Origin of the sequence: Rubrivivax gelatinosus IL144 (genome assembly GCF_000284255.1) — a bacterium.
Classification (GTDB): Bacteria; Pseudomonadota; Gammaproteobacteria; order Burkholderiales; family Burkholderiaceae_C; genus Rubrivivax; species Rubrivivax gelatinosus_A.
Map to the genome: position 1 here is coordinate 3,121,884 of NC_017075.1, position 112,665 is coordinate 3,234,548.

Below are 112,665 nucleotides of genomic sequence, written 5' to 3' on the forward strand. Positions count from 1 at the left end.
CAAGTCGTGCGGAATGCCTCGTTGCCCTGTCTGCTGCGTGCAACGCGGGCCTGCCACGAGGCCGGCATCCGGCGCCCTCGCGACGACCTGGACCTAGGCCCTCGCCTCGTCCGTGTCCCCGGCGACGCACACCCGGTTGCCGCCGGCCCGCTTGGCGCGATACATCGCCTCGTCGGCGCGGTCGATGAGCGGGTCGGCCTCTTCGCCGTCTTTCGGATAACCGACGAGGCCGATGCTGGGCGACACCAGGACGGCGTTTCCGGCGACGTCGAAGGGCTCGCACAGCGCCGCACGGATCTTCTCGGCCACCAAGGCCGCGTCCTCGGGCGCGTGCAGCTGGGCGAGCAGCACGACGAACTCGTCGCCGGCCATGCGGCCGACGGTGTCGGACGCGCGCACGCAGTGCTTCAGGCGCTGCGCCACCTGCTGCAGCAGGCCGTCGCCGACGGCGTGGCCGAAACGGTCGTTCACCGGCTTGAAGTCGTCGAGGTCCAGGTACATCAGCGCCAGGCCCGTGCCGTCGCGCCGCGCGCGTGCCAGCGCCATCGCGACGCGGTCGCGCACCAGGTTGCGGTTGGGCAGATCGGTCAGCGCGTCGTGCTGGGCCACGTGCTGCAGCCGCAGCTGCCCCTGCTTGCGCTCGATGGCGTCGGCGATCTGCGCCGACACGAACTTCAGCAGCTCGACGTCGGCCTGGCCGTACCGCACCTCGGGCGAATGGCTCTTCACGAGCAGCGCGCCGATGACACCGTGCGCGACGCCGAGCGGCACGCCCAGCCAGTCGACCGGCGTGCGCACGGGCTGCGCGGGGTCCACGGCATCGTGGCTGACCAGCCGCTCCTTGCCGCCGCGGATCAGCTCGGTGCACAAGGTCTCGGCGTCCAGCGTGCCCGGCTCCAGCGGCGCACGGTCCTGGTCGACGAAATACGGGAAGCTCAGCCAGTCGCCGGCGGCGTCGTACAGCGCGACGAAGAAGTTCTTCGCCGGCAGCAGCCCGTCGATGATGCGGTGGATCTGCGCGAACAGCGCCAGCAGGTCCTCGGCCGCGTGCGCCGCCTCGGAGATCGCGTACAGCGCCGCCTGCATCGCCTCGGCGCGCTTGCGCGCCGTGACGTCGCGCGCCACGGCGACACGCACCCCGTCCAGCGGCGACCAGCGCGCCGACCACATGATGTGCACGACGCGCCCGTCCTTGCGCACGTAGCGGTTCTCGAAGATCGGCTTGTGCTGGTAAGCGACGATCTCGGCCACGGCGACCAGCGTGCGCTCGCGGTCGTCGGGGTGGACGAAGCCGATCACCGGGCGGCCGATCATCTCCTCGGGCGGGTAGCCGAAGATGCGCTCACCGGCGGCACTGACGAAGACGAACCGGCCTTCGGTGTCGACGACGCAGACGGCGTCGAGCATCAGGTCGAGGACGTTGGCCAGAAATGCTCGGTCCAGAGGTTCCATCGCCGCAGCATTCTCGTCGAGCCGCCGCGATCCGGCTGCGAACTGCTGCGCAGCCGCCGCCGGCCAGGCCACGCGCTAGGCTTGCGCCATGAAGATCGATTTCGACGGCGTGCAGGCGTTTGTCGCCATCGCCGAGCTCGGCGGCTTCAACAAGGCCGCGCGCGAGCTGCACGTGACGCAGACCGCGCTGACGCGGCGCGTGCAGAAGCTCGAGGCCTACCTGGGGCTGAAGCTGCTGGACCGCACGACGCGCCGCGTCGAGCTGACGGCCGTCGGCCGCGAGTTCCTGCCGCAGGCACGCGCCATCGTCCAGGAGATGACGGCCGCCGTCGAGCAGCTGAAGGACATGTCGCGCCGCTCCACCGGCCACTTCACGCTGGCCTGCATCCCGTCGATGACGTCCCACGTGCTGCCCCGCGTAATGCAGCGCTACGCCCAGCTCCACCCCGGCAACCGCATCCGGCTGCTCGACGGCAGCTCGCACGAGGTGCGCAACGCGGTGCTCGGCGGCCAGGCCGAACTCGGCATCGCGGTGCACGGCGAGAAACACCCCGACCTGGCCGAGACGGTGCTGTTCGCCGACGAGCTGGTGCTGCTGTGCCGCAGCCCGCATGCGCTGGAAGACCGCGACAGCGTGACCTGGGGCGACCTGCGCGACACCGAGCTGATCGGCATCAGCAGCTTCACCGCGACGCGCGTCTTCATGGACTATCAGCTCGCCAAACAAGGCATCCGGCTGCAAGGCCACTGCGAGGTCCAGCACCACGCGACGGCGATCAACCTCGTCGCCGCCGGCGTCGGCAGCGCGATCCTGCCGTCGTCGGCCTTCGAGGAAGGCGACCGCCCGGGCGTGCGCAAGATCCCGCTGACCCAGCCTACGGTCAAGCGCAAGGTGTCGCTGCTGCGCACGCGCCATGGCGGGCTGTCGCCGGCGGCCCAGGCCTTCCACGAGCTGCTGAAGGCCACGCCACTGGGCAACTGAGTGATGCGCGGAACGCAATAATTCCGCCCTGTTTTTCACTTCCCAGATCAATCGCCGACTCCAAGAATCCGCCGTCCTCGTTCCAGGCGGTGTTTTCTCGATGAGTCCCGACGTGCTGGTCATCGGCGGCGGCAACGCCGCCTTGTGCGCCGCCCTGATGGCGGCCGAAGCGGGCGCCAGCGTGCTGATGCTGGAAGCCGCGCCGCGCGCCTGGCGCGGCGGCAACTCGGCGCACACGCGCAACCTGCGCTGCATGCACGACGCGCCGCAGGACGTGCTGGTCGAGGCCTATCCCGAAGAGGAGTTCTGGCAGGACCTGCTGAAGGTCACCGGCGGCCTCACCGACGAGCGCCTGGCGCGGCTGACGATCCGCGCCTCGGCGACCTGCCGCGACTGGATGCGCCGCCACGGCGTGCACTTCCAGCCGCCGCTGTCGGGCGCGCTGCACGTCGCGCGCACCAACGCCTTCTTCATGGGCGGCGGCAAGGCGCTGGTCAACGCCTACTACCGCAGCGCCGAAAAGCTGGGCGTGCGCGTGCGCTACGAAGCGCCGGTCGACCGACTCGAAATCGAAGACGGCCGCTTCGTCGCCGCGCACGTCGGCGGCGAACGCATCGAGGCCGGCGCCTGCGTGCTGGCCGCCGGCGGCTTCGAGTCCAACCGCGAGTGGCTGCGCGAGGCCTGGGGCGAGAACGGGCGCGGCGAATGGCCGGCCGACAACTTCATCATCCGCGGCACGCGTTTCAACCGCGGCGTGCTGCTCAGGCACCTGCTGGCCGACCACGGCGCCGAGCGCATCGGCGACCCGACCCAGGCCCACATGGTGGCCATCGACGCGCGTGCGCCGCTGTACGACGGCGGCATCTGCACACGCATCGACTGCGTCTCGCTGGGCGTCGTCGTCAACCGGCAGGCGCAGCGCTTCTACGACGAAGGCGAGGACTTCTGGCCCAAGCGCTACGCGATCTGGGGCCGCCTGGTCGCGCAGCAGTCGGGGCAGATCGCCTACTCGGTGATCGACGCCAAGGCCATCGGCCGCTTCATGCCGCCGGTGTTCCCCGGCACTCGGGCCGAGACGCTGCCCGGGCTCGCCCTGGCGCTGGGGCTGGACGTCGAGGCCTTCATGCAGACCCTGCTCGCCTACAACGCCGCCTGCCGGCCCGGCCATTTCGACCACACGCGGCTGGACGACTGCCGCACCGAGGGCCTGTCGCCGCCCAAGACCCACTGGGCGCGGCCGATCGACACGCCGCCCTTCCACGCCTACGCGGTGCGGCCCGGCATCACCTTCACCTACCTGGGGCTGCGCACCGACGAGACGGCTGCGGTGCGCTTCGGCGGCCAGCCCAGCGAGAACCTGTTCGTGGCCGGCGAGATGATGGCCGGCAACGTGCTCGGCAAGGGCTACACCGCCGGCGTCGGCATGTCGATCGGCACCGCCTTCGGCCGCATCGCCGGCCACAACGCGGCCCGCGCCGCCCAGCGCCAGGGAGCCCGCCATGCGCACGCTTGAAGCGCTGACCCGCGAAGCCCGTGCGCTGGCCGAAGGCGAACTCGTCTTGACCGCCGAAGAAGCCGACGTCGCGCGTCAGATGACGATCTGCAACGGCTGCCGCTACTGCGAAGGCTTCTGCGCCGTGTTCCCGGCGATGACGCGGCGGCTGACCTTCGGCAAGGCCGAGGTGCATTACCTGGCCAACCTCTGCCACAACTGCGGCGCCTGCCTGCACGCCTGCCAGTACGCGCCGCCGCACGAGTTCGCCATCAACGTGCCGCAGGCGATGGCGCGCGTGCGCGGCCAGACCTACGGCGACTACGCCTGGCCGCCGGCGCTGGGCGCGCTGTACCGGCGCAACGGGGCGACGCTGGCCGTCGCGCTGACGCTGGCGATCGCCGGCTTCCTGGCCGCCGCGGTGGCGTCCAACGGCCCGCTGTGGGGCGCGCAGCCCGGCGGCAACTTCTACGCCGTGTTCCCGCACCACCTGCTGGTCAGCCTGTTCGCGCCGGTGTTCCTGTTCGCCGTGCTCGCGCTGGGCCTGGGCGTGCGCCGCTTCTGGCGCGACCTGCTGCCGGTGACCAGCGGCCGGCCGACGACTGCGCCGGCCGCGGCCGAAGCCGTGCACGACGTGCTGCGGCTGAAGTACCTGGACGGCGGCCACGGCCAGGGCTGCCCCAACGAGGACGACGCCTACACGCTGGCGCGCCGGCGCTGCCACCACCTGACCTTCTACGGCTTCGCCGCCTGTCTGGCGGCCACCGCGCTGGGCACGCTCTACCACTACGCCTTCAAGCTGCCGGCGCCCTACGACCTGCCCTCGCTGCCCAAGCTGCTGGGCGCGGCCGGCGGCCTGAGCCTGCTCGTCGGCACCGCGGGGCTGTGGCGGCTCAACCTTCGCCGCCACCCGCTGCATGGCGACGCGGCGCAGAAACCGATGGACCTGGGCTTCATCGCGCTGCTGTTCCTGACCAGCGCCAGCGGCCTGGCGCTGTGGCTGGCGCGCGGCACGCCGGCGATGGCGCTGCTGCTGTGCCTGCACCTGGGCGCGGTGATGGCGCTGTTCGCCACCCTGCCCTACGGCAAGTTCGCCCACGGCGTGTTCCGCAGCGCGGCACTGCTGCGCCACGCGGTGGAGAAACGCCAGCCCAACCCGGTCGGCCTGGGCGCCGACTGAAAACACCAAGACGGAGACAAGCATGCACAAGAGACGACTGCTGCAAGGCGCTGCCGCCGCGGCCCTGGCCCTGCTCGCCCCGGCCTGGGCCGCCGCCCAGGCCTTCCCGCCCAAGCCCACGGTGACCATCGTCGTCGGCTTCGCCGCCGGCGGTGCCGCCGACGCCGCGGCCCGCGTGATCGGCAAGAAGCTGGGCGAGAACCTCGGCATCACCGTCGTCATCGACAACAAACCCGGCGCCGGCGGCAACATCGCGCACCAGTTCGTCGCCAAGGGGCCGAGCGACGGCGCGACGCTGCTCTTCGGCTCGGTCGGGCCGCTGACGGTGGCGCCGCACCTGATGAAGCTGGGCTACGACCCGGTGAAGGACCTGGCGCCGATCACGATGGGCGTCAACTTCCCCAACGTGCTGGTCGTGCACGCCGGGCTGAAGATCCGCACGCTGGCCGAGTTCATCGATTACGCGAAGAAGAACCCGGGCAAGCTGGACTACGCTTCGACCGGCCCCGGCTCGGCCTCGCACCTGGCCGGCGAGATGCTCAACCACATGGCGAAGATCGAGACCGTGCACATCCCGTACAAAGGCGGCGCCCCGGCGATGCAGGATCTGCTGGCCGGCCGCGTGGCCTCGTACTACTCGACCTACTCGACCGCCCAGCCGCACATCGACAGCGGCGCGCTCGTCCCGCTGGCCAGCACCGGCCCGAAACGCCTGGCGGCGCTGCCCGCCGTGCCGACGATCGCCGAGTCGGGCTTCCCCGGCTACAGCGCGACCAACTGGTACGCCTTCCTGGCTTCGTCCAAGGTGCCGGCGGCGATCCTCGACCGCTGGAACCTCGAGCTGGTGAAGGTGCTGAAGTCGCCCGAGGTCGCCGCCGAACTGAACAAACACGGCATGCCGCCGCAACCCGGCACGCGCGAAGACCTGGCGCGTGAGATCGAACGCGAGACCGCCACCTGGGGCAAGGTGATCCGCGAGCGCAAGATCGTCGTGCAGTAAGTGACCCCGACGCTCGACGACCGCCCCGGGCCCCGGACAGCCTCCGAGCTGTTCTGGGCTTTCTCCGCGATGGCGCTGCAGGGTTTCGGCGGCGTGATGGCCGTCGTGCAGCGCGAGCTGGTGGAGCGGCGCGGCTGGCTGAGCAACGAGCAGTTCGTCGAGGACTGGGCCGTCGCCCAGGTGATGCCCGGCCCCAACGTCTGCAACCTGGCGCTGATGTATGGCGACCGGCTATTCGGCTGGCGCGGCGCGCTGGCGGCGCTGGCCGGGCTGCTGGCCTTTCCGCTCGTGCTGCTGCTGACGCTGGGCGCGCTGTACGGCCGTTTCGCGCAGCACGCGGCGATGGTCGGCGCGCTGCGCGGCATGGGCGCCGTCGCCGCCGGGCTGATCGCCGGCACGGCGCTGAAGCTCGCCGACAGCCTGAGGCGGCACCCGATGGGCGCCTTGCCGGCACTGCTGCTGGCTGCCGCGGCCTTCGCCGGCGTCGCGCTGGCCCGGCTGCCGCTGCACCTGATCGTCTTCGTGCTCGGCGGTGCCGCCTACGGTCTCACCTGGCGCGCGCTGCGGCGCGGCGAGCGACGATGAGCCTGGCCGACTGGGCCCACCTGCTGCTGTTCCAGCTGTCGCTGTCGCTGCTGGCGGTGGGCGGCGCGGTGACGCTGGCGCCCGAGATGCACCGCTACCTGGTGCAGGGCCAGGGCTGGCTGGGCGACGCCCAGTTCAACGCCTCGATCGCGCTGGCCCAGGCCGCGCCCGGGCCCAACGTGCTGTTCATCGCGCTGCTGGGCTGGAACATCGGCCTCAACGCCGCCGGCGGTGCGCCCACCGGCCTGTTCGCGCTGGCGAGCGCGACCTTCGGCGCCGCCGTCTGCGTCGCCGGCGTGCTGACGCCGAGCTCGCTGCTGACGCTGTTCGCGGCCCGCTGGGCACAGCGCCACCAGGACCGGCTGGCGGTGCGCGCCTTCCGTCAGGGGCTGTCGTCGCTGGTCGTCGGCATCATGCTGGCGACGAGCTGGCTGCTGGCCCAGCCTTCGGGCCGCTGGCGCGAAGACGGCCTGCTGTGGCTGCTGACGGCGGTGACGGCGCTGCTGGTCTGGCGCACGCGCCTGCACCTGCTGTGGCTGCTGGCCGCCGGTGCGCTGCTGGGCGCGCTGGGCTGGGTCTAACCGGCCGCCGCGCAGCTTCACTGCACCGCCGCCGGCCGGCCGTCGCCCCCCAGCGCCTGCACCAGAGCGACGGCGTTGCCGAGTTCGGCGCGGCGCAGCTCCAGCAGCGCGAGCTGCGCCGCGTGCTGCTGGCGGCGGGCGTCCAGCAGTTCCAGCCGCCCTTCCAGGCCGGCGCGGTAACGCAGCTCGGTCAGTGCGACGCGGCGCGCGGCGCTGGCGACGGCGCGCGACTGGGCCTCGATCTGCGGCCCCAGCGTCGCCGCCGCGGCCAGCGCGTCGGCGACTTCGCGGAACGCGGTCTGGATGCCGAGTTCGTAGCTCGCCAACGCCTCGCTGCGGCGCAGCTCGGCCAGCCGCAGCTCCTGCCGCCGGCGGCCACCGTCGAAGACCGGCAGGCTGGCCTGTGGCGCCAGCCGCCAGACGCCACGGCCGTCACCGAACAGCGCATCGAGCGACGGGCTCGCGACGCCCAGCGCCGCGGTCAGCGTGATCTGCGGGAAGAAAGCCGCGCGGGCGGCGCCGACCTCGGCCTGGGACGCGGCCAGCAGCTGCTCGGCCTGCTGCAGGTCGGGCCGTCGCAGCAGGCGCTGCGACGGCAGGCCCGCCGGGGCCTGGATGGCCACGGGCGGCGCGTCCAGCGCCAGCGGCGGCGGCAGCTCGTCGGGCAGCGTGGCCCCGACCAGCAGCCGCAGCGCGTTGCCGGCCTGGTCCAGCGCCCGCCGGCGCGCCTGCAGCTCGGCCTCGGCCGCGGCCAGTTCGCCTTCGGCCTGCACCAGGTCCAGCGCGCTGCTCTGGCCGGCTTCGCGCTGCAGGCGCAGCAGCGCCAGCGTCTGCCGCCAGTCCTCGCGAGAGCGTTCGGCCAGATCACGCTGCGCCAGCGCCAGCCGCTGGGCGAACCAGGCGTCGGCGACGGCGCCGTCCAGCGCCAGCTCCGCAGCACGCCGGCCGTGTTCGCTGGCGAGGTAACGCGCCAGCGCGGCGTCGGACAAGGCTTTCACGCGGCCGAAGAAGTCCAGCTCGAAGGCGCTGAGGCCGAGGTTCAGGCTCGACTGCTGCGAGCGCGTGCTGGTGCCGGCGCCGTCGCCGGCCAGCGCACGCTCGCGCTGGGCTCCGGCTTCCAGCGCCACGGCCGGCAGGCGCGCCGCACGTTCGATGCCGTACTGCGCGCGTGCGATCTCGACCTTGAGCGCGGCCAGTCGCAGGTCGCGGTTGTGCTCGCGCGCCGCGGCCGTCAGGCGCTGCAGCGCCGGGTCGGCGAAGACGCCGCGCCACTCGGGTTCGACCTCGGCGGCCAGCGGGAAAGCCGCCGGCAGGCCGGCGTCGGCTTGCGGCAGCGGTGTCGGTGTGCCGGCACAGGCCGCCAGCAGCAGCGGCAGCAAGACCAGAAACGGGGTCCGCATCGTCAAACCTCCTGCGGCGGCGTGGTGTCGGCCTGGCGGCCGCGCCAGCGCTGCCAGCGTTCGGTGCCGCCGACGACCAGGACGAAGAACACCGGCACGAAGAACACCGCCAGCAGCGTGGCGCTGAGCATGCCGCCGAAGACGCCGGTGCCGATGGCGTGCTGCGTCGCGGCGCTGGCGCCACTGGCCAGCATCAGCGGCAGCACGCCCAGCGTGAAGGCCAGCGAGGTCATCAGGATCGGCCGCAGGCGCAGCCGCGCGGCCTGCAACGCCGCTTCGGCCAGGCCGTGGCCCTGGGCGTGCAGCTGGCGCGCGAACTCGCAGATCAGGATCGCGTTCTTTGCCGACAGGCCGATGATCGTGATCATGCCGACCTTGAAGAACACGTCGTCGGGCAGGCCGCGCAGCACCACCGCGGCGACCGCGCCGACCAGCCCCAGCGGCACGACCAGCATCACCGACAGCGGCAGCGACCAGCTCTCGTACAGGGCCGCCAGCACGAGGAAGACAACCAGCGCCGACAGCAGCATCAGCATCGGCGCCTGCGAGGCCGACTGGCGTTCCTGCAGCGACTGCCCGGTCCACGCGACCGTGTAGCCCGGCGGCAGCTGCGCCGCCAGACGTTCCATCTCGGCCATCGCCTTGCCGCTGGACACGCCCGGCGCCGGGCTGCCGGCGATGCGCGTCGCCGGCAGGCCCTGGAAGCGCTGCATCTGCAGCGGCGCCTCGCTCCACACCGGCGTCACCAGTTCGCGCAGCGGCACCATGCCGCCGTCGGCGTTGCGCACCTGCAGCCGCAGCACGTCGTCGAGCTGCATGCGCGCCGACGCATCGGCCTGCACGATGACCTGCTGCATGCGGCCGTCGTGCGGGAAGTCGTTGACGTAGAGCGAACCCATCGCCGCCGACAGCGTCTGGCTGACGGCGTCGAAGGACACGCCCAGCGCCTCGCCCTTGCGGCGGTCGATGTCCAGGCGCAGGCTGCTGCCGGCGGGCAGGCCGTCGGCGTAGACCTCGCGCAGCAGCGGGCTCTTCGCAGCCAGCGCCAGCAGCTGCGCCTCGGCGGCCTTCAGCGCCGCCTGGCCCTGCTGGGCACGGTCCTGCAGCACCAGCGTGAAACCCGAGGAGGTGCCAAGCTCGTCGATCGCCGGCGGCATCAGGCTGATCACCTGGCCTTCGGTCGTGTCCTGCATCGCTTCCATGACGCGCCAGACTTCCTCGATCGCGGTGGCGCCGTCGCGCTGGCCCCAGTCCTTCAGCGTCGTGAAGGCCATCGCCGCGTTCGGCCCCGAGCCCGAGAAGCTGAAGCCCTGCACGACGAGGTTCGACTCGATCGCCGGGCGCGTCGCGATGTGGGCCTCGAAGGCCTTGACGAGGTCCAGCGTGCGTTCGGCCGTGGCGTCGGCAGGCAGCTGGATCGAGGTCATGAAGTAGCCCTGGTCCTCCTCGGGCAGGAAGGACGAGGGCAGCTCGCGCCAGGCCAGCACCAGCAGCAGGCACAGCGCCACGAACACCGCCATCACGCGGCCGCCGCGCGACAGCAGCGCCGCGACGCCGCGGCCGTAGCGCCCGGTCAGGCGCTCGAAGCCGCGGTTGAAGGCGGCGAAGAAACGCGAGCGCGGATGCGCCGCCGACACCGGCTGCAGCAGCGTGGCGCACAGCGCCGGCGTCAGGCTCAGCGCCAGGAAGGCCGACAGCCCGATCGACAGCGCCATCGCCAGGCTGAACTGGCGGTAGATGACGCCCACCGAGCCGCTGGCGAACGCCATCGGGATGAAGACCGCCGTCAGCACCAGCGTGATCGCGACCACCGCGCCGGTGATCTCCTTCATCGCCTTGGCCGTCGCGGCCTTCGGCGACAGGCCTTCGCTGGCCATCAGGCGCTCGACGTTCTCGACGACGACGATGGCGTCGTCGACGATGATGCCGATCGCCAGCACCATGCCGAACATCGTCAGCACGTTGATCGAGAAGCCGATCGCCAGCATCGCCGCGAAAGTGCCCAGCAGCGCGATCGGCGCGACGATGGCAGGGATCAGCGTGCAGCGCAGGTTCTGCAGGAAGAGGTACATCACCAGGAAGACCAGCACCATGGCCTCGGCCAGCGTGTAGAGCACCTTCTCGATCGAGATCTTCACGAAGGGCGCGGTGTTGAACGACACCGTCGGGCGCATGCCTGCCGGCATCGTCGGCGCCAGCTCGTCCAGGCGCTCCTGCACCGCCTGCGCGGCGCGCACCGCGTTGGCCCCGGGCGACAGCTGCAGCGCGGCGCTGGTGGCCGGCCGGCCGTTCTCGCGGTTGGAGAAGGCATAGGTCTGCGCGCCCAGCTCGACCCGCGCCACGTCGCCGAGCACGACCTTGGAGCCGTCGCGGCCGGCGCGCAGCACGATGGCGGCGAAGGCTTCCGGCGACGACAGCTGGCCCTGCACCGTCAGCGGCACCGTGACGCGCTGGCCCGGCAGCGCCGGCTCGTCGCCCAGGCGTCCGGGCGCGATCTGCGCGTTCTGGCGCTCGATGGCCTGCGCCACGTCGCCCATCGTCAGGCCGAGACCGGCCAGGCGCTCGGGCAGCACCCAGACCCGCAGCGCCTGCTCGGCGCCGAACAGCTGCACGCGGCCGATGCCCTCGATGCGGCGCAGCTCCTCGACGAGGTGGCGCGCCATGTAGTCGTCGAGCGCCAGCGCGTCGTGGCGGCCGTCGTCGGACACCAGGCCCACCAGCATCAGGAAACCCGAGGCGGCCGACTCCACCTGCAGCCCGTTCTGGCGCACCGCCTGCGGCAGCCGCGGCTCGACGGCCTTGAGGCGGTTCTGCACGTCGACCTGGGCGAGTTCGGGGTCGGTGCCGGGCTGGAAGGTGACCGTGATCTGCGCCGTGCCGGACGAGTCGACCGAGGACTCGAAGTACAGCAGCTTGCGTACGCCCGAGAGTTCACGCTCGATCGGCGCGACGACCGAATCGGCCAGCGTCTGCGGCGTGGCGCCGGGATAGCTGGCGTACAGCGACACCGAAGGCGGCGCCACCGACGGATAACGCGCGATCGGCAGCTGCGGGATCGCGATCAGCCCGAAGAGCACGATGAACAGCGCGATGACCCAGGCGAACACCGGGCGCTGGATGAAGAACTGCGGCATGCGGCGCCCCGGCTTCAGCGGCGCACGGCGCTGGCCACCTGGGGCTCGGCCCAGGGCCGTGCCGCCACCACCGCGCCTTCGTGCAGGCGTTCACCCCCGGCGACGACGACCTTCTGGCCGGCCTTCAGCCCGGCGGCGACGCGGTAGCGACGCTGCACCAGTTCGCCGAGTTCGACCGCCACGGCGTGGGCGCGCTGCTGTGCGTCGACGACCCAGACGCGCGCCTGGCCGCCGACGCGGAAAACCGCATGCTGCGGCAGCGTCAGCGCCGCGTCGTAGTGCGCCCGCGTCAGGCGCGCCTGGACGTACTGCCCCGGCAGCAGCTGGCGCTGCGGGTTCGCGACGGCGACACGCAGCAGCCGCTCGCCGGTGCCGACGTCGACGTCGATGCCCGACATCAGCACGCGCCCGGCCAGCCCGGTCGGGGCGCCGCCGGCATCCAGGATCTGCACCTCTGCCGCGGCCGGCACTCCCGCTGCGGCCGAGGCGCCGGGCTGACGCAGGTCGACGTAGACGCGGTCGATCTGCTGCACACGCGCCATCGGCGCCGTGTCGCTGGCCGACACCAGCGCGCCTTCGCTGACCAGGGCCTCGTCGACGCGCCCGGAGATCGGCGCCGTCACCGTCGCGAACTGCAGGTCCAGCCGGCGGCGCGCCAGCGTCGCGCGGGCCAGCGCGACCTCGGCCGCGGCCTGGTCGCGTGCGCTCAGGGCATCGTCGTAGGCTTGACGGCTGACCGCATCGGCCTGGACCAGCGGCGCCAGGCGCTGCTCCTGCAGCCGCGCCCGCGCCAGCGCCGCCTCGGCGCGCTGCAGCGAGGCGGCGGCCATGTCGAGCTCGGCCTGGAAAGGCCGCGGGTCGATGCGGAACAGCGGCTTGCCGGCGGCGATTTCGGCGCCTTGCTCGAACAGCCGCTGCTGCACGATGCCGCCGACCTGCGCCCGGATCTCGGCGCTGCGCCAGGCGGCCACGCGGCCCGGCAGGTCCTCGGACACCGTCAGCGCGGCCGGCGCCAGCGTCTGCACCAAGACACGCGGCGCGGCCGCCGCGCCCGTGTCGTCTTCCGCCGGCGCGCAGCCCGCGATCACCACCGCGGCCACGAGCGCCGCCCACCGAGTCCAGTTGTCGTTCATGTCCACACCGAAAGCGGGCGCCGTGTCAGGCCCGGCGCGTCGAGGCGCGGCAGTGTCACGGCCCCAGGCTGCGGGACGATCGAGGTTTTGTGGAGATACGATGGAGGCGAACCGAGGAAATGCGATGCCCGCCGCCGAGCCCCTGAACGCGCTCGTCCTGATCGCCGAGGACGAGACCGAGATCGCCGAGATCCTCGCCGCCTACCTGGGGCGCAGCGGGCTGCGCACGGCGCACGCGCGTGACGGCCGCGAGGCGCTGGCGCTGCACCTGTCGCTGAAACCCGACCTCGTGCTGCTGGACGTGCTGATGCCGCGCCTGGACGGCTGGAAGGTGCTGAGCGAGATCCGCCACCGCGGCCAGACGCCGGTGATCATGCTGACGGCGATGGACCAGGACATCGACAAGCTGACCGGGCTGCGCATCGGCGCCGACGACTACGTCGTCAAGCCCTTCAACCCGGCCGAGGTCGTGGCGCGTGTGCAGGTGGTGCTGCGGCGCAGCCGCCTCGGGCGCGGCGGGGCGCCGGCGGTGCTGCGTGCCGGCGCCGTCGAGATCGATCGCGAGAACCACGAGGCGGCGGTGATCGTCGACGGCCGGCGGCACCTGCTGAACCTGACGGCCACCGAGTTCCGCCTGCTCGCCTGCCTGGCCCAGGCGCCGCGGCGCGTGCACTCGCGCGAGGAGCTGCTGGCCAGTTGCCTCCCCGAAGGCGACGCCCAGGAACGCACCGTCGACAGCCATCTCAGCAAGCTGCGGCGCAAGCTCGAAGCCTGTGGCGTGATGGGCTCGCCGCACAGCATCCGCGGCGTCGGCTATCGCCTGGCGGCGGCCGAATGAGCGCCGCCTCGGCCTCCGGGCTCAAGCGCCAGATCGTGCTGGCGATGGCGGCGCTGGCGCTGGCCGTGATCCTGCTGTCGCTGCTGGGCTCGTACGCGTTCTACGCCTTCTTCCAGGTGTATTCGCCGTCCAGCATTTCCGACACCTGGGTTCCCAACCAAGTCGAGATCGCCTGGATGCTGGCGACGACCGCGGCCGCGCTGGCGATCGCGATCCAGGCCGCGACCCGGCTGTCGCGCCGCATCCTGCGGCCGCTGAACTCGGTGGCCGAGAGCCTGCGCGAGGTCGCCGAAGGCAACTTGCAGGCGCGTGCCGCCACCGATGACGAGTCGCTGGGCGAGGCCTCGCGGCTGGTCGGCGACTTCAACACGATGGCCGAGCGGCTGCAGTCCATGGCCGAGGAGCGCCGCTTCTGGAGCGCCGCCATCGCCCACGAACTGCGCACGCCGGTGACGGTGCTGCGCGGGCGTCTTCAGGGGCTGACCGAAGGCGTGTTCGCGCCCGACCCGCAGCTCTTCGAAAGCCTGCTGCGCCAGGTGGAAGGCCTGAGCCGGCTGATCGAGGACTTGCGCGTGCTGAGCCTCACCGACAGCGGCCACCTCGACCTGCAGCGCGCGCCGGCCGACCTGGGTGCGGAGATCGCGGCCGTCGTGCACGCCGTCGAGGCGCGGCTGGCGGCGCGCGGTTTCACGCTCGCGCTCGCACTGGAGCTGCCGGCGCCGGTCGACTGCGACCCGGTGCGCATCCGCCAGGCGCTGATGGCGCTGCTGGAGAACGCGCTGATGCACGCCGACCCCGGCCCGCTGCGCGTGCGCGCGCGGCTGCACGAGGGCTGGGCGACGCTGGCCGTCGAAGACGGCGGCCCCGGCATCCCGCCAGAGCTGGAAGGCCAGCTGTTCGAAGCCTTCCGCCGCGGCGACCCGTCGCGCTCGCGCCGCAGCGGCGGCAGCGGGCTGGGGCTGGCGGTCGTCAAGGCGATCGCCCAGGCGCACGGCGGGCGGGTGGGCAGCGAGCCGCTCGCCGGCGGTGGCACGGCGGTGTGGCTCGCCTGGCCGGTCGCGCAAGCCGCGAGCGACTGAAACCGCGGCGAGGCCAGACCCAGGCCCCGGCCGATGCACCGGCACGAACAAGCTCCGCACTGAACCAGTGCGGCGACGGCGTCGCGCCGGTGCGCACCCGGACAAGGCGACCGCACCAATGCGGGCCTGCAACTTGCTTCCTCGGTGCGCCGCCTGCCCGTGGGCGGTGCAGAAACAGAGGCAAGCCCGCCAGCGAACGGCGGCACGCTGGAGGGACTCCCGATTTGGACTCGATCCGTCAGGGCGCCGATGCGCTCTTCATCCTGCTGGGCGCCATCATGGTGCTCGCCATGCACGCCGGCTTCGCCTTCCTGGAGCTGGGCACGGTGCGGCAGAAGAACCAGGTCAATGCGCTGGTCAAGATCCTGGTCGACTTCGCGATCTCGACGGTCGCCTACTTCTTCGTCGGCTACACGGTGGCCTACGGCACCAGCTTCTTCACCGGCGCCGAGACGCTGGCCGCCAAGAACGGCTACGAGCTGGTGAAGTTCTTCTTCCTGCTGACCTTTGCCGCGGCGATCCCGGCCATCATCTCCGGCGGCATCGCCGAGCGCGCGCGTTTCGGCCCGCAGCTGATGGCCACCGCGGTGCTCGTCGGCCTGGTCTACCCGCTGTTCGAAGGCGTGGCCTGGAACCAGCACTTCGGCCTGCAGGCCTGGCTGAAGGCCACGACCGGCGCCGAGTTCCACGACTTCGCCGGCAGCGTCGTCGTGCACGCGGTCGGCGGCTGGGTCGCGCTGGCGGCGGTGATCCTGCTCGGCGCGCGGCGCAACCGCTACCGCAAGGACGGCGGCATCAGCGCGCACCCGCCGTCCAGCATCCCGTTCCTGGCGCTGGGCGCGTGGATCCTCGTCGTCGGCTGGTTCGGCTTCAACGTGATGAGCGCGCAGACGCTGGACAAGGCCTCGGGCCTGGTGGCGGTGAACTCGCTGATGGCGATGGTCGGCGGCACGCTGGCCGCGGTGGCGATGGGCCGCAACGACCCCGGCTTCGCGCACAACGGCCCGCTGGCCGGGCTGGTGGCAGTGTGCGCCGGCTCCGACGTCATGCACCCGGCCGGCGCGCTGGTCGTCGGCGCGGTCGCCGGCGTGATCTTCGTCTTCATGTTCACGCAGACGCAGAACCGCTGGAAGATCGACGACGTGCTGGGCGTCTGGCCGCTGCACGGCCTGTGCGGCGCCTGGGGCGGCATCGCCTGCGGCATCTTCGGCCAGCACGCGCTGGGCGGCACCGGCGGCGTCGGCTTCGAGGCCCAGCTGGCCGGCACGCTGGCCGGCGTCGCCTGGGCGCTGCTCGGCGGCTTCGCCGTCTACGGCGTGCTCAAGGCCGTGGTCGGCATCCGCCTCGGCGCCGAGGAGGAGTACGACGGCGCCGATCTGTCGATCCACCGCATCGGCTCGACGCCGGAGCGCGAAGCGGCCTGGTAGCCGGCGGGTTACTCCCGGCCTCGGTGCTAAGCTGTCCGCCGTGAAGACGATCCGCCTGCTCGTTCTGGTGCTGCTGGCCACGCTGCTCCCGTTCCGGGGAGCGGTGGCCGAGGTGCTGCTGTGCGCCGGGCACGCGGGCCATTCGGCGGCCGCGGCGGATCACGCGAGCCACGCCGCCGTGGCGGCCCCGGACTGCGAGCCCGCCGCCGCGACCCACGCCGCGCACGACGAGGCCGCCGACGCCGACGACGACCACCCCGCGACGCCCGGCGGCACGGCCAAGTGCAACACCTGCACCGCCAGCTGCTCGATGTCGCCGCTGGTCGCCGAGGCTCCGACGCTGCCGGCGCCGCTGCCGCAGCCGGACCGCCGGACGGTGCATCACGACGCCCCCGCGCCAAGCCATCTGACCGATGGCCAGGAGCGCCCTCCCCGAAGCATCTGACGCCGACAGGCCTCCGCGCGAGGCCTCGATCACCCGCGCCTGAACGGCCCGGGCCGCGGCGTGGACCCCGTCGTCCACGCGTCAGACCGCTTCGAGGATTCCATGTCTTCCCCCACCCTGCGTGCGCTGGCCATCGCGGCAGCGGCGCTCTCGGCCGGTGTCGTGCTGCGGGCCGCGGCCCAGACGGCCGACCCGCCCACGGGCGCCTGGCGCCGCGCGATCGACGCCGCCTGGCAGCGCAGCGTGCTGGCCGCCGAGGCCGGCGGCCAGCGGCGCTCGGCGCTCGCCGAACGAACCGCCGCTTCGTCGACCTGGGCCGGCTCGCCCTCGTTCGAGTTCGACCAGCTGCGCAAACGCCAGGCCGGCACCGGCAGCCGCGAGACCGAGGTCGGCATCGCGCTGCCGCTGTGGCTGCCCGGCCAGCGCGACGCGCGCCTGGCCGCCGCAGACGCCCAGGCGGCCGCCGCGGCCGCCGCCACCGACGCGGCGCGGCTTCAGCTGGCGCGCAGCGTCGTCGACGCCGCCGCCGCGGTCTGGGCCCAGCGCGCCGAAGCCGAGGCCGCCGAAGTCCAGGCCCGCGAGCTGGACGCCCTGGCCCAGGACGTCGCGCGCCGCGTGAAAGCCGGCGACCTGGCGCGCGCCGACGCCCTGGCCGCCGACGCCGAGCAGCTGGCCAGCCAGGACGCCCTGTCCCGCGCGACGCTGCAGCGGCAGAACGCCGAAGCGCGCTGGACGGCGCTGACCGGCCTGGCGACCTTGCCGCCACCACCGCCACCGCAGGAGCCGCCGCCGGCGCGCCTGCACGCGACGCACCCGCTGCTGCAGGAAGCGACGGCCCGGCTGGCCCTGGCGCACAAGCGGCTGGACGCGGTGCGGCTGTCGCGCCGCGACGCACCGGAGCTCGTCGTGCGGGCGCACCAGGAAGTCGGCGGCGGCGAACCCGACACCCGCGGCATCGGCGTCGCGCTGCGCATTCCTTTGGCCACCGCCGGGCGCAACGAAGCGCTGCTCGGCGCGGCGCTGGCCGAAGTCGAACTCGCCGAGGCGCACGAGGCCGGGCTGCGGCGCGAGCTGGAGCTCGAACAGGCCGCGGCCGAACGCGAGGCCGAGGCCTCGCGCCGCCAGGCCGGGCACGAAGCCACCCGCGCACGGCTGCTGCGCGAGCGCGCCGCGCTGATCCAGAAATCGTTCGACGCGGGCCAGACGCCGCTGCCCGAGACCTTGCGCGCGCTGTCGCAAGCCGCGCAGGCCGAAGCCGCGTCACGCCGCCAGGCCGTCGCCGCGGCGCTGGCGGCGCTGCGAGTCGAACTGGCACGAGGACTGATGCCATGAACCCCCTGATCCACGCCGGGCTGCTGAGCCTGGCCATCGCCGCCGGCGCTGCCGCCGCGCACGGCGACGAACCGCACGGCGACGCCCCGCATGCGCCCTCGCCCGCCATGAGCACCGGCCCGCGTTTCGAAACCGCGACCGAGCTGTTCGAAGTCGTCGGCCGGCTCGACGACGGCGCGCTGACGCTGTGGCTGAACCGCTTCGCCACCGGCGAGCCGGTCGCCGGGGCCGCGATCGAACTCGAGCTCGACACGCTGAAGGCCCTGGCGCGCTACCGCGCCGAGCGCGGCGACTACCTCGTCGCGGACGCCGCGTTCGTCGCCGCCCTGGCCACCCCCGGCCAGCACGCGCTGGTGCTGACGGTGACCGCCGGCGAAGACGCCGACCTGCTGGACACCACCGTCGCGATCGCACCGCCGCCCGCGGCCGACGCCGGCGCGGCCGGCACCCCGGCCCGCGGCCGCCTGGCCGGCGGCGCCCTGCTCGCGCTGGCCACGGCGGCGGGCCTGGTCTTCGTCTGGCGCCGGCGCCAGTCCGTCACCCGGGAGCGCACCGTATGAAGCGCCTGATCGTCCACACGCTGCTGGCCCTGGCGGCCAGCGCCCAGGCCGGACCCGGCGCGCACGACGCCGACGGCCGGCAGCTCGCGGCGCCCGCCGCGACGGCGGCCGAGGCCCCGGCACGCCTGCCCGACGGCAGCGTCGCCCTGCCGATGCCGGTGCAGCGCCGGCTGCAGATCCGCACCCAGCTCGCCGCGCCCGGCGAAGCCGCACGCAGCGTCGTGCTGCCGGCGCGCGTGGTGATGGACCCGAACCACGGCGGCCGCGTGCAGACCGCCACCGGCGGCACCGTGCGCCCCGGGCCACGCGGCCTGCCGCTGCCCGGACAGAAGGTGCGCAAAGGCGAGCTGCTGGCCCAGGTCGTGTTCAACGCCAGCCCGGTCGAGGCGGCCAACCAGCGCGCGCAGCTGGCCGAGCTGCGCAGCAGCCTGCAGCTCGCCCGGCAGCAGGCCGAACGCCTGCAGTCGCTGGAGGGCACGGTGCCGCGCAAGGAGATCGAGGCCGCACTGGCCGCGGTGCAGAGCCTGGCCGGCCGCGAACGGGCGCTGGCCGGCAGCGTCGGCGCGACCGAGGCGCTGCTCGCGCCGGTCGACGGCGTCGTCGCGCGGGCCGACGTCGTCGCCGGCCAGGTCGTCGAGCCCAGGGACCTGCTGTTCGAGATCGTCGACCCCGGCCGCCTGCTCGTCGAGGCGACGACAGCCGACCCGGCGATCGCGACCGCCGTCGTCGGCGGCACGCTCGAAGGCCAGCCCGGCGTCGAGCTGACGCTGCTGGGCGCGGCCCGTTCGCTGCGCGACGGTGCGATGCCGGTCAGCTTTCGCGCCACCGTGCGCGGGCGCGACGGGCTGCCGCTGGCCCTGGGCCAGCCGGTGCAGGTGGTGGCGACGCTGGACGGCCGCGTGACGGGCATCGTGCTGCCGGCCGCCGCCGTGGTGCGCAACGCCGCCAACGAGCCGGTGGTCTGGCTCAAGACCGGCGCCGAGCGTTTCGTTGCCCGGCCGGTGCGCGTGCAGCCGTTGGACGCGACGCGGGTTCTCGTCGCGGGCGTCGAGGCCGGCGTGCGCGTGGTCGTGCAGGGCGCGAACCTCGTCGCGCAGATCCGCTGAAGGCCGGGAGACGACATGTTCAACTGGATCGTCCGCCACAGCCTGCACAACCGGCTGCTGGTGCTGGCCGTGGCGGCGCTGCTCCTGGTCTACGGCGCGCTGAGCGCCACGCGCATGCCGGTCGACGTCTTTCCGGCGCTGGACAAGCCGGTCGTCACCGTGATGACCGAGGCCGGCGGCATGGCGCCCGAGGAGGTCGAGCTGCGCGTGAGCTATCCGCTGGAGACGGCGCTCAACGGCATGCCCGGCGTCACGCGCGTGCGTTCGAGCTCGGGCGTCGGCCTGTCGGTGGTCTACGCCGAGTTCGACTGGGGCACCGACGTCTACCGCAACCGCCAGCTCGTCGCCGAGCGCCTGGCGCTGGTGCGCGAGCAGATGCCGGCCGGCGTCAACCCGACGATGGGCCCGGTGTCCTCGATCATGGGCGAGGTGATGCTGCTGGCGCTGCCGCTGGACGCCTCGGCCGGCGCCGCGGTGACGCCGATGCAGGCGCGCGAGTACGCCGACTTCGTGCTGCGCCCGCGCCTGCTGTCGGTGCCCGGCGTCGCGCAGGTGATCCCGATCGGCGGCGAGCGGCGCCAGCTGCGTGTCGAGCCCGACGGCACGCGCATGGCGGCGGCCGGCGTGTCGCTGAGCCAGATCGAGAGCGCGCTGCAAGGCTTCGCCGCCAACGCCGGCGGCGGCTTCGTCGACCTCTGCGGCCGCGAGTTCCTGATCCGCCATCTGGCCCGGACGGCGAGCGCCGAAGACCTGCAAGGCATGGCCGTCGCCTGGCGCGACGGCCGGCCGGTGCGGCTGGAGCAGGTCGCGCGCGTCGGCTTCGCCGCCGGCGTCAAACGCGGCGACGCCGGCCACGACGGCGCGCCGGCGGTGATCCTCAGCATCCAGAAACAGCCCGACGCCGACACGGTGCGCGTGACGCGCGACATCGAAGCCGCGCTCGACGAGATCGCGCGCGCCCGCCCGGCCGGCCTGGCCGCGCCGGAAGTGCTGTTCCGCCAGGCCGACTTCATCCAGGCCTCGGTGCGCAACGTCGGCGAGGCGCTGCGCGACGGCGCGGTGATGGTCGCGATCGTGCTGTTCGCCTTCCTGCTGTCGGCGCGCACGACGCTGATCTCGCTGCTGGCGATCCCGCTGTCGCTGGCGGTGACGGCGCTGGTCTTCAAGGCGCTGGGCCAGTCGATCAACGTGATGACGCTGGGCGGCCTGGCGATCGCCATCGGCGAGCTGGTCGACGACGCCGTGGTCGACGTCGAGAACATCCTGCGCCGGCTCAGGCACAACCGCGGGCTGGCGGCGCCGCTGCCGGTGTTCGAGGTCGTGCGCCAGGCCAGCGTCGAGGTGCGCTCGGGCATCGTCTACGCGACGCTGATCGTCGTGCTGGTCTTCGTGCCGCTGTTCGCGCTGCCGGGCATCGAGGGCCGGCTGTTCACGCCGCTGGGCATCGCCTACATCGTCTCGGTGCTGGCCTCGATGGCGGTGTCGATGACGGTGACGCCGGCGCTGGCCTCGTGGCTGCTGCCGCGCATGAAGACGCTGGACCGCGGCGACAGCCCGCTGGTGGCGCGGCTCAAGCGCTGGGACGAGCGGCTGCTGGCCTGGTCCTTCGGGCACGCGAAGGCGCTGATCGGCGTCGCCCTGGTCGCGGTGGCCGCCGCCGCGGCCAGCGTGCCGTTCTTCCCGCGCGCCTTCCTGCCGGCCTTCAACGAAGGCTCGGCCGTCGTCGGCGTGCTGCTCGAGCCCGGCACCTCGCTGGCCGAGAGCGGGCGCATCGGCGCGCTCGCCGAGTCGCTGCTGCTGACGGTGCCCGAGGTCGTGCAGGTCGGCCGTCGCACCGGCCGCGCCGAACTCGACGAACACGCCGAGGGCGTGCATTCGTCGGAGATCGAGGTCGACCTGAAACCCGGCGAGCGCAGCCGCGACGCGGTGATGGCCGACATCCGGCGCGTGCTGGCGGTGCTGCCGGCGCAGGTGAGCGTCGGCCAGCCGATCTCGCACCGGCTGGACCACCTGCTGTCGGGCGTGCGCGCGCAGATCGCGATCAAGGTCTTCGGCGACGACACCGACACGCTGCGCGGCGTGGCCGAGCAGCTGCGGCAGGCGCTGGCCGGCGTGCCCGGCCTCGTCGACCTGAGCGTAGAGAAGCAGGTGCTGATCCCGCAGCTGGCCGTGCGCCTGGACCCGCGCAAGGCGGCGCAGGCCGGCCTGTCGCCGGGCGAGGCGGTGCGCGTGCTGCAGGCGCTGACCGACGGCACGACGGCGGCGCAGATCGTCGACGGCGCGCGCCGCTACGACCTCGTGCTGCGCCTGCCCGACATGGCGCGCAGCCCTCAGGCGCTGGCGCAGACGCTGATCGACACGCCGTCCGGCCGCATTCCGGTGGCGGCGATCGCGACGCTGGAAGAGACCGACGGCCCGAACCAGATCGGGCGCGAGAACGGCCGCCGGCGCATCGTCGTCTACGCCAACGGCGACGGCTCGGACATGGCGCGCATCGTCGGCGACATCCGCGCCGCCATCGCCGCGACGGCACTGCCCGAGGGCGTGTCGGTCAGCCTCGAAGGCCAGTTCCAGGCCCAGGAGCAGGCCACGCGGCTGATCGCGGCGCTGTCGGCGGTGTCGCTGGCGATGGTCTTCCTGGTGCTGGTCTCGCGCTACCGCTCGGCGCTGCTGGCGGCCATCGTCATGGCCAACATCCCGCTGGCGCTGATCGGCAGCGTCGTGGCGATGTGGCTGACGGGCGTGTCGCTGTCGGTGGCGTCGATGATCGGCTTCATCACGCTGGCCGGCATCGCGTCGCGCAACGGCATCCTGAAGATCAGCCACTACCTGAACCTGATGCGGCTGGAGCACGAGCCCTTCGGCGAGGCGCTGGTCGTGCGCGGTTCGCTGGAGCGGCTGACGCCGGTGCTGATGACCGCCCTGGTCGCCGCCTTCGCGCTGACGCCGCTGCTGACGTCGGCCGACGCGCCGGGCAAGGAGATCCTGCACCCGGTGGCCGTCGTCATCTTCGGCGGCCTCGTCAGCTCGACCTTGCTGGACACCTTGCTGACGCCGGTGCTGTTCCTGCGTTTCGGCCGCCGCGCGGCCGAACGCCTGCTCGCCTCCTCCTCCGCGCCGGCCGACACGCCTGCAGGCCGGCCGCGCGAGGCTTTTTGACCCTGTCGGAGATCACGATGAAAAGAAGCTACCTGTCCCTGGCCGCCGCGTTCGCGTGCGCGCTGTCCGTCCCCGCACTGGCCCACGGCGACGCCAAGCCGCTGTACGGCGGCGTCGTGCAACTCGTCGCCGACCTGCAGTTCGAACTGGTGCCGCAGGCCGGCGGCGCGGCGCTGTACGTGGTCGACCACGGCAAACCGGCCGACGCGTCGGCGATGAGCGGCCGCCTCGTCGTGCTCAACGGCACGCGCAAGAGCGAAGCGGCGCTGAAGCCGGCCGGCGGCAACAAGCTCGAGGCCGCCGGCCTGCTCGTCGAGAAAGGCGCCAAGGCCGTGGCCACCGTGAACCGGCCCGGCGCCGCGCCGCTGACGGTGCGCTTCGCGCCGTGACCTGCGGGGCGGGCGGGCGCGTGGTTCAGCGAAGCCGCGGTGTGCGGCCTCAGAACGCGCTCTTGACCACCCCGCCATCCACGCGCAGCGCGGCGCCGGTCGTCGCCGAGGCCAGCGGGCTGGCGACGTAGGCGACCAGCGAGGCCACTTCCTGCGGCGATGCAAAACGCTTGATCAGCGAGGTCGGCCGCACCTGCTCGAAGAACTCGGCCTCGACCTGCTCGAAGCTCTTGCCGCCCGAGCGCGCCAGGTCTTCGACGAAGTCGCCCACGCCGCGCGACCGGGTCGGGCCGGGCAGCACGCTGTTGACCGTGATTCCGGTGCCGGCGACGGACTCGGCCAGGCCGCGCGACACGGCGAGCTGCGCCGTCTTGGTCATGCCGTAGTGGATCATCTCGCTCGGGATCTGCACGGCGCTTTCGCTGGAGATGAACACGATCCGTCCCCAGTTGGCGCGCTTCATCGCCGGCAGCACCAGGCGCGCCAGCCGCACGCCGCTGAGCACGTTGACGTCGAAGAAGCGTCGCCAGTCTTCGTCGGGAATCTCCTCGAACGGCTTGGGCTCGAAGATGCCGAGGTTGTTGACGAGGATCTCGATGCCGGGGAACTGCCGCACGGCCAGCTCGGCGGCGTTCGCGTCGCTCAGATCGGCGGCCAGGCCGTGCACGGTGCCCCGCGTCTCGGCACGGATGCGCTGCACCGCGTCGTCGACGGCCGACTGCGTGCGCCCGTTGACGATGACGGCCGCGCCCTCCTGGGCCAGCGTGCGCGCGATCGCGTAGCCGATGCCGGCCGTGCTGCCGCTCACGAGGGCCAGCTTGTCGTCGAGTTGAAGGTCCATCTCGGTGATCTCCCGTGTCAGGCCGCGAAGCCGCCGTCGATGAGCAGGTCGGCGCCGGTGACGAACGCCGCTTCCGGGCCGGCCAGGTAGGCCACCATGCCGGCGATCTCGTCGGCCCGGCCGTGGCGAGGAATCGCCATCAGGCCGTGCATGGTCGCGGCGAAGTCGCCGGTCTGCGGATTCATGTCGGTGTCCACCGGGCCGGGAGACACGTTGTTCACGGTGATGCCGCGCGGGCCCAGGTCGCGCGCCAGCCCCTTGACCAGGCCCACCAGGGCGGCCTTGCTCATCGCGTACGGCGCGCCGCCGGCAAACGGCATGCGCTGCGCGTTGGTGCTGCCGATGTTGACGATGCGCCCGCCGTCCTTCATGTGCCGGGCGGCGGCCTGCGTGGCGACGAACACGGAGCGGATGTTGACGGCCACGGTGCGGTCGAAGTCGGCGAGCGTGAACTGCTCCAGCGGCGCGAGGGTCAGCACGCCGGCGCTGTTGACCAGGATGTCGAGGCGGCCGTAACGATCCGCCACGCCGTCGATCGCCTGGCTCAGGCTGGCCGGTTCGTTGCCGTCCGCCTTGACGGCGACGGCCTGGCCACCGCCGGCGACGATCTCCCGGACGAGCGCCTCGGCCGCACCGGCCGAGGCCGCGTAGCCGACGGCGACGGTGGCGCCGTCGCGCGCCAGTCGGCGTGCCGTCGCGGCGCCGATGCCGCGCGAGCCCCCGTGGATGAAGGCGACCTTGCCGGCCAGAGGCAGGGCGGCGGTCGACGGGTTGGCGTGGAGGGCGGTGTTCATGTCGCTTCCTTTCGGACTCGGGTTGGAGGCGTCCAGTGTGGGCGGCGGCATCTCGTCGCGGTAGCCAGCGAATCGCGCGTTCAGTTTCAACCTTCGGTATAAGACGGTGGATGTCGACCGAACTCCGCGGCGCGCTGGACGCCTTCATCACGGCCGCCGACGCCGGCAGCTTCTCGGCTGCGGCGCGCCGCCTGGGCCTGACGCCGGCAGCGGTCAGCAAGAGCGTGGCCCAGCTGGAGGCCCGGCTGGGCGTGCGCCTCTTCCAGCGCAGCACGCGCAGCCTGGCGCTGACCACCGACGGCGAGCGCCTCTACGGCCAGGTGCGGCTGCCGTGGCACGAGATCGGCACCGCGCTGACCGAGCTGCGCCAGGGTGCCGGCAAGCCCGCCGGCACGCTGAAGATCGCGCTGGCGCCGACGGTCGGCCGCGAGTACGTGCTGCCCTTGCTCGCCGGGTTCGTGCGCCGCTACCCCGAGGTGCTGCCCGACCTGCATTTCGACAATCACCAGGTCGACCTGGTGGCCGAGGGTTTCGACGTCGCCATCGGCGGCGGCATCGAGCTGACCGACGCCCTGATCGCGCGTGAGCTGGCGCGGGTGCAGCTCGTGCTGGCGGCCTCGCCGGACTATCTGAAGGCCCAGGGCAGGCCCGGGCATCCGCGGGATCTGCCACGCCACCACGGCCTGCTGCGCCGCTCGCTGGTCACCGGGCGCACGGTGCCGTGGTCCCTGAAGAACGCCGAAGGCGAGGAACTGGTCGCCAACGTCCGGCCGGTGATGGTGCTGGACGACCCCGAAGCCATGGCGCGCGCCGCGGCCATGGGGCTCGGCATCGCGATGCTGCCGCTGCCGCACGCCCTGCCGCTGCTGGAGAGCGGCGCCCTGGCGCGCGTGCTCCCGGGCTGGCACGCCGAGGCGCGGCCGCTGTCGATCTACTACACCAGCCGCAGACTGCTGCCGGCCAAGCTGCGGGTGTTCGTCGACTACATCGTCGAGCAGTTCCGCGCCAGCGGGCATGCGGATCGGTTCGCGCCGCCGCTGGGCTAGGAGTTCCTCGCCGCCGCAGGCCGACGGGCGGCGTCGTGTGGCGTGAAAACTCCCGTGACGGCCATGGGGTTGAGGCGCGCTCGCGGACGGCCGTTCTTCGGCCCGCGACACTGCGCCGCATGGCGGCGTTCGAGCAGGTTCTCTTGCTGTTCCTCGCCGCCGTGGTGCTGGCCGCGGCGGCGCGGCGGGTCGGTGCGCCGTATCCGGTGTTCCTGGCGATCGGCGGCGCGCTGCTGGCCTTCGTGCCCGGGGCGCCGCAGCTGAGCCTGCCGCCCGAACTGGTGCTGGCGCTGTTCGTCGCGCCGGTGCTCGTCGACGCCGGCTTCGACGCCTCGCTGCGCGACCTTCGCGACAACTGGGGGCCGCTGCTCGGCCTGGTGGTCGTGGCGATCGGCCTGACGACGGCGGCGGTGGCGCTGGTCGTGCATGCACTCGCGCCCGGCGTGCCCTGGGCGGCGGCGGTCGCGCTGGGCGCGCTCGTCGCCCCGCCCGATGCCGTGGCGGCGACGGCCGTCCTGCGCCCGCTGCGCCCGCCGCAGCGGCTGCTGAGCGTCCTGGAAGGTGAGAGCCTGCTCAACGACGCCAGCGCGCTGCTGATCTATCGCCTGGCCGTCGGCGCCGTCGCGGCGGGCGGTTTTTCGGTGCAGGCGGTGGCGCCGACCTTTCTGCTCGGCGTGGCCGGCAGCCTCGTCGCCGGGCCGGTGCTCGGCTGGCTGGTGCAGCGTGCACTCGAGCGTGTGCAGCACATCCCGACCTCGATCATCCTGACCTTCCTCGGCGCGATCGGCGTCTGGCTGTTCGCCGAGCGCGTCGGGCTGTCGGGCGTGCTGACGACGGTCTGCTTCGCGATGACCTTGTCGCGCACCGCGCCGGCACGGGTGCCGGCCCGCGTGCGCCTGCCGACCAACGCGGTCTGGGCGACGGTCGTCTTCGCGCTGAACATCTTCGCGTTCATCTTCATCGGGCTGCAGATCAGGCCGATCCTGGTCGAGCTGGCCCCGGCGCTGCGCGAGCAATACCTGACGGTGGGCGCCGCGGTGCTGGCGACCGTCATCGGCGTGCGCATCGCCTGGCAGATGTCGTTCAACGCGGTGCTGCGCTGGCGCGACCGCCGCTTCGGCTTCCGGCCGCCGCGCCCGATGCTGCAGCCCACCGCGGGCAGCGGGCTGGTGATCGCCTGGGCCGGCATGCGCGGCATCGTCACGCTCGCCGCCGCGCTGGCGCTGCCCGAAGGCTTCCCGGCACGCGACATGATCGTGCTCACCGCCTTCCTGGTCGTGCTCGGGACCCTGCTGCTGCAAGGCCTCACGCTGAGACCGCTGCTTTGCGCCCTGAAGCTCGACGACGGCGACCCGGTCGCCCACGAGGAACGGCTGGCACGCGAGCGCCTGCTGCAGGCGGCCTGCAGGCACCTGCCGGCCGGCGGCTCGCCGGCCGTCGATCTCGTGCGCCACGAGCTGACGATCCGCCTGGGTCAGATGCACCTGCGGGACGGTCCGAATGCCGCCTTCGGCGCGGAATGCGACACCGCCTACCGCAGCGCGCTGCGGGCCGCGCGGGCGGCGCTGCTGACGCTGCGCCAAAGCGGCGAGATCGGCGACGACGCCTTCCACCGCCTGGAGAACGACCTGGACTGGATGGAGGTCTCCGACCCGCTGCGGGCGGCGAACGCCGATGCCACCGAGTAAGGCCGCGGCAGCGGACGGACCCGGGCCGGCCTACGATGGCCGCATGGCAACCGGAGCCTGCCGATGAACCCGAACGAGACCCACCCGCACGCTGCGCCGCCAGCCCCGCGGCGCATCGAGGCGCGCCCTTCCGACGTCGGCGGCATCGTGCTGCGGCGCGCCCTGCCCCACCGTGCGCTGCGCACCGTCGGCGCGTGGTGCTTCGTCGACCACGCCGGTCCGGCGCACTTCCCGCCCGGCCAGGGCATGCACGTGGGGCCGCATCCGCACATCGGGCTGCAGACCTTCACCTGGATGATCGAAGGCGCACTGCTGCACCGGGATTCGCTGGGCAGCGAGCAGCTGATCCGCGCCGGCCAGGTCAACCTGATGACCGCCGGGCGCGGCATCGCGCACAGCGAAGACCAGGTCGGCGACGGCGGCGCGCTGCACGCCGCGCAGATGTGGATCGCGCTGCCCGACGCCGAGCGCAACCGGGCGCCGGCCTTCGAGCACCACGCCGAACTGCCGGTCGTCGAAGGCGACGGCGTCAGCGTCACGGTGCTGGTCGGCGAGGCGCTCGGCCGGCGCTCGCCGGTGCAGGTGTTCAGCCCGCTGGTCGGCCTGGACCTCGTCGCGCAGCGCGAAGCGACCGTGAGCCTGCCGCTGGATCCCGGCTTCGAGCATGCGGCGCTGGTGCTGCGCAAGAGCGCCACCGTCGCGGGCGAAGCGCTGGAGCCTGGAACGCTGCTCGATCTGGGCCGGGGCGCCAGCGCCGTCGAGATCCACCTCGCCGCCGACGCGCAACTGCTGCTGCTGGGCGGCGCGCCGTTCGGGCCGCCGCCGCTGCTGTGGTGGAACTTCGTCGCCCGCACGCAGGACGAGCTGGAGCAGGCGCTGGCCGACTGGAACGGCGGCAGCGAGCGCTTCGGCGAGGTCCCGGGTGCGGGCTCGCCGCGCCTGGTCGCGCCGTCGCTCGCCGGGCTGCGCCTCAAGTCCGGCACCTGAACCGGGGGCGGCCTGTCGAAACGGCGCCCCGCCGTTCGTCGTGCAAGACCACTGCCACAGGAGACGTGCATGCCCCGCTACATGATCCAGGTCCGCGCCACCGCGATGAGCGAGGCCGGCGACTTTCCCGACGACCCGACGCTGGTGCCGCGCATGATGGCCTTCCATGACGAGATGGCGCGGGCCGGCGTGCTGCTCGACGGCGCCGGCCTGCAGCCCAGCAGCCAGGGCTTTCGCGTGCAGTACGACGCCGCCGGCCTGGCGAGCCTGATGGACGGGCCGTTCGCCGAGACCAAGGAGCTGATCGCCGGCTACACGCTGATCGAGGTGCGCTCGCACGAGGAGGCGCTGGCATGGGCGCAGCGCTTTCCGGCGCCGTTCCCGGGCCAGGCCTGCTGCATCGAGGTGCGCCCGCTGATGGGCGGCATCGATCTGCCGCCCGAGGACGCCGAGCGCCTGATCCGCGAGCAGCTGGCGGCCATCAAGCAGCGCCGATGACAGCGTCGATCGAGGCCGTCTGGCGCCTCGAGGCCAGGCGCCTGACCGCAGCGCTGCTGCGCGCGGGCGCCGATCTGGCGCAGGCCGAGGACTGCGTGCAGGACGCGCTGCTGGCCGCGATGCAGCACTGGCCGGCGGAAGGCTGGCCCGAGCGCCCCGGCGCCTGGTTGATGACCGCGGCCAAACACCGCCTGCTGGACCGCATGCGCCATGCGCAGATGGCCGCGCGGGAACAGCAGGCGCTGGGCCACGATGCCGACGCGCGCGCCGCGCACGTCGCGCCCGACCCGCTGGACCTGCTGCTGCAGGACGAGGCCGACGAGGTCGGCGACGACGCCTTGCGGCTGATGTTCATCGCCTGTCACCCCAAGCTCGCGCGCGAAGCCAGATGCGCCCTCACCTTGCGTCTGGTGGCCGGCCTGACGGTGGCCGAGATCGCACGCGCGACGTTCACCAAGGAGGCCACCGTCGCGCAGCGCATCTCGCGGGCGAAGGCGCAGCTGGCCGGCGAGCCGTTCGAGCTGCCGCCGGCGGCGGAGCGCGCCGCGCGCCTGGACGCCGTCTGCACCGTGCTCTACCTGATGTTCAACGAAGGCTACGCCGCCAGCCACGGCACCGAGTGGACGCGGCCGACCCTGTGTCACGAGGCCCTGCGGCTGGCGCGCCATCTGGCCGTGCTGCTGCCGGCGGAACCCGACACCCACGCCCTGCAGGCCTTGATGGAACTGCAGGCTTCGCGCCTGCCGGCGCGGACCGACGCCCACGGCCGGCCGGTGCTGCTGATGGACCAGGACCGCCGCCGCTGGGACCGGCTGCTGCTGCGCCGGGGCCATGCGGCGCTGGCGCGCTGCCGCAGCCTGACGGCAGCAGGCTCGTCCGGGCCGCGCAGCCTCGCGCTGCAGGCCGAGCTGGCGGCGGTGCATGCCCGCGCGAGCCGCGCCGAAGACACCGACTGGGCCGAACTGCTGCGGCTCTACGACCAGTTGCTGGCGCTACAGCCCAACCCGGTCGTGGCGCTGAACCGCGCCGTGGCGCTCAGCCACGCGATCGGACCGGCACAGGCGCTGCCGCTGGTGGAGGCTCTGCCGCTGAGCGGCTATCCCTGGTGGGCCAGCGCGCGCGCCGACCTGCTGTGGCGGCTGGATCGTGTCGCCGAGGCCCGCGAGGCCCTGCAGGAGGCCATCGCCTGGACCGCCAACGAGCGTGAGCGCGAGCTGATGGCGGCGCGCCTGGCGCAGATGTAGACCGCGCCGCGGCGGCCGCCCCGGACACCGGGCGTCGTCATCGCGTTGTCCGTCATTCCCACTCGAGCTCGGCATAAGCCGCAGTTAGATTGCGCCGGTGGTACTGGTCGTACAACGCCCAGGCCGAACGCCCTGCCGTCGCGTCCGCCGCAGCGTCCTGAGCCAGCATCTCGGGCAGCGTTCTGCCGGCCTTGATCGCGCTGCGGACCTGGGCCTGCACCGCCTCCAGGTAGTCGGTCTGCCGCGCGAGCGTGTCGCGCCAGGCGCCGTGGAAGTCGCCGTGCCCCGGCACCAGCCGTTCGGCCGGCGACAGCGCGAGCTCGCGACAGGCCGCGAGCCAGCCCGACAACCTGCCGTCGATCGCCGGGATGCGGCCGACGAACAGCAGGTCGCCCGTCCAGAGCGTGCGCGTGGCCTCGTCCCAGACGGTCAGGTCGTTGTCCGTATGAGCCGTCGGCCAGGCCCGCAGCAGCAGCCGTCGCCCGCCGAGGTCCAGGCTGTCCTGCTGCTCGACCAGACGCGAAGGCAGCAGCACCCGCGTCCCCTCTGCCGGCGGCCCGACGTCGCGCTGCACGGCCCGCAGGTAGCTTCCGGCACGAACCGCGAGCGCGCCCGGCAGGCGCGCGTGTCCGACGAACACCGGCCCGCCGTCGACGCCCTCGAACGCCGCGTTGCCTAGCACGTGGTCGGGATGCATGTGCGTGTTGACGACGAAGCACACCGGCTTGGCCGTGACGCTGCGCACCGCGGCCAGCAGGCGCCGGCCGACTTCCAGCGTGCTGCCGGTGTCGATCACGGCGACGCAGCGATCGCCGACGACGAAGCCGACGTTGGCCACGTCGCCACGGTTGGTCTCGTCGAACTCCTGCTGTTCGCCGCGATGCACGTAGACGCCGGCGGCCACGACCTCCAGCGACAAGGGCGCCGCGGCGGCCGCGGCTGCGCCACCGCGGGGATCGCCGGCGCATCCGGCCAGCCAGACGGCCGCCAGCAGCAGCGCCCACCCGGCGCGGCGGCACGGCGACACGCTCACGACGCCGTCACGGGGGCGCTGATGTCGAAAGTGGCCGACTCGGTGTCGACGACCACGGCCTTCAGCTCGCCGGGCCCCGTGGGCTGGACACGAAAGCGCAGGTTCGGGTTCTCGCTCAGCGTGAAGTCCACGTCGGCGGTCAGCACCGGGCGGCCTTCGAAGGTGATCGCCACGCGCCGCACGAAGCGCGGATGCGGGGCCAGGCGCGTCAGCTGGTCGATCGCGAGCCCGGAGATGTTGGGGTGGCTCACCATCAGCTGCGCCACGGCCGCTTCTCCGGGCGCCGCGGGCGGGTTCACGCTCAGCCGCATGCGGCCGAGATGGGCCATCGCTTCGGCGGCGTCCTTGCCGGCCGGCGCCGAGCATCCGCCGGAAGCCTTGACGAAGCGGGTGTCCATGACGAGCCTGCCGTCGTTCAGTTCGGCGATCGCCCGCACCGTCGTGTATTCCTCGACCCTGACGCGGGTCTCGAAGTCGGCGCGGCCCGACAAGGGCGTGAAGTCGATCGCCACCCCGAACGGCGACGGGTTGTGGTCGATGACCAACTGGATGCGCCGGATGTAGCGCTGCGGCGTCTGGGGAATCAGCGCTCGAACGGCGATCGGCACGACGGCCGCATCCTCCGCCCGGACCGGCGCCTCCAGCTCGATGACGCCGTCCGCCGATCCGATCTCGCGCGTGCCGAACACGGCCTGCCGCAGCGCCGGCCACGGGTCGGGCTTCTGCCGCCCGGGAGCGTCCGCCGCGGCGCCACGGCCTGCCAGTCCGACGCCCGCGGCCGCGAGGCTCCAGCGGAGCACATCGCGGCGATGCATGGATCTCGACTCAGGCATGGTCATCTCCTTTGCCTTGCTCGCCAGCGCCTCCGGCAGCGATCGGCATGCCGGCCAACCTTAGCACCGTGGCGAGCGTCGAAGCGTTCAGCTCTCCGAGAGCTTCTACTAGGTGGCAAGCGCCGCGCACCATCAAGGGGCGCCTGCGGGCAGGCGAGTCACAGCGCGCGCAGAGTGGGCGCGCGTGTGCATCGCCGACGCCGGCAGCGGCATCCCAGCCGAGCTCGCCGGGCCGCATCGCGGGCGAACGTCGCCCGTTCAGGGCGGGCCGAATCGAGGCGGCATGAAGGAGCCGCCATCCGGCGTTTGCGGCCCCTGGCGGTCGGTTCTCCTGATCTTGCGCGCCACCCACTGCTCGGCGTCGTCGACGAAGGTGAACACGACCGGGATCACCAGCAGGCTGAGGAAGGTCGAGGTAATCAGGCCGCCGATCACGACGATCGCCATCGGCGCGCGGAAGCTCGGGTCCACGCCCAGGCCGAGCGCGATCGGCATCATGCCGGCGCCCATCGCCACCGTCGTCATGACGATCGGCCGCGCGCGCTTGCGGCAGGCGTCGACGATGGCGTCCCAGCGCGCCAGGCCGTGCTCGCGCCGCGCCAGGATCACGTAGTCGATCAGCAGGATCGAGTTCTTGGTCGCGATGCCCATCAGCATCACCAGGCCGATCATCGACGGCATCGACAGCGCGGTGTGCGTGACGAACAGCGCCAGGAAGGCGCCCGGCACCGAGAGCAGCAGCGCCGCGAGGATGGTCAGCGGCTGCACGAAGTCCTTGAACAGCAGCACCAGCACGACGTAGATGCACAGCACGCCGGTGGCCATCGCCAGGCCGAAGCTCGCGAACAGCTCCTCCATCACCTCGGCGTCGCCCACCGAGGTCTGCATCACGCCGGGCGGCAGCTGGCGCAGGCTGGGCAGCGCCTGCGCCGCGTCCTGCACCTCGCCCAGCGGCCGCTGGTTGAGTTCGATCTCGAAGTTGACGTTGCGCAGCCGGTCGTAGCGCGCGATCTCGGACGGGCCGCTGGCGATCTCCAGCGTCGCCACGTTCGACAGCGCGACCGGGCCGCGCCGGCCCGGCACCGGCAGGCGCGACAGCAGGTCGATGTCCTGCCGCGCATCGTCCGGGAGCCTCACCACCACCGGCACCTGGCGCTGGCTGAGGTCGAGCTTGGCCAGGTCCTGCTCGTAGTCGCCCGCGGTGGCGATGCGCAGCGTGTCGGCGATGTCGGCCGAGGTGACGCCGAGGTCGGCGGCACGCGCGAAGTCGGGCCGCACCACCAGCTCCGGCCGCACCAGGCTGGCCGTCGAGGTGACGGCGCCGATGCCCGGCAGCGTGCGCAGCTCGCGCTCGACGACACGCGCGTGCTCGGCCAGCGCGGCGCCGTCCTCGCCGGCCAGCACCAGCACGTACTTCTCGTTCGACGAGCCCATGCCCACCTGCACCCGGGCGCCGGGCACGGCTTCGAGCGCGCTGCGCAGCTGGGCCTCGACGGCCTGCTTGCTCAGGCCCTTGCGCTCGCTGCGGTGCGTCATGTTGACGGTCAGCACCGCGGTGCGAACGTTGGAGCCGCCGCCGAAGGCGAAGGGATCCGAGCCCGCGCTGCCGCCGCCGATCGCGGTGTAGACCATTTTGACCTGCGGGTTGCGCTGCACCACCTGCCGCGCCTGTTCGGCCAGCGCGTAGGTCTGCCTGAAACTGCTGCCGGGCGGCAGCGTCAGCGTCACCTGCGTCTGCGACAGGTCGTCGGGCGGGAGGAAGCCGGTGTCCAGCAGCGGCACCAGCGCGAACGACCCGACGAAGAACAGCGCCGCCGCGGCCAGCGTGCGCAGCCGGTGCTTCAGGCACCAGCGCACCACGTTCAGGTACGGCGCCAGCCAGCCCGGCTCGCGCGCCTCGTGCCGCGGCGCCTTCAGCAGGTAGGCGGCCATCATCGGCGTCAGCATGCGCGCGACCAGCAGCGAGAAGAACACCGCGATCGCCGCCGTCCAGCCGAACTGGACGAAGAACTTGCCCGGCACCCCGCCCATGAAGGCCGTCGGCAGGAACACCGCGATCAGCGTGAAGGTGGTGGCGATCACCGCCAGCCCGATCTCGTCGGCGGCCTCCATCGCCGCCTGGTACGGCGTCTTGCCCATGCGCAGGTGGCGCGTGATGTTCTCGATCTCGACGATCGCGTCGTCGACCAGGACGCCGACCACCAGCGACAGGCTCAGCAGCGTGATGCCGTTGACGCTGAAGCCCAGCAGCTGCATCGCGGCGAAGGTGGGGATGGCCGCCAGCGGCAGCGCCACGGCCGACACGAAGGTCGAGCGCGCGTCGCGCAGGAACAGGAAGACCACCAGCACCGCCAGCGCGGCGCCTTCGTACAGCAGCTTCATCGAGCCGTCGTAGTTCTCGACGACGGGGTCGACGAAGTTGAAGGCCTCGGTGAGCTGGATGTCGGGATGCGACTGCTTCAGCCGCTCGAGCGTGGCGCGCACGCCGTCCGTGACGTCGATCTCGCCGGCGCCGCGCGAGCGCACGATCTCGAAGCCGACCACCGGCTTGCCGTTCAGCAGCGCGGCCGAGCGCTGCTCGGCCACCGTGTCGGCGACCGTGGCCACCTGGTCGAGGCGGATCTGGCGGCCGTCGCCCAGCGACACGGTCATCGCCGCCAGCTCGGCAGCCGACTGCACGGTGGCCAGCGTGCGCACCGACTGTTCGGCACCGCCCAGGCCGGCACGCCCGCCCGAGGCCTCCTGCTGGATGCGGCGCAGCTGGCGCGAGATGTCGGCCGCGGTGGCGTTCAGCGCCAGCAGCTTGGCCGGGTCGAGTTCGACCCGCACTTCACGCGTGACGCCGCCCACGCGCGTGACGGCACCGACCCCCGGCACCGCCAGCATCGCCTTGGTGACCTGGTTGTCGACGAACCACGACAGCGCCTCGTCGTCCATGCGTGCCGAGGACACGGTGTAGGTCAGGATCGGCGAGCCGGCGAGGTCGAGCTTCTGGATCACCGGGTCGCGCAGGTCGGCCGGCAGGTCCGAGCGCACGCGCGCGACGGCGTCGCGCACGTCGTCGACGGCCTCCTGCGTCGGCTTCTCCAGGCGGAACTCGACGGTCAGCGTCGCGGTGCCGTCCTGCAGGTTGGTGTAGACGTGCTTGACGCCCTGCACCGTGGCGATCGAGTTCTCGATCTTGCGTGCGACCTCGGTCTCCAGCTGCGCCGGCGACGCGCCGGGCAGCGACGCCGTCACGGTGACCATCGGCAGGTCGATGTCGGGGAAGTTCTGGACCTTCATCGCCCGAAAGCCCAGCAGCCCGGCCAGCGTGAGCAGCACGAACAGCAGGATCGCCGGCGTCGGATTGCGGATCGACCAGGAGGAGACGTTGAGCATGGCGGCGCTCCCGTTCAGTTGCCGGCCGTCACGGCCGCGGAGCGCGGCGCGCCGACCACCCTCACGGTGTCGCCGTCGCCGAGGAAGCCGCTGCCCGCGGCGACCACCTTGGCCGCGGCGTCGAGCCCGCCGGTGATCTCGATGCGCTCGCCGGCGCGCCGGCCGACGGCCACCTTGGTCAGCGCGACCCGGGAGTCGGCGCTCAGCTTCAGCACATAGTGGAAACCGTCGCGCAGCACGACCGCGCTCTGCGGCAAGGTCAGCGCCTCGCTGCTGCCGACCTCGAACTCGCCGCGCGCGAACATGCCGGCCCGGGTGTCCGCCGACGGGCCGAGGTCGACGTAGACGATGCCGTTGCGCGTCTGGGCGTCGACGGTCGGGGCGACGACGCGCACCGTGCCGGCGACAGCGGCGCCGTCATTGATCGGCAGCACGCGGGCCCGCATGCCGGGCTTCACGCGCGCCAGGTCGCTGGACGGCAGCTCGGCGCGCCATTCCAGGCGGCCCTGGCGGATCAGGCGGAACAGCTCCTGCCCGGCCGGCAGCACCGCACCGACGGTGGCCGAGCGGGCCGAGATGACACCGGCGTCGGGCGCGAGCACCTGCGTCTGCGCCAGCCGCAGCCGCTGCACGCGGGCGGCGGCGCGCTGCGCCTGCAAGCGGGCTTGGGCCGTTCGTTCGGCGGTGAGGTACTGGCTGACCTGCTGCGCACTCAAGGCGCCGCTGGGCTGCAGCTCGCGGGCGCGCCCGGCGTCGGCGGCGGCCTCGGCCAGCGCGGCCTCGGCTTCGGCGACGCCGGCGTCGATCTGCGCCAGATCGGCCTGCACCGTGTCGGGCGCGAACACCGCGAGCACCTGGCCGCGTTTGACGACGTCGCCGACGTTGGCGCGCACCTCGGCCAGGCGCAGGCCGTTGGCTTCGGTGCCGACGCTGGCTTCCTGCCAGGCGGCGACGTTGCCGTTGGCGGCGATGCGGATCGGCAGCCGCTCGATCTGCGGCTGGGTCACGGTCACCGTCAGCGCGGCCTTGGGTGCCGGCGCGGCCTTCGGCTCGTCGGCAGCGCGGGCACCGAACGCGAGGAAGGCGGCAGCGGCCACGGCAGCCACCGTGCACGACAGCACGAGGAGCTTGGAACGCGAGGGCATGGCGAAAGGCATCGGGGCTCCGTTATCGGTTCGGGTCTTGCGCCGCGGTGGCGTCGGCCGCGCTCCAGCCACCGCCGAGCGCGCGGTACAGCGCGATCCAGGCGGCGACACGTTCGCGCTGCAGGTCGATCAGCGCGACGCGGGCCTGCACGGCGCTGCGGCGCGCGTCCTCCAGCTCGAACAAGCTGGCGGCGCCGCTCTGCTGGCGGCGCTCGGTGGCGCGGAACGCGAGCTCGTAGCCTTCGGCGGCGGTGCTTGCGTCGTCGGCGCGCGTGGCCGTGCTCTTCAGCTGCAGCAGCGCCTCTTCCACCTCGCGCACCGCGGCGCGCAGCTGGCTGCGGTAGGCGACGGCGGCGGCGTCGTAGGCGGTGCGCGCGGCGTCGACGTTGGCGCGCCGCGTGCCGCCGTCGAACAGCGGCAAGGTCACCGCCAGCGGGCCGACCGACCAGGTTCGGCCGTCTAGCTGGGCGCCGGCGGCGTCCAGCCGCGCGGCGGCGACGGTGCCGGCCAGCGTGATGCGCGGCAGCCGTGCGGCGCGGCTTTGCGCCAGGTCGCCGCTGGCGGCCACCAGGTCGCGGCCGGCGGCGTAGAGGTCGGGCCGCTGGTTCAGCAGCGCGCCGGGCACGGCCTGCACGTCGATCTGCGCCGGGCGCGGCAGCTCGGCCGTGCGGGCCGCGAGACGGCCGCGCAGGCCAGGCTCGTCGTCACCGGTCAGCGCGACCAGCGCCTTGAGTTCGGCGTCGCACTGCGCCTGCTGGGCGGTGAGCAGCGCGTTGCCCTGCGCGGCGCTGGCGCGGGCCAGCGCGGCGTCGGCCGGCGCCCGGAACCCCGCGCGGGCGCTGAGTTCGGTCAGCCGGGCCGATTCGGCGCGCGACGCGGCGTCGGCGCGGCTCTGCACGAGCTGCGCTTCGCAGGCGCGCAGCGCGAGGTAGCGGCCGGCGACCTCGGCGGCCACCGACACACGCGCCGCGTGCCACGACGCTTGGGCGCCTTCGAAACGCGCCTGCGCCGCGTCGCGGGCGGCGCGGCCGCCGCCGAAGAGGTCGAGCTCCCAGCCCGCCTGCAGCCCGGCCGAGCGGCTGGTGCCGACCGAAGCACCCAGCTCGGACCGAGCACGGGTGACGCCGGCCGTGGCCTCGAGCGTCGGCAGCAGCGCCGCCCCGGCGGCGACGCCGGCCGCGCGCGACTGCGCCAGCCGGGACGCGGCGGCGGCGAGCGTCGGGCTTTCCTGCTGCGCTGCGGCGATCAGCTGCACGAGCAACGGGTCGTCGAACTGCTGCCACCAGCGCGTCAGATCGGCCACGCGGCCGTCGTGCGGCAGCGGCGCCGACCATTGCGGCGGCGCGACGGCCGCAGGTGCAGGCGGCGGCTCGACCGCCGCACAGGCGCCCAGCAGCAAGGCCGCCAGGGCCGGCGCGGCACGGCGGTGGAACGTGAGATGCATGGTCATCAGGGAGTCGGTTGGCTCTCGCCTTCGCGCGCGCGCCGGCTGAACAGCAGCGGCAGCGCCAGCAGGTAGAACAGCGCCGCGGCGATCCAGACGCTGCCCGGCGCAGACTGCTGCGTCGCCGCGAAGGCCGCCGTGACGACCAGCGGCCCGCCGACGCCGATCAGGCTCGTGAGGCTGGCCAGCGTGCCCTGCAGCTCGCCCTGGTGCTGCTCGTCGACCTGGCGCGCCAGCATCGCCTGCAGCGCCGGCAAGGCCAGGCCGCCGGCGGCGAACAGCGGCAAGAGCGCGAACGGCATCCAGCCCACCGTCGCCACGCCGATCAGCACGAAGCCCAGGCCGTCGGCGGCCATGCCGACCAGCAGCCCGCGCCGCTCGCCGAGCCGGGCCACCAGCGGCCCGGTGACGAAGGCCTGCGAGACGGCATGCAGGCCGCCGTAGCAGGCCAGCGACAGGCCCGCGACCCAGGCGGTCCAGCCGTAACGCTCCTGCCCGTACAGGATCCACAGCGAGCCCGGCACCTGCGACACCAGCGCGACGACGGCGAACACGCCGACCAGCGGCAGCAGCGGCCGCCGGCCCTGCAGGCGGTGCAGCGCCGAGAAGGCGCTGAGCTTGACGACTTCCAGCGCGGCCGTGCGGTGCTGGTTGGACTCGGGCAGCACGCGCCAGGCGAGCAGCAGGTTCAGCGCGTTCATCGCCGCCGCTGCCAGGAAGGGCGCACGCAGCGACCATTCGCCGAGCGCGCCGCCGATCAGCGGCCCGACGACGAAGCCCAGGCCCAGCGCCGCGCCCATCTGGCCGTAGCGCCGGGCGCGGTCGGGCTCGTCGGTGACGTCGGTGATGTAGGCCGTGCCCACCGCCATGCTGGCGCCGGTGACACCGGACAGCACGCGGCCGACGTACAGCCAGGCCAGGTTGGGCGCCAGCGCCATCAGCACGTAGTCGGCCGCCGCGCCGGCCAGCGAGGCCAGCAGCACCGGCCGGCGGCCGTAGCGGTCGCTCAAGGCGCCCAGCACCGGGGAGAACAGGAACTGCATCGCCGCATAGACGGCCAGCAGCGCGCCGTAGTGGTAGGCGGTGGCGTCGGCACCGGCGAGTTCACGCAGCAGGCCGGGCAGGATGGGGAACACCAGGCTCATGCCGACGGCGTCCAGCGCCAGCGTCAGCAGGATGACGGTCAAAGCTCGGTTCACAGACTCTCTCTATCATTGATAGACGGATTGTGAACCATCTTCCCGATCATTGATAGAGTGACACCATGACCGACCGTGCCCGACTCCACCGCGACGACGTGCTGCGCGCCGCCCTCGAGCTGTTGAACGAGGTCGGCATCGACGCGCTGACCACCCGCAGGCTGGCCGAGCGCCTGGGCGTGCAGTCGCCGACGCTGTACTGGCATTTCGAGAGCCGCGCCGCGCTGCTGGACGCGATGTCGGCCGCCGTCATGCTGGAAAGCCGTGCCCGGCTGTCCCCCGACCCGCAGCAGCCCTGGCAGGACTGGCTGATGGCCGACGGCCTGAGCTTCCGCCGTGCGCTGCTGGCCTACCGCGACGGCGCGCGGCTCCATGCCGGCACCCGGCCTGGCAAGGCCCAGCACGAGCCCATCGAGGCCCGGCTGCGCATGCTGCACGCGGCCGGCTTCACGCCGGTCGCTGCGACGACGCTGCTGATGTCGGTGGGTCGTTTCGTCGTCGGCTGGGTGCTGGAGGAACAGTCGATCCAGCAGCCCGATGCCCTGGCGGCCGCCGCGATTCCCGACGCCACGCAATACCCGCTGCTGGCCGAAGGCTGGGCCGCGACGGTGGGCGGCGATGCCGACCTGTTGTTCGAGCGCGCGCTGCGTCTGCTCCTGGACGGAGCCCAGGCGCGACGGCGCTGACGCGGCGCTCGGCAGCCTGCGCCCTCCCCGGCCCAAGGGCGACGCCGCCTATTTGACCGGCTCGATCCTGGGCTGCTTCTGCTTGTCGAGCATGCGCACGTTGAACTTCATCGTCCGGACTTCCTTGGCGCCCTGCATCACCGTCTTCTCTTCGGTCTTGGTGTACTTGTAGGAGCCCTCGCCTTCCAGCTCCACCACCTTGATCGTGCCGCCGGCCTTGACCGACGCGCCCCACTCGTCGGAGCTGGTCTTGGCGGTCGTGTTCTCGTCCTCGGTCTCCAGCGTCAGCTCGAGGTTCGCTTCCTTGGTCTGGCCGATGATGTTGAAGCCGGTCACGCCGTCCATGCTGCCGAACTGGTCCGTGCGCTGGATCTCCAGCGACCAGCTGCGCGGCTCGATGCCCGAAGGCGCCTGGATCGTGCGCGGCTTCACGGCGCCCTGCACGCGCACGACGACGCCCGCCTTGATGCTGGACGGCACGTCCATGTAGAGGATGTTGCTGCTCTGCTGGTTGCCGTCCGGGATGTAGCTTCGCATCGTCTGCGTGTCCTGCAGCTCGACCTGATAGTCGCCCCACATCTCCTGGCCGGTGTCGAACAGGAAGGTGAAGGTCAGGCGCCGTGTCTTCGGGCTCAGGACGACGGGCTTCTTCGGCTCCAGCGGCTTGGGAACCCCCTTGATGACGGGCGGGGTCTCGGGCTTGGGTGGCGGCACCGTCTCGGGCTTGGGCGCGGGCTCCGGCTTGGGGTCCGAAGCCGGTGGCGCCACGTTGTTCTTCACCTGCCCGGTGAGCAGTTCGCTCATCAGGTCGGCCCGTTGCTGCGGTGACAGCTCCTTGGCATTGCGGATGGTGCTCACCAGGCCGCTGGTCTGGGCGTTCTTCAGCCCTTGCGAGGCCAGCTGCGTGGCGTTGTTGGACAGCGTCGTGAGGTAGGGCCCCAGCTCCTTGATGCCGGACATGTCCCGGAACGGCCCCAGTGCCGCGAGCACGCCGGACGCCGCGTTGAAGCCGCCGGCGTCCGGGAGGCTCTGCGGATTGACGATGTTGACGATCGGCGTCGGGAACGCGGTGGGCGCCAGTCCCTTGGTCGGGTCCTGGTAGCGCGAGTCGGTGCTGGCGGGCGCGATGTCGGGCGCGTCGTCGGGAATGGGCGAGGTCTGCCAGTCCCAGAAGCGGTCGGGATCGATGATCTCCGAGGCGTTGCAGTGGCCGAGCTTGGCCTCGGCGAACACCCCTCGCGCCGGCACCGTCAGCAGCTGTTCGACGTACTCGAGGTACGGCGTCTTCGACACGCCCAGGTTCCGGGTCTCGAAGGCCTGGTCGAGCGCCCGCTGGGCGCCGGCCACCGTGGGCATGACCAGATACTCGCCGTCGACCTCGAGCAGGGTGTTGTCGACGAGGTCCAGCAGCGGGACGCCGGCCACCCTCCAGCCGTCCAGACGGACGGCGCGGTCGGCCGCGGTCTCCGCCAGCCAGATCGCGCGCCAGTAGTGGCCGGCATGGGCGTTCAGGTGTTCGACCAGCCGGCGCAGGCAGCAGCGTTCGTCGTCGCTGAGCAGGTCGTCGACCGAGGTCAGCGGCGGCGTGAAGGCGAGCACGTTGGCGCGGGTGCTGCCGTCCCACTTGACGGCCGCCGGCGTCGGGACGCCGTCGAACATCGTCCAGCGATCGCTGCCGGACTGCGTCACGAACTTCATGCGCGTCACCAGCCAGTCGGCCGGTGAGCCGCGGTTCGTGAACTCGATCCGGTTGCCGGGCGCGATCGTCTGTCCCACCTCGATGGCGGCGACGTTGCCCCAGCGGATCTTGCGCGTCGGCCGCAGCGAAGCGATGAACTCCTCGTTCGGCCGCACACGATGCGGTGCGAAGAAGTTGTCCAGCACCGTCGGCAGCGGGGTCGAGCCGCTCATGACGACCAGCGACAGGTCGCTGAAGGCGCATTCGATCGGCGTGCCGCCGGCCTTGGGGATGACCGTCAGATACAGGTTCATCTGCGGGCCGTCGGCGCCCGTCGCGACGGTGAAGCTGAACTCCTCCAGTTCGTGGTCGTCGGAGGGAACGCCGAGCAGCGCACGCTTGTTCTTCTCGCGCTCGAAGTTGAAGGCCAGGCAGGCGCGCTTCTTGACGACCTCGAGGCAGCCGCGCACGGATTCGTCGAGCAACGCCGCGGCGATCTCGGCGCCGTAGCGCTCGATCAGCGAGTAGTCCGGTTCACCCGAGAGCGAGAAGTCGAATCGCGTCGATTCGTGCCGCAGGAACAGCACCGGCCGCACGTTGACCGGCTTGGTGAGCACGCGGTGGTGCTGCAGCACCTCGTAATACAGGATCGTCAGCGCGTGGCTGTGGTTGTAGTTCGCGACGACGCGCGTGCGGGCCTGCGCGTCTTCGCCTTGCTCGGCCTGCACGACGACGGTCGAGTTCAGCTCGCGCTGCACGCTCGAAGCCTGGTGGAACGCGTCGCTGATCTTCTGCGTGGTATCGCCGACGACCGAACGCATGCCTTCGGAGTCCGTCGAAGCGCCGCCGGCCCCGAACGCGCCGCCGACGCCCAGGCTGACCGGGCCGATCGGGATGCCCGCACCAGCGCTCAAGGCGCCGCCGGCCATGAACGAAGAGCCCGACTGGCTCTCGTGCACCACCATCTGCACGGCCTCCGTCAGGGTGCGGTCGCGCAGCGCGGCGTGCTGGAGGTCTTCCTTCTCGCTGGTCTGTTCGGAGCGCTTGGCCGCGTCGCGCCGGGTCCAGTCCACGACCGAGATCTTCATCTTCTCGCCCGGCGCCAGCGGCAGGCTGTAGCTGATCTGCCCCAGCGAATGGCCGACCGGGAACCACTCCGACTGGTAGTTGACCTGGTAGCCCAGCCGCAGACGGCCATTGAAGCCGGACACCGGCAGCCGGGCCGCGCCCTCGCCACGCGCCGCCTCGGTGCTGGACGGCGTGCGCACCAGCTGGCGGAACCGCACCATGCGCGTGGCCAGATTGGCCGGCAGCAGCGTCTCGCAGCCGTCCTCCCCGATGAGCAGGGCGCCGGACATCGAGAACGAGCCGGGCGACAGCCGCCAGTCGTCGATGCCGGGCGTCTGCATCGCCGGCATCGGCGGCCACGGCGGCCGGTTGGCCAGCATCACCACGTCCATGTCGATGCGAAGGCACAGGAAGTCCGGCCCGACGTCGCCTTCGGCCAGCGCGTCGAAGGCGATGGCCGAGTCCTTGTACGGGAACACGAGCAGGCGACCGAGCGTGATCGTCAGCCGGGGACGAGGGGCGCCCAGCAGGCCGGCGCTCTTCAGCGCCGCCTGCAGCGACTGCAGCACGTCGATGTTCCGCAAGGGCCAGAGGTCGAACGACCCGTAGCCGACGTGGTCGGTGCCGACGACGCCCAGCGGCAAGGACGGCCAGTCGATGGCGGCGACCGCGTCGGCGTCGTCCAGCGCCAGCTCGCTGGCGCGCGCCAGCGCGAACTCGGCCAGCGCGAACACCGGCATCCTGGAGACGGCCGCCGCCGTGTCGATGTGGCGGGCGAAGACGCTCAGGCGCTCCCAGGGAAGCTCGAGGTCGAAGCCCCAGTCGAAGCCCAGCTCCGCCTCCGGCGGACGCAGGTCGCTCAAGGCCGCCGTCGACGGGGTGTAGTACCTGAGGCTCGCAAAGGCGGCGGTGCGCAGCGGCATGTCGTGCTCCGGTGACGCATTCGGTGACGACAAAAAGCGCTGTCGTGAAAGCGTCCGCTGCCGAGACGATGTCCGGATCGAGGCGCAGGGGATGGGCGGAATCTAGGCGCGCGAAGCTGCGGGCAACACCCCCTAGCTCCGCCGGGAGGCAGCAGCGCAGGCGCGCGCTGCGTGCCGACCCCGGGCAGGCTGACGCCGAGCGGCCCCGCCGCTCAGGCGTAGCGCCCCACCAGCCCGCCGTCGACGACCAGCTCGGTGCCGGTGATGTAGGCCGCGGCGTCGCTGAGCAGGAAGGCGCAGGCATGCGCCACCTCCCAGGCGGTGCCCATGCGGCCCATCGGCACCTGGCGGTCGCGCGCGGCCCGGGCCTCGTCCAGGTCGGCGGCGAAGCGGTCGGCCACCGTCCTGGCGATGCGCGGCGTGTCGATCAGCCCCGGCACCACGCAGTTCGCGCGCACGCCGCGGCCGGCGTATTCGAGCGCGATCAGCTTCGTGAAGTGCGACAGCGCGGCCTTGGTCACGCCGTAGGCCAGGTGCGGATAGCCGAGGTAGCGCAGCCCGGCCACCGACGAGATCGTGACGATGGCCCCGCGCCCGCGCTCGGCCATGCCGGGCAGCACCTGCTGCGCCGCCGTCAGCAGGCTGCGCACGTTGACGGCGTGGATGCGGTCGAGGTCGGCCGCGCTCGTCTCCATCGGCCCGCCGGTCTTGCCGATGCCGACGTTGTGATGCAGCGCATCGACCGGGCCGAAGTGCTCGGCGGCCTCGGCGAAGATGCGCACGATGTCGGCCTCCTGCGCCATGTCGCCGACGAAGGTCTCGGCGCTGCCGCCTTCGGCGCGGATCAGCGTGGTGGTCTCGTCGGCCGAGCCGCGGTCGCGGTCGGCGACGCAGACCTTCGCGCCCAGGCGCGCATAGGTGATGCAGGCCGCACGGCCGATGCTGAAGCCGGGCCCGGACGAACCGCCGCCGGCGACGAAGACGACGCGGTCTTGAAGGCTCAAAGGCAGAGCGGTCGGCGCCGGGCTCATGCCGCCAGCCCCACCGTCATGCCGCCGCAGACGTACAGCACCTGCCCGGTGACGAAGCCCGCGCGTGCGTCGAGCAACGAGGCGACCATATGCGCCACTTCGGCGGGCTGGCCCATGCGCCGCAGCGGGATCGCATCGACGATCTGCTGCGTGGCCGGCGCGCCCGGCGGGTTGACGCGGTCGAACAGCGGCGAGGCGATCGGGCCGGGGCCGATGGCGTTGACGGTAACGCCGTAGGGCCCCAGTTCGAGCGCCATCGTCTTCGCCAGGCCGTGCAGCGCGGCCTTGCTGGCGGCATAGGCGCTGCGTGTGGCCTTGCCGATGGCGGCACGGCTGCTGATGTGCACGATGCGGCCGAAGCGCGCCGCTTTCATGCCCGGCAGCAGCGCCTGCGCGCAAACGATGGAGCCGCCGACGTTGAGCGCCATCACCGCCTGCAGGTCGGCCAGCTCGGTCTCTTCGAACGAGGCCGGGCGCACGATGCCGGCGTTGTTGACCAGGCGCGTGATCGGGCCTTCGCGTTCGATCACGGCCGCCAGCGCCGCCCGCAGGCCGGGCTCATCGGTCAGGTCGGCCTGCACGAAGACCTCGTCGGCGTGCGCCGCGGCGGCCGGCTGCAGGTCGAGGTTGACGACGCGGTAACCGTCGGCCCGCAGGCGCTCGACCATCGCCCGGCCCAGGCCGTGGCTGCCGCCGGTGACGAGCACCCGTTCAGCCATGGTCGATGACCGTCGGCATCGCGTGCTCCACGGTGTCCCAGATGAAGCGGCCCGAGGGGCTCTGCTGTTCCTCGACGATGTGCGCCACCAGCCCGGCGGCACGCGAGATCACCGCGAAGCCGCGCATCACGCCGGTGGGCACGCCGATCTCGCCCAGCAGCGCGGCCACGGCGCCGGTGGCGTTGATCGTGATCGCGCGGCCCGCCACCTCGTCGACCGCGGCCGACAGCGTCATCAGCGCGGCGATCTTGTCGCCCTTCAGGTCGGGCTCGGCGCGTGCCATCTCCAGCAGCTTGTAGGCGCGCGGGTCCACCGGCTTGTGCAAATGGTGGCCGAAACCCGGCACCGCGCTGCGTTCGGCCTTGTGCTGGCGCGCGATGGCCAGCGCCTCGGCCTTCTGCGCCTGCGCATCGCCCGCTGCCTGGATGCGGTCGAGCAGGCGCGAGCAGTTCTCCATCGTGCCGACGAAGCTGCTGCCCACCGCCAGCAGCCCGGCCGAGACGGCGCCCTGCAGGTTCTCGGGCGCGCTCATGTAGATCAGCCGCGTGGCGATGGCGCTGGGCGTCAGGCCGTGCTCCATCAGCACGATCAGCACCGCGTCGACGATGCGCATGTCCACCGGCCGCGGCTCGCGCGCCAGGATCTGCATCACCATCACCTCGGTGAACGTGCGCCGGCCGAGCAGGTCGTCGACGAGGTTCTTGTCGCGGTAGTGCAGGCTGGTCAGCGTGTGGCTGCACAAGCGGGTCTCGGGCACCTTCTGGGTCGTCATGTCGGGTCTCCGGATGTCGGTGCCGAAGACAGCGCCATCTCGCGCACCTCGGTCTTCAGCACCTTGCCCACCGGCGAGCGCGGCAGGCTGGCGTGGAAGTGGATCTGTTTGGGCGTCTGCACGGGCCCCAGCTTCTCGCGCACCCAGGCGATCAGCTCGGCGGCCGTCGCGCTGGCGCCGGCGCGCAGCTGCACCGCGGCCTGCACGGCCTCGCCCCACTTGTCGTCGGGGATGCCGAAGACCGCGCACTCGTGCACCGCGGGGTGCTGGCCGAGCGCGTTCTCGACGTCGATCGGGTAGACGTTGAAACCGCCGGTGATGACCAGCTCCTTCAGCCGGTCCTTCAGGAAGAGATAGCCGCGCGCGTCGATGAGCCCGCGGTCGCCGGTGTGCAGCCAGCCGTCGACCAGCGTCTCGGCGGTCTTGTCAGGCAGACGCCAGTAGCCGCTCATCACCAGGTCGCCGCGCGCGACGACCTCGCCGATCTCGCCGGGCGGCAGCAGCCTGCCGTCGGGCGCCATGATCTCGACGTCGCTGAACCAGCTGCGCCGGCCGACGCTGGCCCAGTTGCCTTCGTCGTCGAAGTCATCGGGCCGCATCAGCGTCAGGATCTGCGGCGCTTCGGTCTGGCCGTAGGTGGTGCCCAGCACCGGGCCGAAGAAGGCGCGCACCTGGCGGATCTTCTCCGGCGGCATCGGCGCGCCGCCGTAGATCAGCCGGCGCAGCCGCGGGTAGTCGGCGCGGCTGCTGCCCGGCAGGGCCATCAGCATGTAGACCAGCGTCGGCGGCATGAAGCAGCAGGTGCCGGCACGGTCGCGAAAAGCCGCGCGCACCGCCTCGGCACCGGCCTGGGCCAGCACGACGTGGCAGCCGCCCTGCGCCAGGATCGGCATCACGTAGGTGCCGGTGCCGTGCGTGATCGGCGCGGCCAGCACGTAGCGCTCGTGCTCGTCGAAGCCCCAGCCGTGGATCTGGTTGGTGATGTTGGCCAGCCAGGCGCGATAGGGCTGCATCACGCCCTTGGGCGCGCCGGTGGTGCCGCCGGTGAACTTGATGGCCTGCGTGTCGCCGTCCTTCAGGCCCAGCGCGGCGAGGTCGATGCGCGGCGCGCCGGCGTGCTGCGCGATCAGCGTGGCCAGCGTCGGCTGCGCGTCGGCACCGACGGCGCCGGTCCAGATGCGCTGCGTGTTCGCCGTGGCGATCAGCGCCGCGCTGTCCGGATCGACGACGACGATGCTGGGCTCGGTGATGTCGACGATGCGCTGGATCTCGGGCGCCGTGCTCTTGACGTTCAGCGGCACCCAGACCTTGCCGGCCGCCAGCGTGGCCAGGAACGCGAGCAGGTGCTCGCGCGAGTTCCTGGCCAGGATGCCGACGCGGCTGCCGGCCGTGGCGTCGAGCGCGCACAAGCCCGCAGCCAGCGCCGCCACCTCGCCGGCCAGCACGGCGTAGCTCGTCAGGCCTTCGGGCGCGTCGATCGCGCTGCGTTCGGGCCAGCGCGCCGCGGCGCGCCAGAAGAAGTCGATCGGGAACATGCGGTCCTCGTGTCGGCGCGGCCGTCAGTCGGCCCGGGCGCCGGAGGCCTTGACCACGGCGTTCCAGCGCTTGATCTCGGCGGCGGCGAACTTGCGCATGTCGGCCGGCGAGCCGCCCGCCGGCGTGGCGCCCATCTCGGCCAGGCGCTTCTTCACCTCGGGCAGCGCCAGCACCTTGGCGAGTTCGGCGTTGAGCTTGGTGACGATGGCCGCCGGCGTGCCCGCAGGTGCGGCCAGGCCGAACCAGCTCTGCACGTCGAAGTCGGCGTAGCCCGACTCGATGAAGGTCGGCACGTCGGGCAGCAGCGGCGAACGCTGCGGGCTGGTGATGGCGATCGGGCGCAGCCGGCCGCTCTGGATGTGCGGCATCGCCGACGGCGCGTTGTCGAACATGCTCTGCACCTGGCCGCCGAGCAGGTCGCTCACCGCCGGCGCGCTGCCGCGGTAAGGCACGTGCAGCATGTTCAGCTTGGTCATCATCTTGAACATCTCGCCCGACAGGTGGATGGACGAGCCGCTGCCCGAGGACGCGAAGGTCACGCCCTGCGGCTGCGCCTTCGCGTAGGCCACGTACTCGGCCAGCGTCTTCACCGGCACGTCCTTGTTGACGACCAGGATGTTGGGCACCTTGGCGATCAGGCCGACGGGCTCGAAGTCCTTCTCGGGGTCGTAGCCGAGCTTGGGGTACAGCGTCGCGTTGATCGTGTTGGCGATCGTGTAGACGTAGAGCGTGTAGCCGTCGGCCGGAGAACGCGCCACGGCTTCGGCGCCGACGTTGCTGTTGGCACCGGCGCGGTTGTCGATGACCACCGTCTGGCCCAGGTTGTCGCCGAGCTTCTGGCCGACCAGGCGCGCGATGACGTCGGTGGCGCCGCCGGCGGCGTAGCCGACGACCAACTTGATCGGCTTGTTCGGGTAGGCGCTCTGGGCCAGGGCGGGCAGCGCGGCGCTGGCCCCGGCCAGGGCAGCAGCGGCGATCCAGGTGCGGCGGGTGATCCGGTTCATGTCTGTCTCCTTCGTATGGCGGCGAGCCCACGTTGTGCGGCGCTGCGACCTGAGAAAATTCTTCGCGATGGGGTCCGACAACACGCCTTCGAACGTCCGCCTAGCGGACGAACTTCGGGATAGTCCCAGGCCGCCGGCCGACGGCGAAGGCCGCACGCTGCGCCGCGGCCTGCTGCTGCTGGACAGGCTGCAGCGCGCCGGCGACGTCGGCCTGCGCGTGGTGGAGTTGTGCCGCGCCAGCGGCCTGCAGCGCGCCACCGTGCACCGGCTGCTGGCGACGCTGCTGGACACAGGCCACGTGCAGCGCAGCGGGCGCTTCCACTACGTCGCCGCCGTGCGGCGCGAGCCGCAAGCGGCCGCGGCGTCGGACCTGGCGCGGCGCATCGCGCCGGTGCTGGCGCGCATCAGCAAGGCCTGCGGCGACGCGGCTTTCGCCGTCGTGCGCGAGGGGCACAGCTCCTGGTGCGTGGCGCGCCACGTCGGGACCTACCCGGTGCAGATCCTGTCGGTGCAGATCGGCGCGCGCCAGCCGCTGGGCGTGGGCGCCGCCGGGCTGGCGCTGCTGGCGGCCTTGAGCGACGACGAGGCCCAGGCCGCGATCCACGGCCACGGCGTGATGCTGGCGCGCTACGGCGGCATGACGCCCGAGCGCCTGGAACTGCTGGTGCGCAATACGCGCGAACGCGGCTGGTCGGTGGTCGGCAACCACGCGGTGCAAGGCGTGCTGGGCGTCGGCCGCGCCGTCTGCGACGCCGATGGCCAGCCGCTGGCCGGCATCAGCGTGGCCGCGAGCACCGCGCGCATGACGAGCCACCGGCAGCGGTGGATCGCGGGGTTGATGAAGGAGGCGCTGGGGGATTGGGAGTGAGGCGGTGGCCGGAGCGCCGGTCCAGCGGGTCGACCCAATACGTCGAGAATTCCATGCGACGCGCCGTCACAGGCTGAAGGGGCGATGGAAGACACTGACCGAATCCCCACGGGGCCGGCCCGGCCGACCTGGCTTCAAACGTTCGCGCTGGCGATCGTGGTGGTGCTGTTGCTGCGGCTGGGGATCGCCAGATTCGTCCCGCCGGCCGACGTGCCAGCCGCCAACGACCTCGCCTTCTGGGCCTTCCCCGCCTTGGTCGCGCTGCGCTGGATGGCATGGCTGCCCGAGGGCCGGCAGCGTGCGGCGCGAACCAAGCGCTCGCCGTGGGTGCGCATCGCCGTCCTGCTGATCCCCGGGGAGTTCGTCGGACTGTGCCGATGGCTGGCCGTGACCGCCGGGGGCTGTCTGAGCTGGATGCTGCGGCGTCCGCCGCCTCCGCGACCGCCGGGCCGCCCGATCGAGGATCGCCGCAAGGGCGTCTACGACGGCCTCATGGTGCTCAACCTCGTCTCGTTCGTTCCCGAGATCCCCATCAGCCTGGTGCTGCTGTCATCGGTCCAGGGTCACCTGCTCGTGCACGTACTCGTGCATACGGCCGAAGTCCTCGCCATCGTCCTGCTGCTCGGTGACCGCTGGCTCGTGCGGGCCGGAGGGCACGTGCTGACCCGCACGCATCTGGACTTGCGCGTCGGCGCCCGTGCCGCCGCGCGCCTGCCCATCGAGGACATCGCGCATGCCGAACGGCTCGACAAGAAGACCAGCTATCGCGCCTGGTGCCGCAGCCACGGCACCGTGCTGCGCGAGACAGGCGTCATCAGCGTCTTCGACGACCCGAACCTTGTCCTGTCGATGAGGCCGGGTGCCGCACTGTGCTGGACGCGCTTCCAGTTCGAGCGACCGCTGCCGCGGCACCTGTTCGTCTACGTCGACGATCCGGCGGCGCTCATCGGGGCGATCGAGGAAGCGAAACGCTCGACACTCGATTAACTGCCCCGGAGGGACTCGAAGAGTTGCCTAAAGCGTTGTCGGCGCTTGGTTTTTTCCGCGGGCGGCCGGAAATTTGTTCCCCAGGGCGTTCCCCCGTCGGGAAAGTTACAACTCGGAGGACTCGAACTGGGGTCCGAGCGGGGCGAGGAGCGGAGGCTGGGCTCAGTCCCCGAGGCTTGCGACAGCGTCAACGAGACGGGCTTGGAAGTCGATCCGGATGGTACGCCGGAGCGGTGCTCCAGCGGGATCGCGGCCCGCGCGGCGTCACTGGTCATCTGCGCGGCCACGAGTCGCTCGGCGTAGCCGTCGGCCCGGTTGGCCTCGATATTGACCACCAGGCCGTGACGGTTGTCGGTCTTGACGTGGCCCATGTAACTCGGGAGCGCTGGCGCCGCATCGCCCTTGCGGTACAGCTTGGCCTGGGGGGCGGTGCGCGATGCTTGGGTCTCGTTGCTGCGCGGCCCGCCGTGCCTGTTGTTTGGCGGCAGGCCGTCATCGCTGCCGTCCTTGCGCGGCACGCTCTTGTGGCTGGCCCAGGTCTGGAGCAGCGTGCCGTCGAGGCTGAAGCGCTCGCACGAGAGCAGCCCGCGCGAGCGCCCCATCTCCACCGTCGCGTTGAACTGTTCGGTCGCCACGTCGTGCTCGATGAGCCGGCCGCGGTTCTTGCTGAACACTGAATGGTTCCAGACCGCATCCTCGATGGACAGGCCAAACGGCAGGTTGCAGGAGATCTGCTCGACGAGCTGTCGCGCGCTGCGGATGCTGTAGAGCACCTGCAGCAGCATCGAGCGCATCAACTTCTCCGGCGCGATGCTTGGGCGCCCGCCCTTGATGTCTGCCTCGTACATCGCCGAGAACCGCGAGTCCATCTTGGACAGGGCGTCGTTGATCCACAGCCTGATCGGGAGCAGCGGGTGGTTGGCCGGGACGAAGTCATCCAACTTCACCGTGCTGGACAGCGATTCGTTGTGGCCGCCGGCGCCTCGCATCGACCTCGTCCTCAGTTCTCAATGGCTGGATGCTCTACGCCGCGGGGCGGGGCGTCCAGAGGTTCTTCAACAGCGTGCTAGGCACAACGCCATGCAGGCCACGCCCGCAGCATCGTCACTGCATCGCTTCCGTGCTGAACAAGTTCCATCGGGAGCGCCGTTCCCGACCTGCTCCTTGATTCATTGACTGGACTAATAGTTGATATAAGGCAAGCGCGCCGAGGTTGTTGCGCCTTTCAGGGTGCCATCAATCGGGCTGCAAGGCAGCTTGATATGCGCCATACAAAATCTGGTCGACGTCGGGAGTCTTCTGGCAGCCTCCTCCCCCCGCAAACACGTGGTTGACCACATTTCGCAGTCGTGCATCTAATTGCATAAGTATGGCTGATGTGTTACGGCCCTGTTGGGATAAATTTGGGTCGTTCGCTTACATGAGTGGCCGCCTAATTTGGTACGGCAATACAGCGTCTTTGCGAGGGCTGCATAGGTACGCCGGAATAGGGCGGCATCCTGGTTGAATGGGTTATGAAATCGACATATCAAATTGCAAGAGGCTCCGGTATTGCACTGATGCCGTCGTGGCGGAGTTTTTTCTGTCTCGCAAGGTTGGTAAATAAGGGATATTCTGTCTCGCCAGGCATTTTCGTGTCCTAAAGTGCTTCGCGACACCACTCAACTGCCTGAAGGCGCTCAATTCTATGTTTGATTATTTTCGTGGCAAGAAACTGAGCCTCGGTGAACGATTTCGATCATTTGTTGCTCCTGGGGCATGTTCGATTTCGGCGGTTGTTCTATTTCTCGCGATGATCTCTGGAGCGGCCTCGGCAGACCAATTGACCGACGCAAGCAGAGTATGGTCGGGGGACTATCGCTGCGCTAATACTCCGGGTAAAGCAGTTCTTGAGTTCAAGGAGCTCAGGCCAGAGGACGAGAGGCCGGATCGCTTGATTGTGTCAGCCATCTTGTCTTTCGAGGAGGGTGGAAGCAAGGCGGTTGTCCATCTTGGCGGGAAGGTGACTGATAATAATAGACCGAGCGCGCTGACTGTTAGAGATTGGATTGAGCGACCCGTCGGGGTCAACCTAAACATGGTCAGAATGGCGGCAAATCGAGATACGGCGGGTGGGCTCCGAATGTGGGTGAATTTAATGGGGCGCCCCGAATGCAAAATAACCGATATCGAAACGTCCGCATTCTTTATGTATCCGGGCAGAACTGCGCCCCCTGAAAAATCAAACAGGAAATAGTGGTGGTGCAACGCTGCAGTTTTGCTGGTTCCGATTTTCGCGGCATGCCCGGGGTCGTTTGGTCTTGACGGTTTCGTATCTTCTATCCTTCCCGTCTCCCGTTTTTATCGCTGGCAAGCTGGATCAGCTTGCCTCCGGCGGCATTGCTTTCAATTTGCTATCACGTGCAGGCAGGTAAGCCCGTCCTTTACTGAGCCGCAGTCGAAAGTTCCCTGGGTTCACACTTGCACCTTAGTAGTCAGCGCTCCACTATGCGCTCAGGATGCTATGCCTCTGGCAAAGCAAACGAGCGTTCGGTCTAGCGGATTCTCGTGACACGAGCAGTGGGAGAGCATCTGCCTAATCACTTTGCTTTCTGGTGGTGGCGGGGGATTGGCTGTCCTCGGGGATTCGTTCGATCCCTTTCCTGTGATTTGGCGGCGCGTCCGCGCTCGCAGTTAGATAGGATGGCCTTTGCTGTGCAGTGCTATTGTGGCGAGTTGATCGCTTCGGTGGTATTCGGGTGTTGTCTTTGGCTCTTGTGTGTTGGCTGATTTTTAATAGGTTGCGGGCTATTCTGTTATCGTCGGATTCCGCTTTGTTGCGGCATCTCGGGCGTCTACTGGAGGGTGTCGTGCAGGTGTCAGATGTTTTGTTAATGAACTCAAAGCTCCGACTGCTTATCGGTGCCGCTCTGTTGCTTCCAGTATTTGTATTTGCGCAGATACCCGACGGGTATGAGAGGGTCCGCGCGTTGCCGGCTCCACTGAATAAACCTCGCTTGGACAGCGATCCGTCGCCTCAATGTAAGTCGATGATTTTTGCGAAAAGCGCTGCGAGTTGGGAGAATACGCCCCTCAGAAGGCTGCTGAAGGAGTATGTGAGGTATTATGATAAGTTTCAGGCTGCTGCGGAGTGTAGGCTGTCCGATCGGAATGACCTAGTGTCTATTGATGGAAGGTTTGTTGCATCTAGAATTCAGCAGGCCTTGGGTGTACCTGTTACTGGTGCGCTGACTCTCAATCAAGCGAAGCATTTGGCCGGACTGGCATTTCCCGAAGATAATCCGTATGTGGCATTGGATCGTGAGATTATTGCAGATGCCAATCAGGCTGATCTCGATCGTAAAGTCGCGCCTAACAGCAGGAGGGTCTGGGGAGACCTAACACGGCCTCCCCATATTGTGGATTTTCTTCCTGCGCCGCGAAAGTTGCAGCCCTCTGACTGCCAAAGGCTTGAAAAAGCGGAGGAGGCAACATTCATCGATATGGTTCAGAAGGGCGTCATTGCGCCAGGATATCTTCAGAGCAGGGAAAGACGCTTTAATTTGTTGCCGCGCTCTTGGAATAAACTCCGAGAGGACTATCCAGAGCTTGAGGCATGGCATGCCCGCTTTGGGTCGGAGGCATGCATTCGCATAGTCGCATGGAAGTACTTGCAAAGCGCACTAGGAAATCAGTCCAATTTCTTTAGCGATATCTCTGCGGGACAAGTCAGGCAACTACTTATGTCGGCAAAGTCCGACCTGAACGCCGCACTTGAGGACTACCATAACCTGAGGATAGAACAAGAGAGAAATTGGCGAGCCGATGCTTCAAAATATGCTGCAGCCGAATCAATTTTGACACCTGCCAAGAGTGTAGAAATAGGTGGCTGGTTGAAGGGGGTTTCGTTCAGGGAGGCTCAAGCCGCGTTGCCGGCAGCGCTGTGTTCGATAAGTGGTTCGTCGTTCGAATGTGCGGCTGCATCGTTATGCAGAGCAGAAAGAAGTGCGATCAAAGAGACGGTTGAACCCAATCTCGCTTCCGCCGAGTCGCTTTGGAATAGGCGCGCAGAGTTTGGGCCGCTTGGGAAGTTGATTGCACTGCAGGACGCATACCGTCAGTGTGAGCTTCGTGCGGAAGTTTCGCCTGCCGGTATGTCTGCTATCACATTATTTGGCCACAAGGTAGAAAAACTCACTGGAGTCCGCGCTGCCTCAGAGGGTAGTAAGTTAAATAGGTTGATCGCCGAGGTGGATGACGAGGCGGGGGTGGTTTCGGCATTGACCGATACATTGGGTGAGCCTAGAAGGGAGATTCGGATTAGAAAGGGGATGGGTCTTGTTGGGATAGAGACGATTTCAACGGTGGATAAGTATGGGCTTACGGCGTCATCCTACAACAAGCCGGTGTATGGCGACACCGAGTATCACGACCAAGAATGGATCTGGCGAATTGAAAAGCTTGTCCGTGTCAATGTGCTTTTAGGTGTTGTGAAAGTTAATTTTTTGCCGACGCGCTGAATCCATTGTTTTGCGTTTGTCTCGACCGATCAGGTGTCTGTTCGTCGACGAGGGCGCGCGGGGCGTATTATGCGAATCGCCAAGGAGTTCCAAGCGGTTCCATGGACTAGGGTTTAGTGACGGAGGTCTTGCAGCGGTCAATGAACTGGGGCGCGGGCTGCGGCATGTCGGTTAGTAGTGCAGTTTCTGTCGCCTGAGCGAAAGTCTGCTCACCCATCAGCCTCCTGAAGCTCCGCCCATCCGCGACCAGACGCTCCATGAGCACGACTTCCTGAACGTTCGCCACGGGGATCCATTCGGGGCTGCACGCCATCAGCGCCATATCGAGAACGGTGGCCGCTCCGATGTCGTCAAGCGCCACGGTGCCTGCCATCACCATGTGGAGCAACGGTGCGGCTTCCCACAACCCCAGCAAGGCCGCATAGCGGTACTCAGTGCGGCGGGCGAGTTCTCCGCCCAGCATCAACGGACGATCGGGCAGGTGCTTGAGCCGGGCGCGAGCCCGATGCTGGCCGATCTGCAGCGCCTTCAGTTCCCCGACGATGAGCATCAGCGGTGATTCGCCAGCTCCAGTCGCGAGCAGCAACTGGCGCCAGACAGCCTCGCGCCGTTCGCGGATCTTCTCGGCACGCTCCACGCTGAAGACTTCCGGCACGAACAGATGTTCCGCCAGCGGGCCCGACGGTGTCGCCATGTTCCGGGCCGCCGCGAGCAGATGCCGGCGTACGACACCCCAGTGCCGCTTGCCGGCAAAGCCTGAATGCCAGCGCGTCAGTTCGGCGCGAACCCAAAGTTCATGCAGCATCCGGAGCAGCGAGAAGTCGTCACCGTCTGCTCTGCGCTGTGTGGCGTTTTCGGCTGTCTCCACAGTCGGAGTCGGTGTCTGTGCGGTGGGCGCGCGGCTTTCAGCCGTCTCGCGTGCCGCGGCAGGGCCTGCGGCATGACCGACGCGCTCTACCGGCGCCTTGTAATGCGGGCAACCCGGCGCATGGCGGTTTCCGCTCAGCGGCATGCGCTTGACCAAGTGCCGGGTGCCGAGCCGGGCGATGTACATCGGGCACGCCGCCGGACACGCACAGACACAGCGGCCGCATGCCACCGCTGTGACCGCTTCTCAGCGCTTCACCGATTCCGGCATAGCGAGGGCCGGTCGCGCGGTTGCCGCGGTGGTTAGCTTCCATCGCTTCACCGGGTATGTTGCGGCGATGGCTCTGGTCGGGTGCCCGCGGCGTTCCCCGGTGCAAGCGTGCGCTCCTGCGACCGCCCTCTGGTCCGTTCCTGCGGCTGCTGCTGCGTCGTGCGGGCCGATGGCGCCTCGGGATCAAAGACCTTGACCTTGTGCGTCTCGCCTTTGCGCAGGCGCTGGGCCAGCGTCTGCTCGGCGACGGCCATGACAGCGGCCCGCTGCTTGGCCGGTATCTTGCGCTCGACGAGCACCGCTTCCAGTGCCGCCAGGACGGCCTTGCGGCCGCCGCCGCGACCCGAAGTCCCCTTGGCCTTCAGCGCCTCCGCGGTCGTTGAGGAACTTGCGCTGGTGTCGCGTATCGGCTCGACGCGGTTGCGCTGTCGCGCGTCACGCTCCCGTTGCGCCAGCTGCTTGTCCGCGGGGTCGGGCTCGTAGCCCAGTACCCGCACATCCCGCACCGTGGCTTCGAGCCAGACCTGGCGCCGGAACTCTTGGCTGCCGTTCACGCGAAGCGCCCTCCAGTTGCGCATCTCGGCCACGTCCACCATCGAGCGCGCCACCGAGGGGTTGTCGCTCTCCGTGCTCAGCCTGAATGCCGTTGCCGTGAACGCCACTCGCTGGACGTCGCCGAGGTAGCGGTACTCTGTCGTGCCGATCGGCACGTTGTTGATGTGAACCGTCGAGCACTTCACGGATAGCGCTCCTGCAGTGCGGCGTCGAGTTCGGCGACACGAGCCGCCAGAAGCCTCTCGGCTTGCTCGCGCGCGGCGGCGGCTTCGCTGCGGCCAGCGTCCTTCGCGCCCGCCTTGGGCGTCGGTTCATCGGCCACGGCGTGTTCGGGCGCCGGCGGTTGCGGTCGCAAGGTCGGCTGACGCTCCCAGCCGTTGCCCACCCGGTGGATCGGCGTGCTCGAGCCATCGGGCCCGATGGCGACGATGCGCGAGGCATCCAGCCGGTCGGCGTGCGCGACGATGGCCTTCATCGTCGGCTCGCGGTAGGTCACTTCGGCGACCGGGTCACGAAGTTCGTAGATCTCGCCGCGCTGCACGGGCGTCTGAGCGCGTGCCTTGGCGATGGACGCACGGTCCGCTGGCTCGACGCTGCCGCCGTGTTCGGATGCGGTTCCCGATTCGTTGTCCATGGAGCACCTCGCGGTTTGCTGGCGTTCACGGGTTTGCCGGCGAGCCGGCGGCGACGAATCGCGGCGCGGTCCGGTAGATCTCGATCTCGACACGGCGGTTGAGCGTGCGGCCGGCCTCGGTCGTGTTGTCGGCCACTGCGTCGCCCACGGGCTGCCAGGTTGAACGGATGCGGGACGGGTCGACACCCGAGGCGATCAGCCAGGCCTGCACCGCAGCGGTCCGTGGCCACCACGATGATCTACACCCACGTGCTGAAGATGGGCGGCGGCGCCGTGCGCAGTCCTTTGGACGCGCTGCCCGCCGCCAGACCGCCACAAAGCGGACTTCGGTGAAGTTCTGCTCCTGGCCGGGTCCCGACATTGGCGCTCGGCAGTGGACAAGGCTCGCATGGCCTCGCTTTCATGAGCACAGCCAGGCATCAGGTTTACGTCACGGGCGGCCACCGGCCCTGGCCCGCTTTGCGCGCAGCCGCGCCACAACCTCCGCTGCAGGCTTCACTCCGCCAGCATCAACGTCCTGGTGGCCAAGCGCCAGCATCGTCAACAAGGCCAGCGTCTCCTGCGTCTCCGGATAGGAGGCCATGTCCTGAAGAACGGCCTTGGGCTCTCCGTTTTCCGTGAGGACCAAGGGCTGACGCTGTTCCGCCACCTCGGCGAGCACCTCCGATGCATGGGCACGAAGTCGCTGAACGGCTTCGTTCGAGGCGGGTAACGCATGGCAGTCCTCCAGTTGGGGCGACGAAGCCGAGTTGTCGCCATCATCGTTCCACCTGGATGGCGGCGATCCGCAATCCTGCTGCCTGCAGCGACACCGCGAGCCGCGCGACGTCACCCCATCCCCCGCGTCCCCTTGCACCCCGGATAGTCGACACAGCCCCAGAAAGCCGCCCCGGCGCTCGCACCGCGCTTGGCGACGCGCCGCACCATGCGCTTTCCGCAGACTGGGCAGTTCGGCCGCTCGTCGCCATCCCGCTGCACGGGCGCTGAAGCGACGGGAGTCACTGGCGTCTGCAGCGACGGCTCCTGCCTCGCAGTCTGCGCGCCCCCTCCCCTCGCCTTCTGGATCAGCTGCCGCAACCGCGGCCCGTCGACCAGTTCGACGTTGCGCCCGCTGGCGAAGCGCCGCGCCTCGTCGGTGAAACGCCCCGAAGTCACGACGAAGCCGCCGGCCGCGCCCCTGGCGGCCATGACGCCGTACAGCTCGCGCACCACGTCGACGCCCACCTTGTAGGCACGCCACTGCTTGCACTGCACGAGGTACTTCTCGCTGCCGTTCTGGCCCGGCCGCGACAGCACGAGGTCGACCCCGCCGTCGGCACCACCGCCGCCGGTCTCGACGACGCGGAAGCCCTGCAGCCGGAAGCCCTCGCCGACCAGCATCTCGAACTCGCGCCAGCTCATGCCGTCGAGCGCATCGGCCGACGGGTTCTGCGCCACTTCCGCGGCCAGGCGGCTGCGCTGGCGGCGGCGCCATGCCGAGATCGCGGCGCCCATCAGGCTGAGGAACGGAAGAAGGTACTGCCCGAACCAGGCGAAGGTCTTCCACATCGTCCGGGTGGCCATGGCGCCGTATTGGCCCACCTCGGTGGCGACCGGCACGGCCTGCGTCGCAACGGGATGCAGCAGCAGATAGAACAGCGGCGCCGCGATCACGCCCACCCACCAGGGCATGAGCGCGAACAACTCCATCACCGCCTCCGCGAGGCCTCCTTGGTTTCGCCTGGCCATTTCGTGTTTCTCCCTGCGCCGATTCTGGCGCGCGGAAACCGGCGCAAGCGCCTGCCGCACCTGCGGCCGTCGTCCCATCCGCCGAGGCGGATGGCAGCCATTTGCTGGCGCTCAGCCTATCCTGCCATCCAACTCTTTCGGCCTCTGTCTCCTCTCTGTGGACCGGCTCGCACATGCCGGTGCGGCCCCGCGTTCACACCCATCCACGGGGTCGGACAGTCCGACCCCGCCGCCTGAATCGACCACCCGCAGGCGGCGGCTGGCGACGCACAAGGCGTCGAGAACGCTGGCGGAGCCGTCGCGCCGACGGCCGACCGGCTGCACCGTCGCCGCCCCAGACGCTGGCAAGATCGCCGCAAAGAACGAGGGAGGCTGCGCATGAACGTGTCCGAGCTGCAGGCCGAGTTGCGCCACTTCGCCGCCGAGCGCGACTGGCAGCCGTTCCACACGCCGAAGAACCTGAGCACGGCGCTGTTGGTGGAGGCGGCGGAGCTGGCCGAGATCTTCCAGTGGATGACGCCCGAACAATCGGCCCGCGCCCACGAGGACCCCGCCGTCAAGCAGCGCATCGGCGAGGAGGTGGCCGACGTGCTGCTCTACCTGCTGCAGCTGGCCGACCACAGCCGCATCGACATCGCGCAGGCGGTGAAGGACAAGCTGGCGCTGAATGCGGCGAAGTACCCGCCCCGGCACACGATCGCGCGCATCCCGCCGGCACGGGCCGCGGCGCCCGGGCCGCACGTGCTGGTGGACTACGAGAACGTCCAACCGACCGAAGGCGAGCTTCGGGAACTGGTGCCGGGCGCCGGCCAGGTCTGGGTCTTCCACGGGCCCCATCAGCACGAGGTGGACCGCCGCTTCGCGTCCTTCGGCACGAACGCGACCGCGGTGCCGATCAGCCGGCCCGGCAAGAACGCGCTGGACTTCCACCTGTCGTTCTACCTGGGCTACATCGCGTCGCGGAACCCCGGCGCGCCGATCGTCGTGGTGGCCAACGACAAGGGCTACGAGCCGATGATCGAGCACGCGCGGGGCATGGGCTTCGCGGTGCAGCGGCTGGCGTATGGCCAAGTCAAGCCGGCGGCGTCAAACGCGGAGCCACCAAGCCCCGCAGCCAAGCCCGCAGCGAAGAGCGCACCCGCGAAGAAGGCAGCGGCCAAGAAGGTGCCGGTGAAGAAAGCAGCACCCAAGACGGCCGCTGCAAAAAAGGCTCCGGCCAAGAAGGTAGCGGCGAAGAAGGCCACGGCCGCGAAGAAGACCGCTGTCGCAACGGCGAGCGGAACGCCAGCGACTCAGAAGGCCGATTTGCCCGTCGGGGCGGAGTCAGCCAAGCGGGCCGGCGTTCCAGAAAAAAGGACGAAGCCCGCAAAGGCGTCGAGCAGCGCCCTGCAGACGATGGAAAGGCTGTCCAACAGCCTGCGCAAGATGGGCGACAAACGGCCCACCAAGCTGCCGTCGCTTCGGCGATCGCTGAAGTCGTTCTTGGGGGTCGACGCGACTGACGATGCGGTCAGTGCGGCGTTGAACGGCTTGGTGGCGGCCGGTGTGGTGCAGGTTGATGACGGTGGTCGCGCGTCGTATCCAAGCTTCGGCGGCGCGTGAGATCGCCGTGTGACGAGCGACGCATCTGCCCTTACGGTTTCAGCGGCTTGGTCTGCACGGAAAGGCTGGTTTGCAGCGGGCGGCTATTAGCCTCAACTAACGCTACTGCCTGATGCTTGGGCCGACGCTCTCCTTCCCCCCGTGTTTACAGGTGCCCCTCATCGACGGACCGCAGATGACAGTCGCTGAGAATCCGTCGCTGACTTGTTCGCTTCACTTAGCAGCCGTGTTACATTCACCGCGAGGAGGGGAGATTGGTATACATCGACGACGCCGAAGTGGCGAAGCACGGTCGAAACTGGTTCCACTTGACGGCGGACAGACTCGATGAGCTTCATTCTTTTGCGGCTTGCATAGGACTGCCCGCCAACGCCTTCCATCGCGGTGCACGCCATCCCCACTACGACGTCACTGCTGCTCAGCGGCTGCGCGCCCTTCGTGGTGGTGCACGTGCCGTTAGCTCCCGAGAGGTAGTCCGGATTGCAAGAATAGTTCGCGCATCCGCGCGTGCTGCCGCAACGAGCGACAAGCAACTTACCCTGTTTGAGTAAAGCGTCTAGGCCAAGTGTACGTCTGCGCCGACTCCCTAGACGACCTCTTGGCCAGGGTCTACCGACAGCTTCTGACCCGCGGCACTTCCATTGAGCCTACAAAGGGCTCGGCGCGCGAGATCTATGGGGCATTGCTGAAGCTTTCGGCGCCGCGCCTGCGGCTTTCCCGCACCGAATCGCGCGGCCTACTTTTCAGCTGCCTCGGCGAACTTCTCTGGATACTAGCTGGAAGCAATGCGTTGGATTTCATCGCGTACTACATTCCCGAGTACGCAAAGTCCTCCGATGACGAGCAGACCGTCTTCGGAGCGTACGGCCCCAGAATGTTTGGCACCGGGCCAAACGAGCAGTTAGCGCGCGTAATCTCGTCCCTGAAGAGCAAACCGGATTCACGCCAGGCGGTGATCCAACTTTTCGATCGCCACGACATACTAGAGTATCACCGCGACATCCCATGCACATGCACCCTGCAGTTCGTGATCCGAGATCGACGGCTGCATATGCTTACGTCAATGCGATCCAATGATGCCTGGCTCGGTTTGCCGCACGACGTATTTGCGTTCACTATGGTCCAAGAGCTTGTGGCGAGATCCCTGGGCGTCAAGTTAGGTGAATATCGGCACTTTGTCGGCAGCCTGCATCTCTATAAACGAGATGATAAGAAGGCTATTCGCTATCTCGATGAAGGTTGGCAGCCCCGGAAACCCATGCCACCGATGCCGCAGGGCGACCCATGGCCCTCCGTTCGCACGCTTCTTGAAGTCGAGGAAGCAGTGAGGAATGGCGACGCAAGCCGCACGGATCGCTTCGATAGCATGGCTCCTTATTGGGCCGATCTCGCAACGCTTTTGGACATTCACAGAACCTTTAAGACAAACGGCAATCAAAACGACATTAGACGACTAAAAAGGCACTTGAAGCACGACGGTTACGCCATGTACATCAACAAGCGCTACGGAATGGCGTCCTCAATCAAGGAGCAGGCGACGATCTTCGATCGCAGCAACGAAGCATCAAAGGCGCGACATGAACGCACATGAAAAGGAACAGCGAGCTTTTGAACTGGAGGCTCAGCTTATCCAGTTCCACCGGCGCGCCATACCGCTGCCCGGCGTAGTCCCGCCGGAAAACATGCTTGCCTTTGTCGCCCAGCTTATCGACAGCATTCATCGTGTTGAGTTCGTTCGCACCGTCAGAGATCGCCACGTCAGTGTTGCGCGCGCGGACCCGAAAAGCCCGCTCTTTGACCCTATCAGGGCGGCCATCACTCTGTCTGCAAAACAGACGGAAGAGGCCTTCTGGCTCGTATTCTTGGCCACTCACTGCGGCCGCAACCTTCGGACCGCTTGGCAACTCGCAGCCGAGCTTTATGGATCCTCAGAACTTGTGCCGTGGACGTGGGCGCGTGTCTTGGTCGATCCCAAGTCCTACATAGACTGGATTGAGGGTCACTACGAGACGTTTGGAGGAAAATTCGGCAACCACCGTAAGTACGAATCGCTTAAGCCAGGCCCCAAGGGGACTGGCGCTATCGTCCGAAGCTATGTCGACTGGATTGCCGGGTATGGGTCTCACGCCGCGATGGTGGGTCAGGCCCGGGCCCATGCTGACGGCAATGCGCGTCGCGCCTTCGGTGTGCTTTATGAGCAGATGCGTGCGGTTCTCCGCTTCGGCCGAACAGGCCGCTTTGACTACCTCACCATGCTTGGCAAGGTTGGGCTAGCTGATATTGAAGCGGATTCAACGTATATGAACGAAGCAACGGGGCCAAAACGCGGCGCAAAACTCCTGTTCGACGGCCAAATCGACTCCAAAACCCGAGCCAAGACCTTGGAGGCGCGCGTAGCCGTACTTGAGCGCCATCTCGGTGTTGGCATGCAGGTCATGGAAGACGCCTTGTGCAATTGGCAGAAGAGCCCGAATAGTTATCGGCCTTTCCGGGGCTAGGACCTACCAGGACCAAGAGTATCGCTTCTTTAGGAAGTTCAACTTATCTTGGCGCACCAACCCCCGGTACTGCAATTGCCCCACTAGGATTCCGGGGGAGATAGACAAGTTCTTCGCAAATCTCATGATACTCCGGTAATCATGGGGCAGCGCTCGCAAGGCTGCCTCTTCGGATGCAGGAACAAGAACTTGGCCAGCGAATTGATTTGCCTCACGCTCCGCAAGATCATCAATATCAGGTCGATCAGAAGATTCAAGGAAGAGCCGATCTTCATGAAGAATCAAGTGACCCGCCTCGTGGAAGAAGGTGAACCAAAAGCTGTCGTCCCGTAGGTATCGGACGCTCAGTTGTATTATCGCCTTGCCATTACAAAAGCGGGCAGCGCCGCTGGCTGGGCAGCCCCTTGGCGCGCGGACGATGACAACCGCCACACCGCATGCGGCACATTGTTCCTGCAGCCGAGGCGTGAACTCAATTGGCTCTCGAACACGAGTTAATGGCTTCAATAAAGGCAGTAGACGCTCAAAATGGTGACGTGACCATGAACCCACGGGCAATTCGGCAGCCGTGAGTTCACCCTGTCGGAGCCACGCGGCAAGCGACGCCGATTGGGCGGCAAAGACCGGCGAGGTGCGATAGGCCGTAAGGCCGGCCCCATCCGAAAGCCATACGTCGCGCCACTCGTCAACGGTTTCGACCCCGAAAAACTCTAAGACGCGCCGAAGTCTTTCGCTAGGCGAAGTTGCGGCCTTCAGCCATCCATACGTGACCATGTCCGCGAACGGAAGACTCGATAGCCATTGCCTGCCGTCGTCCTGCAGCGTTTGAAGATCGCGACGGTATTGAGCCTCGCGGGCCAGCCAAAAATGCACGCTTGCTCCAACAACATCCGCCAGGCGCTTCGCGCGAGCGGCCGTGATGTGCACTTTTCCGTTGAAGAGCTGGGTGACGTCCTCTCGGGCCACCCCTAGCGCCTGCGCGATGTCGTCGACTCGTAGGTTCTTCTTGGCGGCAAGCTGCCGCACCGTCTCACCCGGAGGCGACGCCCAGGCAGGGCGGAAGTCGCCGGACCGAGTCATAGGCCGCCTCCTATATGGATCACCTTTAGCCTAGTGACTCGGGCCCAGTCGACAGCTTCGCCGTTGATCGGGACTTGATGGTGATTCACCTCGCAGTAGAGGTGTTGCCCTTCGCTGAGGTGGAACCGTATCAGACCCACCTCCTGGTCGCAGTTCTCAATTTCCAAGCCCATCTCCACCACCTCTGCGACCGTTTCGGCAGCCTCCAGATCGGCGAGGTGCCTCCGCAAAGCAGCTGCGGCGCGATCCCCAAACTCACGCTTTGCCCTTGCGGGGCTCTCGCACGTGGAACGCAGCTCCTTGGACCGAAAAGCGATCTCTAGCCCCATTGGTCGATTGTCGGACAACAGCGCCATGCGCGTCGGGTGGTCGATCAAGAGGACTGACGGCAGGACCGGCGCGCCAGGAAGCTTGGAGCGGTGCCGCGGCCGACCGATGTCCCCTTCTGCCCTGGTAATGCCCGCTCCGGCCACGGGCGGTGGATCGTGCATTTCAGTGTGAAGTGAAGTTATTTCCTCGCCCGCCCCCGCCAGTCCAGGGCGGGCGCAGCCCGGCGCAGCGCACCCTTGACGGGCGGCGGCGTGCGCCCACGCTGGGCTCCGTGGGCAGGCGTGCGCGCCTGCCCACGAGCCCGTCCGGCGGCGAGGACCGCCCCGCCCTCGGGGCGGGGATGGGGGTGGGTCAACGCTCCCAGTCGATGTCCGGACGCGTGCGCGTCAGCTCCGGCTGCTGCGGCGTCCGGGTCGGCGCCCTGGCCTGCTCCCTCTGTCGGTCGGGCAACTGCTCCAGCCTCGGCAACAGCCGCCGGAACGCCTTCGAGTCCTTGAGGAAGCCCACGACCCCGTGGGCCAGCCGCCGGTCCTCGGCGGTGCCGGAAGAGCCGAGCGCCTGCGCAATGTGGATCCAGGCCTCCAGGGCGTCCCGGCGGCTGCTGTAGAAGCGCTCGCCACCAGGCTCGGCGATGTCGCGTCCAGGCAGGCGGCCGTCCTCGCGCATCTTCACGCGGCCGATCGGGCGGGCGCGGTGATGGGCGCCGCGCGTCGCCTGCCGTGTCGCCTCGGCCTCCACGCCGTAGCCGCGCAGCTTGTCGGCGAAGGTCTCGCGCCAGCGGTGCAGGTCGGCCTTGCGCGGGTTCAGCCGCCGGCCGTCGGCGGCCTGGGCGCGCACGCTCAGGTGCACATGCGGGTTGGCCTGGTGCTCGTGCAGCACCATCACGTAGCGGTGCCCGCGCAGTTCGGTCTGCGCGAACTCGCGCGCCGCGGCCTTGACGATGCGGGCGTCGGTGCCCTGCGGCATCGACAGCATGAGGTTGAAGGCCTCGCGCCGGGGGCTCTCGTCGTCGATCTTCGCGCCGGCATGGCGCCACTGCTCGGCCAGGTCGTCCACGGCCTGGCGCCCGCGCCGCACGCTGCCGCGGTCGTCCTCGACGTCCAGCCGGCCGCCCTTGCTGATGTAGCGGAAGTGCGCCGCGATCGCGCGCATGCCGCGCCCGCCGCCCGTCACCTTGACCATGACCTGCGGCGCCCGGCGCAGCACCGTCGCCTCGATGCGCCGCCGGATGACGGCCGCCTTGCGCCGCGCCAGCGTGTCCAGCCGCGGCGTCGGCGGCACCTTGACGATGCGGTTGGGCGGGTAGAACAGCCGCTCGCCCCATTGCACCAGCGCGCCGTCGACGGTGGGGCCCGGGGTCATCGCCGCGCCCTCCGGCCCTGCAGGCGGGCGCTCAGTGCCGAGGCGATGGCCAGATGGCTCCGCACGTTGTGCGCCAGCACCGTCAGGTCCTCGCGATAGCGCTCCGCGGCCTCCGAGTCGGCCCGGGCCAGCGCGCGCAGGAAGGCGTTGAGGTCCACCGACATCGCGGCCAGGTTGTCGTTGGACGTGGCCAGTTCCAGCACGGCGATGCGGTCGTCGGCGGACAGCGACGTCGGGGCGCCGTCCAGCAGCGTCTCGACGTAGCGGCCTTGGGAAAGCTCCGCGGCCCGCGCGCGTTCGGCCAGCGCGGCGGCATAGGCGGGCGAGAGGCGCAGGGTCAGCTTGACGCTGCCGGCTCCGTGCGCCGTCTCGGCGGCACGTTCAGGCTCATGCGCACTTTCGGCGTCAGACAAGGCGTCGAGCACCGCACGCCGCACGATCGCCGCGGCACTCATCCCGCGCCGCGAAGCCTGCGCCTGCAGCCGTGGTCCCCAGCCGCGCAGGTCGACGGTGACGCGGTCCCGCGCTGGCGGCACGCGCTTCGCGGCGTCAAAGGGGCCGGCGCGCTTCACGAGGAAGCTCCTCCGTCGTCGAGGCGTGCCGCCAGCTCACCCAGCCGGCGCTTCAAGGCCCCGCGGGCTTCGGGCGACAGCGTCGAAGCATCGCCACTGGTCAGCCGCGAAAGTGCCTGATCCAGCCGCTCGCACAAGCGCTCTGCCCGGGACAGGAGCGGGCCGCCGTCATTCGAGCGCGACGGCCGGGCCGGCAGACGAGCAGACGCGGAAGGAACGGCGGCCCCCACCTCCCGCAACTGCGCCACCGCCTCGCGCGTCACCGGCCCCGAACCTTCGAGTAATTGCGCCACCGCCTCCGGCCGCTGCGTGTGCAGCCTGCTCAGCTCGTACAGCGTGCGCGGCGAGGTGCAGCGGCCCGACTGCAGCGCCTCGTCCAGCGCGGGCGGCAGTTCCAGCAGGGCCAGGTGGTGCGCCACCGTCGTCAGGTCCATGCCCAGCCGCTGCGCCACCGTCGTGTTCGAGTCGCCGGCCTCGTTGCGCCCGCGGATGAAACGCGCCAGGTCCAGCGGCGTCAGGCCGTGGCGCTTCTGGTTCTCGGACACCTGGGCGTAGGGGTCGGCCGGTGCCGCGCGCACCACCACCGGCACCTGCGCCAGCCCGATGCGCTGCGCCGCGCGCCAGCGCTTGGCGCCGAAGTGGATCTTGTGGCGCCCCTGGTCATCGGCCGGGTGCACGACGATGGGTTGCAGCACGCCGTGGCGGCGGATGTCCTCGGCCAGCTCGTCCAGCTCGGCCGCCGGCAGCTCGGTGCGTGGGTTGTCCGGGTCCTCGACCAGGCAGTCGGTGGCGACGAAGGCCGGCCCGGCCGCACCCTTGCCCGGCACCGCCGGCTCAGCGGGCGCGACGGGCGCAGCCGGCGTGTCCAGCAAATCAAGCTGGACTTCGGCGGGTCGGGGCCAGCGCAGTCGCATGGGGCGATCGTGAACGGCGCGCGGGGCAGCACAAGCGGCGGCAGGTGTTCAGTTGCATCGTCCCGCCGGACGCCCTGGCGTCCCGCGACGGCCCGGTGGATGCCCCGGGCAAGGTGCCCGGCTGACCGCCGGTTGCAACTTCGCCGACCGCTGAGGCGTCAGCGCGGCGCCATCGGCCGCTCGGCGCTCCAGCGCTCGACGTCGGCCGAGCGCCAGCCCACCGCACGCTGGCCCAGTTGCACCGGCCGCGGGAACTCGTCGAGCGCGATCAGGCGGTAGATCGTGCTCTTGCCCAGGCCGGTGAGGTGGCGCACCCGCGGCAGGCGCAGGAAGACCGGGACATCGGCGGCATCGTGGTGGGGTCGGGCTGGCATCGCAGAGTCCTCCTGGAGACGGTGCGAACCCAATCTAGCCCCGCGCGGGCCTCGCCAGCGCGCTGGAACGGCGCCTTTTTCCAGCGTGCGCCGACCAACGGCAAGCCGGCAGCCGCGCCTAGCGCCGGCGCTCGCGCAGCGCGTCCGGCAGCCCATCGTGCTCGCCCAGTTCCCGCTGCGGCACGTCGCTCCACCAGTACGCCTCGGGCATGTCCTGCCGGCGGGAAGGATTGACGGGATAGAAGATCCGGCTGCCCGCCTTGGGCGCCTCCCCGCCGACCAGCAGCACGGCCTCCTGCTCGGTGTTGTTGATGAAGCAGTGCGCGATGCCCGTGCCGGCCGGGAACGCCGCCAGGTCCCCGGCCGCCATTGGGTGGAGATGGCCGTCGATCCACGCGTCGACGTGGCCGGACACCACGTAGACGAACTCCTCCTCGTTCTCCTCGGCATGCGGCCACGACGAACGCGTGCCCGGCGGAAGGCGCTGGATGTTGATGCCCAGCCGCTCCAGCCCGGCCTCCTTGCCGATGCGGCGCACGGGGCCCATCGGCTCGTCGCTCTGCGGATAGACGTGCGTGTGTTCGGCGACCGCGCTCGTCGAACGGATGCAGGAGGGTCGATCGGGCATGGTCGTCCTTGGTTGCAGGATTGAACCGGCACGGCGTGCCGTGGCACTGCCGATTCTGTGGACCGGCATCGCGCCGGCCAAGAACGTGTTTGCCCGGCTCCCCTCGCGGCACCCCGGCCGCCACGGCTCAGGCGCCGCGGCCCGCCGCCTTCTTCTTGGGCCGCTTGCCCAGCGCCCGCCCGGCCGGATCCGGCTCGCCGCGGCGCAGGGCGTCCAGGTAGTCGGCCCACTGCACCATCATCGTCCGCCGCTGGTTCAGGAACTCGGCGCGGTCGTAGGCCGCGCCCAGCGGGCCGCTCTTCACGTGCGCGAGCTGGGCCTCGATGACGTCGGGGTTCACGTTCAGCTGCTCGACGAGGATGGTGCGCGCCATCGCGCGGAAGCCGTGCGGCGTCATTTCGTCGTTGGTGTAGCCCATGCGGCGCAGCGCGGTGCGCAGCGTGTTCTCGCTCATGCAGCGCCGGTTGCTCAGCAGGCTGGGGAAGACGTAGACGCTGCACGCGCTGATCGGCTGCAGGTCCTGCAGGATCTCCAACGCCCTCGGCGCCAGCGGCACCAGGTGCGGCCGGCCGTTGAGCTTGCCGTGCACGGTGCGCTTCATCTTGGCCGCGGGGATGGTCCACAGCGCGCGCTCGAAGTCGATCTCGGCCCAGGCCATCTGGCGGATGTTGCCGGGCCGCTGGAACAGCAGCGCGGCCAGCTCCAGCGCGGCGCGCGTCAGCGGCTGGCCCTCGTAGGCGGCGATGGCGCGCATCAGCCGGGCGGCGCCGTCGGTCTCGATCACCGCGGCCATGTGCTTGACGATCACCGGCACCAGCGCGCCGTGCAGGTCGGGCGCCGGGTTGCGGTCGCAGCGCCCGGTGGCGATGCCGAAGCGGAACACCTGGCCGGAGGTCTGGCGCAGCGTGTGCGCGGTCTCGTGGGCGCCGCGTTTCTCGATGCGGCGCAGCGTGTACAGCAGCAGCGGCGCGGTCACGTCGCGCAGCGGCAGGCTGCCGATCCAGGGGAACAAGTCCTTCTCCATGCGCTCCAGCCAGCGCGCGCCGTAGCGCGGGCTCCAGCCCGAGCGCTTGGTGGCGTGGAACTCGCGGGCCACGGCCTCGAAGGTGTCCTCGGCCGACACCTGCCGCGACAGCTTGTCGAGCCGGCGACGCTGCACGGGGTCGGTGCCGGCGCGCAGCAGCCGGCGGGCGTCGTCGCGCGCGTCGCGTGCCTCGCGCAGCGAGACCCTCACCTTCTTGGAGCCGACCTCGGTGTAGTGGCCCAGCGAGAGCCGCTTCTCCTTCTCCTGGAAGTGGTACTTCCAGAACCAGCGGCGCGAGCCGTTGGGCGTGACTTCGAGGTACAGGCCGCCGCTGTCGGAGAGGCGCACACGCGCCTTGTCGGGCGGGCAGGCCGCGTTGCGGCAGAGGGCGTCGGTGAGTGCCATGGGGGAACAAACTCCGCTTGGCGACACCCGATCATGCGCCTGTTCCCCCACTTGGACCCGGATAGGCCGCGGAATCAGTGAAACCATCCGCAACCGTTTTGGATCTCAAGTCCTTGTCCGGCGTGGACTTTTCGAACTTCCAGGGACTTCGCGGGACGCCCCGGAATCCTTGGGTGGCCTGCCCGGAGGGACTCGAACCCCCGACCTGTTGCTTAGAAGGCAACTGCTCTATCCAGTTGAGCTACGGGCAGCCGGCCGCGATTCTACGGGGCGCGTCGGCGGCTTCCCCGGCCCGCGTCAAGCTCCAGCACTGCCGGCCACCGCCCTCACAGCGCGTACTTCAGCGGCAGCGCCGTCGTGTACTTCAGCTGCTCCATCGCGAAGCTGGAGCTGACGTCGTGCAGGTTGGTGCCGGCGATCAGGCGCTTGTAGACGGCGTCGTAGGCCTTGATGTCGGGCACGACGACACGCAGCAGGTAGTCGACGTCGCCGCTCATCCGGTAGAACTCGACGACCTCGGGGATCGCTTCGCAGGTCGCGCGGAAGCGCTCGAACCACTCCTCGGTGTGCACCGCCGTGCGCACGCTGACGATCACCGTCACGCCGACGTTCACGCGCTCGGCGTCGACCAGCGCCACCTGCCGCGTGATGACGCCGGCCTCCTTCAGCCGCTGCAGCCGCCGCCAGCACGGCGTGCTGGACAAGCCCACGGCCTCGGCCAGCTGCGCCAGCGGCGTGGTCGCGTCTTCCTGCACCAGTTCCAGCAGGCGGCGGTCGATGGTGTCCAGCGAAATGGCGGCGCTCACGGCGTCCTTGGAATCTGATTCCCGGGAACCGATTCTACGGAGCACAGTTTTGCGCCGAGTGACGCCCAGACGCGAATTTCAGCAATCGCCTGCCCCGCCCCCGCGCGCACAGTGTCGCCATCGCCAACCTCTTTCGCTTCGCATCTTGAAGACCATCGGCCTGATCGGCGGCATGAGCTGGGAAAGCACCCTGCTCTACTACCAGACCCTCAACCGCGAGGTCGCCCGCCGCCTCGGCGGCCTGCACTCGGCGCGTGTGCTGATGCACAGCCTCGACTTCGAGGAAGTCGTGCGCGGCCAGCGCGCCGGCGACTGGGACGCACTCGCCGCGCTGCTGCGCCAGGCCGCCGAAGGCCTGGCCGCGGCCGGTGCCGACTGCCTGCTGATCTGCACGAACACGATGCACAAGATCGCCGCCCAGGTGGCCGGCGAGGGCCTGCCGCCGCTGCTGCACATCGCCGACGTCACCGGCACCGCCATCCGCGCGCGCGGCCTGCGCCGCGTGGCGCTGCTGGGCACGCGCTACACGATGGAGCAGCCCTTCTACGCCGACCATCTGGCGCGCCTGGGCGTCGAGTGCATCGTGCCGCCCGAGGACGAACGCGCCGAGGTGCACCGCATCATCTTCGACGAGCTCTGCCGCGGCCAGGTGCTGCCGGCCTCGCGCCAGAAGCTGCAGCTCATCGTCGCCGGGCTCACGGCGCGCGGCGCCGAAGGCGTGGTGCTCGGCTGCACCGAGCTGCCGCTGATCCTGGCCGAGGACGACGTCGCGCTGCCGCTGTTCGACACGACGACGCTGCATGCGCTGGCCGCGGTCGACTTCGCGCTGCACGGTGCGCAGCCGGCGCTGGCCGCCGCCTGAGCCGCGTCAGGCCGGGAAGTCGAACAAGCCCCGGCGCAGCAGCGCCGGCGTCGAGCCGGTCCAGCGCTTGAACGAGCGCCGGAAGTTGGCCGCGTCGTGGAAACCCAGGTGGCGCGCCGCGGCCTCGTTGTCCAGGCCGCCGAAGCGGAACAGCCGCAGGCACTCGTGGCGCCGCACCTGGTCCAGCTCGGCCTGGTAGTGCGTGCCCTCCAGCGCCAGCCGGCGCTTGAAGGTGGCGGGGCTGAAGCCGAAGGCGGCGGCAGCCTCCTCCAGCGCCGGCGGGTCGCCGACGCGGTCGAGCAGCAGGTCGTACAGCGCGGCCAGCAGCGCGCGCGGCATGGCCTCGGCGCCGGCCGCCTGCTCGGCAGCGCGGCTGGCGGCCACCGCACCGGGGTGCGCGGCGGCGGGCCAGGGCTCGTCCAGCCAGTGCGCGTCGATCAGCATCGCGTCGAGCTGGCAGCCGAAACGCAGCGCCGTGCCCAGGTGCACCTCGTGCTGCTCGGCGTGGCGCGCGGCGGCGCGGTCGAAGCAGAAGGTCCAGGGCAGCGCGCGGCCGGCCAGCCAGCGGCAGCACGAGGCGACCGCGCTCATCTGCATCTCCACCAGCGCCGGGCGCAGCGCGCCCAGGCGGCAGGCGTCGGTCCAGTACAGCACCGCCAGGCCGCCTTCGACGTGCAGCCGCGGCACCAGCAGCGGCGACAGCCTGGGCTGGAAGCGCACCAGGCGCTCCAGCGCGTCGCGCAGGCTGGCGGCTTCGCGCAGCGCGTGGCTGGCGGCACCGTAGTGGCCGGGCAGCAGGTGGCGGCCCAGAACGAACGGCGCTTCGGCCGAGCCGAAGGCGCGCAGCGTGGCGGCCAGCAGCTCGCGCCACTGCGCCAGCGTCAGCGCCGCTGGCATGTCGGCCAGGCCGGCGGTGGCGCGGATGTCCCCGACGTCCAGCTCCTGCGCACGCGCCAGCTCCAGCACCAGCGCCGGCTGGTGCGTGAACGGCACCGTGGCCGCGGAGTCGCCGGCGCTCGCGGCGGCGCGCATGGTGGCTCTCAGGACGCGGCCCGCGCCGTGCGGGCGCCGGCCAGGTCCAGCGCCTCTAGCTCGCGGTTCAGGCGCGTCAGCAGCGCCTGGGCGTCGTCGTCGCCCAGCGCGACGGCGCTGCGCATCGCCAGCGCCAGCGGGTGCTCGGCGTCGCGCGGGCTGAATCGCATCGCCTCGACCATGCCGACCAGGTGCTGGGCGCGCCGACGCGCCGTGCCCAGGTCGGCCTGCGGCATCAGCAGCACGAAGCGCGCGCCGGCGTAGCGGCACAGCAGCTCGCGCGGCGGCAGGTTCAGCAGCAGCTGGTAGGCCACGGCCTGCAGCACGCGGTCGGCCTCGGCGCGGCCGTGCGTGCGTTCGATCTCGGCCCAGTTGGCCAGCTCCAGCACCCCCACGGCGCAGGGCCGGCCGGGGTGCGCGGCGCGCTCCAGCTCGATCTGGCGGCGCAGGTAGTCGGCGTCGGCGAGCTGGGTCACGCGGTCGTAGGCGCGGTGGTCGCGGAAGACACGCTCGCGGCGCTGCAACTGCTCGCTGAGCGCGGCCTGCTCCTGGCGCCACAGCAGCAGGCCCCAGGTCAGCGCCAGCATGCCCAGCGGCGAGAACACCGACTCGATCCAGCGCAGCGGCAGCGTCGCCGCCGACACGACGAAGAGCTCGTCCAGGCAGTCGGCGGTGGCGCCGAACATGATCGCCGCCAGCCCGCCGGCCAGCCACAGCGTCACGCGTCCGCCGGGGCGGCTGCCCAGCACCAGCCAGGCCCAGACGCCGGCCATCAGCGCGGTGCCGCCTTCGGCGGCGATGTCCAGCCACTGCCAGCTGGTCACCGGCTTGGCAGGCGCGAACGCGGCGAACAGCGCCAGCAGCAGCGTGGCCGCCAGCGGCAACAGCGGCTGGAAAGAACGGGGCGAGGTCGACATCGGAGGCAAGGTAGCGGCGGTGCGTGACAGCGCTGCGACAAGCTCGGCGCCGTTCGATCCCGCCGTCGACGGAGCCCGCTTGGCCGCCGGCGGAGCGGCGGGCCCCAGAATCGTCCACCGCCTCGGACCCGGAGCTCGTCGATGATCCGCCCCATCCTGCTGTCGATGCTGATCTGCAGCCCGGCGCTGGCGCCGGCCCAGACCCTGCGCCTGCCCTTCGACGGCAGCGGCTTCGTCTGCCAGGGCGGCGACACGCTGAACGTCAACCACCACATGGCGGTGCGTGCGCAGTGGTTCGGCGTCGACTTCTGCCGGCTCGGCGGCCCGCAGGGCAACCTGATCGCGCCGGCCGGCGCGGCGCGCAACGAAGACTTCTTCTGCTGGGGCACGCCGGTGCTCGCACCGGCCGACGGCCGCGTGCACGTCGTCGTCGCCGACCAGCCCGACCAGCCGCTGGGCCGCAAGGATGCCGGCCACCCGGGCGGCAACCTCGTCGGCCTGGACCTGGGCGGCGGCCGCTGGGTCTTCGTCGCCCACCTGCAGGCCGGCAGCGTCGCCGTGCGTGAAGGCGAGCGCGTGCGCGCCGGGCAAGTACTGGGGCGCTGCGGCAACTCCGGCAACACCGACTTCCCGCACATCCACCTGCACGTGCAGGACGCACCCGAGTTCGGCGCCGGCACCGGCCAGAACCCGATGTTCGAGGCCGTCGACCTCGTGCTCAACGGCAAACGTTTCGACAACGTCTCCTGGCCGCTGATCACCGGGCTGTTCGTCGCGCCGCATCGCTGAAACGGGCCGGGGGTCCGATCGGCTCACCGGGCGCCCCGCGCGCCGGCGGGGCACGGCCGGGCGCGAGGCACAGCGGCGGGGCACACCGGCTCAGCAGGCGCCGGCGCGACGCGCCACGGCCGTCACGGCAGCTCCGCCGTCACCGGACCGACACGTGCGCTGCCTACCGTGCGCCGCCGAACGCCACCCCGCCACCGGCGCCGACAGAGCGCCGCGGCCCACAGGAGTCTTCCGTGCCCCAGTTCCCGAAGCGGCCGCGCACGCCGCACACGCTGATCGCGCTCGCCGCGGCCGCCGCCTTCCCGGCCTTCGCCCAGACGACGCCGGTCGAGACCATCGTCATCACCGGCCAGTCGCTGGCCACCGACCGCGCGCTGAAGGACCAGGCCGCGGCCGACAACGTCGTCAGCGTCGTGCGCGACGACGGTATCGGCCGCCTGCCCGACAAGAACACCGCCGAGGCCCTGCAGCGCCTGCCCGGCGTGTCGATCGAGCGCGACCAGGGCGAAGGCCGCTACGTGCGCATCCGCGGCCTGGGGCCGGACCTCAACAGCGTCACCTTCGACGGCAGCCTGCTGCCTTCGCCCGAACGCGACCGCCGCGCGGTGATGCTCGACGTGCTGCCCTCGGCGCTGGTGCGCTCGCTCACCGTCAGCAAGACGCTGCTGCCCGAGCAGGACGCCAACTCGATCGGCGGCACGGTCGACGTGCAGACCGTCTCGGCCTTCGACCGGCCGGGGCGTTTCGTCGCCGCCGAGCTGGGTGCGTCCTACGAGACCAACACCGAACGCTCCAGCCCCAACGGCTCGCTGCTGTGGAGCGATCGTTTCCTCGACGGCAAGTTCGGCCTGGCCGCCGGCTTCAGCCACGAGGTGCGCAAGTTCGGCTCGGACAACGTCGAGACCGGCGGCGCCTGGGACGGCGACGCGCTGGAGGAGTTCCAGCGCCGCGACTACCGCATTACGCGCGAGCGCAGCGGCCTGGCGCTGAACGCCGAGTACCGCCCCGAGGCGGGCACCGAGTACCACGCGCGCTACCTGCACAGCCGCTTCAGCGACGACGAGCAGCGCCAGGCGCACGTCATCGAGTTCGACGACGCGCAGACGCCCGGCACGCTGGGCGAAGCCGAGTCCACGCGCGAGCTGAAGGACCGCAAGGAGACGCAGACCATCCGCTCACTGGTGCTCGGCACGACGCAGGCGCTGGGCGACTGGAAGCTCAAGGCCGAGGCCGGCAGCAGCCGCTCGCAGGAAGACACGCCGCTGCACATCGCCAAGGCCAAGTTCGAAGCCGACGAGGCCTTCGACGGCGTCGGCTACAGCAGCCGCTCCCGGCCGCGGCTGGTGGCGCCGGCGGCCATCGACGACGCCTCGCTCTACGCCCTGGACAAGATCGAGTTCGAGAAGTCGCTGGTGCAGGACCGCGAGCACAACCTGCGCCTGGACCTGTCGCGCCCGTTCGAGCTGGCCGGCGTCGACGGCGAGCTGAAGTTCGGCGCCAAGACCAGCCGGCGCAAGAAGACCAGCGCGCAGACCACCTGGGTGGTCGACGACTTCGGCAGCGCCGACACCGGCCTGGCGGCCTACGCCTCGGGCAGCGTCGACTACCCCTGGGGCACGTTCGGGCCGCGTATCGCCGCCGGCCCGCTGAACGCGCTGGGGCGTTCGGTGAACCTGGGCGACTTCGTCGACGACGAGGAGTCGACCGTCAACGACTACCGCATCGACGAACGTGTCGACGCCGCCTACCTGCAGAGCACTATCGACCTCGGCGCCACGCACCTGATCGCCGGCCTGCGCCACGAACGCACGCGTTTGGACGCCGCCGGCACCGGCGTCACCGACGGCGTGTTCGAGCCCATCCGCGCGCGCCGCGACGACCACCACTGGCTGCCCGGCCTGCACCTGCGCCACGATCTGGACGCGCGCACCACGCTGCGCGCCGCCTGGAGCAACTCGGTCGTGCGCCCGGCCTTCGGCCAGATCGCGCCGGGCTACGTCATCGACGGCGACGAAGCCAGCTTCGGCAACCCGCAGCTCAAGCCGCTGCGCTCGGCCAACCTCGACCTGGGCATCGAGCGCAGCCTGGGTTATGCCGGCGTCGCGTCGGCCTACGTCTTCCACAAGCGCATCCGCGACTTCTCGTACCAGACCGACGTCGCCGGCACCGGCGCCTGGGCCGACTTCGACGAGGCCGTGACCTGGGCCAACGGCGACACGGCGCGCGTGAGCGGCATCGAGCTCGCCTACTCGAAGGCGCTGCGCGAGCTGCCGGCGCCGTGGAACGGGCTGGTCGTCGGCGCCAACGCCACGTTCTCGACGTCCAGCGCCAAGATCGCCGGCGCCGACGGCGGCACGACCGTGGCACGCGACATCCCGCTGCCCAGCCAGTCCAAGCGTGTCTTCAACTTCGTCGTCGGCTACGAGGCCGCCGACTGGAGCCTGCGCCTGGCGGCCAACTACAAGTCGCGCTACTTGCTGGAGGTGGGCAACGCCGCCGACGCCGGCCAGGACCTCTACGTGAAGGCCCAGACGCAGTGGGATCTGTCGGCCCGATACTCGCTGACCAAGCAGCTCTCGCTGGGCCTGGAGGCGCTGAACCTCAGCGACCAGCCCTACGAGGTGACGACCGGCCGCACCGACCGCAACGCGCAGTACGAGACCTACGGCCGCACCGTTCGAGTCAACCTGAAGTGGGCGATGCAATGACGCGAGCGAGGACGCTGAAGACGCTGGCCGGCGCGCTGGCACTGGCCGCCACCGCGGCCGTCCAGGCCGCACCCGCGGCACCGCCGGCGGCCGTGGCCGGCGCGCGCGAGATCGCCGCCCTGCCCGACGGCGCCTGGCTGGCGCTGGACAAGAAGGCGCTGCGCCTGCTGGACGCCGACGGCCGTGAACGAGCCCGCCTGGCGCTGCGCGGCAAGCAGCTCGACACGCGCGCCGCGACGCACGGCGCGCTGGCCGTCGTGCTGGACGCCGACACCCAGCGCACGCTGGCCGTCACCGTCGACACCCGGGCGATGACGCTGGCCGCGCAGCCGGCGGTCGAGTCGCCGGCCTTCCCGGTGGAGGCGAGCTGCCTGTTCCGCGACGGCCAGGGGCTGGACCACCTGTTCGTCGTCGGCGACGACGGCCAGGCCGAGCAGTGGCTGCTGGGCGCCCAGGGCGCGCGCCTGGTGCGCCGGCTGGCGCTGCCGCCGCAGACCCAGGCCTGCCGCGTCGACGACGCCGCAGGCTGGCTGTACGCGCAGGAAGAGGACGCCGGCGTCTGGGCCTACCGCGCCGAGGCCGAAGGCGCGCCGCGCCGGCGTGCCGTGGCGCTGGCCGGGCCGCTGGGGCCGCTGCGCGGCGGCGTGCAGGCCATGGCCGTCGTGCCCGGCGGCCTGGCCACCGTCGACGGCCGCGGCCGGCTGCAGCTCTGGCGCGAGGCCGACGGGCGCTGGCGCGCCGACGGCAAGGCCCGGCCGACGGGCGGAAAAGCCGTCGAGGCGCTGGCCGCCAAGGCCGACACCAGCGGCCTGCTGCTGGCCTGGCACGACGAGGCCGCCGGCCGCTGGGCCACACGCGCCCTGCCCTGGGCCGCGCCGGCACCGCGCGCCGTGCTGCCGGTGGTGCGCGCCATCGCCCAGACCGACCCGGTGCCGCGTTTCGGCGACGCGGCCGACGACCCGGCGATCTGGGTGCACCCGGCCGACCCGGCACGGTCGCTGGTGCTGGGCACGAACAAGAAGCAGGGCCTGTTCGTCTACGGCCTGGACGGCCGCCAGCGCCAGGTGCTCGAAGCCGGCCGGCTGAACAACGTCGACGTGCGCCAGGGCCTGCGTTTCGGCACGCTGAGGCTGGACCTGGCGCTGGCCACGCAGCGCGACGAGAAGGCGCTGGCGGTGTTCACCATCGCCGCCGACGGCACGCTGGCGGATGCCGGCCGCATCGCCACCGGGCTGGACGAGGTCTACGGCACCTGTCTGTACGCGGCGCCGGCCGGCGGGCTGGAGGCGCTGGTCAACGACAAGGACGGGCGCGTCGAGCGCATCCGCGTCGAAGCGGCGCCGGGCGCCGACGGCCGCCCGGTCTTCGCCGGCCGCGTCGTGCAGCGCTTTCGGCTGGCGACCCAACCCGAGGGCTGCGTCGCCGACGACGACAGCGGCCGGCTCTTCATCGGCGAGGAGGACCGCGGCGTCTGGGTGCTGGACCTGGGCGCGGCCGAGCCCCGACCGCAACTGGTGTTGAAGGTCGGCGGCCTGCTGCGCGCCGACGTCGAAGGCCTGGCGCTCTACCACGACCGCGAGGCCGGGCGCAGCTGGCTGGTCGTCAGCAGCCAGGGCAACGACAGCTACGTCGTCGCCGAGGCCGCGCCGCCGTGGCGCGTGAAGGGCGCATTCCGCATCGGCCTGAACGCCGCGGCCGGCATCGACGGCGCCTCCGAGACCGACGGCCTGGAGACGACCAGCACGCCGCTGGGCCCGGCGCTGCCGCGCGGCGCGCTGGTCGTGCAGGACGGCCACAAGCGCCTGCCCGACGGCGCGCAGAACTTCAAGATCGTCGACTGGCGAGAGGTGGAACGCGTGCTCGGGCTGCGCTGAACGCGGGCGTGGTGCGGCCGATAATGGCCGCCGCCATGCGACTGCTCATCGTCGAAGACGACCCCGACCTCGGCGACGCGCTGCGCGCCGGCCTGCGCCAGGCCGGCCACGCCGTCGACCTGTTCCCCGAAGGCAAGCTCGCCGACGCCGCGCTGCGCGACGCGCCCTACGACGCCATCGTGCTCGACCTGGGCCTACCCGGCACCGACGGCGTGACCTGGCTGCAGCGCTGGCGCGAACGTGGCGTCGCCAGCCCGGTGCTGATCCTCACCGCACGCGACGGCATCGAGCAGCGCATCGAAGGCCTGGACAGCGGCGCCGACGACTACCTCGTCAAGCCGATCGCCATCGCCGAGCTGGCCGCGCGGCTGCGTGCGATGGCGCGGCGCAGCGCCGGGCGCTCGCAGTCGGTGTGGACCCACGGCGCGCTGCGCTACGACCCGGCCAGCAAGCAGGTGCACTGGCGCGGCCAGCCGGTGGAGCTGCGCGGCCGCGAGCTGGCGCTGCTGGAAGTGCTGCTGATGAACCCGCAGCGCGTGCTGAGCAAGGTGCAGCTGCAGGAGAAGCTCTACGACTGGGGCGGCGCCGAGCCCGAGAGCAACGCGCTGGAGGTGCACATCCACCACCTGCGCCGCAAGATCGACCCCGGCATCGTGCGCACCGTGCGCGGCGTCGGCTACGCGCTGGGTTCGGCCGAGGAGAGCGAGGCTTGAGCTCCGGCGGCCGCCGGCCGCAAAGCCTGCAGCGCCGCCTGCTGCTGGCGCTGCTGGTGGCCGCGCCGCTGCTGTGGGCCATCACCGTCGGCGTGGCCACCGACAGCGCGCAGACCGAGGTCGACGAGATGTTCGACGGCGAGCTGATCCGCATGGCCGGCAGCGTGCACGGCGCGCTGTCGGGCATCGCCGCCAAGGGCGAGCTGACCGAGATCGAGCTGAAGCCGCCGGCCCTGGGCGGCACCGGCGCCGCCAAGATGGAGGACATGGCGCTGGCCGCCTGGGACGCCGACGGCAAGCCCTTGCTGTACGACCCGGAGGGCGCGCGCCTGCCCTGGCGGCGCGACGCCAGCGGCTTCGTCGACATGACGCTCGACGGCATCTCCTGGCGCGTGTACTACCAGCAGGCCGCCGACGGCCGCTGGTGCGTGGCCGCCGCCCAGCGCCACGAGGAGCGCGACGAGCTGATCTGGGGCCTGCTGTCGGGCCAGCTCGTGCCCTGGCTGCTGATGCTGCCGGCGCTGATGCTGGCGCTGGCCTGGGCCTCGCGGCGCGCGCTGGAGCCGGTGCGCCGCATCGCCGGCGAGCTGGAGGGCCGCGACGCCGAGAGCCTGCGCCCGCTGCCGCTGGGCGAAACGCCGGCCGAGCTGCTGCCCATCGTCGGCGCGATGAACGCGCTGTTCGAACGCATCGAGGCCACGCGCCAGCGCGAGCGGCGTTTCACCGCCGACGCCGCGCACGAGCTGCGCACGCCGCTGGCGCTGCTGCGCGCGCAGTGGGACGTGGCGCGCAACACCGCCGACCCGGCCGAACGTGCGCACGCCGAAGGCCGGCTGGAAGCCGGCATCGCGCGCATGGACCGGCTGGTGTCGCAGATGCTGGCGCTGTCGCGCGTCGAGGCCGCCGAAGGCCTGCCCCGCCACCGCCTGGTCGACTGGACGCCGATCGTCGGCCAGGTGATGAGCGACACCTTGCCGCTGGCCGAGCGCCGCCGCATCGAACTGGGCTGCGACTGGCCCGAGCCGCCGGCCCGGCCGCTGCCGCTGGACGGCGACCCGGCGCTGCTGGAGATCCTGCTGCGCAACCTGGTCGACAACGCCACGCGCTACGCGCCCGAGGGCGGCAGCGTGACGGTCGTCTTCGAGCCCGACGCACTGCGTGTCGAGAACGACGGCCCGCCGCTGGCGCCCGAACTGCTGCAGCGCCTGGGCGAACGTTTCCGCCGCCCCGAAGGCCAAGCCGAGACGGGGAGCGGGCTGGGTGTGTCCATCGTGCAGCGCATCGCGGTGCTGCATGGGTTGCAGCTGAGCTACGGGGCGCGGGCGGATGGCACGGGCGTGGTGGCGCGGGTGGGGCGCGGCGGGCGGGTGGGCGCGGAGGGCTGAGTCCGGACGGCCTCCCGCGGCGGCAGGCGATACGGGCTCGTGCCCGTTTTCACTGCATGGAACGGAGATATGGCAAGGACAGAAGCTCTGACGCGAGACGAGGTATGCGCCATCCTTGAGTCGTGGAAAACCGGAGACATCTCAGACCATGAAATGCACCTCTGGGTCACGGCCAACTATTTCCCGGCACATCAACAGGTCGCCCCCGGCGAGCCGCCTCAGGTAGCGCGCGCAATCGGCGTGGTGCTCACTGAGTTCGAGTGCACCGAGCCGCCGTACAAATTCTCGCGCGCTGTCGCGACGTTGGCCTAGGCGTTCATCAACGCCCAGGAGCATGAATTATCGGCACGAGAGCGCGATTTCCATTTAGCCATTCGCACGGCAGAAGATTATGTACCACGAAAGCCATAACACAAGGCTCGAGCATGCGTTGGTCGAGGAAAAATGGCAGCACGCCAGCCTGATTTTCCAGATCGACCGCGATGCGTCATTTCAGTCGAGAACCTCTCTCGCGCTCGTATCGGACGGTAAAAGAATGATCGTGCGACGGTGCATCCGTCGGTACAACGACAGCCCCGACACCGACCAATTCGTGTATGCAGAGGGAGAAATCGAAAGACCCACAGCGAGTACCCTGATCGCCGAACTGGAACAGGTCGCGATCTGCCCTTTCGCACCGCGTGCTCTCGGGTTGGACGGAACCACCCAGGGCGTACGCACACCGGATCTGGAACTGTCCTGGTGGGGGTCGGAACCAGATTCTTGGAAGCCGCTCGCCGCGTGGTACGACAAGGCGTGGGGGCAGTTGCAACACGCGCTTCCTGGAGAAGACTGGTACTTCTGACGGCGTGTCGCAAGACGCCGCACAGGCCCCTTGTTTGCACATCGCCTTGAATGCCAACGCAGTCGGCCGAGCGCGCCGCCTTGTTCGAGGCGACCACCCGACTGCGGGGCAGTCGCCGCCAAGAACAGCCGGTCAGCGCAAAACCGCCTTGCAGCGAACTGGCCACCATCCCGTCTCGCCGTATTCGCCCGCATCCGGGGTCAGCTCCGCCGCACCCTGCAAATGGCCTAGCCGTGCCGCCCCAACCTCCAGACCGGCCCGCCCCATGCACGCACGCCTGTTCGCCCTCCTCGCGCTGCTCGCCGCCCTGCTCTCCGGCTGCGACCGAGACGCCGTCTTCGAACGCCTCATGCCCAAGGAAGAGGCTCGCAAGGCGCAGCTCTACGTGGCACAGATCGCGGCGCGCGACTACGCGGCCCTGACGGAGGCGATGGCCCCCGAACTGAAGACACCGGATCTCGATCAGCGCCTGCAGACGATGAGCCGGATGCTCCCGCCCGGCCCGCCGACCTCGGTGAAGACCGTCGGCGCCAACACGCTGAAGGCCGGTGCCGTCACGACCTACACCATCACGCTCGAGTACGAGTACCCGAACACCCACCTGCTCGCGGCGGTGACGCTCGAACGGCACGACGACCGGCTGGTGCTCAAGGGCATCACCTTCGTGCCGCGCACCCAGTCGCTGGAAGAGGAGAACCGCTTCAAGCTCGACGGCAAGGGGCCGCTGCACTATCTGGTGCTGGCTCTGGCGGTGGCGGTCCCGCTGTTCGTGCTGTACGCGCTGGTGCTCTGCGCGCGCACGAAGTTCCTCAGGCGCAAGTGGCTGTGGCTGCTGTTCGTGGCCGTCGGCTTCGTGCAGTTCCAGTTCAACTGGAGCACCGGCGACTGGGGCGTCATACCGCTGAGCGTCCTGCTGCTGGGTTCGGGTTTCGCGACGAGCGGGCCTTACGCGCCGTGGATCTTCACGATCGCGCTGCCCGTCGGCGCCATCGTGTTTCTGCTGCGCCGCCCGTCGTTGCAGCGCCCCGCCGCCTGACGTCACAGGTGACGGCGGCCGGGAGGCCAGGGCAGGATGGCCCGCGCCAAGCCGGGCGGCCCGGTCATCAGGCAGACTGCCGCAACCTCGAGACTGCCGCCATGCCCACCCGCCTCGCCTCCTGCTCCTGCGGCCGCCTCACCGCCACGGTGAGCGGCGAGCCGCTGCGCATCTCGATCTGCCACTGCCTGGCCTGCCAGCGCCGCACCGGCAGCGTGTTCGGGCAGCAGGCGCGTTTCCGGCGTGAGGACGTCGTGCTCGCCGGCGCTTCGACCGAGTTCGTGCGCGTCGGCGACGACGGTGGACCGGTGCGTTTCCACTTCTGCCCGGCCTGCGGCGCGACGGTCTGGTACGTCGTCGACGACATGCCGGAGTTCATCGCGATCCCCGTCGGCGCGTTTGCCGATCCCGGCTTCCCGGCTCCCACCGTTTCGGTCTACGAAGAGCGCAAGCACGGCTGGGTGCAGCCGCCGCCCGAGGCCGAGCACATTCCCTGAAGCGGCGCGCCGGCAACGCCCGCTACAGTGGGCCGATGTCGCCGCCGATCGAGATCCACCCGCTGGGCCCCGAGCGCCTGGCCGACTTTCTCGCCTTCTTCGAGGGCCCGGCTTTCGCCGACAACCCGCGCTGGCGCAGCTGCTACTGCCAGTTCCTCTACGTCGACCACCGGCGCGTTCACTGGCCCTCGCGCACCGGCGAGGAGAACCGCGCCGCCGCCTGCACACGCATCGGCGCCGGCACGATGCGCGGCCTGCTCGCCTACCGCGGCGGCCAGGTCGTCGGCTGGTGCAACGCCGCCCCGCGCACGCTGCTCGACGCCTTCGCCGACGAGCCCGACCCCGACGCCGAGCGCCTGGGCCAGATCACCTGCTTCGTCGTCGCCCCGGCGCATCGCCGCACGGGCGTCGCCACCGCGCTGCTGGACGCCGCCTGCGCAGCGCTGCGCCACCAGGGCATGGCGCTGGCCGAGGCCGCGCCCAAGCCGGACATCGCCGGCGACGCCGAGAACCACTACGGGCCGATGTCGATGTTCCTGGCCGCCGGCTTCAGCGTGCACCGCCAGGGCGAGCACGGCAGCGTGCTCGTGCGAAAATCGCTGGCCTGAGCAAGGCGAGCGGGCCGCCTCGATCGTCCGGAGGGCGAAGCGCAGGTTCGCGGGTCGGCATCGTCGCGGCGGCGCTTGAAGCCGCGCCGCCGAGGGCGACCAAGCCGGCGCAGGAGCAATCGGTGCCGGCCGAGGAAGAGAAGCTGCGGTCCTGAGGCCGGGGCGGCGCTTCAGCCCGCCGCGTCCCCGGCCTCGTAGGCCGCCGGCGTCACCCCGGCGCGGCCCAGGAAGGCGCGCACGTGCAGCACCGACTGCCGGTCGAGCTCGTCGCCGCCGTGCGGCCGGTGCAGCACGTCCTCCACCCGGCCCAGCGTGACGCGCGTGCGTGCGCCGGACAACGGCTCCAGCGTCGCCCCGACGTGCTTGAGCAGCGACTCGACGTCGCGCCAGTGCAGGTTGTGCGGCGGCGGATCGTGGAACAGCGAGCGGATCAGGTTCGTGTGATGGCGGCTCATGCACGGCTCCTGGGGCTGAGGCACGAGGGTAGCCGATGGCGGCCGTGCGGGCGCCGAAGCATCAGCCCTCGCCCGGCTGGGGCCGGGCGCCCCGCGCCTGACGCTGCCCCGCCTGGCTCGCCGGCCGCTCGCCACGCCGACGACCGTTGAATCGAGGCGGATGGAAGCGGCAATATTTCATCGCGCCAACGATCGAAAAGACAGGCCGCCTGATCTTGCAGCGAGCGCAAACCGTCGATAGCCTGTTGCGCGCTGGGAAGCCATATTCTGCGCATGAAGTGGCAGCCCCGTGGTTTTGGCATCCGTTTTGGCGATTGTTTTTGTTTGGGAGAGAAGAAATTGATTACTCGGTCTGCAAGACTGGTTTTCCGCCTGATGGCCGTTCCTGTCCTGATGATTGTTCCCGGGCTGGCAAGCAGCGAAGAGATCCCCGTCCTCCACCCCGCCCCCAATAAGCTCGCATGCAAGTCGGCAGCGATCCGGCTCGGCGAAGACGCGAACACGGTCGAACTCTGCGTCCTCCAGGGAAGTTTCTCTCATGACAAGTACCTCCTGAAGATTGGCGGCAGCGTCGTCATTCAAGGCATCGACGACCAGACGACGACCGGAATCCAGGCCAGTCACAAAGGCAAAACGGTCGCGCTGCGCTGCCCGCCCCAGAACGTATCGCCTCGCGCAACGGCCGCGGAAATTCAGCAAATCGTTCCCGGCTACACCGCCGAACAGGCGAAGGCCGCCGCCGATCTCATGGCCACGTCCAACCTGGGCATGGAAGTCGGACGCCTGTGCCAGGTTTCCGTCGAGGGCGATGCCGTGATGACGGTCCAGGTGTTGTTCGATTAGGCAGCCGAGCCCGGCCGGCCGCAGCCACGAGATCGCCGCGGCCGGCCGGCACATCGACGGCACCGCACCGGCCCAAGCCGGGACGGTGGCCGATCCGGGGCGACCTCTGCTCGCCCGACTTCCAACCCCCACCTGCCATGTTCCGCAAACTGCTCACCCGACTCGCCCTGCTGGGGCTCGCCACCAGCGCCCTCGCGCAGCCGGTCCCGCCGGAAGACGAGGCCGCGTTCACGCGCCAGGCGGCCGAGACGCTGCAGCGCTCGCTATCGTCCGGCACGGTCACCGTGCAAGGCCCGCTGACGCTGCGCGTGGGCGACTCGCGGATCAACCTCGACCGCATCCACGACTTCTGCCGGCGCGACCGCGCGAACTGTGCCGATCACCTGAACGCCTTTCTCCAGGACATGGCCGTGTCGCTGCGCGAGCGCGACGACAAGCCCAAGGCCGACGCACTGCGCATCGTGCTGCGTCCCGCGGCCTACGTGGCCGCCGCCCGGGCGACGCTCGCCCGCGGCAACGCGGCGAACTCGCTCGACGCCCGCCCGTTCTTCGGCGGCCTGCTGGCCGTGCCGGTGCTCGACGGCGAACGCTCGGTGAAGCTGCTCGGCAGCCAGCAGCGCGACGAACTCGGGCTGGCCGACGACGAGGCCTTCGCGCGGGGCCTGAAGAACCTGCGCGACCGGCTCCCGCCGCTGGCCGTCGAGGCACCGCCGCTGCCGCCCGGGCGGCTGGGCACGATGAGCCCGGACTATTACCAGCCCAGTCGGCTGCTGCTGCACGACGACTGGGCCGGCCTGGCCGCGGCCCAGGGCGGCGTGCTGGTCGTCGCGGTGCCGACCACCGACCGGCTGCTGTACTCGGCCGACGACTCGCCAGCGGCGCTGGCCGCGCTGCAGGTGCTGGTGGGCGAGACGATGGCGCGTGCGCCCAACCCCTTGTCGCCGCAGCTGCTGCGCTGGCGGCACGAAGGCTGGGAACTCATCCCCGCCCCGTGACATCGGCTCTCGGGCCCACCGGCCGACGCCGGCAGGCGCTCAGCGCTTGATCTTCGCCAGCAACTGCCGCGCCTCTTCGCGCCGCCCGGCATCGGCGATCTGGCGGCCCGGGCGCGGCGGGGCGTCGATGGCGCGCTGCAGATAGGTGACGGCGTCGGCCTTGTGGTCGGTCTCGACCAGGTACTCGCCGTAGAAGTAGTTGGCGTCGATGCCCTGCGGGTTCAGCGCCAGCGCCTTCTGCAGCAGCTCGCCGGCCTTGGCCCTGTCGCCGAAGCCCAGCGGCCAGCCCGGCACCTTGTAGTACAGCACGCCGAGGCTGTTGTAGGCCGAGCCCTCGAGCGTGTTGGCGTCGATCTGGATCGCGCGCTCGTACAGCGCCCGGGCCTGCTTGACCAGGCCCAGCGCGCCCAGCCCGCCCTTCTCGCCGGCCAGCGAGCTGACGATGATGCCTTCCCAGACCAGCGGCTCGGCGCGGCCGGGGAAGCTCTCGCTCGCCTTGTGCGCGTTGGCCGCCAGCGTCTCGAAACGCTTCTCGCGCTCGGCAGCCGGGGTCTGGTAGCGGATCACTTCCCAGTCGTGCTGCAGAGCGGCGACGGCGTCGTCCACCGGGGCGGCCTGGGCCGGCGGCAGAGCGGCCACCAGGGCGACGGCGGCGACGAGAGTGCCCAGGGTGCGGTGCATGTTCATCGGGTCTGTCCTTGCGTCGGGGCCGCGGGCAGGCTGCGGCGATGTTTGCTGAAGCCGGAATCCATCCACGCGCCGAGCAGGCCGTTCAGGCGGGCGAACACGCGCTCGCCGCCGCCCAGCGTGCGCTCGGGCGCCTCGCTCACGATCAGCTGCAGCAGCGCCTGGGCGACGATCTCGGGCGTGTCGCTGGCGGTGCCGGTGGACACGTTGTAGGCCTGCGCCGCGGCGTCGTTGAAGCCGGTACGCGTGCTGCGCGGGGCCAGCGTCTGCACGCGCACCGGGCCGTCGCCCAGCTCGCGGCGCAGCGCCTCGGCAAAACCGTGCAGCCCGGCCTTGCTGGCGCCGTAGACCGAGAAGCCCGGCAGGCCGATGCGCCCCAGCACCGAGCCGACGAAGACGATCTGCGCACGCGGCTGGCGCTGCAGCTGCGGCAGCAGCGCCTGCGTCAGCAGCATCGGAGCCAGCAGGTTGGTCTGCAGCACCTGCGCCACCTGCGCCGCCGGCACCTGGGCCAGCGCGCCGAAGGCCGGCAGGCCGGCGGCGTGCACGACGACGTTGGCGTTCCAGTCGGCTGCGGCCTGCACGACGGCCTGGCGGCCCTCGGGCGTCGCCAGGTCGGCACGCTGCCAGGCGGCGCCCGGGCCGTTGGCGCCGCGGCCGACACCCAGCACCGCGGCGCCGTGTTCGGCCAGCGCCTGCACCATCGCGCGGCCGATGCCGCCGGCCGCGCCGGTCAGCACGACACGGGTCTGCTCGATCTTCATGCGCTCTCCTTCTGCGGCAGCGGCAGCGGCAGGCTGCGGAAAACGTCGCCGTACAGGCGGTAGAACACGCGTGCGGCGTGCACGATGGCGGCTTGGTCGGCGGGGTCGTGGATCTGGTCCATCAGCAACTCGAAGTGCTGCACGTGCTCCTGGTCCAGCGTGCCGTGCGAGCGCAGGTAGCTGAAGGCCGAGTCGGGCAGCGCCAGCGCGTTCTGGATGGCGTCGGCGGCGTGCAGCGCCAGCGACACGCTGGTGCCTTCCAGCACCAGCACCATGCCGAAGAAGCCCAGCGCATTGCGCCGCGCGATCGTGTCGTAGGCATAGGCCACCATCACCTCGGTGGCGACGCCGGGTGCGCCGTGGCGCACGGCCTCGGCGTCGCCGCCGGCATGGGCGATGTCGTCGAGGATCCACTCGTCGTGGCCGGCTTCCTCCTCGATGTACTCGGCGAGCGCGGGCTCGAGCCAGGCCTGGTGCGGCGGCAACTGGTCGCGCAGCGCCTTCAGCAGCGGCACCGTGTGGCGCACGTGGTGGAAGGCTTCGCGCAGAAAGGCCAGGTAGCTGGGCCACGAGACCTCGCCGCGCAGCGCGCCCTGGATGATCGGCGTGGCGAGCAGGCCGTTGCGGGCCTCGGTGGTCTGTTCGAGCAGGGTGGCGTGGAATCCCATGGTGTCAGCGGTTGGCGAGATCGGAGGCCGCGCCGAGCCCCAGGGCTTCGGCATGGCGGGCGTGGATGGCGTCGCGGCGCGGGCGGCCGTTGGCGGTGGCCAGGCCCGAGGCGGCGTCGAAGGCGTCGGCGGCACGGGTCCAGCGCGCGACGCGCGCGTAGTCGGGCAGCGTGCTGTTGGCGGCCACCACCGCGGCGGCGAGTTCGAGGTCGCCGACCGCCGGCGAGGCCGGCCAGAGCACGGCCGACAGCGCCGGCTCGCCGTCGCCCAGCACCACGGCCTGGGCGATGGCCGGCTGGCAGCGCAGTGCGGTCTCGGGCCATTCGGGCGAGACGTTGCGGCCGTAGCCGGTGATCAGCAGGTTCTTCTTGCGGCCGACGACGTGCACGAAGCCGGCCTCGTCGATGCGGCCCAGGTCGCCGGTGGGCCACCAGTCGCCGGAGCGGCCGGCGGCGTCGCCAACGTAGCCGGCGAACAGGCTGCCGGCGACCTCCAGCTCGCCGTCGGCGGCGACGCGCACGCGGGCGTGCGGCAGCGGCCGGCCGGCGCTGCCGGGGCAGTCGGCGCCGGGCAGGTTCAGCGTCTGCACCGAAGCGCCTTCCGAGAGGCCGTAGCCTTCGTAGGCCGGCAGGCCCAGCGCCTGCGCCGCCTGCAGCACCGGCGCGCCGACCGCGGCACCGCCGACGGCGACGAAGCGCAGCGAGGCCGGCGCGCGCCGGCCGCTGGCGGCGAGCCAGCCGCACCAGGCGCGCAGCATCTGCGGCAGCAGGATCAGGCTCTGCGCCTCGTGGCGTTCCACCGCGGCATGCAGCCGCGCCGGGTCGAAGCTCGACGAACCCGTCAGGCCGACCTCGGCCAGCGGCGGGCAGACGACGGTGCTGCCCTGGCGGCGCGGCGCCAACAGCCCGGCGACGTTCTCCAGCAGCACCGCGTAAGGCAGCGCGGCGAGGTGGCGTTCGATCGCCAGCGGCGCCAGCGCCTGCACCAGGCCGTCGGCCACGGCGTCCATCGCCGCGGCCGTCAGGCACACGCCCTTGGGCGTGCCGGTGCTGCCCGAGGTGTAGGTGATCTTGGCGGTGCAGGCCGGCAGTGTCGGCCGCAGCGCCGGCAGGCGCGCGGCGCTCAGGGCGCCGGCAACGCTCGCCAGCGGCTGCCACGGCAGCCCGGGCCAGCGCGCGGCCAGCGGCACGGCGGCGACCAGCGTGTCGACGCCGGCCGAGGCCAGCACGTGGCCCAGCATCGTGGCGTCGAAGAACAGCGGCAGCGGCACGTGCACCACGCCGGCGGCGCGCGCAGCGTCGTCGAGCACGACGAAGCCGGCGCCGTTGTCCAGCAGCGTGGCGAGCACGCGTGTGCCCTGCGCACGCAGCCAGCCGGCGGCGGCCTCGGTGGCGGCGGCGAGTTCGGCGGCGCTCCAGGCGCGGGTGCCGTCGATCAGCGCCGGCGTCAAACCGTGCCTCCGCGGCGGCGGAAACGTGCGATCGCGGCGTCCAGCCGGCCGGCCAGCACCAGCGGCCGGTGGTCGTAGTACGTGCCCCAGCGCACGGCGTCGGCGCCCAGCACCGCCGGGTCGGCGACGCCCAGCGTCACCGGCGCAATGCCCAGGCGCACGAAGAGGTGGCGCAGTTCGACGGTCAGCGTGCAGACGACCCAGTCGTAGCCCTGCTCGGCCAGGTGCGGGCCGATGCGGGTGATGAGGCGGCGGCCTTCGCCGGCGCGGGCGGCGGCCAGGTGGCCGACTTCGACGATGCGCTCGCGCGCCACCGGTTCACCCAGCAGCTGTTCGACCGGCGCACCGAGGTAGCGTTCGAGGAACAGCGCGCCGTCGCGCGCCGGGCGGTAGCCGGCTGCGGCGACGAGTTCGCCGGCGCCGTCGTGCAGGCCGACCATGGCTGGCGCGAACTCGCGCAGCTCGGCCTCGTAACGTTCCCGGTAGACCCGGCGCACCAGCGCCTCGACTTCGGGCCGGCCCCCGGCGTCGCCCGGATAGACGCGCAGGCGCGACTCGGCGCCTGGACGCTGGACGAAGCTCATGACCGGCTCCCGCAGCATGCTCGGCATGCAGACTCCTGTTCGGCGCTACCACGGAATGCGGCAGTCGACGCGGCAAATCTTCGCGACCGGCGATTAGCGCGGCATTAACGCAACAGTCCCGTCACGCCTGCCGAACGTGCCACCCGTCACGCACCGGGCACCGAAAACTTTCGTCTTGGCAATGGTTTGGCGCGTACCCCACAGGGCCGGGCGGATACCGTCCCCGGTTCGTCGCGGAGCCTGACAAAATCGAACGATCGTTCGAAAAGACCGTCCATTGCGGCATGTCAACGCAAGCCACCACCTCCCTCGACCTGAGTTCCGTCCACACCCTGCCCGAGCTGCTGCGCTGGCGCGTCGCGCTGAGCCCCGATGCCGAGGCCTACCGTGAACACGAGGCCGAACGCGGCTGGGTGAGCTGGACCTGGCGCGACTTCGGCGAACGTGTCGAACGCTGCGCGGCGGCGCTGGACCTGCTGGCGCCGGCACCCGGCGCGCGCATCGCGATCCTGCTGCCCAACGGCCTGGACGCGGTGGCGCTGGACCAGGCGGCGCTCTCGCGCGGCTGCGTGCCGCTGCCGATGCACGCGCTCGACAACCCGCTGTCGATCGCCTACATCCTCGTCGACAGCGGTGCCGAGCTGCTGGTCGCGCAGACCGAGGCCCAGTGGCAGGCGATCGCCGGCTGCGGCGCGCTGCCGGCGACGCTGCGCCAGGTGGTGATCCGCGAACGCGACGAAGCCGCGGCGCCGGGCGCCGCCGGCGGGCCCGAGCTGCTGTCGCTGGCCGAGTGGCTGGCGCGCGGCCAGGACCGGCCGGCCCCGCCGCCGCTGCCGGTCGGCGAAGAAGACCTGGCCGCGCTGGTCTACACCTCGGGCACGACCGGCAAGCCCAAGGGCGTGATGCTCACGCACCGCAACGTGATGGCCAACGTGAAGGCGGTGCTGGCGCGCATCGCACCGCGGCCGGACGACGTCTTCCTGTCCTTCCTGCCGCTGTCGCACACCTTCGAGCGCACCGCCGGCTACTACCTGCCGATCGCCGCCGGTTCGACGGTGGCTTTCGCGCGCTCGACGCAGCACCTGCCGGAGGACATGAAGACGGTGCGGCCGACGGTGCTGATCTCGGTGCCGCGCATCTACGAGCGTGTGTTCGTCAAGCTGCAGACGATGCTCGAAGGCTCGGCGCTGAAAAAGCGCCTGTTCGATATGGCGCAGGCCGTCGGCTGGCGGCGTTTCTGCCGCGAGCAGAAGCTGCCCGTGCCCGGCTCGGTGCCGGCGGCCTGGGACGCGCTGGTCTGGCCGCTGCTGGCTAGCCGCGTCAGCGCGCCGCTGCAGGCGCAGTTCGGCGGCCGGCTGCGGCTGGCGGTGAGCGGCGGCGCGGCGCTGTCGGCGCCGATCGCGCGCTGCTTCCTCGGCCTGGGCCTGCCGATCGTGCAGGGCTACGGCATGACCGAGAGCACGCCGGTCATCAGCTGCAACACGCCCGAGGACAACGACCCGGCGACCGTCGGCCGGCCGCTGGACGGCGTGGAAGTGCGCATCGGCGACAACCGCGAGCTGCTGGTGCGCGGCGCCAACGTCATGCGCGGCTACTGGAACCGCCCCGAGGACACGGCGCGGGCACTCGAAGGCGGCTGGCTGCACACCGGCGACCAGGCCAGCCTGGACGGCGGGCGCATCCGCATCGTCGGCCGCGTCAAGGAGATCATCGTCACCGCCACCGGCGAGAAGATCGCGCCGACCGACCTGGAGATGGCGATCGTCGCCGACCCGCTGTTCGAGTCGGCCTGGGCCTTCGGCGACAACCGGCCGTTCATCGCCTGCGTCGTCGTGCTGGCCGCCGGGCCCTGGGAGCGGCTGGCACGTTCGCTGGGGCTGGACCCGGCCGATCCGGCGTCGCTGCAGGCGCCGGCGGCACGCGAGGCGGCGCTGGCGCGCATCCGCGCCGCGACGGCGGCCTTCCCGCATTACGCCCAGCCGCGCGCGGTCTGCCTGACGACCGAGCCCTGGACCATCGAGAGCACGATGATCACGCCGACGCTCAAGTTGAAGCGCAACAACCTCCAGTCGCGCTACGGCGAGCAGGTCGAGGCGCTGTACCGGCGCTGAACCGGCCCTCAGCCGCCGACGCGGAACACCGCCACCGCCCGCGCCAGCGTCGCGGCGCGCGCCTGCAGCGCCTGTCCGGCGCCGGTGGACTGTTCGGCCAGCGCGGCGTTGCTGCAAGCCGCCTCGTCGATGCGCGCCATCGCCCGCGTGGCTTCGGCGACGCCGCGCGCCTGCTCGTCGGTGGCGGTGGCGATCTCGCGCAGCCGGTCGGCGACGCAGCCCACGGCCTCGACCGCGGCCTGGACGTCGGCCTGCGCCGCCCCGGCGCGGCGCGAGCCTTCGGCGACGTGTTCGCTGCAGGCCGAGACCAACTGCCGCACCTGCTGCGCCGACGAGCGGCTGCGGTGCGCCAGCGCCCCGATGCGCGAGGCGACGACGGCGTAGGCGATGCCTTCCTCGCCGGCGCGCGCCGCGGCGGCCGAGGCTTCGCGCGACAGCAGCTCGGTCTGGTCGGCGATGTCTTCCATCAGCTCGATGGTCTCGGCGGCGGCCCGCGTCGCGCGTTCGATCGCGCTGACCGTCGTCAGCAGCTCGGCCACCGACTGGCCGCCGCGGCGCGCCGTCTGGCGGGCGCCGTCGGCGGCGCGGTCGACCTCGCGTGCGGTCTCGGCCACGGCCTCGGCCGAGCGCGTGATCTGCTCCATCGCCACCGCAGTCACCTGCACGTCGGCCGACTGCTGCTCGGCCAGCGCCGCCAGGCGGCGGCTGCCTTCGGCGATCTCGTCGGCGGCGCCGGCGATGCTGCGGATCTCGTGGCGCACGTCGTGCACGACGGCGCGCATGTTCAGGTTGGCGAGCCAGATCGCGTGGCGCAGCGTGCCCAGCGAGCGGGCGCGTTCGTCGTCGCAGCGCGCCGCGAGATCGCAGCCGGCCAGGCGCGCGGCGGCCTCGGAGACGCCGCGCACGCGCGCGGCGACGCGGTGCTGGAACCACAGCAGCACGCCGGTCGCGGCCGCCAGCACGAGCGCGGCCTGCGCCGGCGGCGCCAGCCCGCGGGGCAGCACGGCGAGCGCGACGACGGCCAGCAGCCCGGCCGCCAGCTCCAGCGTCAGCCGCTGGTGCATCGGCCTGGGCGCCAACGGCCGCGGCGGCGCGGCCTCGCGCTCGTGTTCACGCGAGCGCGCCAGTTCGGCGTACAGCGCCTCGGCCGCCGCCACCTGGGCCGCGGCGGGCCGGTGGCGCACCGACATGTAGGCGACGATGCGGCCGTCTTCGAAGACCGGCGTGACGTTGGCGACGACCCAGTAGTGGTCGCCGTTGCGGCAGCGGTTCTTGACCACGCCGCTCCAGGGCCGGCCGGCGGAGATCGTGGCCCACATCTCGGCGAAGAGTTCCGGCGGCGTGTCCGGGTGCCGCACGATGTTGTGGGCACGGCCCAGCAGCTCGTCGGCGGCGTAGCCGCTGAGCTCGGCGAAGGCGGCGTTGCAGTGCGTGATGCGCCCTTGCGCATCGGTCGTCGAGACCAGCGTCACGTCGTCGCCGTAGGTGTGTTCTACCTGGGTGACCGGCAAGTTGAGCTTCATGGCGAAACGCGGCGCCCGGCAGAATGTCGCATTAGTAGCAATTTTGCCACTTCAGACCGACAATCCCCAGCGCACAAGCCCGGCGGCCGCGGAATTTCCGCACATCCGGCACGGCCTTTGCCCGCGAGCGGCATGACACCCGACATCCCTCCGCCGGCCCCCGACGAAACGATCGACGTGCACGACGACGCCGCATTGCAGCGCTGGGCCGAGCACTTCGGCGTGACGCCGAGCCAGATCGAAGAAGCGGTGCAAGCGGCCGGCCCGCAGGTGCGCGACGTCCAGAGCCATCTGCTGGACCAGGGCGCCAGCGCCGGGGCCGGCTGACGCGGCGGCCGCGGCTCAGCCCAGGCGTTCGCGCAGCGCGTCGACGAGTTCGGCCAACGGCGGCCAGGGCGGCGCCGGCAGCGGCTCGCGCGCCTCGTAATCGACGCCTTCGGCGCGTTCGGGCACCTGCTCGTGGCGGGCGTGGCCTTGCGCGTCGAGCCGGCCTTCGATCGTGCTGCCGCCCTCGAAGCGGATGCGGTAGCGCTGGCCGGCGAAGGGCCGGCCCTCGGCGTCGTGGTGCTCGATCTCGATCCAGTTCGGCGGCGCCCCCGGCCGCCCCTGTGGCAGCGCCGGGCGCGGCGCCGGCACGCGCCCCGGCCCCGGGAAGCGGTGCGCTGCCGCGGCCACCGTCAGCACGCCGGGCGTCGTGAGGCGCAGATCGGCACCGTCGAGCACGATCTCCGAACCGGCGGCGCGCAGCACGAGGCGGTGGCGGGCGACGAGGCGCAACTCGCCGCCCTGGGCCGACACCTGCAACGGGCCGTCGGCGTGCAGCGCCAGACCGCCGGCGTGGGCGCGCAGCGCCGCCTCGCCGTGGCCGGCGACGAACGCAACACCGGCGCCGGTGCTGGCCAGGCGGACCGCGCCACCGGCGACGAAGGCGGCGTCCTGGCCGGCCGCTGCGTGCCAGGCCCCGCCGGCGACGGCCGCCACGTCGCGCGCCGCGGTGTGCACCCGTTCGCCGTCGCTCGCCACGGCCAGCGTCGCCTCGGCGGCGAGCACCAGCCAGGCGGTTTCCGGGGCGTGGCCTTCGGTGCTGGTGGAGCTGGTGGCACTGGTGCTGCTGTCGAGGCCGTCGGCGCGTGTGGCGGCCGCAGCCGGGCCGGCCGGCGGTGGCAGCGCCTGGGCCGCCCGCGCCGGGCCGTCGGCGAGTGCTGACGGCCAGCCCTCCCCCGCCGGGCGCAAGGCCGCCACCGTCGCGCGGGCACTCTCCAGCCGCCGGTGCACCTCCTGCACGTCCATCTGCTCACCGTCGCAGGAGCCCCCGTGGGCCGCCCGGGCGTGCGTCGTCAGCAGCAGGCCCTGGCCCGCGCGCAGCGACGCGGTGCCGGCAGTGACCGCCTCGAAACCCACGCCGCGCAGGCCGCCGCGGCCGGCACTGCCGGCCGGCTGCGCGACCAGCCAGCCCAGGCCCAGTTCGGCCGCCATCGGCAGGCTCGCCAGGCGCGTGCGCAACTGGCCCGTGGTGTCGTCGAGCACCCATTCGCCGGCGCAGCCGCGCGTCGGCGGCTGGCAGGCGCTGACGATGCCGGCCAGCGGCGCACCGGCGTACGGCGGCGGGTCGCGGCCGTTGAACAGCGCCCCCAGCACCACCGGCCGGTCGAGCTCGCCGTCGACGAAACCGACCAGCACCTCGGCACCGACACGCGGCACGAAGACGCTGCCCCAGCCGGCGCCAGCCAGCGACTGCGCCACCCGCACCCAGGCGCTGCCGCGGCGCCCGGCGGCGCGGCGCAAGGGCCACGGGGTCTGGGCAAGGCCGTCGCCGCCGGGGTCGGCATCGCCCTGCCAGGCGTAGCGCAGCTTGACGCGCAGCGCGCCGTCGGCCATCGGCAGGCCGTGTTCGACGCCGACCACGGTGGCGGTCTGCCAGCCGGGCGCCGTCGGCCGCGGCGGCCGACGCGTGACGAGCGCACGTTCGGCCGGCACCGCCTCGAAGCGGTTGCGATAACGGCCGGCGGCGGGTTCGGCTGCCCCGGGGGCATGCGCCCGGTCCGGCTCCAGCGCGTTGGCGGCCTCGTGGTGCACCGCCAGCACCGTGAAACGTCGGCCGCCGGCCTCGTCGCCGGGCAGGCCTTGCACCACGACCACCGTGCCGGCGGCCAGATCGCGGGCGTTGCCTTCGCCGCGCACGCGTTGGCGCCCGAGCTCGAAGGCCCGCAGCAGGCGCTCGGCCTGCACGCCGGCGGCGCTGCGGTCGGCGAAGCGGTCGACGCCACGCCGTTCGTGGTGCTCGGGCCGCGGCCCGGCGCCAAGATCGGACTCGCTGGCAGCGGCCAGCGACCCACCGCTGCGGCTGCACCAGCTTCCGAGCAGCACACGGGCAGGGCCGCCGCCGTGGTGTTCGGCCAGGCGATCGACGCTGTCGTGCCGCGCGCCGGCAGTGGCGGTGGGCGGATCGGCAGCAAAGCGCAGCGGGCCGAGTTCGGCGCGAGCCGTGCCCTCGTCGGCGACGACGAGGCGGTGGCGCCAGCGGCCCGAGGCCGCGGCAGCCTCGGCGGCCTCGCCTTGCAGCGCCTCGAAGTGCCAGGCCAGGCCTTCCTCGGCCATCAGCCGGATGCAGAAGGCCCAGTCGGTCTCGGCGTACTGGGTGCACAGCGGCCGCCGCGGCAGCTCGCGCGTCAGCGCCAGCACCCAATGCGCTTGCGGCAGGCCGGCGAACACCTGCTCGAGGATCGCGGCGACGCTGGCGTCCTCGTGCAGCGCACAGCCGACGCGCTGCTCCAGCAGCGTGCTCCAGGGGCCCAGTCTCAGCGTCCAGCGCTCGCCGCCGGCCGCCGCGCCGGCCCAGCGGCTCTCGACGACCAGGCCGTACCAGGCACGCTCGGAACCGTCGGCGCGCTGCAGGTGCACGCCGAGTTCCTCGCCGAGCAGCGCGTCGACGTCGGCGCCGGGTTCGGCCAGCACCTCCAGCTGCAGCTCGAAGCCGCGGCCCACGGCCTCGTCGGCCTCCAGCCGTCGGGCCAGCAGCGGCACCTGCCCCGGCGGCGTCTGCACCCGCAGCAGACGCCCCTGCAGCGACCAGCCGCCGACGAGGCCCTCGCCCGGGCTCATGGCCAGCGGATGCTGAGCCGCGCCGGCTCGGCCAGCGGCTGCACGGCAGGCGGCAGGCGCGCCAGTTCCTGCTCGGTCCAGCGGTCGAGTTGCAGGCGCAGGGCCGCCCAGGCCAGCAGCACGACGCCGGCGCAGACCGCGACGACGGCCCAGGCCGGCACCTGGCGGCGCAGACGGTGCACCAGATGGTCCGGCGGCTGGGCACGCGGCGCGAACGGGGCCCGGCCGCCGCGCCAGCGCGTGATCTCGTCGTCCAGGCGCTGCACCAGCCAGGCACGCGACTCGGGCGCCTGGAAGGCGTAGCGGCCCTGGTAGCCCAGCAGCAGGCACAGGCGGAAGACCTCCAGCACCGCGAGCCGCCGCGGGCCCTGCTCGCGCAGCCGGTCCAGGTGCTCGAAGAAACGTTCGCCGGCCAGCGGCTCGTCGAACAGCTCGTGCTGCAGCGGCTGCTGGAGCCAGGCCTCGCGCAGCAGCCCCGGCGCACCGAGCGCCAGCTCGTCGCACAGCGCGGCGAAGGCGAAGCAGGCCAGGCGGGCGTCGTCGGCGTCCAGGCCCCGGCGGCGGGCTTCGGCCTCGACACCGCCCAGCCAGTCGCGCAGCGCCCGGCGGAAGGCACGCACGTCGTCGGGCCGTGCCCCGGCGCGCACCAGCATCAGGGCATAGAAACCTTCGTGCAGCAGGCCGAGCAGGTCGGCCCGGGCGGTGGAGTCGTTCGGGGGGGCGACGGCGGCGTCCATCGCTCAGCCCAGCAAGGCGTGCAGGCCCAGGCGCAGGCCCGGCAGCCCGTCGGGCACGTGCACCGCGAGCGCACGCGCCTGGAGCAGGCGCTCGTACCAGGGCCCCTGTGGCTCGACGAGGAAGCAGCAGGCGCCCGGCGCCAGCGGCAGCGCCGCCGGCCACTGCGCCGCATGCACCAGACGCACGCCGGCCACGGCCGAGTGCACCAGGCGATCGAGGTCGTCGGGCGCGCCCAGCTTCAGCCGCGCCGGCACGGCCTCGATCAGCGCGGCCAGCGGCATCTCGGCCCGCGCCGAGAGGTACAGCGCACCGCCCGGCCCGGGCACGGCAGCGTCCAGGCGTGCCACGCGCAGCGAGGGCCGCGTCTCGTCGAAAACGATGTCCACCCAGCGCGCCGAGGCCACGGCCTCCAGCCGCTCGCGCAGCAGCGCCTCCAGCATCGCGAAACCCGGGCCGGCATCGGCATGCAGATAGGCCGGCAGTTCCTGCGACGGCTCGGCGGCGAAGGCGGTCAGCGCGCCGGCCAGCTCGAGCAGCGCACCGAAGAGCCGCTCGGGCGCGCTGTCAGGCCCCAGGCGAGCGAGGCGGGCGCAGGCACTGCCGGCGGCCTGCGCCAGGGCCAGGGCCGAGGCATCGGCAGTGCGACCGTCGGCGCCCAGGCCCGCCGTGCCCAGGCGCAGGCCCTGCAGCGTGGCCAGCCGGGCGCGCAGGCGTTCGTTCATGCGCCGCTGCAGCGCCAGCAGCGCCGGAGCGCCGGCGAGCACCAGCGCGGGCGGCACGAAGTCGCGGTCCAGGGCCCAGCCGGCCGGGCTGCGGCACAAGCGCAGGAGCGGCAGGCCCGCAACCGTGCCACTGGCCGGCTGCAAACGCGGACGCCGCCGCAGCACGACCAGATCGGCCTCGGGCGCGCCGGTGAACCAGTCGCGCGCCTCGGTGGTGTGCGCGGCGTAACGCGCCGCGAGCCGGCGGTCTTCGCCGGCGGCGTAGTTGGCGGCATCGGCACGCATCGGTTCGAGCACCAGCTCCCAGGTCATGGCCGCGGCCGGCGACGCTTCGAGCGGCACCGGCTCGGGCAGCTCGTCGTCGCGCGGCGCGCAGACGATCTCGCCGTCGGGCATCACCGCCTGCAGCGCCAGCACGCGCAACAGGCCGGTCGCCAGCGCGTCCTCGTCGAGCTCCAGCGCGGCCAACCCCCAGGCGTGCGGCCGCAGCCAGCGCATGGCCTGCGCCAGCCGCGCCTCGTGGTAAGCGTCCTGGCGCTGGAAGTGCTGCGGGCGCAGGAACAGGCCTTCGCCCCAGAGGATCTTGGCGGACGGGATCATGGCGGGCTCACTCCGAGGACGGGCATCGCAGGTCTCCCAGGCGGTCGGCGCCGGCCGGGGGCTCCCAGGCGGCACCGGAGACGAGCACCAGCGCGCAGCGATGCAGCGCCAGGCGGATGGGCTGGGGCGCCGGCAGCGGGAACACGAGCTTCCAGCGCCCCGGCGCCGGCGAGCGGAACAAGGCGGCCACGCCGAGCGCCTGCGCGCCGACCGGCACACGTTCGCGCAGGCTGAGCGTGCGCCCGGGGGCCAGCACCAGCTCGCGGGCGCCGTCGCCGGCCGCCAGGCGCTCGTAGCCGGCGCGCTGGAAGGCCGCCGGGTCGTCGAGCCAGCGCAGCTGCACGACGGTGGGCAGGGCCACGCCGTCGCTCGCGGCGTTGAGCAGGCTGCTGGCGTGCAGCTCGATCAGCGCTTCGGGCGGCGGTGGCGGCGCCGGCGACTGGAGGCCGACCGCCACCAGCACCTGCGAAGCCCAGGGCGGGACCGTGCCGGAGCCGGTGGCGCAGCCGCACAACAGGCCGCACGACACAGCGGCCAGCAGGCAGGACAGCGGGACGACAGGGCGGCAGATGCTGGGCATGGCAGGGACCTCGTGCCGGCGATTGCAGCGCGGCACCGTCGGCAGCGCACGCCCCCCGGGAGAGCGGCCCCAGAGGGGGAATCGCCGCCCGCGACGGACTCCTAGAGTGCCGGACACCGCCTCGCCCCGAGGCCTGCCGGAGGACCTCCGCATGCGCCCTGCCGCCTCGTCCGCCTCTTCTGCCTTGTGCGCCTCGTCCGCACCACGGAGCAGCGCCGCCGGCCTGGCCGTCGCCGCGCTCTCCCTCTTGCTCGCCGCCTGTGCCGCGCCCCCCGCGGCAGCGCCGTCGCCGCCGCCCCTGGACGAGCAGATGCGCCAGGCCGAACTCGCCCGCATCCAGGGTTCGCCGGGCCAGGCGCGTGCGCTGTGGCAGCAGGCCGCGCGCGACCATCCGACCAGCAAGCTGCCCTGGCTACAGCTCGCCGAGGACCACGCCCGGGCCGGCGAACACGGCAGTGCCATCGCCGCCGCCCAGGAAGCGGTGCAGCGCGACCCGGCCGACCGCGACGCCCAGGGCCTGCTCGCGCTGAGCGGCCTGCGCATCGCCACGACGGCGCTGGCCGGTCTGCGCGAGCACCCCGAGGGCCTGCCCGGCACGACCCGCGGCGAGGCGACGTCGCTGACACGCCTGCTGCGCGACGCGCTGGGCGACGCAACGCCGCCACCGCCGCCGGCCCCGCCACCGAAACCCAAGCCCCGGGTCGCCCGCGCGCCGGCCGCTGCGGCGGTGCCCGCATCGCCCACGGCCCCCGCCACCGCGCCAGCCCCGGCCCCGGCACGCGCGGTCGTCGCGCCCCCGCCGTCCACGCCGGCCCGGGCGCCGGTCTCGGCCACCGTGCCGGCCGCCAACCCCTTCGACCGCCTGCGCTGACGCGCCCCACCCGAGGAAACGCCATGCCCCGCTACGACAGCATCCAGTCCCGGCTCGAGAAGGTGCGGCCACCACGCGTGCGCCTGACCTACGACGTGCAGGTCGGCGACGCGATCGAGCACAAGGAACTGCCTTTCGTCGTCGGCGTGCTCGGCGACTTCAGCGGTGCCGACGGCGCCGCCACGCCGCGCAGCAGGCTGAAGGACCGCCGCTTCGTGCCGGTCGACGTCGACAGCTTCGACGACGTGCTGCGCGGCGTCGCGCCGGCGCTTCGGCTGCGTGTCGCCGACACCTTGTCGCCCGCGGGCGGCGAGTTGGGCGTCGAGCTGCACTTCGAGCGTCTCGAAGACTTCCGCCCCGAGGCCGTCGTGCAGCAGGTCGAGCCACTGCGCCGGCTGCTCGAGGCGCGCGCGCGGCTGGCCGACCTGCGCAACAAGATGGCCGGCAACGAACGCCTCGAGGACCTGCTGCAGCAGGCGCTGCGCGAGCCGGCGGCACTGGCCGCGATCGGCCACGACGCCGCGCCCACCGGGGAGTGACGCCATGGACACCGCCGTCCTGACCCCGATCGCGCCGCCCGGGCGCGACCTGCTCGACAGCATCGTGCTCGACAGCCGCGTCGCGCGCGGCGAGGCCGAACACGGCCGCGCCCGCGAACTCATCGTGCACCTCGCGCACGAGGTGCGCGCCGGCACGGTGGCCGTCTCCGAGAACCTCGGCCTGGCGCTGGACGCGCGCATCGCCGAACTCGACGAGCTGATCTCCGCCCAGCTCAGCGAGATCCTCCACCATCCGCGCTTCCAGCGCCTGGAAGCCGCGTGGACCGGGCTGCACTACCTCTGCCGCCATGCCGCCGGCGGGCCGCAGCAGCGCATCGCGATCTTCGACGCCACGCGCCAGGAGCTGGTGCGCGACTTCTCCACCGCCGTCGACTTCGACCAGTCGGCGCTGTTCCGCAAGGTCTACGAGGAAGCCTTCGGAACCTTCGGCGGCGCGCCCTTCGGGGCGCTGGTCGGCGACTACGAGATCGGCCGCGGCGCCGAGGACCTCTACCTCGTCGAGCAGATGTCGCACGTCGCCGCCGCGGCGCACGCGCCCTTCCTGGCCGCGGCCTCGCCCGAGTTGCTGGGCCTGGACAGCTTCGCCGACATCGGCCGCCCGCGCGACCTGGCCAAGGTCTTCGACACCGCCGAGTACACGCGCTGGAAGAGCCTGCGCGCCAGCGAGGACGCGCGCTACGTCGGCCTGGTGCTGCCGCGTTTCCTCGGCCGCCTGCCCTACGACGCGCGCCACGGCAACGCCGTCGAAGGCTTCTGCTTCACCGAGCGGGTCGACGGCTCGGAGCACGGGCGCTACCTGTGGGTCAACGCGGCCTACGCGCTGGCGGCGCGGCTGAACGCGGCTTTCGCCTCCTACGGCTGGTGCGCGGCGATCCGCGGCGTCGAAGGCGGCGGCCTGGTCGAGGGCCTGCCGGCGCACGCCTACCGCACCGACGACGGCGAACACGCGCTGAAGTGCCCGACCGAGGTCGCGATCACCGACCGGCGCGAGAAGGAACTGTCCGACCTGGGCTTCATCCCGCTGGTGCACTGCCGCAACACCGACTACGCCGCGTTCTTCGCGGTGCAGTCGGTGCACAAGCCGCGGCGCTACGACAGCGACGCGGCCAACGCCAACGCGGCGCTGGCGGCACAGCTGCAGTACGTCTTCAGCGTCTGCCGCATCGCGCACTACCTGAAGGCCATGATGCGCGAGAAGGTCGGCAGCTTCGCCTCGGCGGCCAACGTCGAGGAGTTCCTCAACCGCTGGATCCGCCAGTACGTCGTCGAGGACGACGGCGCGACGCAGGAGACCAAGGCCGCCTACCCGCTGCGCGAAGCCAGCGTCCAGGTCAGCGAGATCCCCGGGCGCGCCGGCGCCTACCGCGCGGTGGCCTTCGTGCGGCCGCACTTCCAGCTCGACGAACTGAGCGTCTCGCTGCGCCTGGTCGCCGACCTCGCGCCCCGCGGCGCCTGACCCCCAACCTCGGAGCCCCCATGAAGGACATCTACGTCAAGTTCGACGGCGCCAGCGAGCTGCTCGGCGACAGCAGCGACTCCAAGCACGCCAACGAGATCGAGGTCTCGGCCTTCCAGCACCGCGTCTTCCAGCCGCGCTCGTCGACCGCCTCGTCCTCCGGCGGCCACACCGCCGAGCGCACCGAGCACGGCGAGATGCTGTTCACCAAGCTGATCGACCGCGCCACGCCCAAGCTGCTGCGCGCCGCTTCGGCCGGCACGCTCTACCCCAAGGTGCTGGTCACCTTCTACCGCGCCTACGGCGGCAAAAACGCGACCGCGACCTCGCAGTCGCGCATCGACTACTACCGCATCGTGCTCGAGGACGTCGTCGTGTCCTCGGTCGAAACGCGTGTCGACGAAGACGAGCTGCCCTGCGAGACCTTCGGCCTGCGCTACGGCAAGGTCACCTGGGAATACAAGCAGCACAAGCTCGACGGCTCGGCCACCAGCACCGGCGTCGCCGGCTGGGACCTGCGGCGCAACGTCGCCGTCTGAGCCGGTGATGGCTGGCGCTTCGCTGCTGGAGACGATGCTGGGCGAGCCCGTGCCCGACGCCGGCGCGGCGGCCCCGGCACGCCAGGACGCCCTGGGCCTCGCCCGTGACATCGAACGGCTGCTCAACACCCGCAGCGCCTGGCCGTCCGAGCGGCTGCCACGCTGGCCGCGTGTCGCGCGTTCGGTCTACGCCTTCGGCTTCGCCGACGCCGGGGCCGACGGCGACGGCACCGAGGCGCTGCACCGGCTGGCCGAACGCATCCGCCAGGCGCTCGCGGCGCACGAACCGCGGCTGGCCGATCTGCGCGTGAGCCCGCGGCCGGGTGCGAGGCGGCCGCCGGCGTTCACCATCGAAGCGACGCTGCGCCGCCCCGGCACGCGGCTGAGCTTCGACGCCGAGATCGCGCCCGGCCGGCATCGCTGCGTCGTCGCTCCGGTCGCGGGGCCCGCCGCCTGAGATGGACACGCTGCTGCCGCACTACGAGCGCGAGCTCGCCTGGTTCGACGAAGCCTCCAAGGCCTTCGCGCAGCGCTACCCGCGTGTCGCGGGCCGTCTTGCCGGCGGCGCCGAGCTGATGGCCGATCCGCACGTCGAGCGGCTGATCCAGGCCGTCGCGCTGCTCGGCGCGCGGCTGCATCGCCGGCTGGACGTCGAGATGCCGCGCATCGCCGAAGCCCTGCTCGAAGTGCTGCACCCGGAGGCGCTGCGCCCTTTCCCGTCGTGCAGCGTCGTGCGCTTCACGGCCGAACGCAGCCTGGGCCAGATGAGCAGCGCACGCTGCATTCCGCGGGGCACGCTGCTGCACAGCGCGCCGGTGCAGGGCGTGGCCTGCCGCTTCACCAGCGCCTACGAGGTCTGGCTGGCGCCGCTGCGCGTCAGCGAGGCCGGCCATCGCCCGGCGGCAACCGTGGCGGTGCCGGCGGCAGCACGCCCGGCGGCCTGGTTCTCGGTGCAGCTGCAGCTCGCCTCGGCCGCCGCGCAGTGGGCGACGCTGGGTCTGCCGGCCTTGCGGCTGTTCATCGACGCCCCACCGTCGCAGACGGCGGCGCTTCGTGCCGCGCTGCTGGACCACGTGCAAGCGGTCTGGCTGGACGACGGCCACGGCCCGCGCCCGGTGGCCGACGCCGCCCCGCGCGAGGTCGGATTCGGCGACGACGAGAGCCTGCTCGACGAGGGCGCCGACGAACGCGGCGCCGAACGCCTGCTGGGCGAATACTTCGCCTTCCCCGCCAAGTTCGACTTCGTCGACCTGCCGCTGCCGGCGGCGCTGCGCGACAGCCAGGCCCGGAGCGTGACGCTGCACTACGCGCTCGGTGCCCGCCCGGGTGGCCGCACGCCCGCCTGGCCCGAACTCGACGGGCTGGGCGCGGCGCAGCTCATGCCCGGCTGCACCCCGGTGGTCAACCGCTTCCACCAGCGTGCCGAGCCGATCCGGGTGACGCAGGCCCGCGAGTCCTACCCGGTGCTCGTCGACGCCCGCCATCCCGCGGCCTACGAGGTGCACCAGGTCGAACGCGTGCGCCGCACACGCCAGGGCGAACACGGCTGCCGCTTCGAAGAGCTGCCGCCGCTGTACTCGCTGCGCCACGCCTCGGCGGCCTCCGCCGCCTGCTGCGCCACCTGCGGCTGGAGCACGCGCCGTGATGCCGAACGCGCCGCGCTGTCGCCGGGCCACGAACTCGAGCTGACGCTGGTCGACACCGCGCTTGCGCCACAACGGGCGGAGAGCGAGACGCTGTCGCTGGACGTCGTCGCCGGCAACCGTGACCTGCCGACGATGCTCGTTCCCGGGCCCCACGGTGGCGAGCTGCAGGCCGACGACGGCGGCCCGGCCGAGAGCATCGTGCTGCTGCGCCGCCCGACGCCGACCGCCAGGCCGGCGCCGGCCCTGGACGCCCCCTGGCGCCTGGTGTCGCTGCTCGCGCTGGCACGCACGCCGGTCGCCGCCGCCGGGCTCGCCGGCTTGCGTGAATGGCTGGCGCTGCACGACGCCGCCGGCATCGGCGCCGCCCCGGGTATCGCCGCCGGCCTGCGCCAGCTCGATTGCCAGACCGCCGAGGCCTGGTGGCCCGGGCCGCCGGCGCCCTGCCTGGTGCGAGGCCAGGACATCCGTCTCGAGGTCGACGAACCGGCCTTCGTCGGCTCCGGCGCCGGCCTGTTCGGCCGGGTGCTCGCGCACGCGCTGGCACGACGGGCGCCGGTCAACAGCTTCGTGCGCCTGCGGCTGCAGGCCGCGGCCGACGGCTCGCTGCTGTTCGACGGCGGCCGCCGCAGCGGGCGGGCGCTGCTCGTCTGACACCGATGTCGCCGATACCACCGATGGCCCGTTCCCCGATCGAGCGCCTGCTCGCCGAACCCGCGGCTTTCGCGCCCTATCCGGCGCTGCGGCTGCTGCGGCGCTGGCTGGCCGCCGACGGCCGGCCCGGGCGGCCGCGGCTGCGCTGGCGCGCCAGCACGGCGATGTCGGCACCGGCCGCGGAGATCGAGTCGCTGCGGCTGCGGCCGGCGGAGTCGGGCGAGGCCGCCGAGTTCGAACTCGTCGCCGCCTTCGGCTCGCTGCTCGGCCTGCACGGCGCGCTGCCGGCGGCTTACACCGAAACGCTGCTCGAACGCCGCGACCCGGCCGCACTGGCTTTCGTCGAGCTGTTCCAGCAGCGCCTGGGCGAATGGGGCGAGCAGGCCTGGCGCCACGCACGGCCGGCGCTGGACGCCGAGACCACCGGCCCCGAGCGCCTGCTCGCCGCGCTGCAGGCGCTGGCCGGACTGGCCGGCGCCGGCCTGCCGGCACCCGCGCGGGCTTTTCACGCCGGAGCGCTGGCCACCGGGCGGCCGTCGGCAGCGGCGCTGGAACGCGTGCTGGCGCATCAGTTCGACACCCGGGTGCGTGTGCACGCCTGGCAAGGCCGCTGGCACCGCCTGCCCTCCGAAGCCCTGGGACGGCTGGGTTTGCGCGCCGTCTCGCTGGGCCACGACGCCGTGGCCGGCGCCCGGGTCTGGCAGCGTGACCTGGATCTGCGCCTGGACATCGGCCCGCTGCCGCGCGCCCGCTTCGACGCGCTGCTGCCCGGCGCCGACGGCGCCGGTGCGCTGGCCGCCTGGTGGCAGGCGCTGGCAGGCGGCGGGCTCGACGCCGAGGCCCGCCTGCTGCTGCGCGCCGAGGACCGGCGGCCCGCGGTGCTGGGCGGCACCTGCGCCGCACGGCTGGGTTTCGACGCCTTCCTGCCGGAACGCGGCCCGCTGCAGGACCGCGCCGCGGCCACGCTGCGGCTCGCCGGCCTCAGCCGGAGCGCGGCATGACGGCGCTGTCGCAGCACGGCCGCCTGGCGCGGCTGCAGACGGCGCTCGGCGCCGACTGCCTCGTCGTGCACGAGGCCTGCGTCTGGGAAGCCGTCGGCCCCTGCCCCGACGCCGGGCTCGCCGCCCCGGCGCGACAGCTGCCCTGGCTGCCCTGGGCCGAGGACGAGGTCCAGCCGGCGGTGGGCTTTCGCATCGAGCTCGTCGCACTCGCCGACGACCGCGGGCTGGACCTGGCGGGCCTGCACGGCACGCCGGCGCGGCTGGACCTGCAGACCGCCGCCGGCCTGCGGCCCTGGCACGGCCACGTGCGCGAAGCCGGCTGGCTGGGCGGCGACGGTGGTCTGGCGCGCGTGCGGCTGCTGATCGAGCCCTGGATCGCCTGGCTGCACGACGAGCAGCATGCCGAGGTCTTCCACGAAGCAAGCGTCGTCGAGATCGTCGACCGGGTGCTGGGGCGCCCGCGCGCCGGCGGCGATCCGGCCCCTGCCTGGCGCTGGGCGCTCGCCGACGCCGCGCGCCTGCCGCGCCGCGGCCGCTGCGTGCAGGCGCACGAGTCGGACCTGGGCTTCGTCGAACGCCTGCTGCTCGACGAGGGCCTCAGCCACTGGTTCGAACACGAGGCAGACGCCGAGGCACCGGGCGGCGGACGCCACCGCCTCGTGATCGCCGACCACGCCGGCGCCTTCGCCCCGGGCGCCTGCGTGCGCTACGCCCCGGGCGGCACCGGGCCGCAGGAAGACACGCTGGCCCGCTGGAGCCGCGAGCAGCGCCTGGGCACCGGCCGGCTGCGCTGGGCCAGCCGCGACGACCGCCGCGTCGACCTGCGGCCGGTCGCCGCCGGCGACGAGGTCTGGCCGGGGCTGGAGGCCGTCGACGTCGCCGACGGTTATGCCTACCCGACCCGCGAAGACGGCGCCCGGCGTGCCGCGGCGCGGCTGGAGGCCCTGGCTTACGACGCCATGCGCTGCCGCGCCTCGGGCGGCTGGCGCGACGCTGCCGCGGGGGCCTGCTTCACGCTGACGGGCCACCCGCTGCACGACGGCAGCGATGCGGCACGCGACCGTTTCGTCGTCAGCGCAGTGCGCCACGAACTGCGCAACGACGTCGCCGCCGGGCCGATGCCGTCGGGCACGCCGGGAACGCCGGGCGCGGCGGCCGGCCCCGGCCACCGCTGCGAACTGGTCGCCCGCCCGGCCGGTCTGGCGCCGCGGTGCGTGCCGCGCGACGGCCAGGGACGGCCCGAGCTGCGGCTGGCGCCCGAGGCCGACGCGCCGGGGCTGGGCAGCGCGCTCGTCGTCGGCGACGGCGCCCCGGTGGCGACCGACCGCGACCACCGCGTGCTGCTGCGCTTCCATTGGGAACAGGCGCGCGACGACGGCGCGGCGCCGGCCACCGGCGACGCTGCCTCGACCGCCGGCCGCTGGGTGCGGGTGGCGACGCCGGTGGCCGGCGACGGCTGGGGCGGCGTGAACCCGCCGCGCGCCGGCCAGGAGGCGCTGCTCGGCTTCGTCGCCGCGCGTCACGACCGGCCGCTGGTGCTGGGCACGCTCTACTGCAGCGCCGGCCACGAGGACGAGGCCGACGCGTTCACCGCCACGGCCAGGCCGCCGTGGCGGCCGGACGCCGGGACGCCGTCGCCCGGGCCGGCGCTGGGCGGCACGCTGTCGGGCTGGCGCACACGCGAGCTGCACGGTGGCGGGGCCGCCGGCGGGCGCGGCAACCAGCTCGTCTTCGACGACAGCCCCGGCGCCGAACGGGTCGAACTCGGCAGCGACGAAGCCGCCACGCGGCTGCAACTGGGCCATCTGCGCGAGCAGCAGGACGGCCGGCCGCTGGCGCCGCGAGGTGCCGGGCTGGACCTGCGCAGCGAGGCCTGGGGCGCGCTTCGTGCCGGCGGCGGGCTGCTGCTCAGCAGCCACGCACGCCCCGGCAGCCAGCACGAAGGCCGCCAGCTCGACGCCGCCGAGGCGCTGGCGCGGCTGCAGGCGGCACAGCGCATGGCCGCACCGGACGCACCGGCCGGCGGCGGCACGACACCGGCGCTGGACGCGCTCTGCGCGCGGCTGGAGGCCGCCGCGAAGGCCCCGGGCTGGTCGTGCCCCGACCTGCTGCTCGCCGCGCCGGAAGGGGTTTTCGTCGCCAGCGCGGGCGACACGATGCAGGCCTGCGACGGCGACAGCGAGGCCTTCGCGCAGCGCCTGCAGCAACTGGCCGGCCGGCACCTGGGCCTGGTGGCCGGCGGCGAGCTGCGCCTGCAGGCCGCCGGCGACGGCGGCGGCAGCGTGCTGCCCACGCTGTGCCTGCACGCGGCCGACGGGCCGGCCACGGTGCGGGCCGGCGCCGGGGCGACGGTCCAGGCTCATGGCGACGTGCGCATCGCCTCCTGCGAAGCCACGCTGGACGTGCGCGGCGCGCAGAGCATCCGCCTCGGCGCCGCCGGCGCCTCGTTGTGCATCGATGGCCACGGCATCACGCTGGCCGCGCCCGGCATGGTGCTGATCGGCGGCGGGCCGGTGCGGATGGACGCCGGCCGCAGCGTGGCGGCCGACACGCCGCCGACATGAAGGCGGCCCGGCGGCCTGCTGACGCTCAGTGGCTCAGCGACTCAGCGCGCGCCCGCGTGGGCGGCGAAGAAGTCGTAGATCGCGCGGTCGTCCATCTGGCGCGCGTTGGCCAGCTCGCCGGCCTTGGTGACGTAAAGCACGCGGCCCTCGGGCGAGAGCACGGCCACCGCCGGGATGCCATGCTTGAGCGGCACGCCGTAGCGTTCGGCGAGCGCGAGGTTGTGGTCGAAGCGGCCGACGTCGACCTTGACGACCTTGAAGCGGCTGGCGATCAGCGGCGCCGCGGCGCCCTGCTTGAAGGCCATGTCCAGCACCTTGCAGTCGCCGCACCAGTTGGCGCCGAAGACGACCAGCACCGGCTGGTGCGTGCCGGCAGCGGCCTGCAGTGCGGCGGCGACCTGCGCCGGCGCGTCGGCACGTTCGTCATAGGCCGGCTCGGCCGCGCTGGCCGAGACGGTGGCGGCCGCGAGGGCCAGGCAGGCAATCAGGCGTCGCATCGTGTTCACTCCCGGGCGCGACTGTACGTCAGCGCCACCGCGGCCAGGCCAGGCGCAGCAGCGCCGGGCGCCAGGCCAGTGCGAAGGCGACGGCCAGCGCTGCGGCCGCCAGCAGCATCAGCCAGACCAGCACGGCCATGCTCGGCGGGTCGGCACGCAGACAGGCCGCGAGCGACGCCACGACGCCGGCGGCGCCCAGCACCCGCAGCGGCCGCCGCGGCGGGGTCGCCGAGCCGCCCTGCACCCGCTGCCAGTGCTCGTCCATCGCCAGCGCCAGCCAGGCGAAGCCGGCCAACGCCGCCAGCGTCGCCGCGATCAGCATCGAGGTGCTCTCAGACATGGCCGGCCTCCGGCAGCGCACGCGGCGCATGGGCGGCGCCGCGCTGGCGGCGCGACAGCCGCCGCGCCACGCCCGCGGCGATGACGGCCGTGGCCAGCAGCGCCAGGTCCAGGCCGGCCACCGGCCAGTAGGGTTCGGACAGCGTCTTCAGCAGGTGGTCGCCGGTGGTCACGGCGTTCAGCAGCACCGCGGCCACGGCGAGCACGGCGATGGCGACGCACTGCTCGCGCCAGGCCGGGTTGGGCCGCGCCTGCGCCACCGGCGCGCTGCGCCAGGCGGCGTGCAGCGCGGCCAGCGCCCAGGCGCCCCAGAACACGCCCTGCTCCCAGGTCCCGCGCGCCGGCAGGTCCTCGGGCAGCAGCCGGTTGGCGACGAGGATCGCCGCCGTCGCCACCAGCATGCCGGTGACGGTGGCCACCGCCAGCGCGTCGACGACGCGTGCGCCCTGGCTGCCGTCGCGGGCGTGCTGGCGCTTGCGCTTCTCGACGAAGAGCACGAAGCCGGTGGCGATGCAGACCGCGCCCAGCAGCCCGCCCAGCACGTACAGCCAGCGCAGCAGCCAATGGCGGAAGTGCTGCAGGTGCAGCCCGGTCAGGAACTCGTTGACGCTGTCCACGGCCGTGCGCGGCGGGTCCTCGCGCAGCAGCTCGCCGGTCGAGGCCTTGAAGTGCATGCCTTCGCCGGTCAGCGCGATGCGGTCGGTGCCGGCGCGGTAGATGCTGACGTAGCCGTTGGCGTCGCCGACGTGCTGCAGCCACAGGAAGCCCATCTCGCCGGCGCGCCCGCGCTCGGCCCAGCGCTTCTGCGCCTGCGCGACCATCGCGTCGACAGAGGCCAGCGGCGCGGCGACGCCGGCACGCTCGTGCGGCAGCCCGGTCTCGGCGGCCTCGATGCGCTCGTGCAGCTCGTGCAGCTCGTGCAGCTGGGTGTGGGCCACCGGGAAGTACAGCCCGGCGAAGATCACCAGCCCGGTGAAGGCGAAGAAGAAGTGGAAAGGCAGCGCCGCGACGCCGCTCAGGTTGTGCAAGTCCAGCGTCGAGCGGCCCAGGCTCTTCCAGGGCCGGAAGGTGAAGAACTCGCGGAACAGCCGGCGGTGCATGACGACGCCACTGACCAGCGCCGCCAGCATCACCAGCGCCGCCAGGCCGACGATCCAGGTGCCCAGGTCCTTCCAGTGCAGGTTCAGGCTGTAGTGCAGCGGGTAGAAAAAGCGGCTGCCGATCTTCAGACGGTCGTCGGGCAGTGCCTGGCCGCTGCGCGGGTCGATCGTGCGCGTGCCCCAGACCACCTGCTCGGGGTCGCGTGCATTGGGCACCTCGTAGGACGCGAAGACCGACAGCACCGGGTCGCGGTGCGTCGTGTAGGCGCCCCAGGATTCGATGCGGTCCCAGCGTTCGGGCAGCGGCCCGTCGACCAGGCCGCGCAGCGCGCGCACGTTCTCGGCATCGGGCTGCATCTGCTCGAAGATCGGCCGCAGCATGCGGTCGAAGGACGGCATCGGCTGGGCCTCGAAGCGCGTCTGGGGAATGGCCCAGCGGTCGATCTCGCGGTCGAAGACCGACAGCGCGCCGAAGAAGAAGGCGACGGCGAGCACGTAGCCCAGCACCAGACCGAACCAGGTGTGCAGCCAGGCCATCGCGAGGCGGAAGTTGGCGAACATCGGCAGCTCCTTCAGACCAGCAGCGACTGGATGAACGACGCCGCGCCGGCCATCGCCGCGCCGCCGGCCAGCAGCACGGCCCAGACGCGCACCAGGCTGCGCGCCGCGACGGCCCACAGGAAGACGGCGAGGTAGGCGACGAAGGCCAGCATCGCGCTCAGGTGCTCGGCGTCGTGGAAGGCCATGCCGGCGGCGTACAGGCCGGCGACGCCGAGGGCGCTGAGCCCCCAGCAGAAGACGTAGCCGCCGGCGACGGCAGCGAGCACGCGCGAGACGATCTGCGTGCGGGAAGGAGGTGCGAGGGCTGCGGCCATGGTCCGGTGTCGGGTCGGGTGGCAAAGGCCGACCGGCGACAGGCGCAGCCGCCCGCCGCCGGCCGGTGCGTCAGAAGCGGTAGTCCAGGTTCAGCGCGACGGCGCGCGCCTCGCCCCAGGTGTAGGTGCTGTACCAGCTGAAGATCGTGTAGTACTTCTTGTCGAACAGGTTGGTGACGTTCAGCCGCCCGGTGAGCCGCGGGCTGAAGCTGTAGCTGGCCATCGCGTCGACGACCCAGTAGCCGTCGACCTCGTGACGCACGGTGCCCAGCGTCGGGTGGCTCACGTCGCCCCAGGTCTTGTCCTGCCAGCGCGTGCCGCCGCCCAGCGTCAGGCCGGGCACGGCCGCCGGCTTCCAGCTGCCGTACAGGCTGAACTGGTTCTCGGGCGTCAGCGTCGAGACCTTCTTGCCGTCCTGGCGCGAGACCTTGTGGCTGTAGCCGGCGTGCAGCTGCCAGTTCGGCGCCAGCTGGCCCGAGAGCTCGAGTTCGAAGCCCTTGGTGCCGACGCCGTCGATCGCACGATAGGCCGTGCCCCCGCCCGGCGTCAGGCCGCCGGTGGCTTCGGCGTAGTTGTCCTGCTTCAGGTGGAAGACCGCGGCGCTGGCGTTGAGCCGGCCGCCGAAGAACTCGGCCTTGACTCCGGCCTCCA

101 protein-coding genes, 1 tRNA gene and 1 pseudogene (1 of these 103 cut by a window edge) are annotated in these 112,665 nt (G+C 71.7%); 50 read left to right on the plus strand and 53 right to left on the minus strand.

Going from position 1 to position 112,665, the window contains the following annotated elements; all coding sequences use genetic code 11:
• Window positions 1-93: 93 nt before the first annotated feature.
• A complete protein-coding gene (locus RGE_RS14340; protein WP_014429144.1) occupies window positions 94-1,452 on the minus strand; it encodes a sensor domain-containing protein in 1,359 nt (452 codons plus the stop codon).
• A gap of 88 nt (window positions 1,453-1,540) precedes the next feature.
• On the opposite strand from RGE_RS14340, the gene RGE_RS14345 reads away from it, so the two are divergent.
• From RGE_RS14345 to RGE_RS14370, 6 genes are all read left to right on the plus strand, one after another.
• Window positions 1,541-2,434: a LysR family transcriptional regulator gene (locus RGE_RS14345; RefSeq protein WP_014429145.1), complete on the plus strand. Its 894-nt coding sequence runs from the start codon at window positions 1,541-1,543 to the stop codon at window positions 2,432-2,434.
• A 100-nt stretch (window positions 2,435-2,534) separates the two neighbouring features.
• On the plus strand, window positions 2,535-3,947 hold the full coding sequence (gene tcuA, locus RGE_RS14350; RefSeq protein WP_014429146.1) for an FAD-dependent tricarballylate dehydrogenase TcuA: 1,413 nt from the start codon (window positions 2,535-2,537) through the stop codon (window positions 3,945-3,947).
• Entirely contained in the window at window positions 3,934-5,106 is a 1,173-nt protein-coding gene (tcuB, locus tag RGE_RS14355) for a tricarballylate utilization 4Fe-4S protein TcuB (protein WP_014429147.1), read from the plus strand. The genes tcuA and tcuB overlap by 14 nt, the downstream gene beginning before the upstream one ends.
• A gap of 22 nt (window positions 5,107-5,128) precedes the next feature.
• Window positions 5,129-6,106 (plus strand): Bug family tripartite tricarboxylate transporter substrate binding protein, encoded by a 978-nt coding sequence (locus RGE_RS14360; RefSeq protein ID WP_014429148.1) that lies wholly within the window; start codon window positions 5,129-5,131, stop codon window positions 6,104-6,106.
• Window positions 6,107-6,691, plus strand: coding sequence for a chromate transporter (locus RGE_RS14365; protein WP_014429149.1), 585 nt, complete (start codon window positions 6,107-6,109; stop codon window positions 6,689-6,691).
• Complete coding sequence (locus RGE_RS14370) at window positions 6,688-7,272, plus strand: chromate transporter (RefSeq protein WP_014429150.1); 585 nt, start codon at window positions 6,688-6,690, stop codon at window positions 7,270-7,272. The genes RGE_RS14365 and RGE_RS14370 overlap by 4 nt, the downstream gene beginning before the upstream one ends.
• Window positions 7,273-7,289: 17 nt before the next feature.
• Here the strand turns inward: RGE_RS14370 and RGE_RS14375 are convergent, their stop codons facing one another.
• The 3 genes from RGE_RS14375 to RGE_RS14385 are packed head-to-tail and all read right to left on the minus strand — an operon-like array spanning window position 7,290 to window position 12,939.
• Complete coding sequence (locus tag RGE_RS14375) at window positions 7,290-8,672, minus strand: efflux transporter outer membrane subunit (protein ID WP_043784132.1); 1,383 nt, start codon at window positions 8,670-8,672, stop codon at window positions 7,290-7,292.
• Between the two features lie 2 nt (window positions 8,673-8,674).
• Window positions 8,675-11,806, minus strand: coding sequence for a multidrug efflux RND transporter permease subunit (locus tag RGE_RS14380; protein WP_014429152.1), 3,132 nt, complete (start codon window positions 11,804-11,806; stop codon window positions 8,675-8,677).
• Between the two features lie 14 nt (window positions 11,807-11,820).
• Window positions 11,821-12,939: an efflux RND transporter periplasmic adaptor subunit gene (locus RGE_RS14385; RefSeq protein ID WP_043784133.1), complete on the minus strand. Its 1,119-nt coding sequence runs from the start codon at window positions 12,937-12,939 to the stop codon at window positions 11,821-11,823.
• Window positions 12,940-13,063: 124 nt separating this feature from the next.
• On the opposite strand from RGE_RS14385, the gene RGE_RS14390 reads away from it, so the two are divergent.
• From RGE_RS14390 to RGE_RS14430, 9 genes are all read left to right on the plus strand, one after another.
• Window positions 13,064-13,777, plus strand: coding sequence for a response regulator (locus RGE_RS14390; RefSeq protein WP_014429154.1), 714 nt, complete (start codon window positions 13,064-13,066; stop codon window positions 13,775-13,777).
• Window positions 13,774-14,856 carry a sensor histidine kinase gene (locus tag RGE_RS14395; RefSeq protein WP_014429155.1) on the plus strand — a complete coding sequence of 361 codons (1,083 nt, stop codon included), beginning with the start codon at window positions 13,774-13,776 and terminating at the stop codon, window positions 14,854-14,856. The genes RGE_RS14390 and RGE_RS14395 overlap by 4 nt, the downstream gene beginning before the upstream one ends.
• A 278-nt stretch (window positions 14,857-15,134) precedes the next feature.
• Window positions 15,135-16,283, plus strand: coding sequence for an ammonium transporter (locus tag RGE_RS14400; RefSeq protein ID WP_409077218.1), 1,149 nt, complete (start codon window positions 15,135-15,137; stop codon window positions 16,281-16,283).
• Between the two features lie 40 nt (window positions 16,284-16,323).
• A complete protein-coding gene (locus tag RGE_RS14405; protein ID WP_014429157.1) occupies window positions 16,324-16,728 on the plus strand; it encodes a hypothetical protein in 405 nt (134 codons plus the stop codon).
• A gap of 102 nt (window positions 16,729-16,830) precedes the next feature.
• Window positions 16,831-18,060, plus strand: coding sequence for a TolC family protein (locus RGE_RS14410; protein ID WP_014429158.1), 1,230 nt, complete (start codon window positions 16,831-16,833; stop codon window positions 18,058-18,060).
• Window positions 18,057-18,620: a hypothetical protein gene (locus tag RGE_RS14415; RefSeq protein ID WP_014429159.1), complete on the plus strand. Its 564-nt coding sequence runs from the start codon at window positions 18,057-18,059 to the stop codon at window positions 18,618-18,620. Before RGE_RS14410 ends, RGE_RS14415 begins: the two co-directional genes overlap by 4 nt.
• Complete coding sequence (locus RGE_RS14420) at window positions 18,617-19,726, plus strand: efflux RND transporter periplasmic adaptor subunit (RefSeq protein WP_014429160.1); 1,110 nt, start codon at window positions 18,617-18,619, stop codon at window positions 19,724-19,726. The genes RGE_RS14415 and RGE_RS14420 overlap by 4 nt, the downstream gene beginning before the upstream one ends.
• Before the next feature lie 15 nt (window positions 19,727-19,741).
• A complete protein-coding gene (locus RGE_RS14425) occupies window positions 19,742-22,885 on the plus strand; it encodes an efflux RND transporter permease subunit (RefSeq protein ID WP_014429161.1) in 3,144 nt (1,047 codons plus the stop codon).
• A gap of 17 nt (window positions 22,886-22,902) precedes the next feature.
• Window positions 22,903-23,274, plus strand: a complete 372-nt coding sequence (locus RGE_RS14430; protein WP_014429162.1) for a hypothetical protein — start codon at window positions 22,903-22,905, stop codon at window positions 23,272-23,274.
• A 49-nt stretch (window positions 23,275-23,323) separates the two neighbouring features.
• On the opposite strand, the gene RGE_RS14435 is transcribed toward RGE_RS14430, so the two are convergent.
• A complete protein-coding gene (locus RGE_RS14435; protein WP_014429163.1) occupies window positions 23,324-24,115 on the minus strand; it encodes an SDR family NAD(P)-dependent oxidoreductase in 792 nt (263 codons plus the stop codon).
• A gap of 17 nt (window positions 24,116-24,132) precedes the next feature.
• Window positions 24,133-24,909: an SDR family oxidoreductase gene (locus RGE_RS14440; protein WP_014429164.1), complete on the minus strand. Its 777-nt coding sequence runs from the start codon at window positions 24,907-24,909 to the stop codon at window positions 24,133-24,135.
• 110 nt (window positions 24,910-25,019) lie between these two features.
• Here RGE_RS14440 and RGE_RS14445 point away from each other — a divergent pair, with 110 nt between their 5' ends.
• The 5 genes from RGE_RS14445 to RGE_RS14465 all read left to right on the plus strand — a co-directional run bounded on the left by RGE_RS14445 (window position 25,020) and on the right by RGE_RS14465 (window position 30,372).
• Window positions 25,020-25,955: a LysR family transcriptional regulator gene (locus RGE_RS14445; RefSeq protein WP_014429165.1), complete on the plus strand. Its 936-nt coding sequence runs from the start codon at window positions 25,020-25,022 to the stop codon at window positions 25,953-25,955.
• A gap of 119 nt (window positions 25,956-26,074) precedes the next feature.
• Window positions 26,075-27,643 carry a cation:proton antiporter gene (locus tag RGE_RS14450; protein WP_014429166.1) on the plus strand — a complete coding sequence of 523 codons (1,569 nt, stop codon included), beginning with the start codon at window positions 26,075-26,077 and terminating at the stop codon, window positions 27,641-27,643.
• Window positions 27,644-27,706: 63 nt separating this feature from the next.
• Window positions 27,707-28,630, plus strand: coding sequence for a pirin family protein (locus RGE_RS14455; RefSeq protein WP_014429167.1), 924 nt, complete (start codon window positions 27,707-27,709; stop codon window positions 28,628-28,630).
• A 69-nt stretch (window positions 28,631-28,699) separates the two neighbouring features.
• Window positions 28,700-29,128: a YciI family protein gene (locus RGE_RS14460; RefSeq protein ID WP_014429168.1), complete on the plus strand. Its 429-nt coding sequence runs from the start codon at window positions 28,700-28,702 to the stop codon at window positions 29,126-29,128.
• On the plus strand, window positions 29,125-30,372 hold the full coding sequence (locus RGE_RS14465) for an RNA polymerase sigma factor (RefSeq protein WP_014429169.1): 1,248 nt from the start codon (window positions 29,125-29,127) through the stop codon (window positions 30,370-30,372). The genes RGE_RS14460 and RGE_RS14465 overlap by 4 nt, the downstream gene beginning before the upstream one ends.
• Window positions 30,373-30,424: 52 nt before the next feature.
• Here the strand turns inward: RGE_RS14465 and RGE_RS14470 are convergent, their stop codons facing one another.
• The 6 genes from RGE_RS14470 to tet form a co-directional block, all read right to left on the minus strand.
• The gene (locus RGE_RS14470) at window positions 30,425-31,405 is read right to left on the minus strand and encodes a quinoprotein relay system zinc metallohydrolase 2 (protein WP_198408828.1); all 981 of its coding nucleotides are present in this window, start codon (window positions 31,403-31,405) and stop codon (window positions 30,425-30,427) included.
• Complete coding sequence (locus tag RGE_RS14475; protein ID WP_148280195.1) at window positions 31,402-32,238, minus strand: quinoprotein dehydrogenase-associated SoxYZ-like carrier; 837 nt, start codon at window positions 32,236-32,238, stop codon at window positions 31,402-31,404. Before RGE_RS14475 ends, RGE_RS14470 begins: the two co-directional genes overlap by 4 nt.
• 258 nt (window positions 32,239-32,496) lie before the next feature.
• A complete protein-coding gene (locus RGE_RS14480; protein WP_014429173.1) occupies window positions 32,497-35,619 on the minus strand; it encodes an efflux RND transporter permease subunit in 3,123 nt (1,040 codons plus the stop codon).
• Window positions 35,620-35,633: 14 nt separating this feature from the next.
• On the minus strand, window positions 35,634-36,776 hold the full coding sequence (locus tag RGE_RS14485; protein ID WP_014429174.1) for an efflux RND transporter periplasmic adaptor subunit: 1,143 nt from the start codon (window positions 36,774-36,776) through the stop codon (window positions 35,634-35,636).
• A gap of 10 nt (window positions 36,777-36,786) precedes the next feature.
• Window positions 36,787-38,208: an efflux transporter outer membrane subunit gene (locus RGE_RS14490; protein ID WP_148280196.1), complete on the minus strand. Its 1,422-nt coding sequence runs from the start codon at window positions 38,206-38,208 to the stop codon at window positions 36,787-36,789.
• 5 nt (window positions 38,209-38,213) lie between these two features.
• Window positions 38,214-39,407, minus strand: coding sequence for a Tet(A)/Tet(B)/Tet(C) family tetracycline efflux MFS transporter (tet, locus tag RGE_RS14495; protein ID WP_014429176.1), 1,194 nt, complete (start codon window positions 39,405-39,407; stop codon window positions 38,214-38,216).
• A 65-nt stretch (window positions 39,408-39,472) separates the two neighbouring features.
• Here tet and tetR point away from each other — a divergent pair, with 65 nt between their 5' ends.
• A complete protein-coding gene (gene tetR, locus RGE_RS14500; protein ID WP_014429177.1) occupies window positions 39,473-40,093 on the plus strand; it encodes a tetracycline resistance transcriptional repressor TetR in 621 nt (206 codons plus the stop codon).
• A 48-nt stretch (window positions 40,094-40,141) separates the two neighbouring features.
• Here the strand turns inward: tetR and RGE_RS14505 are convergent, their stop codons facing one another.
• The 6 genes from RGE_RS14505 to RGE_RS14530 form a co-directional block, all read right to left on the minus strand.
• Window positions 40,142-43,762, minus strand: coding sequence for a hypothetical protein (locus RGE_RS14505; protein WP_014429178.1), 3,621 nt, complete (start codon window positions 43,760-43,762; stop codon window positions 40,142-40,144).
• 212 nt (window positions 43,763-43,974) lie between these two features.
• Window positions 43,975-44,793 carry an SDR family NAD(P)-dependent oxidoreductase gene (locus RGE_RS14510; protein WP_014429179.1) on the minus strand — a complete coding sequence of 273 codons (819 nt, stop codon included), beginning with the start codon at window positions 44,791-44,793 and terminating at the stop codon, window positions 43,975-43,977.
• Entirely contained in the window at window positions 44,790-45,512 is a 723-nt protein-coding gene (locus tag RGE_RS14515) for an SDR family NAD(P)-dependent oxidoreductase (RefSeq protein WP_014429180.1), read from the minus strand. The genes RGE_RS14510 and RGE_RS14515 overlap by 4 nt, the downstream gene beginning before the upstream one ends.
• The gene (locus RGE_RS14520) at window positions 45,505-46,284 is read right to left on the minus strand and encodes a citryl-CoA lyase (RefSeq protein WP_014429181.1); all 780 of its coding nucleotides are present in this window, start codon (window positions 46,282-46,284) and stop codon (window positions 45,505-45,507) included. The genes RGE_RS14515 and RGE_RS14520 overlap by 8 nt, the downstream gene beginning before the upstream one ends.
• The gene (locus RGE_RS14525) at window positions 46,281-47,819 is read right to left on the minus strand and encodes a class I adenylate-forming enzyme family protein (protein WP_014429182.1); all 1,539 of its coding nucleotides are present in this window, start codon (window positions 47,817-47,819) and stop codon (window positions 46,281-46,283) included. The genes RGE_RS14520 and RGE_RS14525 overlap by 4 nt, the downstream gene beginning before the upstream one ends.
• Window positions 47,820-47,843: 24 nt before the next feature.
• Window positions 47,844-48,824, minus strand: a complete 981-nt coding sequence (locus RGE_RS14530) for a tripartite tricarboxylate transporter substrate binding protein (protein ID WP_014429183.1) — start codon at window positions 48,822-48,824, stop codon at window positions 47,844-47,846.
• Between the two features lie 67 nt (window positions 48,825-48,891).
• On the opposite strand from RGE_RS14530, the gene RGE_RS14535 reads away from it, so the two are divergent.
• A complete protein-coding gene (locus RGE_RS14535; protein WP_014429184.1) occupies window positions 48,892-49,692 on the plus strand; it encodes an IclR family transcriptional regulator in 801 nt (266 codons plus the stop codon).
• 84 nt (window positions 49,693-49,776) lie between these two features.
• Window positions 49,777-50,679 (plus strand): hypothetical protein, encoded by a 903-nt coding sequence (locus RGE_RS14540; RefSeq protein WP_014429185.1) that lies wholly within the window; start codon window positions 49,777-49,779, stop codon window positions 50,677-50,679.
• A gap of 248 nt (window positions 50,680-50,927) precedes the next feature.
• Here RGE_RS14540 and RGE_RS14545 read toward each other — a convergent pair.
• Window positions 50,928-51,668, minus strand: a pseudogene (locus RGE_RS14545) (transposase); the annotation flags it as partial.
• A 1,884-nt stretch (window positions 51,669-53,552) separates the two neighbouring features.
• On the opposite strand from RGE_RS14545, the gene RGE_RS24115 reads away from it, so the two are divergent.
• A complete protein-coding gene (locus tag RGE_RS24115) occupies window positions 53,553-55,178 on the plus strand; it encodes a hypothetical protein (protein ID WP_148280197.1) in 1,626 nt (541 codons plus the stop codon).
• Between the two features lie 106 nt (window positions 55,179-55,284).
• Here RGE_RS24115 and RGE_RS23740 read toward each other — a convergent pair whose 3' ends face one another.
• The 6 genes from RGE_RS23740 to RGE_RS14570 form a co-directional block, all read right to left on the minus strand.
• Window positions 55,285-56,277 (minus strand): DUF1173 domain-containing protein, encoded by a 993-nt coding sequence (locus RGE_RS23740; RefSeq protein WP_259376177.1) that lies wholly within the window; start codon window positions 56,275-56,277, stop codon window positions 55,285-55,287.
• 86 nt (window positions 56,278-56,363) lie between these two features.
• Complete coding sequence (locus tag RGE_RS23295; RefSeq protein ID WP_014429190.1) at window positions 56,364-57,056, minus strand: LPD7 domain-containing protein; 693 nt, start codon at window positions 57,054-57,056, stop codon at window positions 56,364-56,366.
• Entirely contained in the window at window positions 57,053-57,505 is a 453-nt protein-coding gene (locus RGE_RS23300; RefSeq protein ID WP_014429191.1) for a hypothetical protein, read from the minus strand. The genes RGE_RS23295 and RGE_RS23300 overlap by 4 nt, the downstream gene beginning before the upstream one ends.
• Before the next feature lie 25 nt (window positions 57,506-57,530).
• Window positions 57,531-57,716: an OmpA family protein gene (locus tag RGE_RS14560; RefSeq protein WP_014429192.1), complete on the minus strand. Its 186-nt coding sequence runs from the start codon at window positions 57,714-57,716 to the stop codon at window positions 57,531-57,533.
• A 219-nt stretch (window positions 57,717-57,935) separates the two neighbouring features.
• Window positions 57,936-58,166 (minus strand): type II toxin-antitoxin system prevent-host-death family antitoxin, encoded by a 231-nt coding sequence (locus tag RGE_RS14565; RefSeq protein WP_232504935.1) that lies wholly within the window; start codon window positions 58,164-58,166, stop codon window positions 57,936-57,938.
• Window positions 58,167-58,333: 167 nt separating this feature from the next.
• On the minus strand, window positions 58,334-59,233 hold the full coding sequence (locus RGE_RS14570) for a restriction endonuclease (protein WP_014429194.1): 900 nt from the start codon (window positions 59,231-59,233) through the stop codon (window positions 58,334-58,336).
• A gap of 378 nt (window positions 59,234-59,611) precedes the next feature.
• Here RGE_RS14570 and RGE_RS14575 point away from each other — a divergent pair, with 378 nt between their 5' ends.
• From RGE_RS14575 to RGE_RS24120, 4 genes are all read left to right on the plus strand, one after another.
• Window positions 59,612-60,835: a nucleotide pyrophosphohydrolase gene (locus RGE_RS14575; protein ID WP_014429195.1), complete on the plus strand. Its 1,224-nt coding sequence runs from the start codon at window positions 59,612-59,614 to the stop codon at window positions 60,833-60,835.
• Window positions 60,836-61,089: 254 nt separating this feature from the next.
• Window positions 61,090-61,386: a DUF4031 domain-containing protein gene (locus RGE_RS23745; protein WP_014429196.1), complete on the plus strand. Its 297-nt coding sequence runs from the start codon at window positions 61,090-61,092 to the stop codon at window positions 61,384-61,386.
• Window positions 61,387-61,433: 47 nt separating this feature from the next.
• Window positions 61,434-62,426 carry a thymidylate synthase gene (locus RGE_RS23750; RefSeq protein WP_158443095.1) on the plus strand — a complete coding sequence of 331 codons (993 nt, stop codon included), beginning with the start codon at window positions 61,434-61,436 and terminating at the stop codon, window positions 62,424-62,426.
• Window positions 62,413-63,333 carry an alpha-glutamyl/putrescinyl thymine pyrophosphorylase clade 3 protein gene (locus tag RGE_RS24120; RefSeq protein ID WP_014429198.1) on the plus strand — a complete coding sequence of 307 codons (921 nt, stop codon included), beginning with the start codon at window positions 62,413-62,415 and terminating at the stop codon, window positions 63,331-63,333. The genes RGE_RS23750 and RGE_RS24120 overlap by 14 nt, the downstream gene beginning before the upstream one ends.
• Window positions 63,334-63,336: 3 nt before the next feature.
• Here RGE_RS24120 and RGE_RS23755 read toward each other — a convergent pair whose 3' ends face one another.
• The 10 genes from RGE_RS23755 to RGE_RS14620 form a co-directional block, all read right to left on the minus strand.
• Window positions 63,337-64,359 (minus strand): ImmA/IrrE family metallo-endopeptidase, encoded by a 1,023-nt coding sequence (locus RGE_RS23755; protein ID WP_158443096.1) that lies wholly within the window; start codon window positions 64,357-64,359, stop codon window positions 63,337-63,339.
• Window positions 64,360-64,409: 50 nt separating this feature from the next.
• Complete coding sequence (locus tag RGE_RS24310; RefSeq protein WP_158443097.1) at window positions 64,410-64,769, minus strand: hypothetical protein; 360 nt, start codon at window positions 64,767-64,769, stop codon at window positions 64,410-64,412.
• A gap of 325 nt (window positions 64,770-65,094) precedes the next feature.
• A complete protein-coding gene (locus tag RGE_RS14585; protein ID WP_014429200.1) occupies window positions 65,095-66,105 on the minus strand; it encodes a relaxase/mobilization nuclease domain-containing protein in 1,011 nt (336 codons plus the stop codon).
• The gene (locus RGE_RS14590; protein WP_014429201.1) at window positions 66,102-66,677 is read right to left on the minus strand and encodes a hypothetical protein; all 576 of its coding nucleotides are present in this window, start codon (window positions 66,675-66,677) and stop codon (window positions 66,102-66,104) included. The genes RGE_RS14585 and RGE_RS14590 overlap by 4 nt, the downstream gene beginning before the upstream one ends.
• Window positions 66,674-67,591 (minus strand): ParB/RepB/Spo0J family partition protein, encoded by a 918-nt coding sequence (locus RGE_RS14595; protein WP_014429202.1) that lies wholly within the window; start codon window positions 67,589-67,591, stop codon window positions 66,674-66,676. Before RGE_RS14595 ends, RGE_RS14590 begins: the two co-directional genes overlap by 4 nt.
• Before the next feature lie 158 nt (window positions 67,592-67,749).
• Complete coding sequence (locus RGE_RS14600; RefSeq protein WP_014429203.1) at window positions 67,750-67,965, minus strand: helix-turn-helix transcriptional regulator; 216 nt, start codon at window positions 67,963-67,965, stop codon at window positions 67,750-67,752.
• Between the two features lie 118 nt (window positions 67,966-68,083).
• Complete coding sequence (locus RGE_RS14605) at window positions 68,084-68,593, minus strand: cupin domain-containing protein (protein WP_014429204.1); 510 nt, start codon at window positions 68,591-68,593, stop codon at window positions 68,084-68,086.
• Between the two features lie 127 nt (window positions 68,594-68,720).
• Window positions 68,721-70,022: a tyrosine-type recombinase/integrase gene (locus tag RGE_RS14610; RefSeq protein WP_014429205.1), complete on the minus strand. Its 1,302-nt coding sequence runs from the start codon at window positions 70,020-70,022 to the stop codon at window positions 68,721-68,723.
• 174 nt (window positions 70,023-70,196) lie between these two features.
• Window positions 70,197-70,273, minus strand: a tRNA-Arg gene (locus tag RGE_RS14615).
• Between the two features lie 75 nt (window positions 70,274-70,348).
• Window positions 70,349-70,810, minus strand: a complete 462-nt coding sequence (locus RGE_RS14620) for an Lrp/AsnC family transcriptional regulator (RefSeq protein ID WP_029718492.1) — start codon at window positions 70,808-70,810, stop codon at window positions 70,349-70,351.
• A gap of 163 nt (window positions 70,811-70,973) precedes the next feature.
• On the opposite strand from RGE_RS14620, the gene RGE_RS14625 reads away from it, so the two are divergent.
• Window positions 70,974-71,690: an aspartate/glutamate racemase family protein gene (locus RGE_RS14625; protein WP_014429207.1), complete on the plus strand. Its 717-nt coding sequence runs from the start codon at window positions 70,974-70,976 to the stop codon at window positions 71,688-71,690.
• Window positions 71,691-71,696: 6 nt separating this feature from the next.
• Here the strand turns inward: RGE_RS14625 and RGE_RS14630 are convergent, their stop codons facing one another.
• The gene (locus RGE_RS14630) at window positions 71,697-72,722 is read right to left on the minus strand and encodes an AraC family transcriptional regulator (RefSeq protein ID WP_014429208.1); all 1,026 of its coding nucleotides are present in this window, start codon (window positions 72,720-72,722) and stop codon (window positions 71,697-71,699) included.
• Between the two features lie 8 nt (window positions 72,723-72,730).
• Window positions 72,731-73,639: a GGDEF domain-containing protein gene (locus tag RGE_RS14635; protein WP_014429209.1), complete on the minus strand. Its 909-nt coding sequence runs from the start codon at window positions 73,637-73,639 to the stop codon at window positions 72,731-72,733.
• A gap of 141 nt (window positions 73,640-73,780) precedes the next feature.
• Here RGE_RS14635 and RGE_RS14640 point away from each other — a divergent pair, with 141 nt between their 5' ends.
• The 9 genes from RGE_RS14640 to RGE_RS23305 all read left to right on the plus strand — a co-directional run bounded on the left by RGE_RS14640 (window position 73,781) and on the right by RGE_RS23305 (window position 84,093).
• A complete protein-coding gene (locus RGE_RS14640; protein WP_014429210.1) occupies window positions 73,781-74,428 on the plus strand; it encodes a M23 family metallopeptidase in 648 nt (215 codons plus the stop codon).
• A 233-nt stretch (window positions 74,429-74,661) separates the two neighbouring features.
• Entirely contained in the window at window positions 74,662-77,136 is a 2,475-nt protein-coding gene (locus tag RGE_RS14645; protein WP_014429211.1) for a TonB-dependent receptor, read from the plus strand.
• On the plus strand, window positions 77,133-79,010 hold the full coding sequence (locus RGE_RS14650) for a phytase (protein WP_014429212.1): 1,878 nt from the start codon (window positions 77,133-77,135) through the stop codon (window positions 79,008-79,010). Before RGE_RS14645 ends, RGE_RS14650 begins: the two co-directional genes overlap by 4 nt.
• 35 nt (window positions 79,011-79,045) lie before the next feature.
• The gene (locus tag RGE_RS14655) at window positions 79,046-79,723 is read left to right on the plus strand and encodes a response regulator (RefSeq protein ID WP_014429213.1); all 678 of its coding nucleotides are present in this window, start codon (window positions 79,046-79,048) and stop codon (window positions 79,721-79,723) included.
• Entirely contained in the window at window positions 79,720-81,108 is a 1,389-nt protein-coding gene (locus RGE_RS14660; RefSeq protein WP_014429214.1) for an ATP-binding protein, read from the plus strand. The genes RGE_RS14655 and RGE_RS14660 overlap by 4 nt, the downstream gene beginning before the upstream one ends.
• Before the next feature lie 391 nt (window positions 81,109-81,499).
• Window positions 81,500-81,952 (plus strand): hypothetical protein, encoded by a 453-nt coding sequence (locus RGE_RS24125; RefSeq protein WP_148280199.1) that lies wholly within the window; start codon window positions 81,500-81,502, stop codon window positions 81,950-81,952.
• A 265-nt stretch (window positions 81,953-82,217) separates the two neighbouring features.
• Window positions 82,218-82,988 carry a hypothetical protein gene (locus RGE_RS24630; RefSeq protein WP_014429215.1) on the plus strand — a complete coding sequence of 257 codons (771 nt, stop codon included), beginning with the start codon at window positions 82,218-82,220 and terminating at the stop codon, window positions 82,986-82,988.
• A gap of 101 nt (window positions 82,989-83,089) precedes the next feature.
• Window positions 83,090-83,485 carry a GFA family protein gene (locus RGE_RS14670; RefSeq protein WP_014429216.1) on the plus strand — a complete coding sequence of 132 codons (396 nt, stop codon included), beginning with the start codon at window positions 83,090-83,092 and terminating at the stop codon, window positions 83,483-83,485.
• Window positions 83,486-83,520: 35 nt separating this feature from the next.
• Window positions 83,521-84,093, plus strand: a complete 573-nt coding sequence (locus RGE_RS23305; RefSeq protein WP_014429217.1) for a GNAT family N-acetyltransferase — start codon at window positions 83,521-83,523, stop codon at window positions 84,091-84,093.
• Window positions 84,094-84,263: 170 nt separating this feature from the next.
• On the opposite strand, the gene RGE_RS14680 is transcribed toward RGE_RS23305, so the two are convergent.
• Window positions 84,264-84,548, minus strand: coding sequence for a type II toxin-antitoxin system HicA family toxin (locus RGE_RS14680; RefSeq protein ID WP_014429218.1), 285 nt, complete (start codon window positions 84,546-84,548; stop codon window positions 84,264-84,266).
• Between the two features lie 273 nt (window positions 84,549-84,821).
• Between RGE_RS14680 and RGE_RS14685 the strand changes: the two genes are divergently transcribed.
• Together RGE_RS14685 and RGE_RS14690 are read left to right on the plus strand one after the other, a co-directional pair.
• A complete protein-coding gene (locus RGE_RS14685) occupies window positions 84,822-85,391 on the plus strand; it encodes a hypothetical protein (RefSeq protein ID WP_014429219.1) in 570 nt (189 codons plus the stop codon).
• Window positions 85,392-85,528: 137 nt separating this feature from the next.
• Window positions 85,529-86,386 (plus strand): hypothetical protein, encoded by an 858-nt coding sequence (locus tag RGE_RS14690; RefSeq protein ID WP_014429220.1) that lies wholly within the window; start codon window positions 85,529-85,531, stop codon window positions 86,384-86,386.
• Window positions 86,387-86,425: 39 nt separating this feature from the next.
• On the opposite strand, the gene RGE_RS14695 is transcribed toward RGE_RS14690, so the two are convergent.
• Genes RGE_RS14695 through RGE_RS14715 form a run of 5 tightly spaced genes read right to left on the minus strand, consistent with a single transcriptional unit; the run spans window position 86,426 to window position 90,566 of the window.
• Window positions 86,426-87,073 carry a tetratricopeptide repeat protein gene (locus RGE_RS14695; RefSeq protein WP_014429221.1) on the minus strand — a complete coding sequence of 216 codons (648 nt, stop codon included), beginning with the start codon at window positions 87,071-87,073 and terminating at the stop codon, window positions 86,426-86,428.
• Entirely contained in the window at window positions 87,070-87,837 is a 768-nt protein-coding gene (locus RGE_RS14700; RefSeq protein WP_014429222.1) for an SDR family oxidoreductase, read from the minus strand. Before RGE_RS14700 ends, RGE_RS14695 begins: the two co-directional genes overlap by 4 nt.
• Window positions 87,834-88,505: a TenA family transcriptional regulator gene (locus RGE_RS14705; protein ID WP_014429223.1), complete on the minus strand. Its 672-nt coding sequence runs from the start codon at window positions 88,503-88,505 to the stop codon at window positions 87,834-87,836. Before RGE_RS14705 ends, RGE_RS14700 begins: the two co-directional genes overlap by 4 nt.
• A gap of 4 nt (window positions 88,506-88,509) precedes the next feature.
• Window positions 88,510-89,955 carry an AMP-binding protein gene (locus tag RGE_RS14710; protein WP_014429224.1) on the minus strand — a complete coding sequence of 482 codons (1,446 nt, stop codon included), beginning with the start codon at window positions 89,953-89,955 and terminating at the stop codon, window positions 88,510-88,512.
• Complete coding sequence (locus RGE_RS14715) at window positions 89,952-90,566, minus strand: thermostable hemolysin (RefSeq protein ID WP_014429225.1); 615 nt, start codon at window positions 90,564-90,566, stop codon at window positions 89,952-89,954. Before RGE_RS14715 ends, RGE_RS14710 begins: the two co-directional genes overlap by 4 nt.
• Window positions 90,567-90,823: 257 nt before the next feature.
• On the opposite strand from RGE_RS14715, the gene RGE_RS14720 reads away from it, so the two are divergent.
• The gene (locus RGE_RS14720) at window positions 90,824-92,650 is read left to right on the plus strand and encodes an AMP-dependent synthetase/ligase (protein ID WP_014429226.1); all 1,827 of its coding nucleotides are present in this window, start codon (window positions 90,824-90,826) and stop codon (window positions 92,648-92,650) included.
• 8 nt (window positions 92,651-92,658) lie between these two features.
• Here the strand turns inward: RGE_RS14720 and RGE_RS14725 are convergent, their stop codons facing one another.
• A complete protein-coding gene (locus RGE_RS14725; RefSeq protein ID WP_014429227.1) occupies window positions 92,659-94,173 on the minus strand; it encodes a methyl-accepting chemotaxis protein in 1,515 nt (504 codons plus the stop codon).
• A 132-nt stretch (window positions 94,174-94,305) separates the two neighbouring features.
• On the opposite strand from RGE_RS14725, the gene RGE_RS14730 reads away from it, so the two are divergent.
• Complete coding sequence (locus RGE_RS14730; protein ID WP_014429228.1) at window positions 94,306-94,500, plus strand: DUF3606 domain-containing protein; 195 nt, start codon at window positions 94,306-94,308, stop codon at window positions 94,498-94,500.
• 15 nt (window positions 94,501-94,515) lie between these two features.
• On the opposite strand, the gene tssI is transcribed toward RGE_RS14730, so the two are convergent.
• The 4 genes from tssI to tssJ are packed head-to-tail and all read right to left on the minus strand — an operon-like array spanning window position 94,516 to window position 99,915.
• Window positions 94,516-97,275 carry a type VI secretion system tip protein TssI/VgrG gene (tssI, locus tag RGE_RS14735; RefSeq protein WP_014429229.1) on the minus strand — a complete coding sequence of 920 codons (2,760 nt, stop codon included), beginning with the start codon at window positions 97,273-97,275 and terminating at the stop codon, window positions 94,516-94,518.
• Window positions 97,272-98,012, minus strand: coding sequence for a DotU family type IV/VI secretion system protein (locus RGE_RS14740; RefSeq protein ID WP_014429230.1), 741 nt, complete (start codon window positions 98,010-98,012; stop codon window positions 97,272-97,274). The genes tssI and RGE_RS14740 overlap by 4 nt, the downstream gene beginning before the upstream one ends.
• A 3-nt stretch (window positions 98,013-98,015) precedes the next feature.
• Window positions 98,016-99,335 carry a type VI secretion system baseplate subunit TssK gene (gene tssK, locus RGE_RS14745; RefSeq protein ID WP_014429231.1) on the minus strand — a complete coding sequence of 440 codons (1,320 nt, stop codon included), beginning with the start codon at window positions 99,333-99,335 and terminating at the stop codon, window positions 98,016-98,018.
• Between the two features lie 7 nt (window positions 99,336-99,342).
• The gene (gene tssJ, locus RGE_RS14750; RefSeq protein WP_014429232.1) at window positions 99,343-99,915 is read right to left on the minus strand and encodes a type VI secretion system lipoprotein TssJ; all 573 of its coding nucleotides are present in this window, start codon (window positions 99,913-99,915) and stop codon (window positions 99,343-99,345) included.
• Window positions 99,916-100,225: 310 nt separating this feature from the next.
• Here tssJ and RGE_RS24315 point away from each other — a divergent pair, with 310 nt between their 5' ends.
• Genes RGE_RS24315 through RGE_RS14790 form a run of 8 tightly spaced genes read left to right on the plus strand, consistent with a single transcriptional unit; the run spans window position 100,226 to window position 109,203 of the window.
• Window positions 100,226-100,786 carry a tetratricopeptide repeat protein gene (locus RGE_RS24315; protein WP_052311009.1) on the plus strand — a complete coding sequence of 187 codons (561 nt, stop codon included), beginning with the start codon at window positions 100,226-100,228 and terminating at the stop codon, window positions 100,784-100,786.
• Window positions 100,787-100,809: 23 nt separating this feature from the next.
• Window positions 100,810-101,325 carry a type VI secretion system contractile sheath small subunit gene (tssB, locus tag RGE_RS14760; protein WP_014429234.1) on the plus strand — a complete coding sequence of 172 codons (516 nt, stop codon included), beginning with the start codon at window positions 100,810-100,812 and terminating at the stop codon, window positions 101,323-101,325.
• 4 nt (window positions 101,326-101,329) lie between these two features.
• The gene (tssC, locus tag RGE_RS14765; RefSeq protein ID WP_014429235.1) at window positions 101,330-102,802 is read left to right on the plus strand and encodes a type VI secretion system contractile sheath large subunit; all 1,473 of its coding nucleotides are present in this window, start codon (window positions 101,330-101,332) and stop codon (window positions 102,800-102,802) included.
• 20 nt (window positions 102,803-102,822) lie between these two features.
• Complete coding sequence (locus RGE_RS14770) at window positions 102,823-103,341, plus strand: Hcp family type VI secretion system effector (RefSeq protein WP_014429236.1); 519 nt, start codon at window positions 102,823-102,825, stop codon at window positions 103,339-103,341.
• A gap of 7 nt (window positions 103,342-103,348) precedes the next feature.
• Window positions 103,349-103,798 (plus strand): type VI secretion system baseplate subunit TssE, encoded by a 450-nt coding sequence (gene tssE, locus RGE_RS23310; protein WP_014429237.1) that lies wholly within the window; start codon window positions 103,349-103,351, stop codon window positions 103,796-103,798.
• A gap of 1 nt (window position 103,799) precedes the next feature.
• A complete protein-coding gene (gene tssF, locus RGE_RS14780; protein WP_014429238.1) occupies window positions 103,800-105,638 on the plus strand; it encodes a type VI secretion system baseplate subunit TssF in 1,839 nt (612 codons plus the stop codon).
• A gap of 23 nt (window positions 105,639-105,661) precedes the next feature.
• On the plus strand, window positions 105,662-106,639 hold the full coding sequence (gene tssG / locus RGE_RS14785; RefSeq protein WP_148280201.1) for a type VI secretion system baseplate subunit TssG: 978 nt from the start codon (window positions 105,662-105,664) through the stop codon (window positions 106,637-106,639).
• Complete coding sequence (locus RGE_RS14790) at window positions 106,636-109,203, plus strand: type VI secretion system Vgr family protein (protein ID WP_014429240.1); 2,568 nt, start codon at window positions 106,636-106,638, stop codon at window positions 109,201-109,203. The genes tssG and RGE_RS14790 overlap by 4 nt, the downstream gene beginning before the upstream one ends.
• Before the next feature lie 41 nt (window positions 109,204-109,244).
• Here the strand turns inward: RGE_RS14790 and RGE_RS14795 are convergent, their stop codons facing one another.
• The 5 genes from RGE_RS14795 to RGE_RS14815 form a co-directional block, all read right to left on the minus strand.
• Complete coding sequence (locus tag RGE_RS14795; protein ID WP_043784147.1) at window positions 109,245-109,700, minus strand: thioredoxin family protein; 456 nt, start codon at window positions 109,698-109,700, stop codon at window positions 109,245-109,247.
• Between the two features lie 28 nt (window positions 109,701-109,728).
• Window positions 109,729-110,040 (minus strand): DUF3325 family protein, encoded by a 312-nt coding sequence (locus tag RGE_RS14800; RefSeq protein ID WP_014429242.1) that lies wholly within the window; start codon window positions 110,038-110,040, stop codon window positions 109,729-109,731.
• Window positions 110,033-111,700: a PepSY-associated TM helix domain-containing protein gene (locus RGE_RS14805; protein WP_014429243.1), complete on the minus strand. Its 1,668-nt coding sequence runs from the start codon at window positions 111,698-111,700 to the stop codon at window positions 110,033-110,035. The genes RGE_RS14800 and RGE_RS14805 overlap by 8 nt, the downstream gene beginning before the upstream one ends.
• An 11-nt stretch (window positions 111,701-111,711) precedes the next feature.
• The gene (locus tag RGE_RS14810; protein WP_014429244.1) at window positions 111,712-112,014 is read right to left on the minus strand and encodes a hypothetical protein; all 303 of its coding nucleotides are present in this window, start codon (window positions 112,012-112,014) and stop codon (window positions 111,712-111,714) included.
• Between the two features lie 70 nt (window positions 112,015-112,084).
• Window positions 112,085-112,665, minus strand: the 3' end of a protein-coding gene (locus RGE_RS14815; RefSeq protein WP_014429245.1) for a TonB-dependent siderophore receptor. Its footprint extends 1,843 nt past the window's final position; only the last 581 of its 2,424 coding nucleotides appear in the window; the start codon falls outside the window, past its right edge; the stop codon is at window positions 112,085-112,087.

Coding starts and splice junctions, on each gene's coding strand:
- RGE_RS14340 (WP_014429144.1), bottom strand. CDS start 1,452: ATGGAACCTCTGGACCGAGCATTTCTGGCCAACGTCCTCGACCTGATG.
- RGE_RS14345 (WP_014429145.1), top strand. CDS start 1,541: ATGAAGATCGATTTCGACGGCGTGCAGGCGTTTGTCGCCATCGCCGAG.
- tcuA (WP_014429146.1), top strand. CDS start 2,535: ATGAGTCCCGACGTGCTGGTCATCGGCGGCGGCAACGCCGCCTTGTGC.
- tcuB (WP_014429147.1), top strand. CDS start 3,934: ATGCGCACGCTTGAAGCGCTGACCCGCGAAGCCCGTGCGCTGGCCGAA.
- RGE_RS14360 (WP_014429148.1), top strand. CDS start 5,129: ATGCACAAGAGACGACTGCTGCAAGGCGCTGCCGCCGCGGCCCTGGCC.
- RGE_RS14370 (WP_014429150.1), top strand. CDS start 6,688: ATGAGCCTGGCCGACTGGGCCCACCTGCTGCTGTTCCAGCTGTCGCTG.
- RGE_RS14375 (WP_043784132.1), bottom strand. CDS start 8,672: ATGCGGACCCCGTTTCTGGTCTTGCTGCCGCTGCTGCTGGCGGCCTGT.
- RGE_RS14380 (WP_014429152.1), bottom strand. CDS start 11,806: ATGCCGCAGTTCTTCATCCAGCGCCCGGTGTTCGCCTGGGTCATCGCG.
- RGE_RS14385 (WP_043784133.1), bottom strand. CDS start 12,939: ATGAACGACAACTGGACTCGGTGGGCGGCGCTCGTGGCCGCGGTGGTG.
- RGE_RS14390 (WP_014429154.1), top strand. CDS start 13,064: ATGCCCGCCGCCGAGCCCCTGAACGCGCTCGTCCTGATCGCCGAGGAC.
- RGE_RS14395 (WP_014429155.1), top strand. CDS start 13,774: ATGAGCGCCGCCTCGGCCTCCGGGCTCAAGCGCCAGATCGTGCTGGCG.
- RGE_RS14400 (WP_409077218.1), top strand. CDS start 15,135: ATGGTGCTCGCCATGCACGCCGGCTTCGCCTTCCTGGAGCTGGGCACG.
- RGE_RS14410 (WP_014429158.1), top strand. CDS start 16,831: ATGTCTTCCCCCACCCTGCGTGCGCTGGCCATCGCGGCAGCGGCGCTC.
- RGE_RS14415 (WP_014429159.1), top strand. CDS start 18,057: ATGAACCCCCTGATCCACGCCGGGCTGCTGAGCCTGGCCATCGCCGCC.
- RGE_RS14420 (WP_014429160.1), top strand. CDS start 18,617: ATGAAGCGCCTGATCGTCCACACGCTGCTGGCCCTGGCGGCCAGCGCC.
- RGE_RS14425 (WP_014429161.1), top strand. CDS start 19,742: ATGTTCAACTGGATCGTCCGCCACAGCCTGCACAACCGGCTGCTGGTG.
- RGE_RS14430 (WP_014429162.1), top strand. CDS start 22,903: ATGAAAAGAAGCTACCTGTCCCTGGCCGCCGCGTTCGCGTGCGCGCTG.
- RGE_RS14435 (WP_014429163.1), bottom strand. CDS start 24,115: ATGGACCTTCAACTCGACGACAAGCTGGCCCTCGTGAGCGGCAGCACG.
- RGE_RS14440 (WP_014429164.1), bottom strand. CDS start 24,909: ATGAACACCGCCCTCCACGCCAACCCGTCGACCGCCGCCCTGCCTCTG.
- RGE_RS14445 (WP_014429165.1), top strand. CDS start 25,020: ATGTCGACCGAACTCCGCGGCGCGCTGGACGCCTTCATCACGGCCGCC.
- RGE_RS14450 (WP_014429166.1), top strand. CDS start 26,075: ATGGCGGCGTTCGAGCAGGTTCTCTTGCTGTTCCTCGCCGCCGTGGTG.
- RGE_RS14455 (WP_014429167.1), top strand. CDS start 27,707: ATGAACCCGAACGAGACCCACCCGCACGCTGCGCCGCCAGCCCCGCGG.
- RGE_RS14460 (WP_014429168.1), top strand. CDS start 28,700: ATGCCCCGCTACATGATCCAGGTCCGCGCCACCGCGATGAGCGAGGCC.
- RGE_RS14465 (WP_014429169.1), top strand. CDS start 29,125: ATGACAGCGTCGATCGAGGCCGTCTGGCGCCTCGAGGCCAGGCGCCTG.
- RGE_RS14475 (WP_148280195.1), bottom strand. CDS start 32,238: ATGCCTGAGTCGAGATCCATGCATCGCCGCGATGTGCTCCGCTGGAGC.
- RGE_RS14480 (WP_014429173.1), bottom strand. CDS start 35,619: ATGCTCAACGTCTCCTCCTGGTCGATCCGCAATCCGACGCCGGCGATC.
- RGE_RS14485 (WP_014429174.1), bottom strand. CDS start 36,776: ATGCCTTTCGCCATGCCCTCGCGTTCCAAGCTCCTCGTGCTGTCGTGC.
- RGE_RS14490 (WP_148280196.1), bottom strand. CDS start 38,208: ATGCATCTCACGTTCCACCGCCGTGCCGCGCCGGCCCTGGCGGCCTTG.
- tetR (WP_014429177.1), top strand. CDS start 39,473: ATGACCGACCGTGCCCGACTCCACCGCGACGACGTGCTGCGCGCCGCC.
- RGE_RS14505 (WP_014429178.1), bottom strand. CDS start 43,762: ATGCCGCTGCGCACCGCCGCCTTTGCGAGCCTCAGGTACTACACCCCG.
- RGE_RS14510 (WP_014429179.1), bottom strand. CDS start 44,793: ATGAGCCCGGCGCCGACCGCTCTGCCTTTGAGCCTTCAAGACCGCGTC.
- RGE_RS14515 (WP_014429180.1), bottom strand. CDS start 45,512: ATGGCTGAACGGGTGCTCGTCACCGGCGGCAGCCACGGCCTGGGCCGG.
- RGE_RS14520 (WP_014429181.1), bottom strand. CDS start 46,284: ATGACGACCCAGAAGGTGCCCGAGACCCGCTTGTGCAGCCACACGCTG.
- RGE_RS14525 (WP_014429182.1), bottom strand. CDS start 47,819: ATGTTCCCGATCGACTTCTTCTGGCGCGCCGCGGCGCGCTGGCCCGAA.
- RGE_RS14530 (WP_014429183.1), bottom strand. CDS start 48,824: ATGAACCGGATCACCCGCCGCACCTGGATCGCCGCTGCTGCCCTGGCC.
- RGE_RS14535 (WP_014429184.1), top strand. CDS start 48,892: ATGGGGTCCGACAACACGCCTTCGAACGTCCGCCTAGCGGACGAACTT.
- RGE_RS14540 (WP_014429185.1), top strand. CDS start 49,777: ATGGAAGACACTGACCGAATCCCCACGGGGCCGGCCCGGCCGACCTGG.
- RGE_RS24115 (WP_148280197.1), top strand. CDS start 53,553: ATGAACTCAAAGCTCCGACTGCTTATCGGTGCCGCTCTGTTGCTTCCA.
- RGE_RS23300 (WP_014429191.1), bottom strand. CDS start 57,505: ATGGACAACGAATCGGGAACCGCATCCGAACACGGCGGCAGCGTCGAG.
- RGE_RS14570 (WP_014429194.1), bottom strand. CDS start 59,233: ATGGCCAGGCGAAACCAAGGAGGCCTCGCGGAGGCGGTGATGGAGTTG.
- RGE_RS14575 (WP_014429195.1), top strand. CDS start 59,612: ATGAACGTGTCCGAGCTGCAGGCCGAGTTGCGCCACTTCGCCGCCGAG.
- RGE_RS24120 (WP_014429198.1), top strand. CDS start 62,413: ATGAACGCACATGAAAAGGAACAGCGAGCTTTTGAACTGGAGGCTCAG.
- RGE_RS24310 (WP_158443097.1), bottom strand. CDS start 64,769: ATGGCGCTGTTGTCCGACAATCGACCAATGGGGCTAGAGATCGCTTTT.
- RGE_RS14585 (WP_014429200.1), bottom strand. CDS start 66,105: ATGACCCCGGGCCCCACCGTCGACGGCGCGCTGGTGCAATGGGGCGAG.
- RGE_RS14595 (WP_014429202.1), bottom strand. CDS start 67,591: ATGCGACTGCGCTGGCCCCGACCCGCCGAAGTCCAGCTTGATTTGCTG.
- RGE_RS14600 (WP_014429203.1), bottom strand. CDS start 67,965: ATGCCAGCCCGACCCCACCACGATGCCGCCGATGTCCCGGTCTTCCTG.
- RGE_RS14605 (WP_014429204.1), bottom strand. CDS start 68,593: ATGCCCGATCGACCCTCCTGCATCCGTTCGACGAGCGCGGTCGCCGAA.
- RGE_RS14610 (WP_014429205.1), bottom strand. CDS start 70,022: ATGGCACTCACCGACGCCCTCTGCCGCAACGCGGCCTGCCCGCCCGAC.
- RGE_RS14630 (WP_014429208.1), bottom strand. CDS start 72,722: ATGCGCGCCGCCGCGAGCGCCGGCGACTCCGCGGCCACGGTGCCGTTC.
- RGE_RS14635 (WP_014429209.1), bottom strand. CDS start 73,639: ATGTCGACCTCGCCCCGTTCTTTCCAGCCGCTGTTGCCGCTGGCGGCC.
- RGE_RS14640 (WP_014429210.1), top strand. CDS start 73,781: ATGATCCGCCCCATCCTGCTGTCGATGCTGATCTGCAGCCCGGCGCTG.
- RGE_RS14650 (WP_014429212.1), top strand. CDS start 77,133: ATGACGCGAGCGAGGACGCTGAAGACGCTGGCCGGCGCGCTGGCACTG.
- RGE_RS14655 (WP_014429213.1), top strand. CDS start 79,046: ATGCGACTGCTCATCGTCGAAGACGACCCCGACCTCGGCGACGCGCTG.
- RGE_RS24125 (WP_148280199.1), top strand. CDS start 81,500: ATGTACCACGAAAGCCATAACACAAGGCTCGAGCATGCGTTGGTCGAG.
- RGE_RS24630 (WP_014429215.1), top strand. CDS start 82,218: ATGCACGCACGCCTGTTCGCCCTCCTCGCGCTGCTCGCCGCCCTGCTC.
- RGE_RS14670 (WP_014429216.1), top strand. CDS start 83,090: ATGCCCACCCGCCTCGCCTCCTGCTCCTGCGGCCGCCTCACCGCCACG.
- RGE_RS23305 (WP_014429217.1), top strand. CDS start 83,521: ATGTCGCCGCCGATCGAGATCCACCCGCTGGGCCCCGAGCGCCTGGCC.
- RGE_RS14680 (WP_014429218.1), bottom strand. CDS start 84,548: ATGAGCCGCCATCACACGAACCTGATCCGCTCGCTGTTCCACGATCCG.
- RGE_RS14685 (WP_014429219.1), top strand. CDS start 84,822: ATGAAGTGGCAGCCCCGTGGTTTTGGCATCCGTTTTGGCGATTGTTTT.
- RGE_RS14690 (WP_014429220.1), top strand. CDS start 85,529: ATGTTCCGCAAACTGCTCACCCGACTCGCCCTGCTGGGGCTCGCCACC.
- RGE_RS14695 (WP_014429221.1), bottom strand. CDS start 87,073: ATGAACATGCACCGCACCCTGGGCACTCTCGTCGCCGCCGTCGCCCTG.
- RGE_RS14700 (WP_014429222.1), bottom strand. CDS start 87,837: ATGAAGATCGAGCAGACCCGTGTCGTGCTGACCGGCGCGGCCGGCGGC.
- RGE_RS14705 (WP_014429223.1), bottom strand. CDS start 88,505: ATGGGATTCCACGCCACCCTGCTCGAACAGACCACCGAGGCCCGCAAC.
- RGE_RS14715 (WP_014429225.1), bottom strand. CDS start 90,566: ATGCCGAGCATGCTGCGGGAGCCGGTCATGAGCTTCGTCCAGCGTCCA.
- RGE_RS14720 (WP_014429226.1), top strand. CDS start 90,824: ATGTCAACGCAAGCCACCACCTCCCTCGACCTGAGTTCCGTCCACACC.
- RGE_RS14725 (WP_014429227.1), bottom strand. CDS start 94,173: ATGAAGCTCAACTTGCCGGTCACCCAGGTAGAACACACCTACGGCGAC.
- RGE_RS14730 (WP_014429228.1), top strand. CDS start 94,306: ATGACACCCGACATCCCTCCGCCGGCCCCCGACGAAACGATCGACGTG.
- tssI (WP_014429229.1), bottom strand. CDS start 97,275: ATGAGCCCGGGCGAGGGCCTCGTCGGCGGCTGGTCGCTGCAGGGGCGT.
- RGE_RS14740 (WP_014429230.1), bottom strand. CDS start 98,012: ATGGACGCCGCCGTCGCCCCCCCGAACGACTCCACCGCCCGGGCCGAC.
- tssK (WP_014429231.1), bottom strand. CDS start 99,335: ATGATCCCGTCCGCCAAGATCCTCTGGGGCGAAGGCCTGTTCCTGCGC.
- tssJ (WP_014429232.1), bottom strand. CDS start 99,915: ATGCCCAGCATCTGCCGCCCTGTCGTCCCGCTGTCCTGCCTGCTGGCC.
- RGE_RS24315 (WP_052311009.1), top strand. CDS start 100,226: ATGCGCCAGGCCGAACTCGCCCGCATCCAGGGTTCGCCGGGCCAGGCG.
- tssB (WP_014429234.1), top strand. CDS start 100,810: ATGCCCCGCTACGACAGCATCCAGTCCCGGCTCGAGAAGGTGCGGCCA.
- tssC (WP_014429235.1), top strand. CDS start 101,330: ATGGACACCGCCGTCCTGACCCCGATCGCGCCGCCCGGGCGCGACCTG.
- RGE_RS14770 (WP_014429236.1), top strand. CDS start 102,823: ATGAAGGACATCTACGTCAAGTTCGACGGCGCCAGCGAGCTGCTCGGC.
- tssE (WP_014429237.1), top strand. CDS start 103,349: ATGGCTGGCGCTTCGCTGCTGGAGACGATGCTGGGCGAGCCCGTGCCC.
- tssF (WP_014429238.1), top strand. CDS start 103,800: ATGGACACGCTGCTGCCGCACTACGAGCGCGAGCTCGCCTGGTTCGAC.
- tssG (WP_148280201.1), top strand. CDS start 105,662: ATGGCCCGTTCCCCGATCGAGCGCCTGCTCGCCGAACCCGCGGCTTTC.
- RGE_RS14790 (WP_014429240.1), top strand. CDS start 106,636: ATGACGGCGCTGTCGCAGCACGGCCGCCTGGCGCGGCTGCAGACGGCG.
- RGE_RS14795 (WP_043784147.1), bottom strand. CDS start 109,700: ATGCGACGCCTGATTGCCTGCCTGGCCCTCGCGGCCGCCACCGTCTCG.
- RGE_RS14800 (WP_014429242.1), bottom strand. CDS start 110,040: ATGTCTGAGAGCACCTCGATGCTGATCGCGGCGACGCTGGCGGCGTTG.
- RGE_RS14805 (WP_014429243.1), bottom strand. CDS start 111,700: ATGTTCGCCAACTTCCGCCTCGCGATGGCCTGGCTGCACACCTGGTTC.
- RGE_RS14810 (WP_014429244.1), bottom strand. CDS start 112,014: ATGGCCGCAGCCCTCGCACCTCCTTCCCGCACGCAGATCGTCTCGCGC.